Origin of the sequence: Corynebacterium sp. HMSC073B01 (assembly GCF_001838255.1) — a bacterium.
In the GTDB taxonomy this organism is placed as follows: Bacteria; Actinomycetota; Actinomycetes; order Mycobacteriales; family Mycobacteriaceae; genus Corynebacterium; species Corynebacterium jeikeium_D.
This window is the reverse complement of record NZ_KV836186.1, coordinates 115,343-226,659: the sequence shown is the minus strand read 5'-3', so window position 1 is coordinate 226,659 and position 111,317 is coordinate 115,343. Positions and strand designations below refer to the sequence as shown.

The window sequence follows — 111,317 nt, the reverse complement described above, 5'->3', positions numbered from 1 at the left end:
GAAAATCAGACACACTTTTTGTCACTTAACCCCACTTTCACGTACTTTCACGGGTATTTTGCACCAAAAATGAGCCAAAAAAGAGCCACTTATTGCACGTTGAATCCTGCGTTAACTCCTGGGTGAATCTGTTTTTGGGCATAAGAAAACCCCGCCACTACCGATTGAGCGAACGGGGCAGTGCCATGGCGGGGACTCGCACCCCGCGAATGTGGCTACTCCATGGCTTTTGAGTCCGATGATTTCAACAGGCGAGCATACGCTCTGAAAACTTCTTCATCGCCATCGGAGTACTCGGAAATCCCGCTCAACAAAGCTTGCCGCTGCTCTTCTGTGATGGAGACTCGAAACTCAGCGATGTCTTCTGCAAGATAGGTGCTGCGACTGCGTAGCGGCGCAGTGTCGCGGTTACTTCTGATTTGCCGCCGCGGTCGCCGATGCGGGCGCGGTTGATAAACGGCACGAATTGTACCGCGCCGAAGTTGTGCTGCAGACACTCGCTCAACTGCCCGGTCACGCATTAAAACTGCCGAGACGGTTTCCGCTTCACCAGCAGCCGTTCAGTGTGCAGCAAATGCATTCTGGTGAAGCGGAAGCCGTCCTTTTGCAGCAGGCATCCAACTGGACTCTGGCCAATTGGCGTCATCAATAAACGAAGCCGCTGCTACAGGTTATCCACCGCGTACTGAGCTTCCTCCGGAGTAAACTGCTCGCCGTATTCCGACGTCAGCTGCTCGTAAACCGCATCCGGGGACATTGCCATCGAATCCTGATAGATTCTCGCCTTTTCCAGTGCGTTCTTATTCCAGTCCGCTTCAAGGTTATCCATTGCATACTGGGCAGCCTCCGGTGAGAACTTCTCGCCATACTCCGAGGTCAGCTGATCATAAATACCGGCCTTCGACATGTGCATGCGATTCGCGTAAATCTCTGCCTTGCGGAGAGCATTCTTGTATTCAGTCGAGACCTTCTCATCCTGCTTTTGCTGCTCCCCCGTCTGACCTTGCTGCTCATCTGCACCTGCCTCGGGTGCCTCAGCGAAATCGGCATTCTCAACAGTCCCAGAATCAGCCGCAACGGCAGTCTCCGAGCCAAAGAGAGACGCAGCTTCAGAATCGGAACCCGCGTCAGTGTCACCGCCACCAGTCAAGCTGGCCGCCACAGCTAGAACGACGACAGCGCCCGCGGCGATACCACCCCATTTGAAGCAGCCACCCTTCTTCTTTTCTTTCGGAGCCGGAGGCACCTGCCCCGCTGCCGACGGACCCTGCGGGTAGGACTGCTGGCCGAGCGGATCCTGCGGGTTGTGCTGGTAGTACTGCTGCCCCGGCGAAGCCTGCGGATCCTGGGATACATACGGATTCTGGGAGCCATACGGGTTCTGTGGGCTCTGCGGGTTCTGGGGGAAAGTGGAATTGGACATCGTAAGAAGCCTCCTGCGTAGAAGTTGCAATAAACGAACAGCTCTCTGTCGTCAGTTGGAACTATCTCAGGAACCCCGGACTCAACTTTCCGCACTACACAAATATTTTCGATTCGCGAACCATACGGCACCACTGAAGGTAAGAAAAAACCAGGCCTCTACCCCATATAACAGGGCTTGGAACTGGTTAATCTCTTTAAAAACTAACCTTCAACCCCGGCCAGCGCTTGCTCAATATCGGCAAATAATATCGCCAACATTTTCCAAACCAATAGAAGGCCAAAAGCGGCCAAGGCGTGGAGCCCCCAACGACAGCCGCCTATATGGAACCCGACAGCACATAGACGCCCCACCGAAGGCACTTCCCAACAAAGACGCTTCCGAGCAAGCCCCGGTGCACACCTTCATCGCAAACAACACAGCAGCGTAGCTCTTGACATAGATGACGCCATGGCAGGACTCGTCGAACTCGGCAAAAGCCGGGGTTCCGGCATCACGCCCGCGGCCGCCAGCCCCACGACACTTCCCAAATCCCCGCTCCCCCCAACCGCAAAAATTTTATTTTCCACTCCCCGTCCATATAATGAGATACCAATCCCGCATAGCAAGACTGGTTTAGTTTTTACGCACACCACTACGTATCACCTGCCAAGCTTTGCTCCCGGCTTTACGCACTGCCCACCAGCAGCTCACGCCGCGGTCGAGTTTTCTCAAAGTACAAAGTACTCAGTACTCAACACGTTTTGGACTGTCATCATGCCTGCTGCGAATTCCCCCTCTAGCTCCTCCGCCCACACTGCGAACGCGAACTCCGCTAAGACGCCACTTCACGCAGTACCGGAGGACACCGCCCCCACAGATCCGTCGACCATCACCGATGCGGAAATCTTTGAGGCACACCGAGGCGGCAAGCTCCGCTCCCACTCCACCATGAAGCTCGAGACAATTCGCGACCTCTCCATCGGCTACACCCCAGGTGTCGCTCGCGTCTGTGAGGCCATCCACGAAGATCCGGCTCTGGCCCGCACCTACACCTGGACCGGCCAGAACGTCGCAGTGGTTTCCGACGGCACCGCCGTGCTTGGCCTTGGCGACATCGGGCCCAAGGCCGCGCTACCGGTGATGGAAGGAAAAGCCCAGCTCTTCGAGCAGTTCGCCGGCATCTCCGCTGTGCCAATCGTCCTGGATACCCTCAATACAGAGGAAATCATCCAGACGGTCAAGGCGCTGGCGCCGTCGTTTGGCGGAGTGAACCTCGAAGACATCTCCGCGCCTCGCTGCTTCGAGATCGAGCAGCGTCTCGACCAAGAGCTCGACATCCCCATCTTCCACGACGACCAGCACGGCACCGCCATCGTCATCGCCGCCGGCCTGATCAACGCCTGCAAGCTGACAGGTCGCAGCTTCCAGGATCTCCGCGTGGTCATCTCCGGCGCTGGTGCCGCTGGTGTCGCTGCGACGAAGATGCTGCTGTCCGCTGGCGTGTCCGACATCGTCGTCGTCGATTCGCGCGGCATCATCCACCCGGACCGCGAGCCACTGAGCGACATCAAGCAGTGGGTCGCCGGCATGACTAACCCACGCGGTATCACCGGCTCGATCAACGATGCGCTTGTCGACGCTAACGTGTTCATCGGCGTCTCTGCCGGCCGTATCGGCGAGGATGCGATTAGCCAAATGGCCGCTGACCCGATTCTGTTCTCGCTGGCCAACCCGATTCCGGAGATTCCGATGGAAGTCGCCCGCAAGTACGGAGCCGTCGTGGCCACTGGCCGCTCGGATCATCCGAACCAGATTAATAATGTGCTGGCCTTCCCGGGTCTGTTCCGTGGCGCACTGGAGGCGGGTGCCAAACGGATCACCGAGGCCATGAAGCTGGCTGCTACTCAGGCCATTGCAAATGTTGGCGTAGAAGACCTGAGTGCCGACCGCATTATCCCGTCGGCGCTGGATTCGCGCGTCATGCCGGCCGTGGCGAAGGCTGTCCGCGATGCTGCGCTGAGCGACCCGGCCTCCGGCGCGGTCGGCCCGCTCGACGTCACTGGCAATGGCTTTGCTGCAGCTGAAGCGAACTAGAAAACCGGCGCTGACTATTCCCCGGGAAGTCTGAAAAGTGTGCGGTTTTCCTGCACCAGCCTAAGACGCAGCTGAATAGGGGTACCGAATTTAAGGTATTCCTGTGCCTAGGTAACATATTCAGATATGAAAAGACCCATCGCATTGGCGGCTGCCACGCTGACTGCGACCTTGTTCTTAGGGCTTACAGGCTGCGTCACCAATGACGAAAGCGGTAACCCCGAGGGCTGGTCAGAGATCAAACCGGCAGCGGTCCCCGAACTGGCGAAACAGGTCCCAGCAGATCTTCGTAAGCGCGAAGTATTGCGCATCGGCACCAACCCAACATTCGCCCCGGCAGAGTTTAAGGATTCCGCCGGTTCCATCATCGGATTCGACATTGACCTCATGCGGGCCATGGCCAGCGTCCTGGATCTGCGGCTGGAAATCCAAGAACAGGATTTCGCACTGATTCTGCCGGCCCTGTCGGCCGGCGCAGTTGATGTTGGTGCCTCCGGCTTCACCTCAAACGAGGAGCGCCGCAAGACCTACGACTTCGTCGACTACCTGGATACCGGCCTGCAGTGGGCACGTCGCCCGGGCAGCGACGCCAGCTCCGACAACTACTGTGGCAAAACTGTCGCTGTTCAGCGCAATACCGTCGCTGACATGGAGGACCTGCCGGTAAAGAATCAGGATTGTCTGGATCGCGGTTTGCCACCAATTAACAAATTGGCCTACCAGGATGCTGGTACCGCAGCTACCACCGTGGTGCTGGGGCGTGCTGACGCGCTGGCAGCTGACTCACCAGTCAGTGCCTACGCGGTCAATCGTTCTGAGGGCAAACTCGAACTTGCCGGAGATATCTACGATGGTGCCCCGTTCGGCTTCGCTATTCCGAAGGATTCAGAACTCGGCCCAGTACTCCAGCAGGCGCTGCAGTACCTCATCGACAACGGCCAGTACAAGCAAATCCTGACCACATGGGGTTTGGAAGACGGTGCTTTGGAACGCGCCACTATTAACGGAGAGGAACTTTAAGTGAGCGACTCATCTGCGTCTGGCGCCCGCTACGAGGCCACACAGGCGGAACTCAACGAAGAAATTAAGGCCAAACCGCTGCCGCACCCGGGTCGCTGGATCACCGCAGCAGTGCTGCTTGTGCTCTTCCTGTGGTTCATCATCGGTGCCGCCCGCAACGAGGCCTACCACTGGGATGTTTACTTCCAGTACCTGTTCGACACACGAATCGCCGCTGCCGCTGGCTGGACCATTGCACTAACGGTCCTGGCCATGCTCATCGGTATCGTCGGCGGTGCCATCGTCGCCGTACTCCGAATGTCGGACAACCCCGTGCTGTCCACTGTTGCTTGGTTCTACCTGTGGGTTTTCCGAGGAACTCCGGTCTACGTGCAGCTGGTCTTTTGGGGCCTCCTCGGCACTATCTACTCGACGATTGACCTGGGCGTTGCCGAGGTTGATCTCAGCACCGTCCTGTCCAATACCTTTGTGTTAGCGTTCGTCGGTCTCGGCTTGAATGAGTCCGCATACATGGCTGAAATTGTCCGTGCCGGCATCCAGGCTGTCCCGGAGGGCCAGACCGAAGCATCGAAGGCACTGGGTATGAGCTGGTGGCAGACTGTCCGCCGCACCATCTTGCCACAGGCTATGCGCATCATCATCCCGCCGACGGGCAACGAGTTCATCTCCCTGCTGAAGACCACTTCGCTGGTCATCGCAGTGCCGTTCTCGCTGGAACTCTACGGCCGCTCCACGGACATCGCCAATGCGCTGTTCCTGCCGGTGCCGATGCTGCTTGTCGCCGCCACCTGGTACTTGGTCATCACATCAATTCTGATGGTCGGACAGTTCTACCTTGAGCGCTACTTCGCCCGCGGCGCTACCCGTCAGCTCACCGCCCGCCAGCTGGCCGCGCTTGCCGACGCCGAAGGTGTGCCGCTTGCAAATGCTCGCGTTGTCGATAAGGACGAAGAGCACTTCTACCGAGAGGATCCGCAGTAAATGACTACCAAAGATTTGATGGTTGAGGCGCAAAAGGTTCGGAAGAACTTCGGCCGTCTCGAGGTCCTCAAGGGCATCGACCTGGAAGTTCCACGCGGTACGGTTACCTGCCTCATTGGGCCTTCGGGCTCCGGTAAGTCCACACTGCTGCGCTGCATCAACCACCTGGAGAAGGTCAATGCCGGCCGTCTCTACGTCGACGGTTCCCTGATTGGCTACCGCGAAAAGAACGGCAGCCTCTACGAAATTTCCGCCGCAGAAGCTGCCCGTCAGCGTCGCGATATCGGCATGGTGTTCCAGAACTTCAACCTGTTCCCGCACCGCACGGTGCTGGGAAATATCACCGAGGCACCAGTGCTGGTAAAGGGCGTCTCTCAGGAGCAGGCTGAAAAGCGTGCCATGGAGCTGCTGGAGACTGTTGGTCTGGCTCACAAGGCCGATGCCTACCCTGTTCAGCTCTCGGGCGGTCAGCAGCAGCGTGTTGCCATTGCTCGAGCCCTGGCCATGGAGCCGAAGCTAATGCTCTTCGATGAGCCGACTTCCGCTCTTGACCCCGAGCTCGTCGGTGAGGTTCTCAACGTCATGCGTGGTCTGGCCGATAAGGGCATGACCATGGTCGTCGTGACGCACGAGATGGGCTTTGCCCGCGAAGTCGCCGACCAGGTCGTGTTTATGGCTGACGGCGTGGTCGTGGAGAAAGGCACCCCGGATGAGGTGCTGGGTAATCCGCAGCACGAGCGCACCCGCAACTTCCTGTCTTCGCTGTTGAAGTAACAGCAAGCCTAAGCGCCAAAAGTTGCGGAGATTCCGCGAAACATAGTGACTGCCGCGCCGGTAGTCGCCAGAATGACCGCGAGCTTTCGGGCTTGCACAATGGGCACTCGTCGGGAAACGCGAGTGCCCAAAAATATACCCACAATCATGGCAACCAAACACAGCGGCCAGAGGATAACCGGTGTGGTGGCGAAGACAGATACGTCACCGCTGATTTCCTTGAACAGCAAGGACAACGCGCCGGAAACAAAGAAGAGCGGTTGCAGGGTGGCTGCAAATGTCTGCGCTGGCCAACGGGAAGCCTGTGCGTAAACGGTAATGGCTGGGCCCGCAATGCCGGCCAGGGTATTCATAAAACCGCCGGCCACGCCTGAGGCAACGGCGTATTGTGGGCCGTCGACACGCATGCGCTGAGGCATAAAGGATGTCACTAGCAGCGCGAGTAGCACGAGCCCGCCGACCAGAACCTGGAGTGGCCCGCTGGGCGTGTTGTGAACCACCCAGGCGCCTGGCAGCGCACCTAAGGCCATCACCGGGCCAATCAGCCAGAACTTCTTCCAATCGACGTTTTCTCGCACCGAGATGGTCTGCATGATCGCATTGACCGATGCGAGCACGTTAATAATCAAAATTCCTGCTACGGGACCTGCAACCAGTGAGAGGACCGGACCTCCCAACAGTCCGAGTCCCATACCGGCTATTCGCTGCATCAGAGCCCCGATGAAAATCGTTGCCACGATAAAGACAAAAGCCCACACTGATAACTCCATAGGAGGGAGTTTACAGCGTGGGCTTTTTGGCTTTTCGACGGGCGGGGTCGCCGAGGATCCGTCGTAAAGCGGAAACGTTAGCAGACTAGATGACGCCCTGAGCCAGCATTGCGTTAGCGACCTTCTTGAAGCCTGCGATGTTGGCACCGAGCACGTAGTTACCCTCGTGATCGTACTCAGCGGCGGTGGTTTCGCAGTTCTTGAAGATGTTGGTCATGATGCGCTTCAGGCGCTCATCGGTGTAGGAGAAGGACCAGGAATCGCGGGTAGCGTTCTGCTGCATCTCCAGAGCGGAGGTAGCAACACCACCGGCGTTAGCGGCCTTGCCCGGCGCAAAGTGGACACCGTTGGCCTTGAAGACCTCGATAGCCTCCGGAGTGGACGGCATGTTTGCGCCCTCAGCAACGAAGCGGCAGCCGTTGTCGACCAGCAGCTTGGCGGACTCGCCATTGAGCTCATTCTGAGTTGCACACGGCAGTGCGACATCAGCCTTGAGCTCCCAGATGTTGCCACCCTCGTGGAACTCAGCGCCCTCAGCCTCAGCGACGTACTCGGAGACGCGAGCACGACGAACTTCCTTGATCTCCTTCAGCAGCTCGACGTCGACACCGTTCGGAGTGGAGACGTAACCGGAGGAGTCAGAGAAACCGACGACGGTAGCGCCGAGCTCCTGAGCCTTCCTAATGGCGTAGATGGCGACGTTACCGGAACCGGAAACGATGACCTTGGCACCGTTGATGTCGGCACCGTTGGCCTTCATCATCTCTTCAGTGAAGTAGACACAGCCGTAACCGGTGGCCTCGGTACGAACCAGGGAACCGCCCCAGGTCAGGCCCTTACCGGTGAGAACGCCGGACTCGTGCTGGTTGGCCATACGGCGGTACTGACCGAACAGGTAGCCAATCTCGCGGCCGCCGACGCCGATGTCACCGGCCGGGACGTCACGGTACTCACCGATGTGGCGGTGCAGCTCTGTCATGAACGACTGGCAGAAGCGCATGATTTCCAGCTCGGACTTGCCCTTCGGATCAAAGTCGGAGCCACCCTTGCCGCCACCGATCGGCAGGCCGGTCAGGGAGTTCTTGAAGATCTGCTCGAAGCCCAGGAACTTAATGATGCCGAGGTTCACGCTCGGGTGGAAGCGCAGACCACCCTTGTACGGGCCCAGCACAGAGTTGAATTGAACACGGAAGCCACGGTTGACCTGGACCTTCCCCTGGTCATCGACCCACGGCACGCGGAAAATGATCTGACGCTCCGGCTCACACAGACGCTGAACCAAGCCGTAGTCACCGTAGTGTGGGTCCTTTTCCAGGACGACCTTCAGCGACTCCAGAACTTCTGCCACTGCCTGGTGGAACTCCGGCTCACCGGCGTTTCGGGTGAGAATCTGGTCATAGAGTCCCGAAACCTTCTGCTCGATATTCAAAATAAACCTCTCTGCGAAACCATTATGGCGCCCACGAAGAACAAACCGTCAGCGGTTGTAAACCACTTTCCGGTTGCCGTAACTCGGTGGCACAGGTTGTGTGCACAAGGACTGGGCAACTGTAGATATTGAAGCGGACATAATTATACAACGGCATATTGCTGGGAAAACTCGTAGCGATTCGCGCTACACCCGTTGGCCAAGCCAATCACTGACTCTGTGGAGGCTTACACTTTTCACGAATTAGGTAGGATATTACCTAAATACGGCAACATTCCAGGGATACGTCGCAACAGATTCGAGCATTTCGTCGAACTCACGCAGCACTGGGTCCGGGGGCAATTCTGCACGCGGAGTCAGTAGCTCAGAGAGGTCCATAGCGAGTTCATTGAGAGAACCGCCGTGCTGATCGAAGCTCAAGAGATAACGGAATACCTTCCTATCCCCCAACGGCTCCTTCGGGTTCTCACGCTCCCACTGCTCCACCAACTGCGCGTCCGTGTCCGCCGACGCCACCGAAACATCCACGTCACTAATTCGCCCGGCGCGGTCAAACTCACTCAACTTGGTACGAAATGCCTCGGCCAGCGCCTCCGATTCGGTCGGCTTCACCAGGCAGTGAAAAACAATCTTCGACATAACTTCACAGGCTAAGCCACGCGAGACGGCCAGACAATAGCTAACCGTCGTCAAGCCCTTGTCCCCCTACGTTGGCGCGCCGACCGCCAGCAAAGACGTAGTGTTGGACTTATGCAGGCTTTCAGCAATCCCCTCATCACGCTTGCCGACGGCACGGTGAAGCAAGTTAATCCTTTTTCCGGTACCCAGGTGTGGACAGTCCCAGGTCGTGGAAATCGGCCGTTGGGAATTAAGCACACGGATCCGCAGCCATTGAGCGAGGAGGATTTTGGATCCCGCGACTCCTTTGGCTGGAACAACCTGCTGCAAACCCCGCCGGAGAAGGCCCGCGTTGTCCTCGACGAATCGGTATTCGGCGGCTACAGCACGGTGACCGGAGTACTGCCCGACCAGCTCTTCGACACCACCGCGGAGTTCCGCCGCGTGCCCAACCTGTTCGAGATCGTCTCCTATGACTATTGGTCGGAAAACTATGGCTTCGAGCCCGACCGCGAAACTCAGCAACGTATGGAGGCCTACCTCGATGACCCGAAGGGCCGCGAGCACGTGCTCAATATCATTCGCACGCGCTACCGCGCCGCTGGACGCAGTGAAGAGGAAATCAGCGCGCTTTCCGACGAGGAATTGCTGCGCCGCGCCCCAAGCTATTTCGCCGGCGGCCACGATGTGATTGTTGCCCGTCGCCACTTTGTCGACGGCGCTACCCACGATAATCAGCTGGCTTCTTCTGGCACATTGAGTGTTGCCGAGCACCGCGCACTTATTGCGTTTACCGTCGAGTCGATTGCTGACCTGTACCGACGTAACCGCTACGTGCGTTATGTGGCCGCTTTCCAAAACTGGCTAAAACCGGCAGGCGCAAGCTTCGATCACTTGCACAAGCAGCTTGTGGCCATCGATGAGCACGGTGAGCAGCTCAAGCGCGAAGTACAGGCGGTGCGCAAGAACCCGAATATCTACAACGAATACGCAGTGGACTATGCGGCCCGCCACAACCTGGTTATCGCGGAAAACGAGCACGCGGTGGCTTTCGCAGGATTCGGACACCGGTACCCGACGCTGGAGATCTTCTCGAAGTCAGATGTCTGCGAACCGTGGCTGCAAACCCGGGCTGAGATCGACGCAATGTCGGACCTGATTCACGCATGTCATGCAGCTGCCGGCCCCACTATTCCGTGTAACGAGGAATGGCACCACCGCCCTGTCGATTTGGATGCCCGCATGCCGTGGCGCGTAATGATTAAGTGGCGCACCTCGAACCTGGCCGGCTTTGAAGGTGGCACCAAGATTTATCTGAACACCATCTCCCCATGGGATCTGCGAGACCGCGTTGTCCCGGAGATGTACCGTTTACGGGAGACCGGAAAGATCTCGGACAGCATCCACATTGCGACCGAGTGCCAGTGCCAGCCAAACTCGCTGAAATACAACCCGCTCGTTGAAGACGGGTCGCGGCTGTAGTTCTCTGGCACAGAGTAGAGAGAAGTTAGGAGTCTTAAACCAGGTGAGCAACAATGAAGCACGACTGAGCCGCATTCGCGACCTCATCGCCGCCCATCGAGTGCCATTGGACCGGCAGTGGGAAATCTACCGCTACCTGCACCAGCACCCGGAGCTATCTCAGGCGGAGGAGAAAACTGCCGCGTATCTGGCCGGTGCTCTTCGCGACATGGGCACTTACACAGTGCATGAGGGAATCGGTGGTCACGGCCTCGTTGGTGTCATGGAAAATGGCCCCGGCCCTACCGTGCTGTTCCGCGCTGATATCGATGCGCTTCCGGTGTTCGAGGAAACAGGTGTGGATTTCGCTTCCTCTGCCACCGGTACCGCCCGCGATGGTTCTGCCACCGCCGTCATGCACGCCTGTGGCCATGACATGCACATGACGGCCGGTCTTGGTCTGGCTAGCCTGATGGCAGCAACTAAGTCTGAGTGGTCGGGTACTTTCATTGCCCTGTTCCAGCCCGCCGAGGAACTAGCCTGTGGTGCACAGGCTATGATTGACGACGGCCTGGCAGACCTCATCCCCACCCCAGATGTGTGCTTCGGCCAGCACATTGTTCCCGGCCCCGCAGGTCAGGTAATGACCATGCCCGGCCCGGCACTTGCTGGCTGTGACACCATTAGCATCACGCTGACAGGTCGCTCCGCACATGGATCTATGCCGCACAACGCCATTGACCCGACGTACTTGGCTGCCGCAATCGTTCTGCGCTTGCAAGGAATTGTGGGGCGCGAGATTCCTCCCCACGAGTTTGGTGTTTTGTCCGTCGGCACGCTGCAGTCCGGCAATTCGAATAACACAATCCCCGGCCAGGCCAAGATTATGCTGAATATTCGCTACTACTCCAACGATGTGCGCGCGAAGCTCGTTGCGGGCATTGAGCGCGTTGTTCGTGGCGAGTGCCTGGCTTCCGGCACTGAGGTTGAGCCTGTGATTGAGTACTCCGATCACGGCGAAGTCACTGACAATGATCCGGAGGCGTTTGCCACGATTCGCCCGGTCATGGACGCTGTGCTCGGCGACGATTCCACCGATGCTGTGCCGTGGACCGCGTCGGAGGACTTCTCAGACCTGCCGCGTGGGCTGAACTGCCCATATGTCTACTGGACTGTTGGCGCCACACCTCGGGATACGTGGGAAGCCGCCGTTGCTGCCGACCGCGTGGTCGAAGACGTACCGTCGAATCACATGCCGACATTCCTGCCGGACTTCGAGCCGACGGCTACCTCCGCGACTTCTGCCGCCGCTGCCGCCGTACTGTCCTACTTGGCACAGTAAGGGCTGCGTGCCGGCCGCTTGCCACCGCGCACAGCGCAATGATCCCTCCGAACAGCCCGACAGCCCAGGTCGAAAGGCTCCAAGCAAAAAGCCGGTAAGCCCCAAAAGGGCTTACCGGCTTTTCCTAACGCGCCAGAGAGCTAGCGAGCGTCCTCGCCAATAACGTGGACGTGAATCATGTTGGTATTGCCCTCATTTCCTGGAGGGGTACCAGCAACAACGACCAGCGTGTCGCCAGCGTTGTAGTTTTCCATGGTCAAGAGCTGCTCATCGATGACCTGCATGATCTCATCCGTGCTGTTAACCTCGCGCACCAAGAAGGTCTCCGCACCCCACGTCAGCGCAAGCTGCGAACGAACCTGCTGATTCGGAGTGAATACCAGCAGCGGCAGGCGAGAGTGCAAGCGTGCCACACGGCGAGCGGTATCACCCGAGGTGGTGAAAGCAACCATAGCGCGGGCATTCAAGCGCTCACCGATATCGCGAGCTGCGTAGGAAATCACACCACGCTTCGTGCGAGGCATGTGGGTCAGCGCAGGAACTTCCCCCTCGCGCTCAGCGGCGGTGACGATGCGAGCCATGGTCTTAACCGTGGACTGCGGGTACTTACCAACCGAGGTCTCACCCGAGAGCATCACGGCATCTGCGCCATCGAGCACAGCGTTGGCCACGTCGGAGGCCTCCGCACGAGTCGGGCGCGAGTTCGAAATCATGGAGTCGAGCATCTGGGTGGCGACGATGACCGGCTTGGCGTTCTCGCGGGCAATCTGAATAGCGCGCTTCTGAACCAGCGGAACATCTTCCAACGGCACCTCAACACCAAGGTCACCACGGGCGACCATCACGGCATCGAAAGCCAGGATGATGGCCTCGAGAGACTCGACTGCCTCTGGCTTCTCCAGCTTGGCGATAATCGGGACACGACGGCCAACCTCATCCATGACCGCATGGACCAGTTCGACGTCGGAAGGCGAACGGACGAAGGACAGCGCGATGAAGTCGACTCCCAGCTTCAGAGCGAAGCGCAGGTCGGCGATATCCTTCTCTGACAGAGCCGGCACCGAGATGTTCATCCCCGGCAGGGAAACACCCTTGTTGTTCGAGACCGGACCGCCCTCGATGACACGGCACACCACATCGTTGCCATCTACCTCGATGCACTCCAGGCCCACCTTGCCGTCGTCGACAAGCAGGCGATCGCCCGGACGGGCATCGTCAGCGAGATTCTTGTACGTGGTGGAGACGCGGTCGTGCGTGCCTTCGACATCGTCGACGGTGATGCGGACAATCTCGCCGTCAGCCCAATACGTCGAGCCTTCCTTAAAACGACCGAGGCGAATCTTTGGTCCCTGCAAGTCGGCGAGAATACCGACGGCATGTCCCGTAGCGTCGGATGCTTCACGCACCCAGTGGTAGTTCTGAGCGTGGTCCTCATGCTCACCGTGAGAGAAATTCAGGCGGGCAACATCCATGCCGGCGTTGACCAGCCCGGTAATCCCCTCCAGCGAAGCAACTGCTGGACCGAGGGTACATACAATCTTCGTTCGTCTAAGCACGGCCTCCAGCCTAGTCCCTTAACGGGCTATGCGTCAGTTGGAAGCACTGTGAGCTTCAGCAGCCTCGCGCTCTCCCCTGACTTCAGCTGCGGTTTCGCGGCTCTTGGACCGCAGAATCCACAAAGCAATGACAGCGCAGAAAAAGACCACGAGCGACGTGATGTTATTAATACGCACACCGAATATCAGCGTTGCGTCATCGACGCGCATGAGTTCAATGAAGAAACGCCCCAAAGTGTAGGCCGCGACATAGAGCGCAAAGACGCGTCCTCCGCCCATCTTGAACTTTCGGTCCGCCCACACAATGACCAGACAGGCGAGGACGTTCCACACCATCTCGTAGAGAAACGTTGGATGCACCACGGCCAGCACTTCGCCTGTCGACGTTCCGGTGACAGGGGCGACCCGGCCAAACTCATCAACTCGTTGGTAAATTTCCAGGCCCCACGGAAGTGACGTTGGGCCACCGTAGAGTTCCTGGTTGAACCAATTGCCCAGACGCCCAATGGCCTGTCCAAGGATGATCGCGGGTGCGGCCGCGTCAAGAACTGGCGCAAACGGCACCTTTCGCCACTTAGCGACCGCCCACGCAGCCAGCACTCCTAGCGCCACCGCTCCCCAGATGCCGAGGCCACCATTGGTGATTTTCAGTGCATCGGCGGGATTGGCGCCGGGGCCGAAGTACTTCTCCCAGTCGGTGGCGACGTGGTAGAGACGGCCGCCGATAATGCCCGCAGGAATAACCGCAATGGCAATGTCGAGGACTAACTCCGGGTCTCCACCCCTGGCCGCGTAGCGGCGCTGCATCCAGTAAATGCCGACGAGTACGCCAATCAAGATGGAAATCGCGTAACCACGCAGTGGTAGCGGCCCTAACTGCCACACCCCCTGCGGCGGAGAGGGAATGTTGGCCAGATACGTCGTTGCAGTTTCAGCGAGAACAAGGGTGGAACTCATAAATGCGCTAGCTCTCTCCTCGTACGCCCGCGGCGAGTTCGCGGGCGAGCGTTACCAGGTCATCGGTGCTCTTCATCGCGGCCTTGATCAGTGCTGAGCCAACGATCACGCCATCTGCAAACTCGGCAATCTCGGCGGCCTGTGCCCCATTGGAGACACCCAAACCGACGCACACCGGTGTATCGGTGACCTCGCGCGTGCGGGCAACCAACTTGCCGGCGGCCGAGTCGACGCTAGCCTGGGCACCTGTGACACCCATGTGGCTGGTGGCGTAGACGAAGCCGGTCGACGCGGTGGCAGTTAGCTGCAGACGCTCGTTGGTCGATGACGGGGCCACCAACATGATGTTGGACAGACCATTGGCCTCAGCTGCACGCTGCCATTGGCCGGCCTCCTCGGGGATAAGATCCGGGATAATGGTGCCACGACCACCAGCGGCGGCCAAGTCCTCGGCGAAACGCTCTGGACCATACTGGAGAATCGGATTCCAGTAGCTCATGACCACACAGGTACCGCCGTGCTCGGTGACTTCGCGGACCACACGCATAATCTCACGGGTGCGGAAACCCGCATCCAAAGCCACGTTGGCGGCATCCTGAATGGTTGGGCCATCCATCATCGGGTCGGAGAAAGGCAGACCAACCTCGATGATGTCGGCGCCAGCGTCGACAATCGCCTTGATGTTCTCAATCGACTTATCGGTGGTCGGGAAACCCGCTGGGTAGTAGCCGATAAATGCTGCGCGGTTTTCCTCACGGACCTTGTCAAAGACGTCACTCAGACTCATTTAGGACTCCTCCATCAGATCAAACCACTTAGCAGCGGTGTCGACATCCTTGTCACCGCGACCGGAAACATTGACGATAATCAGCGGCTTACGGCCCAGCTCTTCATTCAGATCACCGCTGATGAGTCGGGCGGCAGCCACCGCGTGTGCGGACTCGATAGCGGGCAGGATGCCCTCCATCCGAGTCAGATCCTGGAATGCCTGCATCGCCTGGGTATCGGTCACCGGCAGGTAGGAGGCGCGATCAATATCGGCCAGGTACGAGTGCTCCGGGCCCACGCCCGGGTAATCCAGACCCGCGGAAATCGAGTGCGACTCTGTAATCTGGCCGTCCTCGTTCTGCATCAGGGCGGCGAAGGAGCCCTGGAACACACCCGGATTACCGGCGGCCGAAATCGGTGCTGCATGGCGACCGGTCTCAACACCGTCACCGCCAGCTTCAGCGCCAATAAGTCGAACCGATTCATCATCGATGAAGTGGTGGAACGCGCCGATCGCATTAGAACCGCCGCCGACACAGGCCACGACAGCGTCGGGAAGCGAGCCGGTTTCCGCAAGGATCTGCTGGCGTGCCTCGGCGCTGATGATGCGCTGGAAGTCGCGCACCATTGTTGGGAACGGGTGCGGGCCGGCTGCAGTGCCGAAGCAGTAGTAGGTGTCATCGGCGTGTGAAACCCAAAAACGCATGGCCTCATTGATTGCGTCCTTGAGAGTCTTCGAGCCAATCTCGACCTCGATAACCTCGGCACCAAGCAAACGCATGCGAGCGATATTGAGACGCTGGCGGATTGCGTCGACCTTGCCCATGTAGATACGGCAGTTAAGGCCGAGCAGCGCACAGGCAGTCGCGGTTGCGACACCGTGCTGGCCGGCACCGGTCTCGGCAATGATGTTCTTCTTGCCCATGCGCTTGGCAAGCAGAACCTGGCCCAAGACGTTATTAATTTTGTGGCTACCGGTGTGATTCAAATCCTCGCGCTTTAGCCAGACATCAGCGCCGATATCAGCGGAGAACTTCTCCGCGTAGTACAGCGGCGAGGGACGTCCGACATAAGTACGCTGCAGCCGGTCGAGCTCATCGAGAAAATCCTGATCAACGCGGGCCTTCGCGTAGCCATCGGTGACCTCACCGATAACGGCCATCAGCGCCTCCGGCACAAACTGGCCGCCCCACTTACCCCAGTGCCCAATGGCATCTGATTCGTGGTTCGTTGTCTCCGCGATAACCTCACCCATCGTGGGCAGGCGGTCACCGCGGGCATCATGATTCTTGAAATCTTGGTCACTCACAGTTATCTATTGTGGACTATCCCCACCGGTTGCGGGGACATAAGGCCTAAGAAACTGTGGTGTGCCAGCACAACAGGTGTGACACGCAACCAAACTAGGCGCAGTTCGCAGCGCGGTACAGCTGCTTATCGCAACTGCGGTCTATCACTACTCGCTGCGGAGTGTCGGGTGGACACCGGCGGCAACGAGACGTCGGCAAGCCTCACCCGGCTTGCCCGCGGTAACCAGGCCCTCGCCCACCAGTACCGCGTCGGCGCCGTGGGAGGCGTAGTAGCGCAGTTCCTCCGGCCCCTTGACACCGGACTCTGCCACCTTCACAACATGATCCGGCAACATAGGCGCAAGGCGTTCGTACACGGAGAGATCCACGTCGAGGGTCTTTAGATTGCGGGCGTTGATGCCGAGGATCTTGGCACCAGCGGCCTCGGCACGCTCGACCTCTTCTTCGGTGTGCGCCTCAACCAGAGCGTTCATGCCAAGCGACTCGGTGCGATCCAGCAGGGATTCCAGCGTCGGCTGATCCAAAGCGGAGCACATCAGCAGCACCAGGTCGGCACCGTGTGCGCGGGCCTCATGGACCTGGTACGGAGTGACGATGAAATCCTTGCGCAGCACTGGAATGTTGACCGCGCGGCGCACGGCATCGAGGTCGGCGAGTGAACCGCGGAAGCGGCGCTCCTCAGTCAGACAGGAAATGACAGCCGCGCCACCCTGCTCGTACTCTGCCGCCAAAACTTCCGGCGAAGGAATGTCAGCCAGCTCTCCCTTCGACGGAGAGGCACGCTTGACCTCTGCAATCACCTGCACCCCGGGCTTAGCCAGTGCCGCCACGGCATCAATTGGCGACGGCGCCTTCAGCGAGAGCTCCTTGATTTCACCGTAGGAAATCTTGGCTTCCCGAGAAGCGAGATCTTCCCGCACGCCCTCAATAATCTTGTCCAGAACGTTAGCCACAGCCTTACTCCTTATCCAGATCCGTAGGATCTACACCGGCATCCAAAGCATCCCACAGAACTCGACCCGACTGCGGGTCTTCCTCCAGATCCTCAGCGATACGCTGACGGCGTACCTCCGGGGTCTCATACGCGCTGGACTTCTGCTTCTTCACAGTACCCGGTCGACGCACCAACAATACCGCCCCGACCAGCGCCAATGCGCAGCACAGCAAGGCCAGAGCCGGCCCCATCGCATGCACTTCAATCGCTGAGATCTGCGCCCAGTCTGCCACAGTCACCGCATCACTGGCGCGCTGTGAGGCGCTTCCCGACGTCAACAAATCCAGTGCCCGCTGGGAATCCACCCCGTCTTCTCCGCTGGCAAGCAGAGTCATCGGAGTCCACGACGCCGCAACTGCGAGCAGCGCCGCGAGGCCACCGACAATACGGCGCCCCAGTGAGCCCAAAATGGTGGTGGCAAACAGTGCAGCCACCATTGCCAGCGCAATCGACGTCAACTCTGGAGCCCAGACTGCGCCCACCAAATCTGTGGTCGCTGGACCGGACTTGTCATCAACAGTATCGACCGTCAGCCACGCACTACGGCTGCACAACCACATTCCCGCTGCGGCCACACCAATGAGGCCACCGGAGAGCATCGTTGTCGACTTCATCGAAAACCTAGCTCCTTTCCGCTGGGACTAGTGTCTCAGCTGCCGCGACAGCTCGCAGCACGGCCGCGGCCTTGTTGCGGGTCTCCTCATCCTCTGCCACCGGGTCAGAGTCACTGACAATTCCGCCGCCAGCCTGAACATAGACCGTATCGCCCTTCTTCACACCTGTGCGGATGGCAATTGCCTGATCGGTATTGCCCCGGAAGTCAAAGTATCCAACAGTGCCGCCGTAAACACCCCGACGCGTGTCTTCGAACTTGTCGATAATGCTCAGCGCGGAAGGCTTCGGCGCACCCGACAGCGTTCCCGCTGGGAAGGTGGCCGCGAACGCGTCGACGGCAGTGGCGTCGCTGGAAAGCTCGCCGGTGACCGTAGAGACCAGATGCATAACGTGACTGTAGCGCTCAATATGACGGAAGTCGTGCACAACAACACTGCCTGGGCGGCAGACACGTCCGAGGTCATTGCGGCCAAGATCAACGAGCATCAGATGCTCACTATTTTCCTTCTCGTCTGCCAGCAAATCAGCTTCCAGCGCATTGTCCTGCTCCACCGTGGCACCGCGCGGACGTGTGCCCGCGATGGGATTGGTGATGACCTCACTGCCCTGAACTGCCACGAGTGATTCCGGGGAGGAACCGACAATTTGAAAAGCGGTAGCGGAGAAGTCCTTGGTTGGAACGTTGACCAGGAACATGTAGGGCGACGGATTGGAAACCCGCAGGATGCGGTAGATATCAAATGCTGACGCCTGCGTGTCCATCTCGAACCGCTGCGAGAGCACAATCTGGAACGCATCACCAGCTCGGATGTGGTCCTTGCAACGCTCAATACGATCCATGTGGTCGTCGGCGGCGCGCTGGCGACGAATCACCGGCTCTGGGAAGCTAATTTCCGCCGGACGCAGATCAGAGGACCCCGACAGCCGCTCCACCATCGCATTGACCCGATCACAGGCGGTGTCATACGCCTGGTCAATCCGCTCATCCGAGCCGTCCCAGTTCACTGCATTAGAAATCAGCCACAGCACGCCCTCGTGGTGGTCAAAAGCAGCCAGGTCCTCCACCAGCAACTGCATGAGCTCAGGAATCTGCAAATCATTGTCAGTGGTATCCGGCAGCTGTGGCTCGATGTAGCGGACAATGTCATGCCCGAAGTAGCCAACGAGACCAGAGGTGAGCTTGGGTACCGAGGCATCGTCGGCAAGCGGAAGCTCCGTGTGCAGCAGCTCCAGCGTGCGACGCAGAGCATCCAACGGATTTCCGCCCTCTGGCGCACCCGACGGCGCATTGCCAATCCAGGTTGCCTCCCCCGCATCATCCACCGTCAGCGCAGCACGACTGCCGCAACCGATAAATGACCAGCGCGACCACGACTGCCCCACATCGGAGGACTCCAGCAAGAAAGTGCCGGGACGATCGGCCGCGAGCTTGCGGTAGGCCGACAGCGCCGTTTCGCCGTCCGCCAAAACCTTGCGAACCACGGGCACGACCCGATGGTGTGCAGCCAGTTCACGAAAGCGCTCACGCGTGGTCATGGTGATACGAGTCATAGCCGCTATTGTGCCACGCACCCGGATTGCACATCACTTAACCCCGGACTTCACCGGAGGTGGGCGCGATTGACGACGAAATCCCCACCTCGGCAGCCGGGGTTGACTGCCTAGTCCTCGAACACGGGATGCACGTCAAAGCAGCTATGCGAGCCAGTGTGGCATGCCGCGCCGTCCTGCACTACCTGCATCAGCACGGTATCGCCATCACAGTCCAACGCCAGCGATGTCACGGTCTGGAAATGGCCACTAGTAAGCCCCTTAATCCAGTACTCGGACCGGGAGCGCGACCAGTAGGTGCCGCGCTTGGTAGCGATGGTATATGCCAGTGCGTGGGAATCCATCCACGCCATCATGAGCACGCGGCCAGTGGATTCCTCCTGCACAATAGCGGGAATCAAGCCGTCAGCGTTGAACTTGGCGATGTTCGCGATATCTGCTGGGAGCGTGTACTCACGCGGATCGTCGCCGGCGCCGTGAGCTGCAGCGCCCGGGGCTAGACCAGTCACTGGCGCACCTCGATTCCCTCGCGGGCCATCTCTTCCTTAACCTCAGCAATGCTGACCTCGCCGAAGTGGAAAATGGATGCGGCCAACACCGCGTTGGCGCCGGCGCGCACTGCTGGCGGGAAGTGCTCTGCCTTGCCCGCACCGCCAGAGGCAATCACCGGGACGTCGACGGCAGCGCGGACTTTCTCCAGAAGCTCCAGGTCGAAACCGTCCTTGGTGCCGTCGCCGTCCATGGAGTTCAGCAGAATCTCGCCGACCCCGAGCTCCTCGCCGCGGCGTGCCCACTCGACGGCGTCGATCCCCGCCGAGCGTGAACCACCGTGCGTCGTCACCTCGAAGCCCGACGGCTGCGGCGTGCCTCCCTCGGGAACGCGGCGGGCATCCACCGACAGGACGACACACTGCGCACCGAAGCGGCGCGACAGCTCGCTGAGCAGTTCTGGACGTGCGATCGCAGCGGTATTGACACTGACCTTGTCAGCTCCGGCGCGGAGCAGCTGATCGACATCCTCGACGCTGCGCACGCCACCGCCGACCGTCAGCGGAATGAAGACCTCACTTGCGGTGCGACGCACCACGTCGAGCATGGTGCCACGGCCATCCTTGGAAGCCGTGACATCCAGGAAGGTCAGCTCATCAGCGCCCTCCTCGCCATAGCGGCGAGCCAGCTCCACCGGATCGCCGGCATCACGGAGATTCTCAAAGTTAACCCCCTTGACGACCCGCCCATTGTTGACATCCAGGCAAGGAATCACGCGTACTGCCAGAGACATAGTTTTTAAGTTCTCCTCGTGTTAGCTCAAAGTTGTGGATCGACGGTTTGCGCAACCACCCAGCTCGGGACGTCGCCCACGGTTTAGCTCCGGAAAGTCTCCGGACGACCCAGTTGGTCAATAATCGACCGCAGCGTGGCATGAACATCGCGAGTTCCCGCCAGCACGCCTACGGAATCATGCCGCCAAGGATTGCCCGCCAAGTCTGTGACCACGCCACCGGCTTCGGAAATCTGAAGTACACCAGCTGCGTTATCCCACACATGCGGTGAGAAAGTCACGGTGCCGCCGAATGCCCCCATCGCGGTGGAACCCAAGTCCACTCCGACAGAGCCAGTAATTCGGATCGTCGGATAGCGTTCGCCCACCTTTGACAGCAGCAGTTGACGCCACTTGCGCGGGAGTGTGCCGTCGGTACTCGCGATGACGGACCCGAAGGCAATCGAAACCGGGCGGCCGGCCTCGGCGTCGATGTTGACGCGACGGCCGTTGACGAACGTGCCGCTACCTTTAGCTGCGGTAATACGCCGGCGTAGCAGAGGCATGGAGGTAATACCAACCACCGGCTCCCCCTCATGCATGAGTGTGAGCAGCATGGCACACAGCGGAAAACCGTTGGAATAGTTCGTGGTGCCGTCAATCGGATCGATGACCCAGGCGGTATGTTCCTCGGGGACTTTGCCACCGAATTCCTCGCCGTAGACGGGCAGCCCAGAATACTGCGTGAGGAGCTTGCGCAGACGACGCTCAATTTCCAGGTCAGTCTCCGTCGCGAAATCTCCGCGCGGCTTCATGACAACCGGGTCCGCGCCCACCTGCTGCGTGAACAGGCCTTCAACCTCATCGAGCGCCGCTTCAGCAATAGCGAGCATCGCCCGCGGTTCCAGGGCATCCATACTTTTCTAAGTCCTTCATCCGCCGTCTCAGCCGGGGTGCCGTTTGCTCGTTAACGCTTTCGCTTGACGACGTCTCCCCGGTCCGGCCACGAAAGTGTTCTTTTTAGCCGCGAGCTACTGCCAGGGCCTCTTCCAGGGTGAAACGCCCTGCGTAGAGCGCCTTACCCACAATTGCGGAGTCAACGCCCTCATCGACCAGTGTGGCAATAGCTGCAATGTCGTCCAGGCTGCTGACACCGCCGGAAGCGACGATTGGAGCATCGGTAGCAGCAGCGACCTCGCGCAGCAGTTCCACATTCGGCCCCTGCAGGGTGCCGTCCTTGGAGACGTCAGTCACCACGAAACGGGATGCACCCTGAGCATCCAGGCGCTCCAGCACCTCCCAGAGGTCACCGCCGTCGGAGACCCAGCCGCGGCCGCGCAAGCGCCACTGCCCCTCTTCGTTAAGAACATCCAGACCAATGGCTACACGGTCGCCGTAGTTGGCGATAACCTCGCGGCACCACTCCGGATTCTCCAGTGCGGCGGTGCCAATATTGACACGGGCGCAGCCGGTGGCCAGCGCAGCTTCGAGCGAAGCGTTGTCACGGATACCGCCGGAGAGCTCTACCTTCACGTCGAGCTTGCCCACAACGTCGGCAAGCAGGTCGTAGTTCGAACCGCGACCAAACGCGGCGTCGAGGTCGACCAGGTGGATCCACTCAGCGCCTGCGTTCTGCCAATTCATGGCAGCTTCCAGCGGTGCACCGTAGGAAGTCTCGGTTCCAGCAGCACCCTGAACAAGGCGCACAGCCTGGCCATCGGCTACGTCTACAGCGGGCAGCAGGGTCAAACTCATGGGGGCTCTACTCTCTTCGACTTTGGGCGTTGTGGCCATAGTCACCACGACGCTTGTTGCTAGTTATCTCAGTATAGGTGGTCTAGGTGGCGAAATTCCGCCACCTACCAGGTAGTGCGGTTAGGGCAGATACTACCGATTGGGCAACTACAGCGTGTCCACCCAGTTCTGCAGCAGCTTCAACCCTGCTTCACCAGACTTCTCAGGGTGGAACTGCGTGGCCCACAGCGGACCGTTTTCCACGGCTGCGATAAACCGATCGGATTCGTGGGCAGACCACGTCACCAGCGGCGGAGCGATGCGAGAATCCGTATTAAGGTCCCACTTGCGCACACCGTAGGAGTGGACGAAGTAAAAACGCTGATCTTCCAGTCCCTTAAACATCTTTGAGCCTTCCGGTACTTCAACCGTGTTCCAGCCCATGTGCGGCAGAATCGACGCCTCGAGACGCTCGACAGTACCGGGCCATTCACCACAACCCGGGGTGCCGGTGACAGCTGCGGATGCGTCGGTCTCCGCTGCGTGGATGCCGTCGGCGTACTCGACGCCGCGGTCAAAGAGCACCTGCATACCGACGCAGATTCCCATCACTGGTCGACCACCTGCGAGTCGAGAGCCGATCAGGCGCGGCCCTTGTACTCGATGCAAACCCTCCATGCATGCGGCATAGGCGCCGACGCCGGGAACGAGCAGACCATCGGCCTCCATCACGGTCTTCGGATCGGCGGTCACAATAACCTCGGCACCCGTGGTGGCCACAGCGCGCTCAGCTGAACGCAAATTACCGGAGCCGTAATCAAGGATGGCAACGGTCGGGGTCTTCGTCGAAGGTGAGACTTGTTCCATAGTTGGACATTTTAAGGCGCTGGGAATCGATGTTTGCCACTTACCCCAAGAAAACTGCCTGGATAGGCAGAAGCACTGGTATACAACTACCGAATACTTTGGTAAACTCAAGGTTAACAACAGGTTAACTAAGTTATTGATTTATCCCTAATACCCCTGATTACTTTTTCACAGAGAGGCTCCGACGCCATGACTACCGCATCCGTTCTTAGTAAATCATTTGCCATTGTCCGCGAGGACCTTCACCGGCTCTACGGTGCAGCCTGCGATGCTGCGACCATCGATTCCATCCTCGACGATGTCATTGCAGAGCTGTCCAACTCTGCGAAGGTGACTAACTTCCTCCCCGTCCTCGCCGAACGCGAGGCCACCGAACGCATCAAGGCCGCGAGCGGATGCAAGGACTTCGCCCCGCGCCAAGAGATTCTCTTTGCCGATAGTCGCGGTTCCGGCCGTAGCCAGATTGCCACTGCCCTGGCCTACCACCTGGTTGGTGACGAAGTCTTTATCCGCACTATCGGCCTCAATCCAGAGGATGGCCTGAACCCTCGCGTCGTCGCGGCTCTTCACGACCGTGGCGTGGACACCTCACGCCTCACCCAAAAGGCGATTACTCCCCGCGTTTCCCACCGCGCCGATGTTGTCGTGCTCATGGGCATCGACGAGACACCAGCAGTCCCCGGCGACCGCTACGTGGAATGGGATGTCGCAGATCCGGACAGTCTCACAGACGATGAGCTGCAGTCGCTTATCGACGATATCGAAACCCGCCTGCGGGCTCTCTTCACCGAGATGGACGTCGCCGTCGCGTAAACAGGCACGGCTGACCCCACACCGGGGGTGCATTTATTAACCAAAAAGACTGGCTGCGCAAGAACTTGCGCAGCCAGTCTTTTTCAAACGTCTCTTTGTATGTAGTTACTTCTTCTTGCGGTCCCGAACCGTCAAACGCGTCACTGCATTCTTTGCCGGGCGGGCAACGCGCACAGCGGCCTCCGGCGTACGACGCTTGACGACATCCCCCAGACGACGCAGCGTAGCGCGGGTGTTCTGGTATTCCGCCACGCGGTGCTTTCCGATGATTCGGTCGAGCACCGCACCAATGAGGCCAACTGCCAGCAGAGCTGCCGCAAAGGCAAAGACAGCCGGGTACGGACGGAGTGCAGCCGCGGCTACGGCTCCCAGAACGAACGAGCCGATACCAGTGCCCGAGTCAAAGGACATGTTCCAGAAGGCACTGGCCTCAGCAGTACGGTCACGCGGCAGGCGGGCAAACATCAGCAGCAGAGCCTCATTTTGCACTATGCCGAAGCCCGCGCCGTAGAAAATGGCCGCAACCAGCAGCAGCCAGGCCGACAGATCAAAGAGAACCACGCCGGACATCATCAGCAGGCCAATAAAACCACTGATCAATGCCGGAATCAGCAGAATTCCAGCCTCCGACTTCCGGTCGGCGTAGATTCCTGCGAAGTAACGGAACACCATCTGCGCGCCACCGAGAACAGACAGCGACAGGCCAGCCACAACCGCACCGGAGACCAGATCAATTTCGCGAGCTGCCGGGGCAAGGAATGCGGAAATACCACCAAAGCCCATCGCAATCGTGCAAATTGCGAGCGCGGGAATGGCCACCAGCTTCCATGTGGCAACGTGCTCAACGGGGCTCGGCTGAGTTGCTGCAGATCCGGGCACAGGATCGCCGACGTCTTCCTTGCCGCCCTTGCCCTCCTTCGGCGCTGGCTTAATCTTCGGGATAAAGAGTGCCATCAACGAACCGACAAGCGAGATGACGGCGCCCAGGACATAAACAGGGGTGTAAGAACCCGTCTTGTCCGCAATGATTAGTCCTAGTGGCAAGAAAATGAGCTCAGATAAACCAACTGCCACACCGAGAACGCCAGAGGCCTTACCCAGAAATTTCATTGGCACTAGCTCGGCAATCAATGCGGACTCGGCGACAGTCAACGCACCGAAGCCCATACCGCGGAGAACCGCAATGATGAGCACCAAAGCAACATCGGTGCCAAAGATGTGCAGAATCGTCGGCAAGCCCAGAAACAGACCTGAAATCAGCATGGTCATGCCGTAGCCAAGACGGCGACACATACGTGGAGTCTGCGTCTGTGTGAGAACGGTAGCGGCCATAAAAACACCGGTGTAGGCACCGGCGAGCGAGGTTCCACCGCCATCGTCAAGAATTGCCTGCGGAATGACAGGCATGAGGAGTGACCAGCCACCGAAGGCGGCCATCACGGCGACTAGCGTAGGTACTAGTCCGGGCGCTTTCCACATGCTGTCCAGTTCGTCCAACTGCCTGCGGTCCATCACCCGGGACGCCATTTACTCCATCACTCCTATCAACCACAAAATTGCGCCGGCGAGCGCGATCACAGATAAGAGACCAAGGACAATTGTTCCGACCCTCGATCCGGATTTATAGAGTGACCATGTTCCGCCCACCAGCAGACCAGCGACAATGAACAAAAAATAAGTGCTCAGCGTCGATGCGGTAGACACCTGCGCTAAAAGCACGTCTACAGACGTTGTTACCATCGATTCCCCTAAAATGCCAGCTAAGGCGGATTTTCCGGTTTCCTACAGCGGCCGTCTACTTCAGCTGCGACCTACAGAGTGCCCTTGGTCGACGGCACACCGTGGACGCGCGGGTCGTCCTCGACGGCAGCACGCAGGGCACGGGCCACAGCCTTGTACTCAGCCTCGGTGATGTGGTGCGGATCGCGCCCGTAGAGACAGCGAACATGCAGCGCAATACGGGCATTTAGGGCGAAGGACTCAAAGAAATGCTCGTTGATAACCGTTGCGTAGTGACCACCAATGACGGCAGTCAACATCTGCTCTGGTTCGCCAGTGCCAACGAAGTACGGGCGACCAGACACATCAACCACTGCGTGTGCCAGCGTTTCATCCATCGGGATATAGCAGTCACCAAAGCGACGAATACCAGACTTGTCCCCCAACGCCTGGGCGAAGGCCTGCCCCATCACAATGCCGGTATCCTCCACCGTGTGGTGCGCATCGACCTCGGTGTCGCCGTTGGCGTGCACAGTCAGGTCGAAGCTGCCGTGGGAGCCGAAAGCGGTCAACATGTGGTCGAAGAACGGCAGACCGGTCGAAATATCGGTCTTGCCGGTGCCATCGAGATTCACCGAGCAGACGATGCTCGATTCGCGGGTGGCGCGCTCGACACGGCCAACGCGCTCAGTGCGCTCTGCCTCCAGATGGTCCTTATCACTGAAGTGCATAAGTCAGATCTCTCCTTGTAGTGGGATGTACCGGCAGCATTTCGCTTAAGCCAGCGCGGTCGCTGCCAATTTCTTGGCCGCCGCCAGCAGCGCATCATTTTCGCTGGGCAGACCAATAGTGGCACGGAGACGACCGGGCACGCCAACATCGCGGATGAGTACTCCCTCATCCAAGAAGCTCTGCCATGCCGTCGCGGCATCGGCGAAACGACCGAAGAATACGAAGTTGGAGTACGAGTCAATCACGTCGTAGCCATAGCTGTTCAGGGCGGCTACGACGCGGTCACGCTCGTCGGCAAGCTTTGCGACGGTCGACAGCGTCGCATCCGAGTGGCGGAGTGCAACCGTGGCTGCGGCCTGCGTCAACGTCGACAGGTGGTATGGCAGACGCACGAGCATCACAGCATCAATAAATGCTGGGTTAGCAACGAAGTAGCCGAGGCGGCCTCCGGCGAAGTCGAAAGCCTTGCTCATCGTGCGGGAGACAACCAGCTTCGACGGGAACTCAGCCAGCAGCGTTGTCGCCGACGGCTCCTCAGTGAACTCGGCGTAGGCCTCATCGACAATGACGATGCCCGGCGCGGCTTCAATAATGCGGCGCAGGTCAGCGAGCGCGGTCAGGTTGCCAGTCGGGTTGTTCGGAGTCGTGATGAAGATGACGTCAGGACGGTGCTCGGCAATGGCCGCGAGCGCACTATCCATGTCGATGTCGAAGGTCTCCGGGTCGCGGGCGATGCCGATGAACTCCGTCTGCGTGCCGGACGAGAGGATCGGGTGCATCGAGTAGCTGGGCACAAAGCCCATTGCGCTGCGCCCCGGCCCGCCAAATGCCTGCAGCAGCTGCTGGAGAATCTCATTGGAGCCGTTGGCGGCCCATACCTGGTCGACGGTGATGTCCACGCCGGTCTGGCGGGTGACATAATCGGCGAGTGCGCTGCGCAGTGCTACTGCGTCACGGTCCGGGTAGCGGTTGAGGTCAGAGGCGACCTTCTCCACTTGCGCCACCAGGTCGGCGATGAGGTCATCGGATGGCGGGTACGGGTTTTCGTTGGTGTTCAGGCGAACATCGACGTCGAGCTGCGGGGCACCGTAGGCTTCCTCGCCGCGCAGTTCGTCGCGCAGTGGCAAATCTGCCAGCGCCAACTTGGCTACCGACGGCTGTGGCTGATTCTCAGGCTGGTTGCTCATTAGTTGTTCCCCTTTTCTGCGCCATTGTCCTCAGAGCCGAGAAGCGTCTCAAAGCGGGCACGGATGGCCTCGCCGTGCGCTGGCAGTCGTTCTTCGTTGGCCAGGACTACTACGCTGTCGGCAACTTCCTTCAACGCGGCCTCGTTGTAGTCAATCATGTGGACCGACTTGAGGAAGGTGTGCGTTGACAGGCCCGAGGCGTGGCGGGCGGTGCCGGAGGTCGGCAACACGTGGTTAGAGCCGGCCGAGTAATCGCCCAGTGGCACCGGCGAGAAGCGACCGATGAAGATTGCGCCGGCATTGGTAATGCGTTCGGCATCGGCCTGCGCGTTTTCGGTGTGGATCTCCAGGTGCTCAGCGGCGTAGGCATCTGCAACCTGGATGCCGATATTCATGTCGTCGACAAGCACGATGCCAGACTGATCGCCGGTGAGCGCCTCGCGAACGCGGTCGGCGTTCATGGTGACCTCGTAGCGGTTTTCGACCTCGCGGTCGACGGTGGCGGCGAAATCGGCGTCGTCGGTGATAAGCACGCTGGCGGCCATGACGTCGTGCTCAGCCTGGGAAATCAGGTCGTAGGCGACGGAGACAGGATCAGCGGTGTTATCTGCGAGAATGGCAATTTCGGTCGGGCCAGCTTCGGCGTCGATACCGACGACCGAGCGGCACAGGCGTTTGGCGGCGGTAACGAAGATGTTGCCCGGACCGGTGACCATGTCGACCGGCTCGAGGCTCTCGTTTTCATCGCCGTATGCGAGCAGTGCGACGGCCTGTGCACCACCGACGGCCCACACCTCGGTCACGCCAAGCAGCTTGCAGGCAGCCAGGATGGTCGGGTGCGGCCAGCCGTCGTTGTCGGCCTGCGGCGGAGAGGCGACGACGAGGGACTCCACACCAGCTTCCTGAGCTGGGATGACGTTCATCAATACGGACGACGGGTAGACGGCGTTGCCCCCGGGGACGTAAAGACCGACGCGCGAAACCGGAATCCACTTCTCGCGGACAATGCCGCCGGGCAGAATTTCAACAGTCTTATCATTCGGCTTCTGAGCAGCGTGGAACGCGCGCACGCGCCCGATGGACTCCTGCAGAGAAGAGCGGACATCGTCTTCCAGCGCAGCTTCCGCGGCATCGATAACCTCCGCTGGAACGCGCATGGATGCCGGACGAATACGGTCAAACTTCTCGGAGTACTCCATCGCCGCTTCCACACCACGGACTGCCACGTCATCGACAACGGGCTTGACCGTGGGAATCATCGAATCAACGTCTGCCGCACCACGCGGCAACACTCGACGCAGAGTGGCGGTGGTGGGAGTCTGACCGCGAAGATCAATAGTGGACAACATAATTAATTAGTAACCGCCTATTCGCACGATGGATTCATACGTGAGCACTTCAGAGTGACAAAGAAATGACAACAAAGTATTGAAAATCTGGGTCAAAGCCAAAGACTTTATCCACGGTTTTCGCTACTATTCGCCCTTAAAGGCACCCTTGAGTATGAACTAAGCATATCTTTCTCACGTTAGGTTCATACCGATTGCCCCATTTAACCCCTCATACTGTGGCGCAAGTTAGCTCCGCCACAGTGACCCATTACAGTGTTAAGGAAAGTAGTAACCAGTCGTAGAAAGGTCAGCTGTTGAACCAGGAAGGAAACAGCCCGGATTTGCCGGAGCTCGTCGCAGCCTATGCAGACGCGACCGCAGCCGACAATTCCCTGGCCACGCGCCAACTGGAATCAGTTTTCGCGCATCATTTCTACAACCCACAGCTCTTTTCTGACCCGGAAGCCCACGGCGTTACCGAACACGTCGGCGCGTTTTACCGCATAGTCCGCGAGGTCACCGAATCGCTCGGCATGATGACGGCTGCGCACGATGCCGCCCTGAACTGGATGGTATGGGCATCCGATAACGACAACGTCCCGGAGTACTGGCGCGCCCGGGCACGGCTAGCGGCGGATGAAGCCCGCCGCTACACCACCTTTATCGCCGATGGCCCCACCTCTGCTGCCGCAGAGACCGAAATCCCACTCATCGCACGCATGAGCAGGGAGATCACCTCGTACCGGGCACTCGTGCTTGCCGACGATCTGGATGCCCCAACCAGCAGTCACAGCGCGGTGACCACGGATGCGGATGGGCTGCGGCCGCAGGAATCGTCGGCAAGCGAAGAAGCGGATGAACCGTTTAGCCCCCGCCAGTGGAAGAAGCGGGCGGCACTGACTGACGCGCTGATTCGGATTGCGAGCGCCTTGCGAAAGGTCAACCGTGAGGACTTAGCACGGGAGCTGCACGAGATGATTCGGGCACTGCCGAATGAGGATAAGTTTGAGTCGATCGCGCTGGCGAAGACTCTGACGGAGGCATCACTGCTGCACCGAGCCGGGAAGGTCGTCGACGCAGCGCGACTTTGCGCCTCACAGCTCAATGCAATCGGTAACCGCTCCGTAATCGCGGGCCTTGAGCTGAGGCAGAATTTGGCACGGTACTCGATAGAGACCGGTAATAGCGATACCGCGTTCCGAATGCTGTCGAACAACGTGGCAGTCGCGGACCAGCACAGACTGGACACTGACTATATTCTCGCGGTTCGCGAGATGGCAGACATCAACTTCGAGGTCGCACACAACAAACCCGATGCCGAGGAGATGCTGAAGCTGACTCAGCGCGCCCAGGACGTGTCAGAAGACTACCCCGACTGTGAAGTCACCATGGAAATCGCGCTGCTGAAGGCAACGGCACTGTACGAGCTCGGAGATTTCCGCCACGCCGGCCAGGAAGCGGAGTCGGTTGCAAAGTGGTCTGAGCCTACCCAGGATTCCGCGCGTACTGATTTTTCCTGTGCTATTGCGGCGGAATCGGCAGTCCAAGAGGGAAATACTGAACATGCGGCAGTGCTCTTCGACGCGCTGGCCGATATTCGTGCCGGATACTCGTCACCGATTTCACCTGCGGAAACTCTGATGAATGCCGCACTATCACTCAGTAACGTGGGCGCCACAAGTGAGTTGACCGACCACCTGATGGAACGCTCACGTGGCTACGTGGTTGGGTCCTGGGAATCGGCCAAGTGGCACGAAGCGCAGGCGCTGCTGTGCTGGTCTGTGTGGGACAACGACGGCGTGTACAAGTACTCCGACGAAGCTGCCGAGCTTTTCTTAGAAGCCCACGCCCCTGCCGACGCGGCCCGCACACTGACTATCGCGGTGCGTGCTGCTGCTAGTGATAACAATGAGGAACGCGCCCGCCGGTTCGCGATTCGCATCGGCGACCTAGTCGGCCCGGATCACCCGGTGCGCGATGAAGTTCGTGAACTAATGCGTAGCTTTTCAAACCCGGATTAACAGCGCATCCGGCTGTACAGGTCTGAAAAGCAAAGCAGTTTTGCATCTTCCCGATGCCACGGGCGAAGATAGTCCAATGGTCTGGTGGGAAGAAGAAAACTCTGAGTCTGAAATTCAAGTTGGCGATTGGGATGCCGGCATCGCTGCCGACCACGTGTCAGTGAATTCGGAAAACGCATCAGCAACGGAGAACTCGTCCGATCCCTTGGACTTTCCTCCCCTGCCCAATCCGCTAAAGGCATTGCCGGACTCCCTCCCGGAGCTGCTGGTTATTTCCCGCAAGGCCGGTGCCACGCTCGACCACGTCACCAGTTGGCGCGCTGTCACCAAGTTCGCCCACACGCACTGGTTGGCCGACGCGCCTACCAACTCCCCCGATGTCATTGGCGAATTCCACGCACTTAGGCATGCAGTTGCCGACCAACTGGAATTGGTAGAAGAAGCCGCTGCTGCACGCGCCGAGTGGCTGCGCTGGGCAACTGAGGCCAACATCCGCCCCGCGATCTTGCACGCACGCTCCTACGGAGCATTCGCCGAGGCTGAGGCCTTCATCGACGCCAACCCAGGTGATGCCATCACCGGCCGGCGCCCCGAGGACTCCGAAATCCCTGAGCTGATCAGCCTTGCTAAGGACATCGTCGCCACCACTCCACAGCCCGGCGAGGCCTATTACTACCTGGTCAGCGCGGCTGTTGCCGGCGCCGCAGCATCGCTGGCGCGCCGGGCGGAAATCGCCGGTCAGCTCTCTGAATGGTCCGCACGCTGGGCACCAAAGCGAAGCAGTTTCGACGACCGGAAGCTGTTGGAGGCGCAGCTCGCGCACAGCCGTGGTGAGCTGCGCAGGGCCGCCCGCATCGCTGCCAGCGTCGCAGCGGCTCCTCAGTCGGAACCCGTCACCACGACGATTGAAGCGCGCCAATTTCTGGCTTTTCTCTCTCTGGAAGCTGGTGAGGAAGCGGAGGCAATCCGCCAGCTACGCCCAATCGTGCAGGCTGGTCTCGATGCAGGACTCACGGTCGCGGTGCTTCGCAGCGTGCGTCTGCTCTGTGCGCTTCTCAACGCCCACGGCGATTTCGCGGAATCCGCCGAATTTGCCCGCCGCGCGCTCGCCAGCGCCGAGGGCATGCCAGTCAACCCCATCACCATGGATATCCAGCTCGTTTTGGCCCGCAGTCTCCTCGATGCCGACGAGGTTGACGAGGCACTGCGCTTTGCCGAACCAGTTGCGCACTGGTCAGCATTTACTGCCGATGAAGAACGCACCGACGCGGCGTTTTCTATTGCCTCCACAGCCGCGGGGCTCGGCAATAATCCCCGCCAGGCGGCAAAGCTGCTCATCGAACACGGCGAGCACCTTGAACGCAACGGCGATACCAAGGGCGCTGCCAAGGCCTACCGTCAGGCTGCGCGTTCCATCATTCATGTCATTGACCTGGTCATTTCCGAAGAGGGCTCCGAATTCACCGGCGAGATTGTCTCTGAGGACGCTTCCGCCGCCATTGACCACACGCTCAACGAGGCTGAGGACCTTCTGCTGCGTTCTCAGAAGCTCATCTCCGACGACTGGTCACTCGCCGACTGGCACGACGATGCCGCCTACGTCTTCTACTCCGCTGGCCGCGACACGTTGGCTATCAACCATGTGGAAGCCGCCGCGAAGGGCTACCTGCAGTCCGGCGATGGCGAGGAAGCCGCCCGCGCGCTGCTGGCGGGGGTTCGCTACCGTCTCGACGCGGGTGATTCCGACGGAGCCGCCGCCTATGCTCGGCGCGTCGAAGAGCTTCTGCCCCGCGACGTGTGGGAAGGCCATCCTGTTCTCGATGCCCTTGACGTCATCATCATTCAGTCGCTTGACGACGAATACTAGCGCCCCGCCCACTTCGGTACTGGCGGTGACACAAAGTAGAGTGTTAGGTCATGACTACTTCTGGTGATTCCGCGACTTCTAGCCCGCAGCAGCTTTTCGACGCCGCCACGGCATTGGCTGAGGAAAACAACCTCTGGGAAGCAGCCCTAACTCTGATGCAGGGGTTCGAGGAACTCGGCGACAAGGCTGATGCCCCGCAGACCGACAGTCTGGGGCGCCCCATCCGTGGCTCTGCACCAAAGCTGATGGACAAGGCCGCGGATTGGTTGGATCTGCTGGATAACCTGGAAAAAGACGGCTTCGAGCCGACCGCGGACACCCCACCGCGCCACTTGCGCTGGGCGATGTGGCACACCTTGAACGGCCAGGCAGAGATTCGTCGAGGACATCAGGGGCGCGCCATTGATCACCTGGAGTTAGCGGCGGGACTTTTCCAGTCCGACAAGCTCAATATCCAGGCCGTGCCTCTGCTTGCACAAATTGCACAGTGCCACCTGCATTTGGGCGATGTCGGTGCTGCAGAGAAGGCGCTTTACCGCGCACAGGAAACCTGTGATGAGCAATCACGGGAGCGCTGGGGGTCGGCACTAAGCGAGATTGGGGCAGAGATCGCCCGTCGCCTGTAGGCGAAGCTACGAGGCGAAACCGGGGCTGATTCAGCTACTGCTCGTCGAAGTCGAGTCCGACATCGAACACCTTGGCCGAGTGGGTCAGCGCGCCCACAGCCAGGTAATCGACACCACAGGACGCGTACTCACGAGCCACATCGATGGTCAGTCCACCAGAGGACTCCAGCTGGGTGGCCGGAGAAATCTGCGAGCGGCGCTGCACCGCGATCTGGGTCTCCCAGACCTCGAAGTTGTCCAGCATGACGATGTCCGGCTTCATCGGCAGGATTTCATCGAGCTGTGCGAGGGTATCGACTTCCACCTCGCACGGCAGCTCCGGATACTGAGCCCGCACCCTCTTCAACGCACCGGACACGGAACCGACGGCCACCACGTGGTTGTCCTTAATCAGTGCCTCATCGCCCAATGCATAGCGGTGGTTAATTCCACCACCGCAGGTCACCGCATACTTTTCCAGGTTGCGCAGACCCGGCAGTGTCTTTCGGGAATCGCGCACCCGCGCACCGGTGCCAACGATTGCGTCAGCCCACTGGCGCGTCGCAGTAGCTACACCACTGGCGTGCGTGAGGATATTCAGCATTGTCCGCTCAGCAGTCAGCAACCCCCGAGTCGGCGCAGAAATCGTTGCCAGCACTGTGCCAGGACGCACCAGGGTGCCATCTTCAACGTGCTTTTCGACGGTGAACTCACCCGAGATGACCTCCTGCAGCGTCCACTCCACCGCATCGATAGCCGCGATAACGCCCTCTTGCCGGGCCACCAGCCGGGCGCGTGCCTGCGCAGCTGCCGAGACTGTCGACAGCGAGGTCACATCCGGCCCGAAGCTCATATCTTCCTGCAGTGCCGTCCGAATGAGTCCGCGGGTGATGTTTTCGTTCAGCACCCCGCGCAGAGTGTCCTTCTCAAGAGTCATGGCTAGCTAATCCCTGTCCTTTTCAAACCAAGTGTGGCACCCCAAAGTATATGGTCGTGCCAATGCCGCTTCGACAACTTTCCTTGCGGCTACGACCTGAACCGATTGCGGGAGCCGATCGATAACCGCCAAAGCCTGCCGCAAACTCTGCTCATTGCGCGTTACACCAGCACCTTCCTGCATCGCCGTCTGCAACCGGAAAAGCTGGCGCGGTTCCAGTTCCGGCCGTGGCTGCGGCAGGCCTTCAACCGCCGCTGCGAATTCCTCGTCCCCGACCGGCACAGCGTGTGTTTCAGCGACTTTTTCGGCCACCCGCTTGCCGACGACCAGTCCTTCCAGCAACGAATTGGAAGCCAACCTGTTGGCACCGTGCAGCCCCGTCGCGGAGCATTCACCGGCTGCAAAGAGACCCGGCACGCAAGTTGCACCGAATGGGTCGACGGCAATGCCACCACAGGTGTAGTGGACCGCCGGGGCCACGGGAATGAGGTCCTTGGTCGGATCAATCTCCGCTGCGGTCAGGCCCGCTGTAATCGTCGGAAAGCGGACGGCGAAGTTGTCGATGTGACGTGCGTCGAGGAAGACATGGTCCTCGCCGAGCTGGCGCATGCGAGTCGCGATGGCGCGCGAGACGATATCGCGCGGAGCCAGGTCCCCGCGAGGGTCAACGCCGGCGGTCACACTGTTTCCCCGGGAATCGACGAGGATGGCTCCTTCACCACGGACAGCCTCGCTGATGAGATGGCGTCGGCCGGTGCCGTCTGATGCCGAGCGCTCGTCATAGAGCACTGTCGGGTGGAACTGGATAAACTCCATGTCACGAATCTCCGCGCCAGCGTCGGAGGCCATGCCGATAGCCTCACCGCGGGCGCCCGAGGGCGCCGTGGTCGCGCGATAAATATGCCCCACGCCACCGGTAGCCAGCAGAGTTGCACCTGCGCGAATAGCGCCGCCACCGCGGGGATCCGCTACCAGCGCCCCCAGCACGCGGCCGTCTTTGCCAACGATGAGCTGGCGCGCTGTAGCGTTCTGCAGTACTCGCACGCCGGTAACTGAGGCTTCTAGGGCGCGCTCAATTTCAGCACCAGTGGCGTCACCACCGGCATGAATGATGCGCCGCGCGTGGTGTCCGCCCTCTTTGGTGCGGGAATATACGGCCGGGTTATCCGGCGCCGGGTCAAATGTGCCGCCTAGCCCAATCAGCCACTCGGTCGCCGCAGCGCCGGCACGGATGATAGAAGCCACGGCCCCTTCATCGCAGTGGCCGGCACCGGCATCGAGAGTATCCGCGATGTGGGAATCAGTGGTGTCATCGAACCCATTGGCCACATGGCCGCTGGGGTCGTCGTCAAGCCCGACGACCGCGAGCCCGCCCTGTGCGAGATTCGTGGCGGCATCGGCGAAACGCAGCTGTTTGCGGGCACCGACCCGCCACTCGACGCTGTCGATAACCAGCACGTCGAGGCCGAGCTCAAGGGCCCTACGCGCAGCACTGAGCCCTGCGACTCCCCCGCCGATGACGAGGAAGTCACACGTCAGTGTCCAACTGTCGAATGATGGGCGCAGACCAAACGTGTTACTCGCCTCCGCCTGGGTTACCGATGGCGATCATGCGCTCGACAGAAGCGCGTGCCTTGTCGGCGACATCCGGCTCGACATCGACTTTATCAGTGCCCTCAACGAGGCAGCGCAGCAGAGCCGCCGGAGTGATGAGCTTCATGTACGAGCAGGAAGCGCGGTCGTTGACCGGCTCAAAGTCGACATCCGGCGCGGCCTTGCGCAGCTGGTGGAGCATGCCCACCTCAGTGGCCACGAGCACCTTGCCGTTGGGCTTGTTCTCCTTCAGCTTCTGCGCCTCGGTCAGCATCTCGCCGGTGGAGAGCATCTGCACGCGCTCGGGCTCGATGGTGCCTTCACCTGCGAGGTAAATCGCAGAGTTCGCGCAACCGCACTCCGGGTGAATGAACAGCTGCGAATCGGCGTTCTCTTCCGCGCGGTGCGCGAGTTCCTCACCGTTGATGTTGGCGTGGACGTGGCACTCACCAGCCCATACCTTGATCTTGTCGCGGCCGGTCTCACGGCGGACGTGTGCGCCGAGGAACTGATCCGGGTTGAACAGGATCTCCTGGTCTTCCGGGATGGACTTGACCACGTCGACGGCGTTGGAGGAAGTACAGCAGATGTCGGTCAGAGCCTTTACGTCTGCCGTGGTGTTGACGTAGCTGACTACCAGTGCGCCGGGATTCTCTGCCTTCCACTCGGCCAGTTCATCTGCGGTGATGGAGTCCGCCAGGGAGCAGCCGGCGCGCTCGTCCGGAATAAGGACGGTCTTCTCTGGGCTCAGAATTTTGGCGGTTTCCGCCATGAAGTGGACACCACAGAAGACGATGACGTCGGCATCGGTTTCCGCAGCGATGCGGGAAAGTCCGAGGGAGTCGCCTGTGTAATCGGCAATATCCTGAATCTCCGGCAGCTGGTAGTTGTGCGCAAGAATTACGGCATTGCGTTCGCGGGCGAGGCGCTTAATCTCCTGGGCCCAGCGCTCATCTGCAATTACGCCACCGTAGCGGCCATCTTTATCGACTACCGATTCGTACAGATCCGATTCAAGGCGCGGCAGGCTGGAAGCATTGGCCGCAAGGCTGGTATTCACGGAAAACTACGTCCTTACTTCAATGGGCTGTGGCTACGACCGGAGAAAACGCCGTCACCGTTACCGGCAACGGTCTCCGGAGGCATTCGCAGCGGACTCAAACGGGCAAGTGCAAGAGACCTAAGCTCGCCACACAATATCGAAAAAGCCCCTAATCGGGGCGAATACTGACATCGAGGACGAACCTATTTCCCAAAATTGTAAGGCTTGTATAAGCCTATTTCCCAATAACTACCCCTGTTCAGTAGGAATTAGTGCTTTACGACGGCTCCCGCGCAGAACCTCACCGTCTCACTTAGTGACCGAATCTGCGTCCGCAGCATTGTCTGCAGCGCTCTCGTTGCCTTCCGTGAAGTCCGTTTGGAACAGCACCCGGGACCACAGTGCGAGCATGGCAACCAGTGGCGCGACCAGCAGTGCTACATAGGTTTTGAAGTCTGGAATCACCGAGAACTTATCGCCCGGCTGCATTCCCGCCAGATCCGGCTGGAGCAATGCCGCAACCGACTGACCGACGAGGTACGTCACTGCTGCGCTCATCAACGCGGAGAAACCTGCCCATCCAATTGCCGTGAGCATCTGCACAGGAGTCGTGATGGCACGGTTTCGGAAGGTAGTAATTCCCAGCACCAGGCCGCTGATGGCAGTGACAGCAACAAACCAGAGCAGCCCGATAAAACCAGCGTCAACGGTTTCCTGAATAATCGCCAGTTGGTTATCTGGGAGCATTTGCACCTGCTGCTTGGGGCGCAGGAATGCCCAGGCCACTCCGGCTATCGTTCCCGTTACAACGGAGAAGAGAACAATACCCGAGGCCATTGCCACGCTCTGCTTTTCAACGTGCGGGACTCGGGTATTTTTCATGGTCATAGTTGACTAACTTACCTCACGGCGCACATCCAGTACTAGCGTGCCCGAATGGCGCACTAGCACAACCAGCGCCTTTTATCGCTGCTCCAACATAACGGAGTCCACTTCGCCGTGGCGCGAGCACTTTGCAGTCCAGCCGTCCGGACGCACCTGCACCACCATCCGGCGCCCACAGAGCTGGCAGAATCGAGGCGCCTCCAGTCCAGCTTTTGCACCATAGGAGCGTTCGCGCACTTCACCAGCTTCGAGGTCGGCGCCGGTAAAAGGATCGAACTTGGGATCGTCTCCCAGCACCATGGCCTGGAGCAGCTCCGTGGAGTCGACTTTCTTACCCCGCGTCGCACGCGGGCTAGATGTCCGAGGCTTAGACAGTTGCATTGAGGGCCTTAATTGGAAGTCGTACCTTGCCAAGCATGTCCAGATCCTGCTCCGCCGGACGGCCCAGCGTGGTCAGGTAATTACCGACAATGACAGCGTTGATACCGCCGAGCAGCCCCTTTTCTGCGCCCAGGTCGCCCAGGGTGAGCTCACGACCACCAGCAAAACGCAGGATGGTCTTCGGCAGAGCCAAGCGGAAGGCACCGATGGCACGCAGTGCGTCCTTGGCTGGCATCGGCTCGCGACCGGCGAACGGAGTGCCCGGACGCGGGTCGAGGAAGTTCATCGGCACCTCGGTCGGGTTGAGCTCCGCCAGGTCCTGAGCGAACTCGGCACGCTGCTCAAGGGTCTCTCCCATACCCAGGATGCCGCCACAGCAGACCTCCATACCGGCTTCGCCGACCATACGCAGGGTGTCATGACGTTCTTCCCAAGTGTGGGTGGTCACGACCTGCGGGAAGTAGCTCTTGGCGGTCTCGAGGTTGTGGTTGTAGCGGTGAATACCAGCCTTGGCCAGGCGATCCACCTGCTCCTGCGTCAGAATGCCCATAGAGGCGGCCACATTAATGTCCACCTCTGCCTGAATGGCGGCGACGGCCTGTTCCATCTGGCTGAGCAGTCGCTCGTCCGGCCCCTTTACTGCAGCAACGATGCAGAACTCAGTCGCACCCGACTTTGCGGTCTGCTTAGCGGCGTCCACCAGCGCCGGGATATCCAGCCATGCCGAACGCACCGGGGACTCGAACAGACCCGACTGCGAACAGAAGTGGCAGTCCTCTGGGCAGCCGCCAGTCTTCAGCGAGATAATGCCTTCAACCTCGACCTCTTCGCCGCACCACTTCAAGCGCACCTCGTGAGCCAGCGCCAGCAGATCCTCGATGCTGTCGTCATCGAGATTGAGAACTGCCAGGGTCTCCTCATAGTTCAGCCCCTCACCGCGGCCGAGCACCTTTTCTCGGGCGAGTTCCAAAATGTCCTGCTGCTGTTGAGTCATGGGGGTGACGCTCCTTGAGGCTGGGGATAAAACTTGAACACCGTTTCAGAAGTTGTTCAGTTATCAAACTTAATACCGCAGCTACAGAATGTCGAACAGGGTTCAATTCCCGTCGTGTCGCGGATTTACGCTCCGCATCTCAGCCTTAAGGCATCTTCCAGATGATTCTTCTTTCGTCTACGGTAGGCAGTGTGCAATTGACCAAGGACATCATTGTCGACGCAGCTCTTACCATTCTCAACGAGTACGGACTCGGCGATCTCACGATCCGCCGCCTGACTCGCCACTTGGGTACCGCCGCTGGCGCAATGTACTGGCACTACCCTTCCAAGCAGGCACTGCTGGGTGCCGTCGCTGACCGCATCTTGGCTCCCTGCACAGAGTTTTCCGCCACCGGCGATTGGCGTGCCGACATCGAAGCCGTCGCCGAGCTGCTCTACTCCTGCCTCACCGCTCATCGGGATGGCGCCGAGGTCGTCTCGGCCGCACTCGCTACGGGCACCGCCACGATTCGCCCCGAACAACTGCTTGCCGACGCCCTGGAGAATGCACCCGAAACCTCCATTAACACCCCCTCAGCGGCTGATACCGCGTCTGTCCTCGTGTACTTCATTCTCGGTGCGACAGTCGACCAGCAGACAGCCATCGCGCTTGACCTGAACGGCGCCAAGGGCGTTTCCAACAAGGGCGACACCAGTGGCGAGAACGCCGATGATAAGGATCTTGAGGTCGAGACTTCCTCTGAAGATACTGCTGCACAGGCAAAAGAGCTCGGCCGCCAGCGCATTGCACTGGGAACCGAGCTCTTTATCGCCGGAATTGCGGGGGTTGCGGGGACTAAGGGAATCGCAGGTCATTAAGCCCCGCTGGAGCAATCACACTCACGGTCAAGCCGCGGCGCTAGAGCACCAGAGCTGCTACCCAACCAGCTGCCAGCAGCGGCAGGTTGAAGTGCAGGAAGGTCGGAATAACCGAATCGCGAATGTGGTCGTGCTGCCCGTCGGCATTGAGACCCATCGTCGGGCCGAGCGTCGAGTCCGATGCCGGCGAACCAGCATCGCCCAGAGCACCTGCAGTACCAATGATGGCGACGGTAGCCATCGGCGAGAAGCCCAGCGATACACACAACGGCACATAGATGATGGCGATAATCGGCAGCGTCGAGAAGGACGAACCAATACCCATCGTGACCACCAGACCAACGACCAGCATGGCGAATGCAGCGGCAGGCTTGTTGCCCGCAAACAGCTCTGCAGTAGCGGTCACCAGTGGCTCGACCTGGCCGGACTCCGACATCACCGAGGCGAAGCCCTGTGCGGAAATCATGATGAAACCAATCAGGGCCATCATCTTCATACCGGCGGTGAACACGTCGTCCGCCTCACGCCAGCGCACGGCACCGGTGAGCATGAAGATTGCCAGACCAGTGAGTGCACCAATCAGCAATGGATCGGCATCGGTCTCCATAGAATTCATCACAATCTGGACGACGAAGGTCACCACAATTGCAACGAGAGCAACGATAACTCGGTACTTCGACACCGGTTCGTCAGACTGGGTTTCTGCGTGTGAGGACTGGGCAATCGGCCGATCTTCGTAATGCCGTGGCTTCCGGTAGGAGAAAAATACGGCAATGGCCAGACCGGCCAACATACCGAGAGCCGGAATGCCCATGGTCATCATGATGTTGATATTGGAAACATCAAGACCAGCGTTTTCGATGTTGCCCAGCAGAATGTCGTTCAGGAAGATAGAACCGAATCCGACCGGAACCCACATGTAGGTGGTGACCAAACCGAAGGTCATCACACTGGTAATCATTCGGCGGTCGATGTTGAGGCGGTTAAATACCGGCAACAGCGGCGGAATAATCAGCGGGATAAACGCAATGTGAACTGGGATGAGGTTCTGCGACATGATCGCCATGGCCAAAATGCCGGCGACCATACCCCACTTGGTCCATGCCTCTGCCTTAGATTTAGCGCCTTCATCCTCCGTGCCGATCTTGGCAATCAGCCAATCGGCCAGCAGTTTGGGCAGCCCGGAGGATGCCACTGCCATGGCAAAGGCACCCAGCATGGCATAGCTCAGGGCAATCTTCGCACCACCAGAGAGGCCTTCCTGGAAGGCAACCATTGTGGCATCGAGCCCCATACCGGCGGAAAGACCACCGACCAAGGCGCCAATAAACAGCGCTAGCACAACGTGTACCCGGCAGACCGCCAGGATTAGCATCACCAAAACGGCGAGAAGAACGGCATTCATAAGGAAAATATTAAGGCAACCTTAAGTATTTCCAGCAACCGGGGTTAGAAAGATTTCACCCCAAAATCTCTACACCCCGGCTAATGCGGCTAATCAATCGAGACGAGTCCCTGGCCACCCTGCACTGCGTCGCCGACTTCAACTTGAATAGAGCCGACGGTGCCTGCAGCCGGGGCCGTAATCTCGGTTTCCATCTTCATTGCCTCGAGAATGAGCAGCACCTCCCCAGCCTCAATCTTCTGGCCTTCCTCGACCAAAATCTTGCTGACCGAACCTGCCAGTGGCGCCACCACCGAATTGGCGGAGACACCCGAGACACTAGCGGTGGCCGGCTCAACGGAAGCGCTCGACGATCCACCCAACACGATGGGCGAAAGACGCTTGGGCTCCTCAACTACTTCAACGTCGACATCGTAGGCAATGCCGCCGACAGTCACTTTCAATTTCATGGCTCAACAATCCTCACGTAGCAAAAGTCAATGAGTCAGACTCAATTAAGTCGGGTATCGAAAATTTCCAACTAACGCAGGTTGCGCTGCTGCTGGATCTGGCGTCCCTGCGCAGCCCACGTCTTATGGCGGTTGTATCGAATTGCCTTCACCTTGCCGCGATTGCCCAGGTACGCAGACACTGCTGCCGAAATGGCGATGACAGTATCCTCGGGGATATCTGCGTCCACGCGTTTGCGCAGTTCAGCCAACTCGCTCTCTGCCTGATTCAGTCGTGCCGTGGCCTTCTGCAAGCTTGTCGAGGTCGCATCCAACCGGTCGGTCAGTTCAGCGACGAGCGCTCGCAGCTCCTTAATCTCACCGATGCCGTCAGACATTACTGTGGCCCCAATCCGTGCTTCTTGGCCGGGCGAACCTCCCGCTTGTTACGCAGAACCGACAGTGCGTCAGCCACACGCAGGCGGGTTTCCGCCGGGTCAATCACGTCGTCGACCAGTCCGCGCGAGGCGGCGACATACGGCGTCGAGAAGCGTGTCTTGTATTCGGCGATACGCTCGTCGCGCACGCGCGCCTGCTCTTCCTCGTCGCCCGCGGCGGCAATTTCCTTTCGGAAGACCACGTTGACCGCACCCTCTGCGCCCATCACCGCAATTTCCGCGGTCGGCCATGCGAATACGTAGTCCGCGCCGAGGTCCTTCGAGCACATCGCCAGGTACGCACCGCCGTAGGCCTTACGCATGACGACGGTCACCTTAGGCACAGACGCTGCGGAGTATGCGTAGAGCATCTTTGCGCCGTGGCGGATGATGCCGCCATGCTCCTGGGTGACGCCCGGCATGAAGCCAGGAACGTCAACCAGGGTGACCAGCGGGATGTTAAAGGCATTGCAGAAGCGGATGAACTTTGCGCCCTTGTCCGAGGAATTGATGTCCAGCACACCGGACATCACGTTCGGTTGGTTGGCGACAAAGCCCACGGTACGGCCCAAAACTCGACCAAAGCCGACAACCAGGTTGGTGGCAAAACCCGCCTGGCACTCGAGGAAATCGCCATTGTCGGCGATACGGATGATGACCTCGCGGACGTCGTAGCCCTTCTTGCCATCGACGGGGACGATGTCGCGGAGCTCTGGATCCGGCTCGGCGTCGAATACCGGATCCACGATTGGCGGCTCTTCCGTGTTGTTCTGTGGCAGGAAGCTTAAGAGCTTCTGCGCAATCAGGATGGCCTGCTCGTCATCGTCGGCAACGAAGTCAATATTGCCGGCCTTGGCCATGTGCGCATCAGCGCCACCGAGCTGCTCGGAGGTGACTTCCTCGCCGGTCACAGACTTAATAACGCCCGGGCCGGTGATGAACATCTGTGCCTTGCGAGTCTGAATGATGAAGTCGGTCAGCGCTGGCGAGTAGGCAGCGCCACCAGCACATGGGCCTGCAATGATGGAAATCTGCGGCACCAGACCGGATAGCCACACGTTGTTGTAGAAGACCTGGCCATAGCCCGACAGAGAGTCAATTCCCTCTTGAATGCGAGCGCCACCGGAGTCGTTGATGAAAACGAACGGAGTGCCGTTGTCGGCAGCAGCGCGCATGGTGGCCGCAACCTTGCGGGACTGCGTTTCACCAGCGGAGCCACCCATGACCGTGAAATCCTGGGAGGCCACATGCACTGCCCGGCCGAGAACCGCAGCAGTGCCGGTGACCACACCGTCGGCAGGCGCGTCGGCAGTATCCATGCCGAAGTCGGTGGTGCGGTGAGTCATGAACATGCCGGTTTCACGGAAAGTGCCCTCGTCGACGAAGTTGTCGATACGCTCGCGGGCAGTCATCTTCCCACGTTCGTGCTGCTTGGCCTGGCGGGCTTCACCGCCACCGGCCTCAACACGGCGACGCTGAGCATCCAAATAATCCAGGCGCTCCGCCATCGAGGCGTCGACGCCCGGCGCGACGGCATCCGCCGAATTCGGCTGGTTTGCTGAACTTTGCGACATTGCTATCTCTTCTCCCGATGTTCCTAGGCGGGTTCCACCTGGACGGTCTGCGAGCGACCGCCAACGGTGACCTTGTAGCGAATTGGCTCGCGAATGGCATTGGCAGCACCAGAGGCCTGCTCCGCCTCGCGCTTGAGCTGTTCGGCAGTCTTACCGACGTTCTTCGGCCCTTCGCCGCGCGTGGTGAAGAATCCCGGTGCGACGGATGGGAACAGTGCGTTGGTCAGGACGTCCTCGGCGGTGCCGTTGTAACCGTCGAGCTCCTTGGCCTGCTTGACCAGGTCGTCCCACTCGGGCTCGAGGAGATCAGCCGGACGAACAGTGATTTCTTCCTTCTTGGTCTGTTCCGCTGCCTGCTTAATCAGCTCTGGGTTGCGCTCACCCGGGCACTGCCCGTAGTAGCCGAGCATGAGGTCAGCGAACTCAGCCGTCATAACCTTGTAGCGTCCCATCAGCACGTTAAACACAGCTTGCGTGCCGACGATCTGCGAGCTCGGAGTCACCAGCGGCGGGTAACCGGCGTCCTTGCGGACAATCGGTACTTCACGCATGACCTCTTCGACGCGGTCGCCCGCGCCCTGGGCCTTGAGCTGGTTTTCCATGTTCGACAACATGCCGCCAGGAATCTGCGACATGAAAATATCGGTATTGACCAGGGTTTTCGACTCGAACTCTGCGTACTTCGGACGCACCTTGCGGAAGTGGTCACGAATGGTGATCAGGTTATCCATGTTCAGGTCGGTGGTGTAGTCGGTTCCCTCCAACATTTCCACCAGCGACTCGGTCGGGTTGTGCCCCGGGCCCAGCGACATCGACGAAATTGCCGTGTCCACGACATCCGCCCCAGCTTCGATGGCCTTCATCAAAGTCACCATCGTGACACCGGTGGTCGAGTGACAGTGGACGTTAATCTGGGTGTCCTCGCCGTAAGTTTCCTTGATGCCGCGGATGATGTCGTAAGCCGGCTGAGGTTTCAGCAGCGCTGCCATGTCCTTCAACGCAATGGAGTCCGCCCCCATATCCAGTAGACGACCAGCGAGCTTCACGTACCCGTCGACGTCGTGAAGCGGAGACGTCGTGTAGCAGATCGTGCCCTGCGCATGCTTGTCGACGTTCTTAACTGCGCGCATGGCGTGCTCGAGATTGCGTGGGTCGTTAAGCGCGTCGAAAACACGGAATACGTCCATACCGTTTTCAGCAGACTTTTCGACGAACTTGTCAACCACCATGTCCTCGTAGTGGCGGTAACCGAGGAGATTTTGACCGCGCAACAGCATCTGCAGGCGACTGTTCGGCATCAGCTTGCGGAATGTCCGCAGGCGCTCCCAGGGATCTTCATTAAGGAAGCGGATGCAGGCGTCAAAGGTTGCGCCGCCCCAGCACTCCACACTCCAAAAACCGGCCTTGTCCATTTCTTCACAGACATCGACCATGTCTTCCATAGCCATTCGCGTTGCCATGAGGCTCTGATGAGCGTCTCGGAACGCTACTTCCGTTACACCAATGGTTCGTGGACTCATAATTCCAAAAGTAAAGGCCTTTGGGGATCTTCGCGCGTTGGTGACCGCGAATATTGGGGATTCGGCCCCCACCAAGGTGCGTTTAGAGTGTCAAATTGCCCACTTGCAGGGTTAAATACTTATTTTCGCGCGAAGTTTATGCTCTTAACCGTTCGACTCGAATTTTTCCTTGGGGGTCGTTTTTGCGAAGTGCGCTCGACAGATGGGACGGATGGCGCGCCCACACGGGACCGAAAACGGCTCATGTTTTTTACAAAACAGTTAAGGTAGTCACATGAACCAAGCAAATACAGTCGGCGATTATCAAGTATGGCCGGGTGAGCCTTACCCGCTCGGATCTACCTACGACGGCGCTGGCACCAACTTTGCACTCTTTTCCGACGTTGCGGAAAAGGTTGAGCTTTGTCTGATTAGCGCCGAAGGCGAAGAAACACGCATTGAGTTGGAAGAAGTCGATGCGCATATCTGGCACTGCTACATCCCGTCTATCATGCCGGGCCAGCGCTACGCCTACCGCGTACACGGCCCATTCGATCCGGCCAACGGTAAGCGTTGCGACCCCAACAAGCTGCTGGTCGACCCATACGCCAAGGCTTTCGACGGCGAATTCGACGGTCACCCATCACTGTTCAACTATGACATTCATGACCACTCGAAGCGCAACACCGAGGACAGCCTGGGACACACCATGACCTCCGTGGTCATCAACCCATTCTTCGACTGGGGCGCTGACCGCGCACCTCGCACGCCGTACAACGAGACCGTGATTTACGAAGCCCACGTCAAGGGTATGACCATGACTCACCCGGATATCCCGGAGGAGCTACGTGGTACCTATGCCGGTCTCGCGCATCCGGCAATTATTGACTACCTCAAGGACCTTGGTGTCACGGCTATCGAACTGATGCCGGTCCACCAGTTCCTCCAGGACGACCACCTGCGCGAAAAGGGGCTGCGCAACTACTGGGGCTACAACACCTTCGGTTTCCTAGCACCACACCAGGACTACTCGGCTTCCCAAAAGCCAGGCGGAGCAGTCAGCGAGTTCAAGGGCATGGTGCGCGCATTTCACGATGCCGGCATTGAGGTCATCCTCGACGTGGTCTACAACCACACCGCCGAGGGCAACCACATGGGCCCAACCATCTGCTTCCGAGGCATCGACAACGAGGCCTACTACCGCCTGGTCGAAGGCGATCGCCAGCACTACATGGACTACACCGGCACCGGTAACTCCCTGAATGTGCGCCACCCACACTCGCTGCAGCTGATTATGGATTCGCTGCGCTACTGGGTCTCCGAGATGCATGTCGACGGCTTCCGCTTCGATTTGGCATCCACCCTGGCTCGAGAATTCCACGATGTGGATCGCCTCTCCGCCTTCTTTGACTTGGTGCAGCAGGATCCGATTGTCAGCCAGGTCAAGCTCATCGCAGAACCGTGGGATGTCGGCGAAGGTGGCTACCAGGTCGGTAACTTCCCACCGCAGTGGACTGAATGGAACGGTAAGTACCGCGACACCATCCGCGACTTCTGGCGCGGTGAGCCATCCACGCTCGGCGAGTTCGCTTCACGTATCACCGGCTCCTCGGACCTGTATGCAAACAATGACCGCCGCCCAACTGCGTCGATTAACTTCGTGACCGCGCATGACGGTTTCACCCTCAACGACTTGGTCAGCTACAACGAGAAGCACAATATGGCCAACGGCGAGGACAACCGCGATGGCGAGTCCCACAACCGTTCGTGGAACTGCGGTGTGGAAGGCCCGACCGACGACGAGCGCATCATTTCGCTGCGCGCCCGCCAGCGTCGTAACTTCCTGACCACTCTCCTGCTGTCCCAGGGCACTCCGATGATTAGCCACGGTGACGAAATGGGACGTGGCCAGAAGGGCAACAACAACGTCTACTGCCAGGACAACCGTTTGGCCTGGGTCGACTGGAATCAGACGCGTACCAACTCTGAACTGGTCGAATACACCCAGTTCCTGACTGAGCTGCGTGCGGAGCACCCAGTCTTCCGACGCCGCCGGTTCCTGCGCGGTGGCCCGCTCGGTGCGGAAACCGACGATCGTGACATTGCCTGGCTGACCTATGAGGGTCGTGTCATGACGACCGATGACTGGAACTTCGACTTCGGCAAGTCGTTGATGGTCTGGCTCAACGGCGATGCCATCACTGAGCCTGATCGCCGAGGTCACAGGATTGAAGATGACTCCTTCCTGCTGTGCTTCAACGCCCACCACGAGGACATCATGTTCCAAATTCCGGGCACCGAATACGCACACAGCTGGGAAGTCATCATCGACACCACAGAGATCACGGGTCGCCCGACCCGCGAGCGCATCGTTGAGCCAGAAGGCGAGCTCCGCGTGCCAGCCCGTTCTACCATCGTGCTGATCGAGCGGCACTAGCCGCATCCGCGTTGGGTGTAGGGGCCCGGGCCTGGGTTGGTTCCTACACAAAATCCCCTGTCGGCGGAAGACTTTTCTTCCACTGACAGGGGATTTTCGGCTCTGAGTTCAACTCAAAACAGGGTTTGGGTCAACACAGCACCGCGGGAGCCGAGCTGGCGTGAAGTCTTCTTACGCAGATGCGCGCATATTGAACTCCGCCTGAGAGTTCAACCAGTACTCCGGCTCGGTGTCAAAGTAGTCGGACAGTCGATTTGCGAGGTCAGTGGTGACCGCAGTGCGGCCGGTGCGAAAGCGCTCCAGAGTTGAGCTTGGCACGCCGATGGCAAGAGCCAGTCGGTAGATAGAGAGGTGTCGCGGCTCGAGGAAATTATCGTTCAAGATAGAACCAGGGTGCACAGGATGCGTGCTCAAAATGTTTACTCCTTATTTCATCGCTTCACTGGCATACGTTGTTTCCGCTTTGCCCTTCGCTTGAGCTCGAAAGCTCGAACGACCAGTTACCGCCGTTCGTCGAAAAGTATAAGGAGCGCCCGCTCAAAATGCATCCGGACATTTAACCCCCCAAAACATGTGGTTTTCAGGGGTACAGACACCCCCACTGTCCGAACGCTCCATAAATATTCCTATTTTTGTGGGCATTTCCACATTGTCGGAAGCCACGTGTACTCGGCGAGAACCGCAGGTACCACAGCCTCTATGGGGCTCAATCCGCCATCGGCGCTACCATCTAGTGCATGACTACGACCACGCCATCCTCCGAGCCCGCCGTCGTCTTCGAGCTCACCGGCGACACGGTGACTATTACCGCAGATGGGCTCCGCCTTACCCACACCATCAACACGGCCAGCACCGCCCCCGCGAAGCCCCTCCCGCTTACCGACGTTGCCGAGGTCGCATCGGCAAGTAAAAACGGTGTCTACACTCCGGCCAACCGCTTTTTCCCCGGCACGGTAGACCTCGGGGTAGCTTTACCAAAGGCCCGTGTGATGCCTCATCGTCAGGCAGCAGCGCAGTTGCTGGCAGACCTCGTGGCGGAGATAGCCAAGAATCCTGAGTTCTACAACTCAGCAGATGCTTTTACTTCCACGTTGATGCCGTGGGTGGCACAGCGCGCGGCGGTCACCGAAGGCGTGAGTGTGGTTGAGGGCGCGGGCGACGTCGTAAAGCACTCTGTGCCTTTTGCACCGCTTCCTACTGGGGATGAGGTTGCGGTGTCAGACATCGCACCGTTTGCGGCGTTCGATGTAGAGACAGCGAACGAAGACACCGGCTCGATTATTCAGCTTGGTGTTGCGGTCGTGCGTGGCGGGAAGGTGACGGATCGTTATTCCTGGATGTGCCGTCCGCCAAAGGGGCTGGAGTATTTTGATGAAGCCAATGTCGCGATTCATGGCATCACAGCGGCGGATGTGGCCGGTGAGCCGTCATTTCCGGAGCAGCTGGCGAAGTTTGTTGACGTCGTTGGGGATTTGGACGTAGTTGCTCACAATGCGCGGTTTGATTTCACAGCCCTGTCGCGGGCGTGCCGGGCGGAAGGCATTCCAGCACCGAAGTTGAATTTTGCGTGTACTTATATGTGGGCTCGGCAGATGCAGTTGGGGCTGCCCAACTTGAAGCTGCCGACATTGGCGGAGGCCGCGGGGACGTCGCTGGAGAATCATCATGATGCGACGGCCGATGCGGTCGCATGTGCTGAGGTAGCGCTGTGGTTGATGGAGCAGCAGCGCGCAACATCGGTGGCTGATTTGAGCCAGAAGGTCTCGCTGAGCTTGGGCCAGATTGGCAGTGGACGAGTGCGGATGGTGCGCTATGACCCGGCTGGTGTCGCCAGCACTGGTGCCGGGACCAACGCGGGAACTGGTGCTGGTGCTGGTGCGCAGTCCGGCAGTTCCGCGCCGTCACGACGGCCGCGTCGCAATGCGAAATGGGATGCGGCCAAGACACCGGACACCATTCCAGACCCGAATCCGGACGCGGATCCAAGCGGCCTGTTGTACCAGCAGCGGGTGACACTGACCGGTGATTTTGCACCGTATGACAAGGGCTTTCTGTGGGACAAGATTGCCTTTGCAGGTGCGAATATCAATAAGGGTGTCACGAAGAAAACGACCATTTTGGTCGCCGGTCCGTGGGATTCGGTGACGTCGAAGGAGAAGAGGGCTCGACAGCTGCAGGCCGAAGGCCAGGAAATCCAGATCTGGACTGAGAAGGAGCTCTTCACCGCACTCGGGCTGAATCCGGAAGAGGATGGCGCGTCCGAAGCGGGAGACACTGCGGAAGGAACACCTAGCGCCAGCACCGGGGACAACTCCAGTGAGTCGGTTCCAATGTTTGGTTCCACTTCCCTGCCGGGCGATGACGGAATGCCACCCTTCTAGGCCACGTTCACGAGAAAAAATTCGCATTCGGACGGCGGGTGCAGACTCTGGGGCTAGCTGCTGCCACAGCGGTCAGGCAGCAGCTTTTCCTGGTGGGCGGTATAAAGGGGAACATGAGTCGCCGACCAATTACGTCCACCTACCGTCTCCAACTCCGTGGCCCCAAGGCCGACCCAAACGGGCGCGCTTTCACGTTCGCTGACGCGGCTGAACAGGTCGGCTACTTGGCAGACCTCGGAATTTCACACCTGTATCTGTCGCCTATCCTCACCGCCGTACCGGAGTCTAACCATGGCTACGATGTCATCGATCCGACGACAGTGAACCCGGAGCTCGGCGGCATGGAAGAGCTGCAGAAGCTCGCGCAGGTGGCGCACAAGGCCGGTCTGGGCATCATTATCGACCTGGTACCGAACCACCTCGGTGTTGAGGAGCCCAAGCTCAATGCCTGGTGGTGGGACGTTCTGACCTATGGCAAGGATTCTCAGTTCGAGCCATACTTCGATATCGACTGGCACGAGGACAACGGTGCCAACGGCAAGATGGGGTTGCCGATTCTGGGATCCCCGGAGGATATCGACAAGCTGGAGCTCGACACCTCTGGCGACGAGCCACTTCTGCGTTACTACGACAACACATTCCCGGTGCGCCCCGGCACCGAGGACGGCACCCCGCAGGAAGTACATGATCGCCAGGCCTATCGCCTGATGTACTGGAAGGACGGGGTCATTGGCTACCGTCGATTCTTCAGCGTCAACGGCCTGGCCGGCATCCGCCAGGAAAACCCGGTGGTATTCGAGCACACACACCGCATCATCCGCGAGCTGCTAGCTGCGGACATCATTGACGGTGTCCGCATTGACCACCCGGATGGCCTCAGCAACCCATTCGGATACCTCAGTGAGCTGCGCCGTCTACTCGGCGATGACAAGTGGCTGGTTATCGAGAAGATTCTGGGTGCCGAAGAGCCACTGGATCCGAGGCTCCAGGTTGACGGCACCACGGGTTACGACGCCCTGCGTGAGTTCGACAATGTCTTCGTCAACCGCGACTCCCGAGACGCCATGAGTATGTTGGCTCTGCAGCAGTCCGGCTCAACCTGGGACAAAACTGCCGTGCAGGCAACTGCGCAGGCTCTCAAACACGATGTCGCAGCGCACGAGTTGGCTGCAGAAGTCCGTCGTCTAGCACGTGCCCTGCGCCGCGATAACTGGTCTATCAGCGGTACCAGCGTCAGCGATGAGGTACTTATCGACACCATCTGCAAGCTGGTCGCTGCCATGCCTGTCTACCGTTCGGACTATGTCTCCCTGTCGCGAGTGGCTTCCACGGTCATTGGTGAAATGGCAGCGCGTTTCCCCTCGCGTGTCTTTGCCCTCGACCTCATTTCGGCAGGTTTGGTAGCCGGTGGTGAGGCCGCCACGCGGTTCGCTCAGGTTTGTGGTGCGGTCATGGCAAAGGGTGTCGAAGACACCACCTTCTACCGTGCCTGCCGCCTGATCAGCCTAAACGAAGTCGGCGGTGATCTCGGTCGCTACGGCATGTCTGCGGCGGAGTTCCACCTGTTGCAGTCGGAACGTGCTCGCCTCTGGCCACGAACCATGACCACGCTGTCCACGCACGACACCAAGCGCGGCGAAGATGTCCGCGCCCGCATTCTCCAGCTCTCCGATGTCTCCGGCGACTGGGCTGAAAATGTCCGCAACTGGATGGCCATCACCCCCGCCCCGGACGATGCCACCGGCTACTTCCTGCTGCAGAACATCATCGGAGTCTGGCCGACCGACGGCGTGATTACCGATGAACTGCGCGAACGCCTCCACGACTACGCCATTAAGGCCATCCGCGAGGCAGATGTGCACACCTCCTGGACGGAGCCGGTCGAGGAGTTCGAACTCGGCATCCGCAGCTGGATTGACGCGCTTCTCGACGGCCCCCTGACCGACTCCATCACAGAGTTCGTCCGCTCCATTGCGCCAGCTGCCCTGACCACGTCACTGTCGCGCAAGCTCCTCCAGCTTGTCGGCCCCGGCATCCCCGATACCTACCAGGGGACGGAGTTCACAGAGGACTCCCTGGTTGATCCTGACAACCGCCGGTTCGTCGACTACGATGCGCGCGTCGCGGCGCTGGATAAGGTTGCTCGCGATGAGGTCACGTCGGTAACTAAGAGTCCAGAGCACCCAGCTGAGCTGCCGGAGGACTTTACGGATGCCGATGCGGACGTCGCAAAGCTGATGGTGACTCACCACGGAGTGAAGCTGCGTGCGGAACGCCCGGAGTCCTTCGTCGGCGGCGCCTACCAGCCAGTATTCGCCGTGGGTGTCGGCGAGCGTCATTTGGTCGGTGCAGCACGTGGACCGAAGGGCGAGCCGGAAGATGTTATCGCGCTGGTGACGCGCCGTCCGCTGGGGCTGCAACGCGAAGGCGGTTGGGGCGACACTACAGTGACACTTCCCAAGGGATTCTGGACCGACCGTTTCACTGGCCATACTTGGTCCGGCACCATCGCCGTGGCTTCTCTGTTCAGCTCCTTCCCAGTAGCACTGCTGGTACGCGAGGACGATGACGACTAATCGAATGAAGGATTCGCTTCCCGACGATTCCCGCGACCAGACCCGCAAGACTCAGTTGGCGGAGGATCGAGAGGTTACACGTGCACTGCAGTCGAAGTACGACTCGTGGGCAACTCGGCACCCCACCGCCGCGCAGGACTTTGTCGATGCGATTAAAGAGATTCTCTCCGATGCCGGTTTGGCCTTTGACAATGTCACGGCGCGGGTGAAGTCTTTCCGCTCATTGCGGCAGAAGGCCCTGCGTCGTGAAGCGGACGGCAACTACGTCTACCCTGACCCGTGGCACGGTATCCACGACATCATCGGTGTGCGTGTAACCACGTACCATTCGACGGAGATTCCCGCGATCATGGATGCGCTGGGAGATTCGCTGACTGTGCTGCGTAGGATTGACAAAACCGCGGAGACACGAATCAGCGGCCGGTTGGGATACGGCTCCCAGCACTTGATCTGCAAGGTGTCGACGGCGGCGCCGTCAGAGCTAGCTCCATATGCGGATATGCAGTTTGAGGTGCAACTGCGCACTGTGCTGCAGCATGCGTGGGCGGAATTTGAGCACGATATTCGCTATAAGGCCCCTGAGGGAGCGACAGACCCGCGGATTGATCGAGCTTTTGCGCTGGCCGCTGGCCTTATTGAGCTCGCGGATCAGCAGTTCGACCAAGTCGTTGCCGTGCTGGAGGAATCCACGCCGGACGATTCCGCGCAGGGAGAGGGCAAACAGCCCTCAGCTCCGGCAAAGACCACAGCCGATGACATTGTGGTGACTGAGGAAACCCTACCCGGCGTGCTGACGATGCTGCTTCCAGATGCGCCCCGATCGAAATCAGAGCATTACGGCTGGGCAGAAGAACTGCTGGAGCGCAATGGCATCCGCACTGTCGGGCAGCTGCGAGAGCTACTTAATCCGCAGCGCCTCAGCGCGGTAAGCAAGGCCATGAAGTACCGCTTTAACCCAGGTCATGTGCGTGTTATCGATGACCTATTACTAGCGGCTCGCGGTGAAAAGCACATCAAGGCCACTGCGGATCCCAGCCATAACCCGAAGCGTCGACCAGCCCGTTTGCGCGCACGGTTGCAGCAACTAGCGGAGGCCGGGATGCCTATGAGCGACGTCCCCGAAGACGATCGAGCTGACGGCGATCGCGCTTCGTAGGCCGCCCGGCACCGCGGTCGCGCGTCGGCATCGATGCGAGAATCTCCTTCGGAGGCGGTGGCGGAGAGTGGTCGATATAGCACTGCCTGGCCACCGGAGCTCCGACCCGCTTCTTCACCGTCTTGGTGACCTCAACAATGTGTTCGCGGTGGTTTGCCCACAGTCGCACTCTGTCCCCGGGGACGACCAGAACTGAGGGTTTCACGGCTTCGCCGTTGACTTTGACGTGGCCGCCACGGCACGCATCTGCGGCCAATGAGCGAGTTTTCAGCAACCTGACCGCCCAAATCCAGGCATCGATACGCACTGGTTCGGTAGACAATTGCTGCTGAGCAGGCATTTACTGCGGATCCTTGTAGTTCACAATCCGCTGAACCTTTTGCCAATTGAGAAAACCACCGACCAGGCCGACTACTGCCAGGATGAGGAATAGGGACATGCTTCCGGCTAGAAGTCCGAGCACTGCACCGCCGACGACACCGCTGCCTGCCACACAACGGCATTGCGGGAGTACTTTCGCACCGCGTTCTTACGGAGCTCAATGGGGTTCTGAGGTTGGGGCTGAAGATAGCTCATGGAGTACATATTAGAGCGTTCTGGTCGCCCTGACGCATCGCATAGGTCGATAGGGCGTACAATTCGGGAAAAATTTCTACAGCTATAGCAAACCTGCTAGATATTCCTATTTGGGTAGGTAATTAACACAATGGCGTAGGTTGATTGCTAGTGTTAGTCCTATGACAGAAACTGTCCGCCCCCGCCACCGCATGGTCGACCGCGTTGCGGCGATCCTCGAACTCGTTGCGCGCTCTAACGAAGGTCTAACCCTCACTGACATCGCCCACACGCTGAACTATCCGCTCAGTACCACGCAGGGCCTTGTCAACGGTCTGACTGTGACAGGTTACCTTGACGAGTCCAACAAGCGTTACACGCTCGGCATGGCGCCGTTTCTGCTCAATGTCATGGCCGGTCGTCGCATGGTCAACGTTCCGACGGCTGAGCTCGAGGCGATTCACAACGAAACTGGCTTGATTACCGTGCTGGCACTGCCGGTTGGTGGCAAGCTTTTCTACCTCAAAACCGTCGGTGAATCCATGCGCTACCAGTACCTGACGGAGAACTTCCTGCCGCGCTCGCTGTTGCGCACCTCTGCAGGTTGGGTTTTGATGAGTCGGTTTGAAAAGCGCGAACTGTGGTCCTACCTGAACTCCGCGCGGCCGGAAGACCAGGTCTATGTGGATGATTTCCTCCGCCAGGCCGGGGAAATCGCAGAGACCGGCGTCTGTGCTGCCCCGGGTATTGCCGAAGGCGGTGGCGTTGACGGTGTCTCTATCGCAGTGGAGGAAGACGGTGCTACTGTCGCGGCAGTCTGCGTTTTCGGTCGGCCAGAAAAGATTGCGGAAAATAAGGACGAACTGGTGGAAATTCTCAAGCGCCATCGCGGCGCACACAACGGCGAGGAATCCCCGAACCAGGGTTAGCGGCTGTTAAGCGCGCAGCTCCCACCAGATTTCGCCACCGTCCGTAGACGGCTCGCTAGCTCCCTTAGTCAGCGCCTGCATTTCGCCGTCAAGCTGGGCAATCCCATCGGCAGTCACCGCGATGGAAAACTCCACGTTCTGGCCCCACCGCGTTTCCACGATCTCATAACCACGAGCACGCAATTCCGCTTCGATGCGACCGGCATCTGCGGCGGAGACACTCACTACTCTCAAGGCTCTTTGCACGCGCCGCATGCGCGTGACTTTTTCTAGACACTCTGAGACCGAATCCGAATAGGCCCTCACAAGCCCACCCGTGCCTAATTTGATGCCGCCAAAATAGCGGATCACTACGGCGGTGACATTCGTCATTCCAGAGCCCTGGAGCACATCGAGCATTGGGCGCCCTGCCGTGCCGCCAGGTTCACCGTCATCTGAGGATCGCTCCACCCGATTCCCTCCGACGACCTCATGAATGTATGCGCTGCAGTGGTGGCGAGCATCCGGGTACTCCGCCTTGGCCAAATTGATGACCTCTCGGGCGCTGTCTTCGTCGTCAGCACGCGCGATCCACGTGATGAAGCGAGATTTCTTAATCTCGATTTCATTCGTGACGATGTCACCGCCGGCGGGGACAATCAGCTCGATGTCGCGCTGCTTCTGCGTCGCTTCGGTCGAAGTGGATGGCTCGGTGGTCATAGTGTCCATTGTTGCGTATGGGCTTCGTGCACACCCAATCACCGTCGCTCGCTACTATCTCGACTTCACCTTGGACTCACCTCAAATACGCGGTGTTCGAAAACGGTTCCCCTGTGCCAATCCGCTGACTGACCTACCATGGTGCCCATGAGCAACTACCGAGTCTGGGCCCCGTACGCTTCCGAAGTCCGTCTGCTGTTGGGCAATCCTGACGCGCCAGCGATTTTTGATATGCATCCAATCGCTGACGCCACCGATGGCTACGGCGCCAACTCTGGTTGGTTTGAAGCTGATGTGGCTCGTACACCGGGGGATCGCTACGCATTTTCGCTGCGGGCACATGCGGGATTCGGCGCGCCTGACGACGAATCGGGGGACGGCTCCTCCCCTGCTGTCGGTGACTGGACAATACCGCTGCCAGATCCGCGTTCCCAGTCGCAGCCGGATGGTCCGCATGGTTTCTCCGAGGTCGTTGACCTGGGTGCCTATAAGTGGAAGGACTCGGCCTGGTCGGGCCGGATTCTGCCAGGAGGTCTGATTTATGAGCTGCATGTGGGCACCTTCAGCGATTCTGGTGATTTCGAAGGTTTGGTGGAACATCTAGACCATCTGATTGAGCTGGAGGTAACACATATTGAGCTGATGCCAGTGCAGCCTTTCGGTGGTGACCGTAATTGGGGCTATGACGGTGTGTCCTGGCACAGCGTGCACGAGGGCTACGGTGGCCCGCGGGGTCTACAGAAGCTGATTGATACGTGTCACCGAAAGGGTTTGGCTGTCATCTTGGATGTGGTCTTTAACCACTTTGGTCCAGACGGCAACTATGTGGGATTTTTCGGCCCCTACACCGCTGGTGGTTCGACGGGTTGGGGTGAGGTTGTCAATCTCACTGGCGACAACTCTGATGAGGTGCGTGCGTATATTTTGGATGCAGTGCGCCAATGGCTGGTGGATTACCACGTCGACGGTCTTCGTCTGGACGCGGTCCATGCCCTGCATGACGAGGGGGCATTCCACATTCTGGAGCAGATGCAGGTTGTCGCAGACACTGTCGCAGCCGAGACTGGTATTCCGCGTTCTTTGATTGCAGAGTCCGACCAGAATGATCCGCGTTTGGTCCGCCCGCGCGCTGCAGGTGGCTTTGGCCTCAACGCTCAGTGGGATGATGACGTCCACCATGCACTGCACACGCTGGTCTCTGGCGAGGACCACGCCTACTACTCAGACTTTGGGTCGGTGGAAGCGCTAGCTAGTGCTTTGGAAACTGGCTTCTGGCATACGGGCACAATGTCGACGTTCCGTGGTCGCACTCATGGTCGTCTCTTCGACCTGTCTGTACAGCCCATGCATGCTTTCGTAACGTACACGACCACACATGATCAAACGGGAAACCGCGCTGTCGGTGACCGTCCGTCGATGAACCTCACTCCGGCGCAGCAGGTTTTAAAGGCAGCAGTTATCGCCTGCAGTCCTTTCACCCCGATGCTCTTCCAAGGTGAGGAATGGGGCGCCTCTACCCCGTTTGCTTTCTTCTGTTCCCATGAAGATCCGGAGCTGCAACGGCTCACGCGCGAGGGACGCCTACGTGAGTTTGCCCGTGCCGGGTGGGATCCGAAGGAGGTATCCGACCCATCGGATCCAGAGACCTTCCACCACTCGAAGCTCAATTGGCAGGAGGTCTCGGAGGGCTCGCACGCCACTATTCTGGCGGCCTACCGCGATCTCTTCGCGCTGCGGAAGTCCCACCCGTCGCTTCGCACTCCCTGGTCGGCATCTGTGGTGACTGAGTATGACGAGGACAATCGTTGCCTCGTCGTTGTGCGCAGCCAGGATGAGCGCGAAATGGGTGCCCGAAACTCGGATGCCTTTGAAACTGTCGCTTTGGTGGCGAATTTCTCCGACGCCGAAACCAGCGTCAGCCTGGATTCCGAGTTCGGTTCCGCCCACCTGCTGCACACTTTTGAAGACGCAGCAGCCAGCATCGTCAATGACGAAGCTGCCGGTCCCGAAATCTCGCTTCCAGCGTGGGGCTACGCTGTCGTCTCGCTCAGCTAGTCAGCCGGATTTTCAGCCTCGGTGTCGGACTCTTCCTCATCCGCTGCACCCGACTCGGGTGCTGGCCACGGCAACTCGGTGACATCACCGTGGAGGACGTGAGCCACCAACGCGTCTGCGATGAGAATATCGCTCATCACCAACGTCGGAACCAGGTCCGCCAGCTGAGCCCACATCGGAATCAGCTCACGGACAGCGGCGACACTGGCATCAGAGTTCTCAGCCTGAGTACGAGCCAATACGCGGGCAGCCACTGCAATAAGCAGTGACGTTCCCGGCACCAGAGTCCAGTGCAGCGAAGGATCATCCGCATCGATGCCGTCGAGCTTGTGGAAGCGCACATTGACCGCCTTGCGCAGTCGTGGAGACGCCTTCGATACCGTCTTAAACAACACCCGAGAGGCGGCGGCAAGCTGGGTCATGACACCGGATTCCACAATCTCAGCACGATTGCGTACCACTTCGTAGATTGCGGTGAAGCGAGCGTCATCGTCGGTCAGCGGACCCGGGACCATGCGGTAAGGATCAAAGACCTGCGACAGAATAGCGCTGGCCTGTGCTTCCGGCAGCGAGGTAATCTGCACCGAGCTCTGGTCGATAGTAGCGGACTCCAGGGTGGTGTCCTGGCCGCTGGCAGCAATGTCCAGCAGTCCCTGGCCACCAGTTGTGCGCAGGTAATCCAGCTGACGAGAACGGTCCACGCTCTCATCAGTGAGATCCGCCAATGCTGCCAATGCACCGAGCCACGGCACACGGCGACGCCCCGGCACTGGCTTAGTAGCGCTGAAGTCTCCCAGCACGAGTCCGGAGGCGATAAACATACCCGGCTGATCGTCGAGCGCGATGACTGAACGGTTCAACGCTGCCAGACCGGCGCGTGGTTCGGCACACAAGATCGCACCCAACCTAGGTGCGGCCAGCAGCGGATTCGCCTGCACCATGTCGGTTGCACGACCAGCCCGCAAGGTCGCCAGTAGTGTCCACAAACGTGCGAGCTGATCCTGATTTAGCTCGCCCCACAGTTCCTGCGCGCGAGCAACGGGATCGGTGTCCTCGCCATCGAGGTCGATAGCCTCTGCATCATCGACATGATTCAGAATGGTCGACCCGGCCGCCGGCCACTGCGGGTGGCGTTCCTTTTCCACACCGAGAGTCACCTGCGCGACAAATGGGCCAAGGCCGCGGAGTTCGGCGGGAAGCTCGCATTCGCCCTCTACGACTTCCAGGGCGACGGGTTCGCGCCACGGCTGACCGGCGGCCCAGAGCCACAGGGTCATCGGCAAGTGCGAAACGTCGTCAGCGACATCAACCTCGATGATGTCAGTGGCTTCATCGTTGAAGGCAATCTGGCGGATGGCATCGCGGGAGGAAGCCTCCACCAGTGGTACAGACAGGCGCTTCCGTCCCGTCACACGTGTCCAGTCCAAACTGATGCGCAGGGCCTTCAGCAGGGAGATACGGTCGGCAAACTTGCCGAACTCCGCGTAGCCAGTATCGCCGAAACGCTTGATGGGGACGCGACAGATGTCGCGCTCACCGCTGGAAACTGCAACATGCGCATGGCGCAACTCGCCCGGGGCATTGACGACAATCTTGCCGAAGGCATCGACACGCTTCGGGCGGGTGACCAATGTAGTGGTGCGGCGGGCGACGGATTCGTCGGCAAGCGAAACCTCAAACTGCAGCGTGCCTGGCGTGACCTGCAACTGCAGCCATGCGCCCTCCTCGGTGGAAAGCTCGACGGTGCCTGTGACTTCGTCCGCCCCGAGGCGCACGATAGCGGGCTCGGCGTCAAGCGGCTTGTCACCGGAAACAACGCGGATGTCGGCGGGGCTCAGCCCGTCGATGGTTGGGATGCGGAAGCCGTCTCCACCACCGCTGTAAGTAATCGTGAGGTCTGCCTGCTCCGCAATGGCGAAGTGCTTCTGGAAGCTGCGGCCACGCGGATTGACCAGACGAACCACGAACTCGCCGACCCACGGGTAATCGTCATCGGTAAGGATCTCAACCTCGCCACCCGCGGCGGGTACCTCGAGGTCATAGACCATGACGGAATCCGTGGTAAACGCACCATATCCACCAAAATCGGTGACGATCGCGCGCCAGGACTCGTCCTTACCGGACAGCGTCGGCGGGAACACAGCGACCGGACCACCGGCGTAAACCGGGGTGCCGTAGGCAGACACCGTGCCGTCGAGACGCGCGTGGGGCATGGTCATTCGCGGTTGACGCTGCGGGGATGCCGACCGAACCTCGCCGGCCGCCCCGGACCGACGAACCTGAACTGCATGAACATCGCGGAGATCGATCTCAGCGACTTGCCACAACTCCCAGTTAAATGGGCGCGGGTCCGATAGCAATGGCACCTCAGCGCCTGTGACGGGGTCAACGAGTGTGGCATCAACCGGGTAGACCACCGTAGCGGACGTCGAGTGTAGCGAGACCTTGTCTGTGACTGACTGACCGTCGGCACCGAAAATGAGAATTGGGTCCTCAGTGCTAATCGCGGGGACTCGCCAGTGCTTCTCATCGCCGATTTCCACCAGCACATCGCGCACCGGCTCATCGATGGTCACCACTGGACGCGGCAGCGAATCCTGCAGGCCCACCACCGGCGTCGTTGCTACCGTGCCGCCGAAGGTGACACGCCAGGTCCGTCCCGCCGGATCCAGCGGCGTCGGTAGCTGTACGCCAACGGTCTGCGTCAGCTCATCGAAGTACAGCTGCGGGCGGCCGGTCGTTGCCACCACGCCCACGGCTTCACGACGATTCGCAGTACCCGCCGGACGCATACGCAGCTCTTCACGCGCAGCGGTCACCAGAATAGGCGGCAGCCCCGCATCGAGCTGGCCGAGTTCTTCCCGAGCCTCCCAGTTGGCCGGATCAGCGGCAGTGGCAATGGCATAGCCGAGGGTTGCCTTAAACAACTTGTGCGCCTGACGAGGTGCCGTCCTGGCCAACTGACGCAGCGCCAGCGGGTAGACACCATCTTCCGCCTCTGCGATTTCGGTCAGCAGCTCCTCGAGCAGCGGATGAACCTTCGACAGCGCCTGTACCAGGTCATTTGATGAAGGGTCGGATAGCTCCGCTACCCCCGCGAGCTCCTCACAGCGCTCGATAATCAGTGGCATCACCGATAGCTGCACACCCGCGTGCAGCAAAAGCACCTGCGCTGCCCGCTGCAGCGGATCCGCGTCGGCTTGGTTGCTGTCGACGTCGTTAGGCAAACCAGCGTTGGCCAGCATTGTCGGCACTGCGGCGGCGAGGTGCTCGATGAGCGCGCCGGTAGTGTCAGCGTCTGGATTCAGCTGCAGAGCGGCTGGCCAGTCCAGCCACATTTCGCTTGCCGACGCAACACGCGCGGCGCGTCCTACCAGCGAGGCAAGGGTGACCAGCGGGTGATTGTCAACGACACTCTTCGCAGCTTCAATATCGGCAGCAGTACCACCCGCCAGATGATGGGCCAGGAGCGTTCCCAGGAAGCGGTCGATACGCTCAACCTCGTCCATCGCCAGCCCTGACCAGACAAACAGTGGCTCAACTTTGGCCTGTGTGGCGGATTCCAGCAGACCCGGAATCCGGGTGGCCAGGTCCTGCTCTGCGGCAGCCAGCCACATTTCGACAATCACGGTATTTTCCACTCGGACACCCTGGTCGACACTGCTTGCCCCAGTCATAGTGGGTGGACGCTCCCCTTCGCTACAAAGCTTGCTCGAAAAGATTCATTTAATTAACGGAGCTGGGAGGACTTCCTCGGAGGTTTCCCAGCTGGACCCAGCAAGTCTAGGTCAAAAAGTCATACTCTGGTGTGCCGGGTACCAGTCGGCGGCACTTCAGCGGCGAGGCATCCATGCGTGCCAGCAATTCCTCGAGGTCAGAGGCACGACGTAGCTCAATACCGACAAGAGCCGCGCCAGTTTCGCGGTTGTTGCGTTTGAGGTACTCGAACTGCGAGATGTCGTCATCCGGGCCGAGAACATCGCTGAGGAACATGCGGAGCTGGCCGGGCTTCTGCGGGAAGTTGACCAGGAAGTAGTGCTTGAGGCCGCGGTAGACCAGCGAGCGCTCCATGATCTCGGCATAGCGCAGCACGTCGTTATTACCGCCCGAGATGATGCAGACAACAACCTCGTCCGGTTCAAACTGCATCTGCTCCAGAGCTGCCACAGACAGCGCACCGGCCGGCTCAGCGATGATCCCTTCGTTCTGATAGAGATCCAGCTGCGCCTCACAGACCGCGCCCTCCGGCGCAATCATCGGATGAACGCGGTTGCGGTTGGCCTCCAGGATGTGCCATGGCAGGTCACCGAAACGGGCCACCGCGGCGCCATCGACGAACGGATCGGTGTGCCCCAGCGTAATCGGGCCATTGTTCTCCAGGGCTGCGCGCATGCAGGCCGCACCCGCAGGTTCCACACCCATGACCTGGGTGTTCGGCGACATATCCGACAGGTAAGAGGTGACACCGCTGAGCAGACCACCGCCACCGACCGGTACGCAGATGGTATCCAGAGTCAACCCCTGGCCGGAGAGCTGCGCAATAATTTCAGCTGCGACAGTGCCTTGTCCGACAATGGTGTTGAAGGAGTCGAATGGCTCCACCATGGTGGCACCAGTGCGCTGTGCGTCAGCACGCGCCGCAGCGGCGGCCTCATCGAAGGAGTCCCCGACAACGACAATCTCAACGGCATCGCGGCCGTGGTAAGCGATACGGTCGCGCTTCTGCTTCGGCGTGGCATTGGGCACATAGATGCGCCCCTTAATACCCAGCTGGCGGCAGGCATATGCCACGCCTTGAGCGTGGTTTCCTGCAGATGCCGCAACGACGCCTGCTGCTCGCTCTTCGTCGGTAACCTGAACCATGGCGTTGTAGGCACCGCGAATCTTGTACGAGCGCACGTCCTGGAGGTCTTCCCGCTTGAGGAATACCTTTGCACCGGTGATTTCGGAAAGACGTGGGCTGAACTGCAGCGGAGTGGCCGCAATAACCGAAGAAATTCGTGCCTGCGCAATCTGAATATCGGCCGCGTGAACAAGTCGGCGTTCGGTCTGGGAAGCAGGCACAGAATTCTCACTCATGAGCTATGACTCTACTCGGTCATACAACCGGTTGCGACAATCAGGGCCACGATAAGCTACCCCAAAATGCTGGCCCCAATCGTCGCCTTCAGATCACCAATCAAGCTGGCGTCCCGGTCGACCCGCAAGTGCTCGCCGAGAACCAAAGTGGTGTGGGAATCGCCGTCGACAAGCTTGAGGTAAACGTCGGAGTCGCCTGGGTTGTCCAGCAGTACGGACTTCAGCTTGGCAATCATCTCCGGAGTGCACTGATCAGTGCGCATGGTCAGACGCAGCGGCGCCGAAGTGGAGCCATTGCGACCAAGGTCCGGCAGCTTCAGGTCATCACAGACCACACTCATGCGGTCATCGCGGTACTGAACGCGGGCACGAATAAGCACGATGGCGTCTTCAGCAATGCTGGTGGCAATCATCGCGTAGGTTCTCGCAAAAGCCATAACTTCCACGCGCGCACCGTTGTGGTCCTCAATACCGATAATCGCCCAGGGCTGACCGTTCTTATTCACGCGACGGTCAACGCTAGAGACAATGCCACCAATAGTGATTTCGGTGTTGTTAGCGACTTCCCCACCGACGACCGTGGTCAAAGCGGTATCGGTCTGCGCGGCCAGCGATTCTTCGAACCCATCGAGTGGATGACCGGAGACATAGAGGCCCAGCATTTCTCGTTCCAGGGTCAGCTCGTGCTTGCGATCCCACTTTTCATCCGGCACACGGATTTCAAAGATGCTCTCCGATCCGGTGTCCTCTTCCCCACCGAAGCCCGCAAACAGGTCGAACTGTCCCTTGTCTGCAGCCTTCTTGGTCGACAGCACCGAGTCAATGGCTTCTTCATGAATGAGCGCAAGGCCCTTTCGTGGGTGCCCCAGCGAGTCGAAAGCGCCGGCCTTAATCAGCGACTCGGTGATGCGCTTGTTACACGGCAGCGTCTCAATCTTGTCCAGATAGTCCGAGAACGACGTGAACTTGCCCTTCTCCTCGCGCGTCTTCACAATCGACGCGACCACATCATGGCCGACGTTGCGGATAGCGCCGAGGCCGAAGCGAATATCCTCACCGACCGGCTCGAAGTCCATACCCGACTCATTGACATCCGGCGGCAGCACCTTAATGCCAAGGTGGCGACAGTCCGACAGATAAATAGCCAGCTTGTTCTTATCATCCGCCACCGAGGTCAACAGCGCCGCCATGTACTCAGCGGTGTAGTTGGCCTTCAGATACGCGGTCCAGTAGGACACCAGGCCGTAGCCCGCCGCGTGAGACTTGTTAAACGCGTACGAGGCGAAGGGCAGAATAATATCCCACAGCTTCTGGACAGCATCCTTGGAGAAACCATTCTCCAACATGCCGCCTTCGAAGTTCACGAACTCCTTGGCCAGCACCTCGGGCTTCTTCTTACCCATGGCCTTACGGAAACCATCTGCTTGGCCCGCGGTGTAATTCGCCAGCTTCTGCGAGATCTTCATGATCTGCTCCTGGTACACGATCAGGCCGTGTGTTTCTTCCAGGATTTCTTTCAGCTGCTCATCCAGTTCCGCGTGGATGGCGTTATAAGGCTTGCGACCATTCTTAATATCCGCGTAGTCAAAGTGCGCGTTCACACCCATCGGCCCCGGACGGTACAGCGCCAGCGATGCCACGATGTCGTCGAAGCCCGTTGGCTGCATGCGTTTGAGCAGCTCACGCATTCCGCCACCATCGAGCTGGAACACACCGAGGGTGTCACCGCGCGACAGCAGCTCATAGACCTTCGGATCATCGGTCTGAAGGTCATCGAGCAGAACTGTCTCGCCTCGGTTGGACTTGATGTGCTCAATACAGTCACCGATAACCGTCAGGTTTCGAAGACCCAGGAAGTCCATCTTCAACAGACCGATGGCCTCACACGCCGGATAGTCCCAGCCAGTGATAATCGCGCCGTCAGCCTGTCGCTTCCACATCGGGATGTGATCCAAGAGTGGCACCGACGCCATCACCACGGCACAAGCGTGCACGCCGGTCTGCCTAACGACGCCCTCGAGACCACGGGCTGTCTCGTAAATTCGAGCCACATCCGGGTCGGTTTCAATAAGCTGACGAACCTCGGCGGCCTCGCCGTAGCGTGGGTGCTCCGGGTCGACGATGCCGCTCAGCGGAATGTCCTTAGCCATAATCGCAGGTGGCAGCGCCTTAGTAATGCGGTCTGCAATCTGGTAACCCGGCTGACCGAACTGCACACGCGCCGAGTCCTTCAGAGCCTGCTTGGTCTTCACCGTACCGAAGGTGACCACCTGCGCCACCTTGTCTTCGCCCCAGCGATCTGCCGCGTAGCGAATCATTTCATCGCGGCGGCGGTCGTCGAAGTCGATATCGATATCCGGCGCGGACGGACGCTCTGGGTTCAGGAATCGCTCGAAGAGAAGACCGTGCTCAATCGGGTCGATATTGGTAATCCACGTCGCGTACGCAACCAGGGAACCGGCAGCGGAACCACGCCCCGGACCGACCTTGATGCCCACCTCACGGGCATGGCGGATCAACTCCGCAACGATAAGGAAGTACGACGGGTAGCCCTTACCGTCAATAACCTCAATTTCGTACTCCGCGCGCCGGATGTACTCCTCCGGTACCTCGCGCCCTTCAAAGCGCTTGCGCAGCCCCTCCATCACGTTGTGATGCAGCCATGTCGTCGGCGTCTCCCCTTCCGGAACGTCCGCCTTCGGCATGCGATCGTGCGGGTGCTCTTCCCACAGCTCGTCGTAGTCCTCAACGCGCTCTGCGATGAGCAGCGTGTTATCGCAGGCACCCGGGACTAGGTGATCCCAGGTCGCGCGCATTTCTTCGGCGGACTTAATAAAGTAGCCGTCACCGTCGAACTTAAAACGGTCCGGGTCATTGAGCGTCTTACCCGTCTGCACACAGAGCATGGCCTCGTGAGCCTTGGCCTGGTCACGGGTGACATAGTGACAGTCATTCGTAACCAGTGGCGGCAGGTTCAGCTTCCGGCCAATCTCCAGTAACTCACTTCGCACACGGGTCTCAATATCCAGCCCGTGATCCATCAGCTCAAGGAAGTAGTTTTCCTTGCCGTAGATGTCCTGCCACATTCCGGCGGCCTGCAGAGCCTCGTCGAACTGCCCCAGACGCAGACGCGTCTGCACATCACCCGACGGGCAACCAGTGGTCGCGATAATGCCCTCGGCGCGTTCCGCCACCAACTCGGCATCCATACGCGGGTACTTACTAATCTGCCCCTCATACGACGCCATCGACGACAGGTAGAACAGGTTCCGCAGACCCTGCGCATTCGCAGCCAACATGGTCTGGTGCAAGTAGGAACCGCGACCCGAGACGTCATCTCGACGCTGATGCGGCTCACCCCACTGAATGCGCTTTTTATTAAAACGGCTCTCCGGCGCCATATATGCCTCAATGCCGATGATTGGCTTGATGCCCTTGGACTTCATCTGCCGATAGAACGCATTCGAGCCAAACATATTGCCGTGGTCGGTGACACCGACCGCAGGCATTCCCTGTCGCGCAACCTCGTCGGCAAGCAAATCAATCTTCGCCATACCGTCGAGCATGGAGTACTCGGTGTGATTGTGGAGGTGCACGAAGGAGGAGTTAGCCATGAGTCCAGATTGTAGACAATCCCCCGGATTGAACACGATTCCATCGAACACCCAAAATGAAGCAGCCCCTTATGCCTGCACAGTTATAGCTAAAGACGTGTGCAACATCACTCTTACTTTTCCTTTACTTTTCAAAACCAGTTGACAATACTCGACATCACAGTTCGTGAGGAAGTCCTCATATTTCCTCGCGACCATAGAGAAACGCACTGCCCTCGAGCAAAGAACCAAAGGAGCAATACAGTGTTCGCACCACTTTCCGATGGCCACTTCACCTACTTCCCCAAGCCCGAGCTTGACGAGGTTCTTGCAACCATCGACCGCCGCCCAGTTGCCGCCGGCTACCTCATCGATGGCGATGTCATCACCTCCAACATGGATGCCGCCCGCTACAGCTGGCTGGTCTAAAAGGGCGCAGACCTGGAAAATTCTGACTTTCTTTTCAAAATCAAAGACAGTACAGGTTTTCAATGATTACGTTTTAGGGCATGAAACTTTCTCGAGCTTCTGCCCCGGAGTCCTCGGACACATCCCGCCCGGCTCCGACATCGATGTCTCACCTGCCTGAAGCGCTGCCGCCGCAGACGCCCCAGACAGCCCGCCCGCCACTAGCTACCGACACGCTGCTTAACTGCACTTCCCTTCCTGCAGTCGTCGTCGACCTCGCGGCGGTCGAAGCCAATGCCCGCGATATGCTCCGCCGTGCAAACGGGATGCCTATCCGCGTGGCCTCGAAATCGATTCGCATTCCACAGCTTATTTCGCACGTCCTGGCCTTCCCCGGTTTCCAGGGCGTGCTGGCATATTCACTGGCAGAGGCGCTGTACCTATTCCGAGAAGGCATTAGCGACGACATCGTCGTCGCCTACCCAACTCTTGACGCCCGCGCTATCTCAGAGCTTGCCGACGATGATGCAGCGCGTGCCGCCATCTGCGTCATGGTTGACCGTCCCGAGCATCTGGAGGCGCTGGCGTCGTCGGCAAGCGAAAATGCGCCAATCCGCGTGTGCATGGACGTCGACGCATCCTTTCGTCCCCTCCCCGGCGTGCATATCGGTACGCTGCGCTCAAGCCTGTTCTCGCCGAAGCAGGCAGCGGCGTTTGCCAAGCAGATCATTGCCCACCCGGAGCTGCAGCTGGCCGGAATCATGATGTATGAGGGACACATTGCCGGAGTGGGCGATGCCGGAAACTCCCTGCGTGCGCGCGCAATTCGAGTGATGCAGGCCGTCTCAAAGAAGGAATTGGCAAAGCGCCGCGCGAAGGTTGTCGCTGCAGTCGAGAAAGTGGCGGGGCCGCTGGAGTTTGTCAACGGTGGTGGCACGGGGTCGCTGGAGTCGACGTGCGCCGAGGCCGCAGTCACCGAGGCAGCGGCGGGGTCGGGGTTCCTGGCACCAACCCTCTTCGATAACTATCGCGCATTCAATCTGCGCCCGGCGTCCTGGTTTGTGTTGCCGGCGACGCGACGCCCTAAGAAGGGCGTGGTCACGGTGTCCGGCGGTGGTCGAATTGCCTCTGGACCGGCGGGAGCTGACCGGCTGCCAACCCCCTGGTACCCCACTGGCCTGCGCTACGCGGCAGAGGAAGGACCAGGTGAGGTGCAGACTCCGCTGCTCGGCAAGACCGCCGACGCAATTTCGCTGGGAGATCCCGTGTGGTTCCGCCACGCCAAGGCCGGCGAAATAGCCGAGCACACACAAGAAGTCATTGCAGTTCGAGATGGCGCCATCATCGCCCACTGGCCCACGTACCGAGGAAAGGGATTGATCTTCACATGAGCAATTCACGCAACAACGCCCGCTTCACAGTCTCTACAGTTGAGTCCCGCGTACCACGCGTACGTCGGCGTGCGCAGGCAAAAGCCGTCGCCAACTCTCATTGGAGCAATTGGGCGCACACGCAATCGTGCACCCCGTCCTACACTCATCAGCCGCACGATGATGAGGGCGTTATCTCGGTAATTAAAGCGGCGAAGACCGAAGGAACTACGGTGCGCCCGCTAGGGGCCGGTCATTCTTTTACTTCCGTGGCCACCACCGATGGGCACCGCATTCAACTCGACCGCTGCTCTGGTCTGGTCGAACTCGACGCCGCCAACCAGACCGCCACGCTGCGTGCCGGCACTCGCCTGCGCGACACTCCAGGTATTCTGCGCCCGCTCGGTTGGGCACTTCCCAACCAGGGCGATGTCGATCCGCAGTCGCTGGCCGGTGCTATCTCTACTGGCACACACGGCACCGGGCTTGGATTCACCGGCTTCGCAGGCACCGTGAAAGGATTCAAGATTGTCACCGCGGATGGCGTCGTCAGGCACTGCCATCCGGACGCTGAGGGAATCGACGGCGAGCTCTACCGCCTCGGACGGCTGGGACTGGGTGTCTTCGGCGTGCTTACGGAGGTCACGATGTCCGTCGTGCCAGCGTTTGATCTGCACGCCGACGAGCACCGCGAAGAGTTTGATTCCCTGCGCAAGAGTTTCGCCGAGCGCTGCAAAGAAGCTGACCACCTGGAGTTTTTCTGGTTCCCGGGACAGCGCGAGACGCTGGTCAAGCACAATACTCGCATTGAACCGCAGCGCCACCGCCGCCCGAGCCGCAATAGCCTGAAGCAGCGCCTGGGCAGCGCGCGTACGTATCTTAACGACGAAGTCGTCAACAACATGGGACTCTTGGCGTGCTGCGAGATTGCTAAGGCCATTCCCGCTACGACCGATACCATCAACCGGATTGCCACCAACACCGTGCCAGAGCGCAGCTACTCCAATGAGGCGCACAAGGTCTTTGTCTCGCCGCGCCGAGTGCGTTTTTCCGAGATGGAGTACTCCGTCCCGCTCGAGGCCGCTTCCGATGTCCTCGGGGAAATCCGCGACGCGATTGCCCGCAAGAGGATGAAAGTCTCCTTCCCCATCGAGGTGCGCTCCGCGAAAGCCGATGATGTGGCCCTATCCACTGCGTACGGTCGCGACAGTGCCTACATCGCCATCCACCGCTACTGGAAGGAAAATTATCGAGAGTACTTCAACCTCATCGAGCCGATTTTCAAGGCCCACGAAGGTCGCCCGCACTGGGGCAAATTGCACACGCTTCGCGCGGAGGATTTCGCGGAACGTTATCCGCTGTTCGGCGAGGTCCAGGCACTACGGGAAAAGGTCGACCCGCAGGGAATCTTCCTCAACGAGCACCTGCGCGAACTTTTCTGCTAATTATCTGCCGGCTTTACGACGTCCCGGGTAACCGCCCCATCCGCCTGGTCAGCGGCATCGTCGGAAACCGCGGCCGGTTCAACACCGGCCTTGCGGAGTTCCCGGCGAACCCGACGCTGCCGGAGCATCTTCAAGATGAGGTCGCAGATGAACAGCGCGACGGCACCCCAGATGATGAAGAACCCGATCCAGCGCTCCGGTTCGAGCTGCTCGCCCAGCACAGTGACTGCCAGGGTGATTTGGAGAACCGGAGTGAGGTACTGCATCAGACCCAAGGTGGCCAGCGGCAGGCGTTTGGCACCTTCGCCGAAGAGCAGCAACGGAATGGCGGTAGCAACACCGGCGCTCATCATGAGCAGCGTGTGGCCTGTTCCTTCGGAGCTAAACGTGCTCTGCCCGTTGTAGGTCAACCAGAGGATGTAGGCCAGAGCAATCGGTGTGATTACGGCGGACTCGGCCGTCAGCGAAGCTGCGGAGGAAAGCGATACCCGCTTCTTCATTAGTCCGTAAAAACCGAAACTGAACGCCAGCGCCAGCGCACCCAACGGCGGATGTCCCACACCAATTGTGAGAACAATGACCGCAATGGTTGCCAGGATGACACTGCCGAGCTGCAACCGCGAGATGCTTTCACGGAAGAAAATCATCGCCAACAAAACGCTGACCAGCGGGTTGATGAAGTAGCCGAGCGCGGCCTCCGCCACCTGCCCATTGTTGACCAGGTAGACGTACACACCCCAGTTGACGGAGATCAACAGTGCGGCAATAAAAATAGTGCCCCAGGTCTTGGCACTCGCGGCCTTCAGCTCTGGCCATGCGCGCATGAAGCTGAGGGCAATGACCATAAAGACAAGGGTCCAGACGAATCGGTGCGCCAAAATCTCTACGGCCCCTGCTGGTTCCAGCAAGGGGAAATAGAGCGGAAACAGCGCCCACAAAAGGTACGCACCGAATGCCTGAATCACTGTTGACTGACTCCTTTTCGTTCTTGTTGAAACTGACTGCGTACTGGCGGCAGAGTTCTAGCCGCTTCATCCTAGTCGTTTGGATTTAGGACACTTAGTTCTGGTTTCTATTAGTTCTGGCCGCTTAGTTCTGGCTCAGCCCTGGCGCAAAGAGCGGATCTTTATCCGTGAAGCCGGAACTCAGCACCGGGCGAATACCAAAGCGGCCACGCGCCGCATCTGATGGCAGCGCCTCGACAGCTTTCACATCGGGCATTTTTTTGACATCCATCAACGATTCAGCGTCACCATAGACCAGTAAACCGTTGAAGCCGAGCCGTTCGTCGTCAATCGCGACGTCCGCGTAAGCAGCCGCTAACTCCAGCTGATCTTGCAGCAGCTTTTCTTCGCTAGCTGTTTTACTCGGCTGCGGCAAATACCGGGTGCTCACACCGCCGATGATTGCAGTCGATACTCGCAGAGAGGGCTCTTTTTCATAGACCTGTGCCGCTTCTTGCGCATCAAGCAGCCGATCAAAAGTCACCATCGCCCAGAACTTCGGGTCCTCCACGACTGGCTGGCCTGTCTTTAGCCGGTGGTCCTCTTTCTTCATATTCTCGAGGGACTTGTCGGCACGCTCTACGTACTGCTCGGTTGCTTCCCACGGGTCCGGGCCGAGCGCATCGCCGTTGAGGTTCTGCGGCTTGCTTACCCGATCGGAGGTCGAAGCGACTGCTAACACAATCACCAATACGACAACACAGAAACCAGAGATTAGTGCCATCACTGGCGAAATACTGCCGTCACCAGTGCTTTTCGCACGAGTTTCACGGCGTGGTGGGGTCTTGGATCCCGATGGGGTCTGCGTCATGCGCTCTGCCTCAAAACTTCCAATGCGTGGTTCAAATCATCTGGGTATGGACATTCGATTTCCATCCAGCGACCATCTGCCGGATGGTGGAAACCAAGCGAGACCGCGTGAAGCCACTGGCGGTTGAGCCCCAGCCGCTTGGCCAATGCCGGATCAGAACCGTACATGGGATCGCCGCAGCATGGGTGATTCAGCGCAGAGAAGTGCACGCGAATCTGGTGCGTACGCCCAGTTTCTAGATTCACCTTCAGCAGCGTTGCTGGGGCGAAGGCCTCAAGCGTTTCGTAGTGCGTCACAGCATGCTTGCCATCCTGGCGGACGGCAAAGCGCCAACCCGCCGACGGATGACGGCCAATCGGCGCATCAATTGTCCCGGACAGCGGATCCGGATGCCCCTGAACCAGAGCGTGATAGGTCTTGGACACCTCACGGTTTTTGAACGCCCGCTTGAGCACGGAGTAGCCCCGTTCGGAGCAGGCGACAACCATCACGCCAGAGGTGCCAACATCGAGGCGATGCACGATGCCTTTTCGCTCGGGCGGACCGGAGGTAGAAATGCGGAAACCAGCAGCCGCCAGTCCGCCGATAACCGTTGGGCCTTCCCAACCGACTGACGGATGTGCGGCCACACCGACAGGCTTGTGAACAGCCACCAAATCGGAGTCGTGGTAGAGCACGTCCATGCCCTCGACGAGTTCCTCTTTGGGAACCAATGGCTTTTCCACCGGCGGCAACAACACAGAGAGGAAAGCGTTTTCTTCCAATCGGTCGGACTTGCCAACGCTCACGCCATCGACCGTGATGTCCCCAGCCGCTGCCAAATCAGCCACCGCTGTGCGCGAGAGCCCCAACAACTTAGCCACACCGGCGTCTACCCGCATACCAGCCAAGCCCGGTGGAACGGGCATCTGCCGGGTTTCTCGGTCGGGCTGGTGCGCTCCCCCGAGTGCTGCACCACCATTTACTGCATTGTCGTTCACTGCTGTCCTCCCTCCGCCGACTGCTTCTGATCCTGCTGAGCAGATTTCTTCTCCGCTGCAATCTGATCAGCGAAGAGATCCGGCTCCTTGGAAAAAACCATCCAGATAACGAGGATAATAACGCCCACAGTAATCGCGGAGTCCGCGATATTAAATACGGCAAAACCCTTAACCGACAGGAAATCGACGACGTGGCCGACGTAGAAACCGGGTTCCCGAAACAGCCTATCGATGAGGTTGCCCAGCGCACCACCAGCAATAAGCCCCGCTGCAGTCGCCGATATAGGACTGCGCAGCCAATGGGAAAAGCACATCACAGCCAGGATGTAAACCAGCTGCAACGTGGTAAAAACCCAGGTGGCGTTCGTGCCAAAGGAAAAGGCTGCACCGGGGTTAAAAACGAGCCGCAACTCGAAGAGATCGCCAATGACCTGCACCGCAGGACGGCCATCGAGAGTCTTCAAAGCGATAATCTTGGTCAGCTGATCAATGATCGCAACTGACACAATAACCGCAGCGAGAATCCCCCGCCGCGGGAAATATGTCCTCGTTTCCTTCTTAGTCACTGTCCCATAATGGCCTAACAAACCCATATTCAGCCAACTGACACCGCCCGGGTGGTTCATATCCACCACGAAACCGGTACGCTAACCGGTGTGACTCGACGTTTCCAATCTCAGTTTGTTCCGGCCTCCTCTGCTTTACGACGTGCAGGAGACACCACCTCCTCGTGGTTCCGTCGACCTAGCCGCAGCGACCAGCCTGGTCACACCAAGCATGGCCTGCTGGCGAGGGTCGGCACCGCTGTTGTTGCCGCTACCACTGTGGTGTCATTGGCCGCGTGCTCGTCGGAAAGCTCGGTGGAAACGCAACCCGTGGACGTTGCACAACCCAAGGTCGAATTGACCAGTGCTGGTAGCGGTGAGCTGGCGAGCGTGCGCTGGAAGGACGACGGTGCAGAGCAGGAGTCGACCGTGGCGGTGACGCAGGGCTTCGCGCAGCGTGGCGGAAACGCCGATAGCGACCAGACCTTCCCGGACACCCGCCTGGAAATCCCCCTGACTAGTACTGTTACCAGCGATGACGATACTCGTGTGGTGACGTCAGAGGTGGGTAAACCCCACGGCTCCAACGATGAGCTGAATGAGGATATCGCGACCGCGCAGGGCTTCATCTCTGATTGGTCAACAACGGCCACTGGTGAGGTCAAGGAACTCAAACTGGGAGCGCCGGAGAAGGCGACCGACACCGCTCGCGCTGGCGTGGAGATGGCGCTGCAGCAGCTGCATTCCGTACCTATCGTCTTCCCCTCCGAGGACATCGGAAAGGATGCGACCTGGACGGTCGAAAGCGAGGTCGAAGGCCAGACCACGATGACGCAGAAAGTGACCTATACCCTGCTCAGCCGTGCGGGCGACATTGTTAATTTGAAGGTCGATGTCAAGCAGGTTCCGACAGTCACCGAGTTGGACACTGGCGGCGAGGGTGCACTGAAGGTTGTCGAGGCCACGACTGACATGCTTGCCGACCGCGTCACCATCGACCTGACTAAGCCCCTTCCGATGAAGGGCAACATCGACTTTGTGACCTCCGTGACCTACGGCGACGGCAACTCCGATGTGCGCATCACTCAGCAGACGCATCGCGGGCTGGAGTTTAAGGACGGCGACGGCTCGAGGAAGTAGCCCAGAAGAATAGCTCGGGCCACTGCAAGGTTAGAAGACGAGAAAGTGTCTAGGTTTATGTCACTTTTCTGCCCAAAAAATGGGCGGAACTGTCATAAACCTAGACACTTTCTTTTGTGTGGCCAGTGCACCCGACCGGACTAGGCTGTGATGCCTGGCCCGACGGCACCTAAGCCGGTGGAGGCGCGTCCTCCGCCGGAGCCGGAGCTGGCGGCGGTGGCGGCGGTGGCGGAGCCTCTTCAGCCGGTGGTTCAGGTGCGGGAGGCGGCGGAGGCGGCACTTCCTCGACCGGCGCTTCGGGCTCCGGTGCTGCGGGCTCTGGAGCCGGTGCTGGGGCCTCCTCAACCGGAGCCTCTTCAACCGGGGTTTCTTCCTCTTCTGGCTCAGGTGGCGGCGGAGGAGTCTCGCCCGGCGCGAGACAGAACCCAGGCTTGTGCTCCGGATCAAGTGTCGATGCCAGGTTGCAGGCCCATTCCTTGCTCAGCATCCAACGGCCATCCCGGTGGATAAAGTCCACCTGCTCCACGAGCATCGGATCTTCCTCCGGACGGAGGATATTGACACCGGCTACGGCCTGCTTAGTAGTAAATCCAGGCGTGACCGGGTCAATGACATCAAAGCTGATTTCCTGCTCATTGGCACTGTGGGTGACAATGTCGAAGAAATCGCCGGCAGTATCGCCGTCCTCGATGGTCAGCGCCTTTTCCTCGATAGGTAGATCGGGGTTGATGAGGCGTGCGAGGACGTCGTTAAGCTCTGCGCGCGTCGGCAGCATGATGACGGGTTCCGCCGAGCTGGATGTCTTCGATTCAGTCGTCGGCGCTGCAGTATTGCCACCACCGCAGGCAGCGAGCCCAAGTGCGCTGACCGAGACCATCGCCGCTACTGTCACACCACGCGCTGTGCGCCAACGCATTCCGCTAACGCGCTGGTTGCAGGGGACTTTCATATGTGCACTACTCCAATAAAATCTGCATGAAGATTCGCTGGCTTCACGCCTTCCATAATCCTACACAAGGCCAAAACATCGCCTAGGTACGATGGTGGACATGTCGACTCAGGATCATTCCCCGGCTAGCTCGGCCTCGTCTATCCCGGCCTCCCCTCGCCGAATCGTTGTCATCACCACCGGCGGCACCATCGCCTGCACCACGGATCGCAGCGGTGCGCTAACCCCGACCATCTCGGGCGCGGAGCTCGTTGCGGCGGTCGCGCAGCGTTATCCAGAGGGCATGTTAGAGCTGGAGGTTCGTGAGCTCGGCATGCTGGACTCGTCGAATCTCGCGTTCACCGATGTTGACCGTATTCTCGCCGCTATTCACGAAGTGCTTGACGACGACTCCGTGGACGGTGTCGTCGTAACTCATGGCACGGACACGATGGAAGAAACGGCCATGGCTGCCGATATTTTCCATGCTGACTCGCGTCCGGTTGTCTTTACTGGTGCACAGCTTCCCTATGATCATCCCGAAACCGACGGACCGGGGAACCTCTTTGAGGCCGTGACCATTGCTTCCGATGCCTCTGCGCAGGGAATTGGCGTTCTTATTGTCTTTGGCCACGCAGTCTTGCCGGTGCGAGGTGCGACAAAGTGGCACACGACCGATCCTTTGGCTTTTGCCACTAACGCCCCGGAGGAGCCGGTTCGTCCAGATCCGCTGCCGCTGGCCGCCTTGGCGGGCTCGAAGGTAGAGATTATCCCCGCCTACTTAGGTGCAGATGGATCACAGCTGGATTCGGCCGTCGCCGCCGGTGCACACGGCATTGTCGTAGAAGGCCTGGGGTCAGGCAATGTCTCCGATGAGTTTGCCGCCGCCATTGACCGGGCCATTGCCGCTGATGTGACCGTCGTGATGGCAACGCGCGTCCCGCGTGGTGATGTCCACGCCGCCTACGGTGGTGCCGGTGGCGGTGCGACGCTGGCTCGGCACGGTGTGATTAGCGCTGGTTGCGTGCATGCACCGCAGGCGCGCATCATTCTCGCTGCCGCGCTGGCTGCGAATGTGCACCCGCAGACGCTGTTCTAATTCACGCCTCGATGATGCGGATGATTTTCGCCGGATTTCCAGCCACGACTACGCCCGCGGGAACGTCCTTAGTCACCACCGCACCCGCGGCGACCACGGAATCGTCGCCGACATAAACACCGCCCAGGATGATGGCTCCACCACCGATCCAAGCATTGCGCCCGATGATGATTTCATCACCGGACTCTAGATAAGCGGCGCGGGCCTCAGCTCCCAGTGGGTGTACTGGTGGAAGCAGCTGCACATTGGGCCCGAGCTGCGCGTAGTCGCAGATTGTCACCTTCACCACGTCAAGTGCGGTGAGCCCAAAGTTGATGAAAACGTTGTCGCCGATGTGGATGTTATCGCCGTAGTCCAGGTAGATCGGCGGGCGGACGGTGCTGTCCTCTCCGAAAGACCCCAGTGCCGGTGCCAGCACTTGCTGTGCTGCCTGCTGGTCTTCGCGAAATGCGACCTCAAATTCCGCGGCCACCTGGCCAATTCGCGCGTTCAGAGCCTGCGATTCCGGATGATCGGCGATATACCACTGACCGTTCAGCATGCGCTGGCGGTTATCCAGACCGTCGTCAGGAAGTGTGGTCGACGGATTCGGATCTCGATCGGTGTTGCGCAACGAGGCGCGGCGAGCTGCCTCGAGCTCTGCAATGCGGGATTCGGTAGTCATAGTGGCCCAGTTTACGGTCAGCGCATAAACAGGGAGCCGCGAACGGCACCGAGGATAACGGCCACGTCAGGCAGCCGCATCAAGCATCCGCATCGGGGCCAACCTCATCTTCACTTTCCCGCTCAGGTTGCGGCAAGTCAAGAGCTGCAGCTTCGTCGGAAGCCAGCCACTCCGGCCAGTCCAAACTGCACACCGCAGAGCACGGGCGCAGCTCCGGGTCGTCTTCCTTCAGCGTGATCATGCGCCCGGGGCCGCTGGTGCGGCTTTCAAAGCGGACAGTCACAATCCCGTGCCCCGCCCCCTGCACCCAACCATGTCCATACTCGCTGTGGTGTACGTCCGAGGTGGGTGCCCACTTGGAATCGGAAAGCCGAACGGTCGGCAACGCGCCGGTTCCAGATAGCTCGAGCAGGCCGGCGGGAGCGTCGGAAAGCGCAGGTGCTGGTACTCGATCTTCGACGGTGATAGCGCGGTCGAGCTCAGGAAACAGGACTTCTTGTATGTGCGAATCCAGCCCGGAGAAACCGACGCCCACCAGTCGCACTGGGCCGACCTCCGCGGGTGTGAACGCGATTCGGTGAGCGACAGCCATGAGGGTGTCGAAGTCCTGTGTGGCGTAGGCGAGCGTCTCAGATCGGGTATGGATGCTCAAGTCGGACAGACGCACCTTGCAAGTGATGGTGCGGGCACCACGGCCATCTTTTTTGAGCCGTCGAAAAGCGGACTCACCTGCGCGATCGATGGCGGCGTGGAGTTGGGCCTGCGACTCCAGATCCTCAGGATAGGTGTACTCCGCCGATACAGACTTGGCGACATCGCGCTCCTTAACCGGCCGATCGTCTGTCCCCTGCGCCAGCTGCCACAGCATCACACCGGTTTTGGATGTCAGCGAAACCTCGACATCGCGCTGGGACATGGCGGCAAAATCACCGATTGTCTCCACGCCCAGCGTGTGCAGTTTTGCAGCGGTGACAGGGCCAATGCCCCAGAGCTTCTCTACCGGCAATGGGTGTAGTAGCTCGTGATTGCGTGCGGGGTCCAGCACGTACACGCCATCGGGTTTCGCCAGGCCTGACGCAATTTTTGCGAACTGCTTGCCCGCGCCCGCGCCTATCGACGAGGCCAAGCCGGTCTCCCGCCGAATATCTGCCCGCAGTTGCTCCGCCCAGGCAATGACCTGCTCCTTCGAGGCTCCCTGAAGCTCTTCGGGTTCCATGAAAGCCTCGTCGACACTGAGCTGCTCGACCACGGGCACGCGCTCGCGGATTACAGAGAACACGCGGCGCGACACCGGCCCGTAAATGCCCTTGCGCGCGCTGACCGTCACTGCGTTCGGTGGCATGAGCCGACGTGCGCGGGCCATCGGCATAGCCGAGTGCGCGCCGTACGCGCGGGCCTCATAGGAGGCACCGGCGACCACACCTCGACCACCCAGTCCGCCGACGAGAACTGGCCGCCCGCGCAGAGTCGGGCGGGTGAGCTGCTCGACGGACGCGAAGAACGCGTCCATGTCGATGTGCAGGACCCACCGCCCGGAAGTCGGCATTGAGATTACTCTCCCCTACTGCTTGGCAATATCCGCCGAGCAGCCGTCCGCCACGTCGTAGCTCAGTGGCTCTCCGCCAGCGACGACTTCGAAGGCGGTTGCGAGAACCTCGCGGGCGATGAGGTCAGCGTGGCGGTTGGCCCATTCCTCACGCTCGGACGGGACCTGCAGCTTCACCGAGATACGGTCGGTGACCTCGAGGCCAGCGTTCTTGCGGGCATCCTGCAGACCACGGATACGGTCAGCGGCCCAGCCACGGGACTCCAGGTCCTCGTCGAGCTCGGTGTCGAGCACAACCAGACCATTGACACCGTCGACCTCAGCGGTGGAATCCGGCGAGATCGCGACCAGGTTGCGGGTGTACTCGCCCTCCTGCAGCGGAATGCCATCGGCGACAACCGCGCCGTCGACAACCTCGTAGTTGCCAGACTTCACAGCCTTGATGACCTTCTGGACATCCTTACCCAGGCGCGGACCGGCCACACGAGCGTTGACGGAGACCTCGAAACGTCCCACCGAGTCCACGTCGGAGGTGAATTCCACCTTGTCGACGTTGACCTCGGAGGAAACGATGTCGGTGTAATCACGCAGACGTTCGGCATCCGGGAATGCCAGGGTTAGCTTCTTCAGCGGCAGGCGGTTACGCAGCTGGTTGGCCTTGCGGATGCGCGATGTTGCCGAGCAGACATTGCGGACAATGTCCATGGACTCAACGAGTTCGTCATCGGTCGGCAGCTTGTCGACGTCCGGCCAATCCTCCAGGTGCACCGAGCGGCCGCCAGTGAGCGAGCGCCAGATGACCTCGGTGGCCATCGGCAACAGCGGAGCAGCCACGCGGGTGAGAACCTCCAGCACCGTGTACAGGGTGTTGAATGCCTCTGGGTGCTTGACATCACCGGCCCAGAAGCGGTCTCGGGAGCGGCGCACGTACCAGTTGGTCAGTGCGTCACAGAACTGACGGACCTCATCGGTGGCAGCAGCAATGTCAGTGTTGTCCAGGCACTCAGTGACAGCACGGACAGTTGCTGCAAGCTTGGCCAGGATGTACTTGTCCAGGATGTTGTCGGAGTCCACCGACCACTCGGCCGGCTTGGAGGCGTAGAGCTGCAGGAACGAGTATGCGTTCCACATTGGCAGCAGCGCCTGGCGCACGCCCTCGCGAATACCCTGCTCGGTGACAATCAGATTGCCACCGCGCAGAATCGGGCTGGACATGAGGAACCAGCGCATGGCGTCGGAGCCGTCGCGGTCGAAGACCTCGTTGACATCCGGGTAGTTGCGCTTGGACTTACTCATCTTGTTGCCGTCATCACCCAGCACGATGCCGTGGGCGACGACCTTCTTGAACGCCGGGCGGTCAAACAGTGCAACCGACAGGACGTGAAGCAGGTAGAACCAGCCGCGGGACTGGCCGATGTACTCCACAATGAAGTCGGCCGGTGCGTGGGACTCGAACCACTCCTTGTTCTCGAACGGGTAGTGGAACTGCGCAAACGGCATGGAACCGGAGTCGAACCAGACATCCAGGACGTCCGGGACGCGGCGCATCATGGACTTGCCGGTCGGGTCGTCCGGGTTCGGGCGCACCAGCTCGTCAATCTCCGGGCGGTGCAGTGTGGTCGGGCGAACGCCGAAGTCCGCCTCCAGCTCATCGAGGGAACCGTAGACGTCGACACGCGGGTACTCGTCGTTGTCGGAAACCCACACCGGAATAGGCGAACCCCAGTAGCGGGTACGGGAGATATTCCAGTCACGTGCACCCTCGAGCCACTTGCCGAACTGACCGTCGCGGACGTGCTCCGGCATCCACTCAATCTCGTTGTGGTTGAGCTCCACCATGCGCTCGCGGATCTTGGTAACGGACACGAACCAGCTTGGCAGTGCCATGTAGATCAGCGGCTCGCCCGAACGCCAGGAGTGCGGGTAGGAGTGCTCGATGGTGCGGTGCTGGACGACGCGGCCAGCGGCCTTCAGGTCACGGATGATGTCCTTGTTAGCGTCGAAGACCAACTTGCCCTGGTACTCCGGCACCTGGGAAGTGAACTTACCGTCCATGTCCACCGGAATGATGACATCGATGCCATATTCATTACAGGTGTTCATATCGTCTTCACCGAATGCCGGTGCCTGGTGGACCACACCAGTACCGTCCTCGGTGGTGACATAGTCGGCCACCATAATCTGGAAGGCGTTCGGGTGATCTGCGAAGTACTCGAAGATCGGCTGGTAGGTCAGACCTTCCAGGTCAGCACCAGCGAACGTAGCCACGACCTTGTGTTCCTCACCCAATTCCTTGGCATAGGCACCAATCAGCGCCTCTGCCAGCAGGAAGGTCTTACCTGCAAACTCCGGCACGGAGGAATCCCCTCCGACCTTAACTACGGCATAGGTGACCTTCGGGTTCACGGCCAGGCCAAGGTTGGACGGCAGCGTCCACGGCGTGGTGGTCCAAGCGATAGCTGCAGTGTCAGCGAGCACCGGATTGTCCGCCAGCGTCTTCTCCGCTGCAGAGCCAGCCTTGGCGCCGGTGAACGGGAAGGTCACGGTCAGGGTCGGGTCCTGCCGCATCTTGTAGGAGTCATCCAGGCGAGTCTCCTGGTTGGACAGCGGGGTGTGCTCTGCCCAGGAGTACGGCAGCACGCGGAACCCCTGATAAACCAGGCCCTTGTTATAGAGCTCCTTGAAGGCCCAAATCACGGACTCCATGTAACTCATGTCCATGGTCTTGTATCCGCCGTCAAAATCAACCCAACGAGCTTGACGAGTGACATATTCCTTCCACTCGCCCGCATACCGCAGCACCGACTCGGCGCAGTACTTGTTGAAGTTAGCCAGACCCATTTCCTCGATCTGACCCTTGTCCTTAATACCGAGCTGCTTCTCTGCCTCCAGCTCAGCCGGCAGACCATGGCAGTCCCAGCCAAAGACACGGCCAACCTGGTAGCCACGCATGGTCTTGTAACGCGGAACGATGTCCTTAACGTAACCGGTCAGCAGGTGACCGTAGTGCGGTAGACCGTTGGCGAACGGAGGGCCGTCATAAAAGACGTATTCGTCAGCACCATCACGCTGATCGATAGAGGCCTGGAAAGTGCTGTCCTTACCCCAGTAGTCCAGGACCTTTTCTTCCAGTTCCGGGAACTTCGGGCTCGAGGTGTACTTACCAAAGTCAGCAGTGCGCGGATATGCGCCACCTGCCGGAGTGGCCTCAGCAGAGGCATTTACATCGTTCGAATTAGACACCGTTTTTACGTCGCTTCCGTGGTCGAACATCATTAATACTCACCACGGGGACGCGTGCCTAGCCCCTTCGGCGTTGTTACTGGTGACGCTGAAAAGGAGTCTCGCGCGGTACCACCCCGCTTGGCATCACGCTTTACGACGGTTCTTGCGACCAAGAACCATGCGGTTTCACGCGATAGCCCGCTTATTTGATAAGGCTTTGTAACGGTGCCAAACCGTTCGGTTCTACTGGGCCCATTTTCTGCTGAACCGTTCTTCCGAAACGCTCCCCGGTGATGGCCGGCTCATTGCGCGTATGGGTGTCAGTATAGCAGTGTCTCAGGCAACTACTACAACCCTGACCGGAACAAAGAATGCGCTTGGTTCGCAGGGAACGATAACAGAAAACCACCGCACTCTGCCTCCCCTCCCTGGGGAGCCGAGCGTGGTGGTTTTCTACGTGCTGGCTACGTAATTAGTTGTTGTAGCCGTCGGCCGGGGCAGCCGACTCGCGAGAGTTCAGGTCGTCCAGCTGGGACTCCAGGAAGGTCTTCAGGCGGGTGCGGTACTCGCGCTCGAAGATGTGCAGCTCCTCGATGCGACCCTCCAGAGCGGTCTGCTGCTCCTTGACGGTGGTCATGATCTCGTGGTGCTTGCGCTCTGCATCGTCCTGCAGCGCGGTTGCCTTCTGCTGCGCTGCGGTGATGGTGGCGTTAGAGCGAGCGTCTGCGTCGCTGATCATCTGCTCGCTGCGCTGGCGAGCGTCAGTGAGGGTCGACTCAGACTCGTTGCGGGCATCAGCCAGCAGCTGCTCACTGCGCTCCTTGGCATCAGCCAAAGTTGCGTCTGCCTCATTGCGAGCGTTGGTGATAGTGCGCTCGGCCTCTTCATTGGCCTCTGCCACGGTGCGGTCAGCGTTCTCACGAGCCTCGGTGACAAGCTTGTTGGCCTCAGCGTAGGCGTCAGTGGTGACGCGATCAGCGGTGTCCTGAGCAGCCTGCAGGATACGAGCAGCGCGGAGGCTAACTTCCTGCGACTCGGTGCCGGTGCTTGCTGCAACTGCCTGCGGCTGCTCCGCAGATGCGGAGGAAGCCTGCTGTGCAGAAGCCTCTGCCTCAGAAGCACGCTTCTCGAGAGCATCCAGACGATCCTGGTAGTGAGCCTCAATCTCCTGCTGCTGAGCGCTCAGGCGCTCGTTGTACTCAGCGCGCAGTTCCTGCTCAATTTCCTTGCGCAGCTTGTCCTCATCGACAGCCGGTGTCGCAGCGGCAGCACCGGAAGCGGCATAGTCTGCGCCGCCACCCTGCTCTAGCTGACCTTCAAGGTCCTCAACGCGCTGGCGCAGCTCAGCGTTTTCATCCTGGAGCTCACCCAGTGCGTCCTCTACGAGGTCGAGGAACTGGTCGACCTCATCCTCGTTGTAACCACGCTTGCCAATCGGAGGCTTGCTGAAAGCCACATTATGCACATCAGCCGGAGTCAACGGCATGGTGAGTTCCCCTAACACTTTGAGCGGACAGTTCTTAAGAAATCTTAAGAGAATTATTTCCAGTAGTACTGTTTACCCGGCCAATCCTACCTGCTCTAGTCACAGTCCTCACCCCATTTATTTTGGGCAGGACTCTATCTCCCACGTTCTAACCAGTGGCAAAGTTCTAGTAAAACGTTAAACCTCGCCCTTACCCTGCACCTTTAGCCACAGAGCTTTACCCCCGACACAACAAAAACCCGTTGGGGATTACATTCCCCAACGGGTTCCTATTATTGCCCCCGATTAACACCCCCGGCAGCAATTCAATGCCCGAGAACATCACATTCGGGACAGTCAAAACAACACAGCTCCACCGAAATCCACATTGTGGACACCAAGCAAACAGTTAGCGATATTTACGCCACTGCGCCGAGAGCTACCTGCAGCACCATTCGCAGAATCATAAGGATGAAGAACAAAACAAGCACAGACATGTCCACCATCACGTTGCCCATCGGCATAGGCGGGATGAGTCGGCGCAACAGCTTCACCGGCGGGTCGGTGATGACAAAGACAATTTCGCCAATCGACGAAAACACCCTGCCTGGTCGCCAGGAGCGAGAAAATGACTGAATCATTTCAATCACAATGCGAGCCAACAGCAGATAGGTGAAAAGCTTCAGCAGGATTAGCAGAACTAGCAGTAGTGAAGACACGAATAAACAGTCTAGCTAATTGATCGAAATACGAAACACTAACAAGTCATGCGAGCCGGCTGACTAGCCGGACATCCGGTCGAACTGCCCCTCGTTGACATCGCAGCCGTGCGGGTACAGGGTAAACACGGAGCCGTCAGCCTTGATCCGGCCGCGCAGACCGAAAACCAGTCCAGCAACGAAGTCGACGTAGCGCTTAGCCTCAGATGGGTCGAGCCCACTCAGATCGAAGGTGACGATGTCACCGTCGCGGAAGTGCGAACCGATGTCCGGAGCCTTGGAGTACTTGTCCTGGAAACCACTTTCCGGCTTGATGAAGACCTGCTCCGGTTCCTTGGTCTCAGCAACGGAGTGCAGGTTGCCGTAGCGGTAGTCCTCCTCGCGGGAGTTCACACTTGCAGTCTCACGTGGAGCCTCTTCGCGCAGCTCGTAGCGGTGGCGCTCCGCACGACGCGAGTCGGCATAGGAGTCATCAAAACGCTCCTCGTCACGGCGGTCAAACTCGTCGTAGTGCTCGTCGTAAGCCGCGTCATCAGTCGGGGTAAGACCGAAGAAATTTGAAACCCCACGGAAGAAATCAGCCATCTTCTGCTACGTCCTTCTTAGTGTGCGAATTTAAGTCTGTGCTACCCACAACCTACCGGCTGGGTCAGCAATATCGCATAGACACGCGCAAATTTGGCGAGCCAAAATTACAACTTTGAAACTTAGCCCCGCTCAGGCAGGATCACGATGCCCGCCTGACGGCCAGTTTTCCCCTCCCGCCGGTAGGAAAAGTACTGCTCATTGTCAATAGTGCAGTTGGGCTCGACGTTGACATGCCGCACACCGAGGCTATAAAGCTGCCTCATCAAGCCGGCGCGCACGTCAACACCGGCAGTCCCCTGCTTCGTTCGCGTCTTCGCTCCGGGCAAGTGCTTATCGACGTCATCGGCCATCGACTCAGGCACCTCGTAATTGTGACCAGAAGCCGCTGCACCGAGAAGCGCATGGATATTCTCGGGCGTGGCACCGAGCTCAATCATCTTTTCGACAGATTTACGAACGATCCCGTTGCGGGCACCGGTCCGCCCCGCGTGTACCGCAGCGGCGACACCCGCATGATCGTCGGAAAGCAAGACCGGAACGCAATCGGCAACGAGCACTACCAGCGCGAGACCCGGCGTGGTCGTGACGATGGCGTCGGTAGCCGAGACAGGCTCAGTTTGTGGTTCGTTGACGACGGTGACCGTGTTGGTGTGAAGCTGCTCCATGTAGACGAAGCGGGCACGGTCGATTCCCAGAGAATCGGCCAAGCGCTGGCGGTTGCGTTCGACTGCGGACGGGTCATCGCCGACATGATCTCCAAGATTGAAGGAATCATATGGTGGCAGCGAAAACCCGCCGCGCCGATTCGTCAGAATTTTTCGGCTGCGGCGGGATTCAGTCATGATTTCTTAGAAGCCCCACTCCGGCAGGTCACTGGAAGCCTGGTAGCCGCCACGACGGTCGTCGCGGTCATCGCGGTGAGCACCACGGTAGTTGCGGTTTTCCTGCGTACGCGGTGTCGGGTTATCGGTGAACAGACCACCGCTGTTCGGGTTGGTGCGCGGGACAAAGCGGTCGCGATCCTCACGCTCGCGCGGCTGTGCGACCGGGCGCTCTTCCTCCACACGCGGGGCCGGAGCGCCGAGGTTGTCACCGCCCGGCAGTGCGCTGCCCTGTCGCGGTGCCTGCTCAGCGGCCGGACGCGCCTCGGCATCCTGTGTAGCCGGACGTGCAGCGGCACCTGCGGCTGGCTTGTCCAGCGGGTTTCCGTTACCCTGCTCAAAACCGGTAGCAATCACAGTGACGCGAACTTCGTCACCGAGGTTGTCGTCGATGATGGTACCGAAGATGATGTTGGCATCCGGGTCAGCCTTTTCCTCCACGATGGACGCGGCGGCATTGACCTCCATCAAGCCCAGGTCGGAGCCACCGGCGACGGAAATAAGCACACCCTGTGCACCATCCATGGTGGACTCCAGCAGCGGGGAGTTAATGGCCTGAGTAGCGGCGTTCATCACACGGTCGTCGCCGCGTGCGGAACCAACGCCCATCAGAGCCGAGCCAGCCTCAGCCATTACCGAGCGGACGTCGGCGAAGTCGACGTTAATCATGCCCGGAATGGTAATCAGGTCAGTAATACCCTGGACACCGTTGTAAAGAATCTCGTCGGCGAAGCGGAACGCGTCCATCATGGACAGATCCTGTTCACCAATCTGCAGCAGACGCTGGTTCGGAATGGTGATAAGGGTGTCACAGACCTCCTTGAGGGTTTCAATGCCCTCGGCGGCCTGGCGTGCACGGCGCTTGCCCTCGAAGTCGAACGGCTTGGTTACGACACCAACAGTCAGGGCACCGGACTTCTTGGCGATGCTCGCGACAACCGGAGCTGCACCGGTACCGGTTCCACCGCCCTCACCTGCGGTAACGAAGACCATGTCGGCGCCCTTGAGGGTCTCTTCAATCTCGTCCTTGTGGTCTTCCGCGGAAGTGCGGCCAACCTCGGGGTTAGCGCCAGCTCCCAGACCACGAGTTGCCTCACGCCCAATGTCGAGCTTGACATCAGCGTCGGAGAACATCAGGGCCTGCGAGTCGGTGTTGACTGCGATAAATTCGACACCCTTCAGCCCCTCCTCGATCATGCGGTTGACAGCATTGACGCCACCGCCGCCGACACCGACGACTTTGATAACGGCGAGGTAGTTATTCGGGGAGGTCATTGCGCGTTTCTCGCCCTTTCCTATAGGTCCTAAATAATTTCATCTAGCCACGTTGCACATGGGCCGCACGACAGCATTGGCACCGCCGGGCAGTACAGCTCTCCATGACACCGCACGGAAGAAGTGCATCATGGCCGAAAAGCTGTTGACCCCATTGTGGTCGAAAACTGCAAATAATTCAGCGACCTTTTAGCGCGTGTCGCTACCTTAAACCTGCACTTGAGGGATAGTGTTTAGCCACAGAAATCACTCCAGACACCACCATTCTCTACTCTCCCTTAGCAGCGGGTAGTCGAGGGTTGGAGACATTCCAAATCTTCTCGCCACGGTTCAGCACAATCTCCGTCGCGCGTGCCTTTTCTGCCGCATTATCCGAGGACCCGAAGTACACCTCGTATCCATCGGTCAGAAATAGCTTGATCTCTGCCTCGGAAGGAGCGCTAATCCGCTCCACACGGTGTGCAACGGGCTCTGGCAACGCCTTGACGACGTTCAAAACCGCCTTGATAACGCGCGGTTCGGGGTCAACTTTGCCGTCTGTTGGCTCATCCACACGAGGTGCATCAACAACCTCGATGACACCCGCCGGCGGGGCTGCCGTGACGAACTCCTGACCATTTGCGGAAAACAGATGCTCTCCGTCAGTGGCACGGACAAACACCACCGGGGTGAATTCCCGTACCGAAATAGTCACGCCCTGCGGCCACGAACGACTGACAGTCACGCTATCGACCCACGGCTGCCCCGCCACGGAGCGCGCTGAGGCATCCGTGTCCAAGCGAATGAGCTTTTGATTCTCGGAGATACCACTGGCCTCGACAATCGCGTCTTTATCCCCGTGGACGACGCCTTCAACATCGATGTTTTTCACAACCAGCCACGGCGAAAACCACACCACCGCTGCAACGATGGCGATAATCGCGACCAGGCCACCGCCGATGAGCCAGCCGCGTCGCGGGGCGCGCGCTGAACGCCGACGCCGCGACGCTGTTGTGCCCCGGTCTGCACCGTCGGTCTGCTGAGATTGCTTTCGGCTGGTTTTCACAGTGCTACGACTCCACCTGTTCGTCGTTGTCTCCGCTGAGCTCGCGCACGATTTCGTCGGCAAGCATCGTCACAGAGCCAGCGCCGATGGTCAGGATGACGTCGTGCGGTTCGGCGATTTCGCGAACGCGAGCCGGGACGCTGGTGAAATGCGGCTCATACGTCACAGGGATGGTCATTTTGTTGGCAATGAGCGCGCCGTCGACGCCCGGCAGTGGCTCCTCGCGGGCGCCGAAGACATCGAGCAATACGGCCTTGTCCGCCAGAGACAGGGCGGCAGCGAACTCGTCGGCAAAGTTGCGAGTACGCGAGTACAAGTGAGGCTGGAACACAGCGATGACCTTGCCACGACCGGCCTCGGTGACCAACTCCCGAGCTGCGCCGAGAACTGCGGAGACCTCGGTCGGGTGATGCGCGTAGTCGTCGTAGATACGAGCGCCAACAAATGGCCCCTCGCCGATACTGCCGTGGTAGTCAAAGCGGCGACGGACACCGGTGAATTCACCGAGACCGCGCGCCATACGCCCCAAATCTGCCCCGACGCAGTCGCCACCGACCATTGCAGCCAGCGCGTTGAGCGCCATGTGACGGCCGGGCTGATGAAGTTCAAACCTCACCGATGTCGAGCCAACAGTGGCCTCCACGCGGGCACCACCACCGACCGGAGTCCAGCCGTGCAAAACGGCACCGACCGGCAGCGTCGGGTGTTGAGCCAAGGCTTCTTCCCCACCATAAGCCAGCACGTTAATGCCGCGCTCCACCGCGCGCTCGCCCAATGCGGCCGCATGCGGATCCTCAGCACAGATGACCAGATGACCGCCATCCTTAATGCGCTCTGCAAAAGCGTCAAAGACGGCGTAGTAGGTCTCGTCGTCACCGAAAAAGTCAAGGTGATCGGGCTCGATGTTGGTAATTACGGCCACTTCCGGCTGGTAGGTCAACAACGAGGCATCCGACTCATCGGCCTCAGCAACAAAGACATCGCCACTGCCCTGGTGAGCATTGACACCGGCCTTGCTCATCAGACCGCCAACGGCAAAAGACGGATCCAAACCAGCTGCCTGCAAAGCGGCGACGGTCATCGATGTAGTCGAGGTTTTGCCGTGAGTACCGGCGATCAGGAGAGCCTTGGAGTCCTGCATCAACAGCGCTAACACATCGGAGCGTTTGAGCACCGGAATGTCCAGCTCATGTGCACCGGCCAGCTCCGGATTCGTCTTCGGGATAGCAGCGAAGGAAATGACCACTGCGTCCGGCAGCTCTCCCTCGCCAGCAAGCTCGAGATTCGCACGGTCATGCCCAATGGCGATGGTGGCTCCCATCGCACGTAGTCCCACCACCGCGCGGGACTCCTTGACATCGGAACCGGTAACACGAATGCCACGCGCCAACAGGATGCGAGCGATACCGGACATACCGGCACCGCCAATGCCAATCATGTGGACACTTGCGGGCAGCTCTCCCGTTACCGGCTGAAAGTCATCGAAATTAACGTTCATGTTTATGCTCGCTTTACTTCTTAGAGTTCACAGCCGCAGACAGCACCCGACGGGCGATGTTCTCCGCAGCGTTACCATGTCCAATGTTGGCCAGGGCGCGGCGCCCGTCGGCAAGCTTTTCTGGGGACGTGACCAGCGGAATCACGATATCCGAAACTGATGCCGCAGTCAGCGACTCGTCGGCGATGAGAATACCGCCACCAGCATCGATGACATCGGTGGCGTTGAGCGCCTGTTCCCCATTTCCGTGTGGCAGCGGAACGTACACCGCAGGCAAGCCGACAGCTGAGACTTCAGCCACCGTCATCGCACCGGAACGGCACAAAATCAGGTCGGCGGCGGAGTACGCCAGATCCATCCGGTCGATGTACGGCACAGCGACATAGGGGGCGTCCTCGCGGATAGCCTCGACCTCGACGTGATTCTTCTTGCCGTAGGCATGCAGTACAGATACACCGGCGTTGGCGAGCTCTGCGGCTGCACCGGTAACAGCTTCGTTGATGGAACGTGCCCCCTGCGAACCACCGGTGACAAAGAGCACCGGACCCTCCTGCGGTAAACCGAAGAACTCGCGGGCTTCGGCACGCTTGGCGTCGCGGTCCAACACCGCGAGACTGGCACGCACGGGATTGCCAACAACCTCGGCCTTCAGGCCAGAGCCAGTCACGGCAGCCAAACCGACGCCCCCGAGTGCGACACCGAGCTTATTGGCCAGGCCCGCACGGGCGTTGGCCTCGTGAACCAGGAACGGAATCTTCTTCCCCGCACGGCACGCCATGTAGGCCGGTGCCGATACGTAGCCACCAAAGCCGATGACCGCATCAGCGTCAATGCGCTTGAAAACCTTGCGGGTCTCACGCACCGCACGAGCGACGTTGAGAGGCAGCTTGAACAAATCCGCAGTCGGCTTGCGCGGCACCGGCACTGGCGGAATCAGCTCTAGGTCATAGCCTCGCGCCGGTACGAGGGTTGACTCCAACCCCCGATTCGTACCGAGTGCAATGACGCGGGCATCCGGCTGCAGTTTCAAAATCGCATCCGCTACTGCCAGTGCAGGTTCGATATGGCCAGCCGTACCACCGCCGGCCACCACAATGGTCGGAGCAGAGCCATCTTCCTTGAGAAACTGCTCAGACTCCGAAGCGCCTTTCGCCCCAGCGGCTGCGCCCAGATTCTTGTCTGCCATGGTGTTATCGATTCCTCCTCCGCGGTGCTGAACCGCCGTTCCTATTGTTTCGGCCCGGGCGCTGGCGCGAACGCGACTGTCCGCCACGACCTTCGCCCCGAATCCTACTGCCCCGGCCTGAGCTTGACGACGACCAGGAGCCCTGTGACCGTCCAGTCCGCGGCGACCTCGCTGTAAAACCCCGCGTCCGTCCGTCGTCACTACGAGGGGAATAATCCACTTCGCGGCCACGAACACTGCCCGAGTTTCCGGAGCTTCCGGACGCTCGGAAGCCACGCTGCGGGGTGGCACCTCGGCCACTGCGGCTGCCTCCACTACGGCCGGCCCGGTTGGGGTCGGTCAGCTCGGCCACTGTAGGTTTCCCGCACCTGCGCCCCCTCGCCACGTGGAGTACGCGCTCCACTGGTCACCACGGGCGGACCAAAGCGTTGCGGATCGCGATGGGCACGCACCTTCGGCGCGTGGCGACGCGATTCGTCATACGGGATTGGTTCCGGAATACCCAGGAACCTGTCCAGCCCCGGACGTCCCGAAGTCTGCATTGCAGAGACTGCCTCCGATTCGTGGCGGGCACATGTGGCCAGCAGACCCATCGAGAACAACGTCACCATCGCCGATGTACCACCGGCGGAAATCAGCGGCAGCTGCAGACCAGTCACTGGCAACGCACCAACGACGTAGCCGATGTTGATGAAAGCCTGCACCACGGTTGCAGCAGTAATCGTGCCCGCGAGCAGACGGAGAAACGGATCGTTCTGACGACCGGCGATACGAAGTCCCACCCAGCCGAGCGCTGCGTAGAGCAAAATAACCATCAGCGCGCCGAGGAAACCAGTCTCCTCACCGATAATGGCGAAAATGAAGTCATTCTTCGCCTCCGGTAGGTATCCCCACTTCGCGCTCGACTGACCGAGACCGACACCGGTGAGAGAGCCGTCGGCAAGCGAAAGAAAGCCTTGGTAGGACTGGTAGGCATCGCCCTGCACGTCGTTGAAGTTACCAAGCAGCGAGTCCAAGTAGACCCTGATTCGCGCCGAACGGAAACCCGCGGTGACGGTAAAAATCACCAGGGCGAAAGCCGCAGCGGCAAGCAGCCCGGTGATGAATACGCGCGGCAGGCCAGCGAACCACGCCAACGCCACCACGACGAACGCCATGGAAGCAACCATGCCGAGGTCACGCTGCAGCATCACCAGTGCCAATACCACGAAGCTGACCGCACCGAACAGCCCGAACAAATCGGTATAGGACACAGCAGTGCGGACCTTTTCAGCCAGCAGCTTCGAACCCCACAGTGCCAGCGCGATCTTCGCGATTTCTGACGGCTGCATGGTGATACCACCAATACTCAGCCACGAACGCGCACCGGTTTCCTCCAGGCCGATGCCGATACCAGGGATAATCACCAAAACCAGCAGCACAAAGGACAAAATCAGCGCTGCTGTCGATAGCGAGCGAATCAATTCCACCCGCATTCGCAGCACGATCCACATGGAGATGAGACCCGCCACCACCATGACCAGCTGACGGATGAACACCGACCACACGCTGCCCGAGTCATTACCCGCGCTGGCCATGGATGCCGACAGCACCATCACCAGTCCGATTGACGTCAGCAGCGCGACGATAATCATCAGTAGGTGGTAGTCGAACAGCGGACGCGACTTCCAGTCGTTAAAACGCTCCACCCACGCCGGCCGCTCTCGAGCACTAGAGCTAGACGACGAGGGCCGCTGTGAACTGGTAGCCTTCGTCCCCTTTTGTGCCGTCGCGGCACTAGCGCTTAAATTACGAGCCTTGCGGGAGTTATCCATCAGTTGACGTCACCTTCTGCGCCCATTGCGCGAACAAGTCGCCACGTTCAGCCATTCCGGAGTACATGTCCAAGCTGGCGGCAGCTGGTGCCAACAGCACCACATCCCCAGGGTTGGCATATTCACTAGCTGCCATACAGGCCTTTGCCATGGCATCAACCTTGTCGGTGTCATCAATGACAACGACCGGCACAGCAGGTGCGATGCGGGAGAGCGCATCGCTGACTAGTTGCCTATCGACGCCCAGAACCACGGCGGCCTGCAGGCGATGAGCATGCTTCGCCACTAGCGGAGAGATTTCCGCGCCCTTGAGCTGACCACCGACGATCCAAACGACACGCTCATGACCGGACAGTGCAGCGTCGGCAGCGTGGGGGTTGGTGGCCTTGGAGTCATCAATCCACACGACATCATTTGCCTTATGGACAATCTGACCGCGGTGTGCGCGAACTTCGAAAGTCTCCAATGCCGCTGCAATTTGCTCCGGTGAGGTACCGATACTGCGCGCCATCGCAGTGGCGGCCACCGCGTCGAGAACACCTGCCCGGCCGGGAGGAGAAATTCCCGCTACCGGTGCGATGACAATGCCCGGACCAGAGTCGTCAGCTGCGGCATCGCCGCCGCCAAAAGCGCGGTCGACAATCATGCCGTCGCGAACTCCGACCTGGTGTGCCTCCGGGGGACCATCGGTAAAGCCCACGACGGAGTTGCCGAGCTCGTCGTTTTTCAGCATCTTTTCCACGTGCTCGACGACATCTGCGTCATCCGCACCGTAGATTGCGACAGTACCGCGCAGCGCACGGGTCTTGTCCAGACCGTAGTTTTCGTAAGAACCGTGCCAGTCGATGTGGTCTTCCGCCAGGTTCAGCAGTACTCCCGCATCTGGGCGAATGTTTGGAGCCCAGTGCAGCTGGAAGCTGGACAGCTCTGCGGCCAAGACCTCGATACGAGGCTCAGCAGTCAGTGCGTCGTACAGAGCCACACCAATGTTGCCCACAGCTGCGCCCTGTTCCCCGAGCATGGCGGCCAGCATGGAGGTGGTTGTGGTCTTGCCGTTAGTGCCGGTGACTACCAGCCAGGTACGTTTCGGCCCCCACAGCTGGGCACAGTCGCCGGCGAAAGCCAGCGCCACATCGCCGAATACCGGGACACCGGCCTCAGCGGCGGCGCCGAACAGCGGACTGGTCGGACGCCACCCTGGCGAGGTCACAATCGCAACCGCGTCGGCAAGCTCGTCGCGAGCGTCTGCGGTCGTGACATGCCGAACCGAAAAGTCAGCGGCAACCAGTGCGCCGAGAGCGGAATCGTCCACGACGACAACTTCCGGACAGCCGATGTCCTTGAGCATCGCAATGGCACCGCGACCGGAAACTCCGGCTCCTGCCACCAGAACTCGACCAGAGCGCACCGTAGCGACTAAGTCGAGATTTCGGATATCGGTGAGGTTGGTCGGGTCTGGTGAGTTAATCATTGAAATACGCCTACCTGAGAGAGCCAGTCACTGTAGAAGATGGCTGCGCCAATCATGTTGAAAATGCCTGCGAGTAGCCAGAAGCGAACGACAACAGTTGTCTCCGCCCAACCTCCGTTTTCGAAGTGGTGATGGAGAGGAGCCATGCGGAATACGCGCTTGCCAGTCGTTTGGAAAACCGCAATCTGGATTGCCACGGAAGCAACTTCCATCACGAAGATGAAGCCAATGATAACCATCAGCAGCTCAGTCTTGGTGACAAATGACAGACCCGCTACCAAACCGCCAAGAGCCAGCGAACCGGTATCTCCCATGAAGATCTTTGCCGGCGCTGCATTCCACCACAGGAAGCCCAAACAGGCGCCCAGACCCGCGACGGAAATAACGGCGATATCCAGCGGATCGCGGACGTTGTAGCAACCGCTGCCCAGCGAAGCCTCGCAAGAGTTACGGAACTGCCAGAAGGAAATCAGCGTGTAGGTGGCCAGTAGCAGCGCGGTGGCGCCAGCGGCCAGGCCGTCAAGGCCATCAGTGAGGTTGACGGCATTCGTCCATGCGGCAATGACGATGAAGACAAATACCAGGAAGACAATCATGCCGAACCACACAGGCCCCGGTGCCAGATTCAGGAACGGAATATCTCGAATCAGCGACAAGCTCGTCGAACCGGGAGTCAAGCCAGATGCATCCGGGAACTGCAGCAGCAGCACGCCGAAAATCAGCGCTGCCGCCAGCTGCCCAACCAGCTTCGCTGTCTTGTTCAGCCCCAGGTTGCGTCCTTTGTAGAGTTTGATGAAGTCATCGGCAAAACCCAATGCGCCCATCGCCAGAACCAGGAACATCACCAACAGACCGGAGGCGGACGGCCCCACGCCAGTCTGGATATACGTAACGAGGTGTGAGAGGAAATAACCAGCGACGATTGCGGCGATGATGGCGATGCCGCCCATAGTCGGAGTTCCCCGCTTGCGCAGGTGGCTCTTCGGCCCTTCTTCACGGATCTCCTGGCCAAGACCTTCAGCAGAGAATTTGCGAATAAGCACTGGTGTTAAAAAGACACTCACCAGAAATGCAATCGCACCGCTGAGAATAAGTTGAATCACTTACTTTTCCTCTCCGCTTTCACCTTCGGGCGTAGTACCAACCTTGGCAGCCAGCGAGTCCGCGACCCGCCACATACCGTCCGCATAGGAGGCCTTGACTAACACCACATCGTCCGGACGCACCTCGGCCGCCACCAAATCCGCGGCAGTGGATGTATCCGGCACCCTAGAAGTATTTAACCCCAACTCTTCCGCTTTGTCGGCCAGGGCATGCACATTAGAACTCTCTCCGACTGCAATTAGTCGATCGATGCCGCGGCCCACAAGGTACTCGCCAAGCGACGAGTGCTCATCTTCAGCGGAATCGCCAAGCTCACCCATCTGTCCCAGCACGGCCCACGATGAGGCGTCCTGGTGCGTTGGGCCAGCTGCTGTACGTGCCAGAGCGTCAATCCCCGCACGCATCGAATCAGGGTTGGCATTATAGGAGTCGTTAATTACGACGATATTGCCAGTGAGCTGCTGGACATCCATGCGCCGCTCTGACGCTGCCACATGCGCAGCCATCGCCTTTGCGACCTGCTCAGCATCAATACCGGACTCCACTGCCACCGCAATCGCCGCCAGGGCATTGGCCACTTGGTGCGCACCATAGACCTGCAGTTGGATCGGGAATGTACGCCCATCCGGTACATGCAGGTCAAAAGATGCACGAGCAAAATCATCGAGCTGCACATTCGTGGCGCGGTAATCCGCGGTTGCGTGGCGTTCGGAGTTCTCATCGGCAGAGAAGAACACCACCTTCGCCTGGGTACGCGGAGCCATGCCAGTGACGTAGTCATCGTCGGCATTGAGTACGGCCACACCGCCCTGCTCCGCAGCCGGCAGCGCTTCCACGAGCTCGCCCTTAGCCTGCGCGATTGCCTCGCGCGAGCCAAACTCACCAAGGTGCGCCGTGCCAACATTGAGCACCGCACCGATCGTCGGTGGCGCGATGCGCGCCAGGTGGGCCACATGCCCAATTCCGCGTGCGCTCATCTCCGCAACCAGGTACTTCGTCTCCGGAGTGCACTGCAGCACCGTGTACGGATGCCCAATTTCGTTATTAAACGACCCCTTCGGCGCCACCGTCGGACCGTCGGTACGCAGCAGCGTCGCCATCATGTCCTTCGTCGACGTCTTTCCCGCCGAACCCGTCACACCGACGACATGCAGCTGATCCTTCTTCAGCTCGTCGACGACGTAACGCGCCAACTTACCAAGCGCTTCCAGCACCGCTGCCCCGGAACCATCCGGATCGTGTGCAAATGCGTCGGCATTGGAGTCCTGCTTACCAAGGGGCTTGACGACGACCGCAGGTTGCCCAACATCTCGTGCCGCCAGTGCCATCGGCGCTCCAGCTGCTACAGCCTGATCGATGAAGTCGTGGCCGTCGACACGCGCGCCCGGCAGGGCGAGGAAGAGCGAGCCTTCGCGAATCTTTCGGGAGTCGAATTCTGCGGGCTGAGTCACTGTGGCGTCATCATCGACGTGGGCGAGTTCACCTCCCACGATGTGAGCGATTTCCGCGGCGGTCAGGGCAATCATGATGTCTATAGTCCTTGTTGGTTAGAGTTCCAGGCGCCTAGTAAAGGATGATTTCTTGATTTTATTCGCCTACCGCGAATGGTTCGCGGTAGGCATGTCAGGTGGTGCGCTTCCTCAGCGATTTCAGCAATCTCAATCAGCGGATCCCTCCAGTCGCTGTGTGAGTGCTTCGGCCAGCTGTTCACGGTCATCGAACGGGTGAATTACGCCACCGATATCCTGGCCGGTTTCGTGTCCCTTGCCTGCCACCACGATGCTGTCGCCGCTGTGGGCGAGCTCGACGACACGGCGAATTGCCTGGCCGCGATCGCCGATTTCCTCAACAACCGTGTCAGAACTGGCCTCGCCGCTGGCAACCGCTTCCTTCGCACCGGCGACCACGGCCGCACGGATTTCAGAGGGCACCTCGGAGCGTGGATTGTCATCGGTGATGATGACGACATCGGCACCGCATGCAGCCTCAGCTCCCATAATTGGACGCTTGGCACTATCGCGGTCGCCACCGGCGCCGACGACAACCAGCACGCGACCTTCGGTCTGTGCACGCAAGGTGGCCAACACTTCAGCTACTGCGGCTGGCTTGTGGGCATAGTCCACCACAGCCAGGAAGTCCTGTCCGCGATCGATGCGCTCCATGCGGCCTGGCACACGCACCTGTGCCAGACCGCTCTTGGCCGCGTCATTGGCATGCCCAATCGCATCGAGCACAGCCCATGCGACTGCGGCATTGGCAACGTTGAAAGCACCCGGCAGAGGAACTTCCACCTCAACTGTGTCAGTGTTGTTTCGCGTTAGCTCCACATGCTGGACACCGTTAGTGGCGACAGTGGCTGCAGCGGCGTGCCATTCTGCAAAGACCTCGGCAGCTGGCGTCTTGTCGGTTACGCGATGCTGAGTATGGACAGTGGTGACTTGGACATCCGGGTCGCCGGCAGCGATATCTGCCATGCGGACACCCCAGTCGTCGTCGATGCACACGACAGCCTTCGGTGCATGTGTCGGACCTTCAGGATCAAAGAGCTTGGCCTTGGCTTGGAAATACTCTTCCAAGGTCTTGTGGAAGTCCAGGTGATCCTGCGAGAGGTTGAGGAAACAGCCGACGTCGAAACTGACTCCGTCTACACGTCCCAACGACAGTGCGTGGGAAGAAACCTCCATGACAACGTGCGTCACACCCTCGGAGAGCATCTGGTGGAACAGGCGCTGGAGGGCTGGAGCCTCTGGGGTAGTCAGGCTCGACGGAACGGCACGGCCATTGATGCGCGTGCCGGTAGTACCAATGATGCCTGTCGAGCATCCAGCTGCCAGCAGCGCGCCCTCCAGCATGTAGGTCGTGGTGGTCTTGCCAGAGGTGCCGGTAACCCCAATGATGGTCAGTGAATCCGAGGGATGATCGTAGATTTCTGCAGCAACGTGCCCCATGACGGCCCGGACATCGTCGACAACCAGGACTGGGCGAGTCTCCCCTGCTTCCCGCAGGATTTTCAGACCTTCCTCATCAGTCAGGATCGCTGTAGCAGCCGACTGCTGCGCGTAGCGCGCACCATGCGTGCGAGTACCTGGGACGGCAGCAAACATTCCGCCTTCAGGCACTTCGGCAGCGTTGAGTTCGATCGCGGCGATATCCGCTCCTGCCGCCGCGGATTCGGTAATGCCGTCAAGTCGGCCATGCGCGAGGTTACACAATTTCGCAAGGGTGGCGGTCATTGGCTGTTCCCTCTTTCAAGTCAGTCGTTGGTGTACAACAAATTGGAAAAATTCAAGAGATTCACTTTGCAGAAACCAAAGTAATAAAAGTCTGTGTATTAGTGCTGTCGCGGTAACTTCATTGTGGTGGTGACCTCGTTACGGCTGCAGCAACAACTTGCCTTCGCGGGGTGGCGACGGCGGTACGTTGTAGCGGTTAAGCGCCCAAGCGGCGATGTCCTTAAACAGTGGGGCTGCTGACTGACCGCCGTCACCATGAACACCACGCTGGGGTTCGTCAAGCATGATGCCAATGACAAAACGGGGATCGTCGGCAGGCGCGATGCCTGCAAACGTGATGTAGTACTTGGAATTCGAGTACGCGCCGGTGTCGGGGTCAACCTTCTGCGCCGTACCTGTCTTGCCTGTGAGCGAATACCCCTCAATACTATTTCCGGCAGCGGTACCCGACTGCTGCCCCGTGGGATCAGACTGCATAACGCCTTCAAACATGGCGCGCACAGTTTGGGCGGTCTCCGGGCTAACCACACGCACTGTTTCCGGGCGCTCTGTTGCCGTCTTCGTGCCGTCCGGGGAAATTGTCGAACGAATCATACGCGGCGGGATGCGCTCGCCATCGTTGGCGATTGCCTGGAAAACTCCTGTCATCTGCAGCAGTGTCATGGCCATACCCTGACCAATGGGCAGGTTCGCAAATGTACCGCCGGACCACTGCGGACGCTGCGGCACCAAGCCGGACGATTCACTGGGCAACTCGATACCCGTGGACTGCCCCAGCCCGAAGAGATGCAGCATCTCAGCGAAGCGGTCCTGACCCAAACGCTCTGCCAGCATTAGGGTGCCGACATTGGAGGACTTGCCGAATACACCGGTCGTCGTGAAAGCTTCCGTGCCGTGCTCCCATGCATCGCGCACGGTGACACCCGCCATATCAATCGTGCCCGGAACCTGCAGAACCTCATCCGGTGTGGTCTTGCCGTCTTCGATAGCGGCCGCTGCGGTAATAATCTTTGCTACAGAGCCCGGCTCAAATGGGTTCGATACAGCGGAGTTTCCGATAGTGCGCCCCTCTTCGAGCTCGGCCCCCATATCCTTATTCGGGTTAGCCGTGTCCGCCTGCGCCATTGCAAGCACTTCGCCGGTCTTCGCGTCGAGCACGACTGCCGACGCATCCTTCGCTCCCGAGTTGGCCTTCGCCTGGTTGACCTGCTGCTGGACAAAGTACTGCATGTCGAGGTCCAGGGTCAGCTCGTAAGTCGTACCGTCCACAGCTGCGTGGACATCGCGCGTGGATCCCGGGATTGCCACACCGTTAGAGGCGATATCAATGGTCTTGCCACCGTTAATACCCTGCAAAGTGGCATCACGAGAGGCTTCAAAGCCGAACTGGCCGACGCCATCCATGCCAATCTTGCCGATGACGTTAGCCGCCGTCGCCCCATTCGGGTACTGGCGAATATCCTGACGCTCCGCCACCAGTTCCGGATACTTTTCCACGATGGCAGCGGCCTTGTCCGGGTCGACATTACGCACGAGCACCTCATAGGTGCTGTCCTCATTGCGCAGCTTCTCCAGAATGTCCTTCGAGCTCACCCGGGACGGCGCGCTCATCACCGAGTTCTCCTCGGTTTCGGGTTCCGCTTGACGACGGCGACTGCTTCCCGACTTCTCCGCGTCGATGTCGGCCACGTCGAGTAGCTTCGGCAAATCCTTGGCGATCTGCTCGAGGCGTTCATCGTAGGTAGCGACATCATCCGGGCGCTGCTTATGGGCGTCCCCAATCCACTTGCGCAAAGTGTTCGGGTGAACGGTAATACTGCGTGCCTCCATAGTGAAGGCAAGCTGAGCTCCGTTACGATCGAGAATCGCACCGCGCCGAGCTGCATCAACAACTTCCACCGTGCGCTGATTCTGCGCCGCCGCCGACAGGTCAGGACCTGCGACGAGCTGCACCCAAGCCAAACGGGAGACCAGCACTACAACTGCGATAGCGCCTATAAACTGCAGCCAGTTGCGACGTCGGATGAAGTCCTTATTACTAATGCGCATTTTTTCGCGCGGGGGCACGCTTCGGTTGGTTTTAGCATCGAGCCCCCGGCTGCGCTGACCATCCCGAACGCGACTTTGGCCTCTGCGCTCACGGGATGTAATTCGGTAAGCACGTTCGCCGAAGTCATACCCCCCTCCACGGTTGGGGTAGTCGTCTTCAGATCGAATCATGCGCTAGTGCTTTCTACTAAGTCGATTCTCCCGCGCGCGATAACGTTAGGCGGTATTCCCTGCCATCGCGAGTACTGAATTAATTAGTCTACAGTCGACTGACCAGAAACAGTGGAACCGCCAGAATATCGGACAGTTGGCCAGTTTGGCCCAGTTTGTTTTCTAAGTTCCTACGGTGCTGGAGCTGGCTCGGGTGCCGGAGCTTCCGGTGCTTCCGGCGCCGCGACTGGCGCTTCTGGGGCTGGCGCTGGCGCTTCAGCCTCAGGCGCGGGTGCCGGAGCCGGCGCAGGTGCTGGTGCGGGCTCATGGTTCTGCGGCGCATACGGAGCGGTTGCCGGCAACCCGTTCGGACGTGGGTGCGCTTCCTCAATGGCCGGTGCCTGCATCCCCGGAACATTCTCGGTGTCCTTCGGGTTCGACGACGGCGCATGCGGAACATTCGGCGACTCACTGTTGAGGTCGATAATCTTCTGCTGCTTCTCATCGCCCGGTCGCACTTCCACGACCTTGCCTTCCGGATCAGTCGTCAAAACGGCAGGCTGCTCCGGATTGACCATGCCCTCTTCCACAGCACGCTGCGCGATAGCACCGGTTGACTTCATGTAAGCAACATCCCGCTCGAGCACCTCCAGCTGGTTACGCAGCTCCTTTTCCTTGGTCTGCGCAGCATCCAGCTGCAAGGATGTCGAGGTCGAAATACCCGACAGCCACATCGCCGCCACGATTCCGGCAACGACGAGAATAATCATCACGGCCGCACCGGCAAACTTGTGGTTATCCCTCGAGGACGTCGTAACGCGACGCCCACGCACCGAGATGACCTGCTGAGAACCTGTGCGCCCAAACCGCCGGCGCTGATAAAGATCCTGTTTCGTGCGGGCGCTGCGACCGCGCTGACGAGTCTTCGTCTTGGCACCGGCGACGGTTGCAGATGCGCCGCGGGAGGTGCGCCGGGTGGGGGCGTGCTCCGTGATTGTCGTTGCCATGCTCGAAAGTTCTCCCAGTACTTAGATCGTTAAGGGTGCGTTTGGTGCGGTTGAAAGGTTTGGGTCAATCGGCTCGAATCCGCTCGATACAGCGAACTCTCACCGGTGCGGCTCGGGGGTTGTCTTCGATCTCGCTTGCCGACGCCTTCTCCGCACCTCTCGTGATGAGAGCAAAGTGCGGTTCATGCCCCGGAAGCTCCATCGGGAGCCCCGGTGGGGTTGTCGACTTCACGCGCTCCGCAAAGTCCTTCTTGACGATGCGGTCTTCCAGACTCTGGTAGCTCATGAACACTGCACGCCCATCGACTGCGAGTGCATTGCAGACCTGTGGCAGTACATTTTCCAGAGCTTCAAGCTCACGATTTACCTCGATACGAAGAGCCTGAAACGTACGCTTGGCCGGGTGTCCGCCCTTGCGGCGAGATGCCGCCGGAATGGTTTCGTAGAGCAGCTCGACCAGACGACCGGAGGTCGTAAACGGTTCCTTCTCCCGCTCACGCAGGACTACCGAGGCGATCTTGCCGGCGAAGCGCTCGTCGCCGTAAGTCGATAGGATGCGCGCGATATCACCGTGCGAATAGGTATTGAGCACATCCGCTGCGGTAATCCCCTGGCTTGCATCCATGCGCATGTCCAGCGGGGCGTCGACTCGGTAGGCGAATCCACGATTGACTTGGTCAAGCTGCATCGAGGAAACACCGAGATCGAAAAGCGCACCTGCAATGCCCTTCTCAGCGGCGCGGGCGAGAATGTCCTCCGCGCCACTTCCACCAGCGGCTGCAGGAATCTCACCACTGAGCACCTCGGCGAGCGAATCGAAACGCACACGGAAGGCTACAAAGCGATCACCGAAGCGCGCGAGACGTTGTTCTGCCCCTCGCAATGCATTGTCATCGCGATCGAGTCCAACAACGCAGAGCTTCGGGAACTGCTCCAACAGGTATTCCGTGTGTCCACCGGCACCAAGAGTGCCGTCGACAACTACTGCGTCGTCACCCAGTGCCTCGATGCCCGGGCGCAACAAATCAGTTACTCGATGAAGCAAAACGGGGACATGACCAAACTCGCCGGACTTGCGATCATCCGCAGGCGCCGATCCGTTCATTTCCCCTCCTCACCGGGTATGTTTGCACTGGTCAGAGAATCTATCGAGTGTATTCCCGGTTTGCTTGACGACGAGTGCCGCGCCAGCAACCAGACCGCACCTCATGTGCACTACTGGGAATGCTGCTATCGGTGCTTAAACAAAAAGCGGGGATGTTCACAGGGCCCCGCCTGACAGAACCTGGTATCGGGGAAGTACACCAGGGGCTATCAGGCAGAGTCCATGCGGACATTCCCTCTTTTCGGTTATTCCAAGCGGTTTATAAAACGCCGAACAGCGAGTCATCCTCACCTTCGGAGAAATCAGCTTCATGCTCCGCTTGGTAGGCCTCCCAGGACTCTTTGTCCCAGATCTCCAGAAAGTCAATAGAACCGATAACCACACACTCTTTGGAGAGATTCGCGTACCGACGGTGATCCATCGATAACGTGATTCGCCCGGAACCATCGGGGCGCTGCTCATCGGTGCTCGCCGCAAGATTTCGAATGAAAGCTCGCGCCTTGGCATTCGTACGAGAGGCCTTAGTGGCCCGCTGAGCTAGTTTGACGAACTCCTCTTTCGGATACACCGCCAGAGAATGATCCTGCCCTTTAGTGACCATCAGGCCACCTGCGAGATCCTCGCGGAACTTCGCCGGCAACGTCAGGCGCCCTTTGTCATCAAGTTTCGGAGTATAGGTGCCCAGAAACATGCGTCACTGGCCTCCTATCCCCGTGTCAACCTCAATGTCAACGCACAAACGCTTACCGAATCCGGGGATTTAGGCATTGCCTTCAAGCAGAGCCGGAGGGCCGTGCTTTTCCCGCCGTGCCAAAATCTCGCCAAACTTTAAGCGCAAATCGGATATTCACTTCTGCAATGTTGACCAACCTCAATCAACATCACGCCCCACTTTACCCCACTATCTGCCACTATCAACATAAGAAGGAGAAAAATAGCCACAATATCAGCGCAACCCCACCGCTGCGACATCTGATTTAACCCAGTTGACATGGGCTTTTAAAGAAAATCGTCGACAATTAAAGTGTGAACAAAAAGTGGGGCACCCACCCGCAACCCCACAGATAACGACGCCACACCAACCACATAGTTAACAACAGGCGGCCTGCACCCCAATACACACCACTTACCTACTAAAAACTATCCAGATTCAACCTGGTCGCCGGACTTAGCCCGCTGAACTGCAACTTTGTTTCGCCGGAGCCAAACTTTCAGGAATGCCGGCAACGACTGCAGATAAGAATTCCTCCATCCCAATGGCTAAGTGGGGGAAAGTGGGGACTCGTGGTGGGGCAAAGTGGGTGAGATCTTGTGGAGACGATTCGCGTCTAGAAAAACAAAAAAGTGAGGGCAAGCCACCGCTGGCTTGCCCTCACTTTTTATCTTTAAGGCCTGTCCCCTAACGCCCCTCGAAGCGGCCACGGAAACGCGATTCCAACGTGGAGTCACCAGAGGAACCACGACCACCCGAGGCTCCTCGACGACTCTTTGCCGCCCCGGACTTAGACTTTCCAAAGTTCAGCCCCGAAGCAGAACTAGACTTCTCCTGCCTACCGGCGCCAGTCAGAGCCCAAACGCCGGAACCGAACATAAGACCAAAGCCGGCTACCGACAACACAATGAACCAATTGCTCACAGAGAAAAGAGCGACGCCGCCAATCAGCATCAGCAGACCAAGGAGCATGAGCGCAAAAACCTGGATCGAAAACCCACGGGGGGCGCTGTTTTTCTCCGGAAAGCTGAACGCATTTCCGGCCATCGTCGAACTAAATTTAGGATCCTCAGCGTAGAGTGCAGACTCGATTTCGTCGAGCATCCGCTGTTCGTGCTCAGATAGTCCCACAATTCCTCCATCGCCTACTTGAGCATTGCCCACCGCGATACTGGCGAGCCTCGACCCTTCAACTAACAGTGCCGGTACAGCAAAGTTAATCACAGGCCACCTGCTGCTAACGCGGCGTCCGTTAGCTTCATTCTTACCCCTTCAACGGGTGACTCACCCCTATTGTTCCATGAATCCCAACAATCCCCCATTTATTTAGGAAAGCAACGCTCTAACATGCTCCCACCGGCTTACGCAGCCGCGGGCAGAACACCCAGCTCGGCCCGGACAGCCCCCAAGAATGCACAACTTAAATCCCACAACTCCTGTGCCCGCCGCGAGTCAATGCGACGCGAAATACCTAACCGGACTTCCTCACGCAGCGCGGTGAACTGCTCGAATTTGGTGACCCAGCTATCAAATTCGGGCTGCTCTTTCCTTAAACGCAACCAGGCACTCTGTGTTGCCGAACGACGACGCCTAACTGCTGAGCCCGAACGAGAGCCCGAGCCAGAACCCCCAGCCACCGATGCATCGTCGCGATTCAACAGCGCGCCTGCGCAGCGCAGTGCCGCACAGTAGGAAAGCTCCAGCATCTCATCAGAGCCAGCATTCCGAGCATTCACTAGCAGAGCCTCTGCCCGCCCCAGCAGCTCCAGCGATTGCTTTGAGACACCGACCGGGGCGACCGAACCCGACTGCGAAATCGCCCTAAACTCCACCACGTTCGACCTTGCCACCGCCCTGCTTCTCCTTTCACACAGCATTCACATGAGCACAGATTTTCCGCTTCTCCTTAGCGGGATTGACTGCAATTTATCCCCAACCCCGGACTGCGCCAGACACAGTTTCGAACACCTGTTCGACCCGATGTTATTGCAGTAATCTCACAACTAAGTTCGTCTAAGTCGCTAATCTGGTCACTGTGAAATACAGCGTGGTTCCGATGACAGCAGGAGACTTCAATCTCCGCCTGCAAGAAGCAGTGGCTCTCTACATCACCGCGATGCAGTACAACCCCGCAATCTTGCCCGGTCGTCTCCATGAATGGCAGAAGCAAACCACTCAACCCGGCTTCATGGCTGCTGCAGCCATAGCTCACCCCGAAGAGCTCTCCCCTGCCCAGGCTCTCCGCGACCCGCGCTGCAGGTTGGTTGGCATCGGCTACTGCCGCACAGGATTGGACACGCACTGGTGGTATCGCCAGGTAAGAGATGGACTGCTCATGGACGGGCGCTCGCTACCGGACGTCGTCAAGCTCTTGGGAAACTACGCCGAACTGTCTGAGATTCACATACATCCCAGCTTTCAGGGACGGGGACTCGGTAAACGGCTGCTCCGCGAGTTGGTCGATTCCCGCCCAGAGACGCGAGTTCTGTTGTCAACGCCGGAATACCCGAATGAGGCCAATAGGGCATGGCAGCTCTACCGCCAATTTGGTTTCAAGGATGTTTTAAGGAACTTTTATTTCACAGGGGACTCCCGTCCCTTTGCAGTTCTAGGAGTAGATCTTCCCCGTGACATCATCACCGAGTGAACCTTCCACACCACGTCGACGGCTTTCGCCTCTGCGCATTGCCACAGCAATGGCAGGGATTGCCGCCGTCCTGCCGCTCAGCGGCTGCTTTGACGCGCAGGCTGGCATTACCATTTCCGGCGATGACAGGGTCTCGGGCACAATTCACGTAACGCCCACGGAGGAAGTCCGTTCCCAATTTGAGCAGTGGCAAGTGCCGGAAGATCTCTCCGACCGCGTCTCACAGGGAGAAATCGACTCCTCCACGGGAAAGATGGAAGTCTCATTCAACGAGCTGCACTTCATTGAACTCACCGATACGCTCCGACAGCTTTCCGACGATCGCATAGACATCGACCTAGACCGTACCGGTGGCGGCAAGATTTCGATGAACGGTCACATGGATTTGACTCACCTGCCCGGCGCGAAGGTTGATTTCGTCGTCGCGTTCCCGGAGCAGGTTACTGACTCCAATGGCCGCCAGACCGAACCGAACAAGGTGGAGTGGCAGCTCGCCAGTGGCGAGAACCATAATGTATGGGCTTCGTCGCCGGCTGGATCCACCAAGCGGAATCAATTCCTCTTGTTTGCCGGTGTGACCACAGCCGCCGGTGTCCTGGCTTCAGTACTAGGCGTCCTGTGGGCGCGAAGAATCCGCGACATGCAGGACTTTTAGCAATTAAAAACCGCCGCGCAGCATATCCTGGCCGGTGCCCCATGCGGGTGCCATGCCGAGGTTGTGCAAAACCTCCTGGGAGGCGCGGGCGAAGTTCATAGTCATAAAGTGCAGCCCCGGCACGCCTTCGGCGATGAGACGCTCTGCCATGTTGGTCGAAAACTCGATACCAATCTTGCGAATCTCATCCTTATTGGCCTGCTCGTCACCATCTGCTGCCTTAATCAGGCGTTCCTCCAAATCGGATGGCAACTGAGCCCCTGAGAGCTCAACCTGCCTGCGCACTGAGCGCAGCGACGTAATCGGCATCAGCCCCGGAATGATGGGCTTGGCACCGTGCACTGGGTCGGCTTCCACCAGGCGGTCTCGAAGGCGCAAGTAGTGCTCAATATCGAAGAACATCTGAGTAATCGAGTATTCGGCTCCCGCGCGCAGCTTGGCCAGCGTGTACTGCGTGTCATGGTCCAAATCTGGCGAGCGGTAGTGTCCTTCCGGGAACGACGCAATGCCGATTTCAAATTTTTCGAACTCCGGCTCGGCCTTAATCAGCTCAATCAGCTCGCTGGCGTAGTGCAGACCACCCTCGGTCTCCATCCAAGGACCGAGGGGGTCTCCCGGCGGATCGCCACGCAGAACGAGCAGATTCGTCAGCCCCGCGCTGAGGTAAGAACGCAGGATTTCTCGCAGCTCGTCGACGGTGTGCTCTACCAATGTCAGGTGCACAAGCGTTGTAAGCGGCTGCTTCGAAACGCGCTGGGCGATTCGCAGGGTGCGGTCGCGGCTAGAACCACCGGCGCCGTATGTCACCGATGCAAAGGAGGCGCCAAGATCATGGAAAGCCTCAGCTGCTCGGAGAAGACGTTCCTCGGCCGCGTCGTCACGCGGAGGCATGAACTCGACCGAGAAGGGAATACTGCCCGCGCTCGGCATTGAAAGAGCCTGGCGGATCGTCACTTGGCGGCCTGGCGACAGTGGCATTGTTGAGGACATAGTCACTCATACTAAGCGGTGTCCTATTCTTGAGTCAGCATTACCCGTCATCGACGAGAGGCTCACATGAGCGAAGAACTGGATTTGGCCGCGCTGCAGCCCCGCGAAGTACCAGCTGCTGTTACCAAAACGCTGGAGAATTACCTCAAAAGCCGTGGCGACGATGTCGCGTCGGTCGATGCGGTGTACACCGAGGCCATAGATTCGCTCCACTCCTTCGTCCTCAATGGGGGCAAGCGCGTGCGTCCAGCCTTCGCCTGGCAGGGGTGGTTGGGAGCAGGCGGACTCGAAGGCCGTTTCTCCCCAGCAGAGGATTCCCAGGCTGTGATGAACGCGGTGAGTGCCCTGGAGCTCATTCAAGCCTGCGCACTCATTCATGACGACATCATCGATGACGCTGATACGCGCCGTGGCGCACCGACTATCCACAAGGTATTCGAGGCCAAGCACGAGGCCAATAGCTGGAATGGAGCCGCCGACCGCTTCGGTATTTCGGCCGCAATTCTCATTGGCGATGTCGCTTTGACCTGGGCTGATGACATGATGCACTCTTCAGGTCTCAGCTCGGAGGCACTAACCCGCGCACTTGTCCCCTGGCGGGCTATGCGCACTGAAGTACTTGGCGGCCAACTGCTCGATATCACGGCCGAAGCCAGCCGGGACAGTCGCGTCGAGACCGCTGAGAAAATCAATCTGTTCAAGACCGCCGCCTACACCATCGAGCGGCCTCTCCACATTGGTGCCGCGATTGCCGGCGCGCCAGCGGAATTGGTTGAGGCCTACCGCAGCTTCGGCCGCGATATCGGCGTGGCATTCCAGCTCCGCGACGATCAGCTTGGCGTTTTCGGTGATCCCGAAGTCACGGGCAAGCCCGCCGGCGATGACCTCCGCGAGGGCAAGCGAACCGTCCTGGTCGGCCAGGCTTTGAGCCTCTACCGCGATTCCGCACCTGAAAAGGCCCGCTTTATCGATGAACGCCTGGGAACAGTCTCGTCTGCTGCAGAAATCGATGAGCTACGCAATCTTATCGCTGAATCCGGAGCTGCCGATGCTGTCGAACGTGAAATTGACCGCCTGACCAGCCGCGCTTTCTCCACTATCGAGAATGCAGACCTGCCTGCAACCTCGCGCGAGAACCTCATTGCTATGGGCGTTCGCGCCACCGCTCGTCAGCATTAGACCAGGTGTTGCGTAGTCATGCCCGCTGCTTCCCCCACTCGTGCCCTCAGTAATTCCCCGCGTCTGCGACGTGCGATCACTCGTCCTCATAAGGGCGCCAAACCACGACTGACCATCATCGGCGCAGGCCTGTCCGGACTTACCGCCGCGCTCTACGCCATCGCCGATGGCTACGATGTCACCGTTGTCGAGCGGGAAAGTTTCGTCGGCGGACGCTGCGCCAGTGAACCCGTCACCGTCGACGTCGACGAGCAATCGCTCATCGCAGTCTTCGACACTGGCGCAACTGTATGGACCATGCCCTCGCTTGTCGACGATGCCCTCGCCGCCGTCGGCCTCTACGCGCGCGATATCGACCCGGGTTTTTCGGCCTCCCCAATCACGCCCACCTACCGTGCGGAATTTGCCACCCGCGGCGGGCTCGACGTGTTTTCCAACGAAGACATGATGGCCGATGAGCTCGCCCGCTTCGGCGCCTCTGACTCCACCGTCACCGGCTACCGCAAACTCCGCACGTGGCTGCAAACTCTCTTCAATGCCTGCTTCGACAACTTCATGTCCCGCAGCTTTGACCGCGTTACGGACCTATTCACCGGGCCCGGCGCGCTTCGCGACCTCACTACGCTCCTCCGACTCGGTGCCTTCGGGGCCCTCGAACCTAAGATTCGTGCCTTCCTCGGAGATAATGATCTCGCTCGCGTTTTCAGCTTCCAGGCGCTTTACGCAGGTGTACCTCCTGCTAAGGCCCGTGCGGTCTACGGCTGTATTTCCCACATGGATACCTCGATGGGGGTTTACTATCCGCACTCCCCCGCATTCGGGTCGGGTATAGGCGCCGTCAGCGAGTTGCTCGCCGAGGCCGTCCGTCGAGCTGGCGGCACCATCGACTTCGGCGTTGATGTCACTGGGCTGAAGCTCGACGAGGCAGGCTTTGTCTCCGCCGTCACCACGGCAACTGGCGAGCGTCCCGCCGATGCCGTCATCGCTACTACCGATTTACCTGTGGTGCAGAGCTGGCTTCACGACGCGACTACCTCTGCCGCCAGTAGCTCATCGAAGTGGCGAGGCCTTCGGAGCGTCGTAAAGCGGACAGGAGCGCGGCGGCTGTTCCCGGTTCGATTTTCCCCATCGGCGGTGGTGGCGCACGGACTGATTCCGGTTTCGGAGACGACGACGTGGCCGAAACGGCATCACCTGATTTCGTTTGGCGAAAAGTGGAACGAGACCTTTGAAGAAATCTCGTCACCGCGTCATGGAAAGCTAATGTCGGACCCGTCATTGCTGGTCACCCGGCCTGCGGTGAGCGCGCCGGAGCGTATCGTCACAGATGCGAACGGCGTGCAGTGGGAGCCTGTCAGCGTGCTCGCGCCGTGCCCCAACTTGCAGTCGGCCAATCTGATTTGGTCGCGAATCGGTGGGGACTACGTCGCGAAAATAACCGCTGAGCTGGAGCGGCGCGGACTGATCGGGATCTCTACGAAGTGGCGAGTCGGTCGGATCGATACCCCTCAACAGTGGCAAGAACGTGACATGGGCGTTGGCTCGCCGTTTGGGCTGGCGCATCTGTTCCGACAGACGGGGCCATTCCGTCCCCGCAACTTCTCTCCGAAGATGCCAAAGAATCTGACGCTGGCGGGATCGACGACGGTGCCGGGAGTTGGCGTGCCGACGGTCATGATTTCTGGACGACTTGCGGCACAGCGGTTTGAAACGCCTTAGCTCCTGAATGTCTCCCGGATGTCTGCCGGTGGTCACTGACCAACTAGGATTAATGCATCAGCAATGTATCGATTGTTTAGGTTGACATGAATTTATCGCGGAGTGCTCAGCTGGGTGTCTACGGTGGCATCCTCATTGCTCTGGGCTCCTACGGTTCCGGTGCGAACCGCTACCGTGGCGGCCTTGTCCACGCTCTGGGACTTGACTGGATCACCTATGGTCACGGTCAGATTTTCTGTGAGATTGTGATTTGGGTAGGTATCGCCCTGCTGCTTATCTCGTGGCTGCGCATCGGGCGGGAACTGCTGTTCTCGAAGGGGACTATCCGGGACATTGTGGCCGGTTCTGCCCATTCTGGCGACGCAGCAGACGCTATGGCGTCA

Annotated in this window: 93 protein-coding genes and 1 pseudogene (1 of these 94 cut by a window edge); 27 read left to right on the top strand and 67 right to left on the bottom strand. The window is 59.4% G+C overall.

The genetic code is table 11. The annotated features are described in order from the left end of the window. Positions 1–307: 307 nt before the first annotated feature. Together HMPREF2849_RS10190 and HMPREF2849_RS10185 are read right to left on the bottom strand one after the other, a co-directional pair. Complete coding sequence (locus HMPREF2849_RS10190) at positions 308–517, bottom strand: hypothetical protein (protein WP_049190013.1); 210 nt, start codon at positions 515–517, stop codon at positions 308–310. A gap of 147 nt (positions 518–664) precedes the next feature. Beyond that, positions 665–1,423, bottom strand: coding sequence for an Ltp family lipoprotein (locus tag HMPREF2849_RS10185; RefSeq protein ID WP_083317208.1), 759 nt, complete (start codon positions 1,421–1,423; stop codon positions 665–667). Positions 1,424–2,179: 756 nt separating this feature from the next. Here HMPREF2849_RS10185 and HMPREF2849_RS10180 point away from each other — a divergent pair. The 4 genes from HMPREF2849_RS10180 to ehuA all read left to right on the top strand — a co-directional run bounded on the left by HMPREF2849_RS10180 (position 2,180) and on the right by ehuA (position 6,274). Then, a complete protein-coding gene (locus HMPREF2849_RS10180; RefSeq protein ID WP_016422929.1) occupies positions 2,180–3,499 on the top strand; it encodes an NAD(P)-dependent malic enzyme in 1,320 nt (439 codons plus the stop codon). 126 nt (positions 3,500–3,625) lie between these two features. Next, the gene (locus tag HMPREF2849_RS10175; RefSeq protein ID WP_016422930.1) at positions 3,626–4,519 is read left to right on the top strand and encodes an ABC transporter substrate-binding protein; all 894 of its coding nucleotides are present in this window, start codon (positions 3,626–3,628) and stop codon (positions 4,517–4,519) included. A 63-nt stretch (positions 4,520–4,582) separates the two neighbouring features. Next, positions 4,583–5,500, top strand: a complete 918-nt coding sequence (locus tag HMPREF2849_RS10170; protein ID WP_369707174.1) for an amino acid ABC transporter permease — start codon at positions 4,583–4,585, stop codon at positions 5,498–5,500. Then, positions 5,501–6,274, top strand: coding sequence for an ectoine/hydroxyectoine ABC transporter ATP-binding protein EhuA (ehuA, locus tag HMPREF2849_RS10165; protein WP_016422932.1), 774 nt, complete (start codon positions 5,501–5,503; stop codon positions 6,272–6,274). Between the two features lie 8 nt (positions 6,275–6,282). Here ehuA and HMPREF2849_RS10160 read toward each other — a convergent pair whose 3' ends face one another. The 3 genes from HMPREF2849_RS10160 to HMPREF2849_RS10150 all read right to left on the bottom strand — a co-directional run bounded on the left by HMPREF2849_RS10160 (position 6,283) and on the right by HMPREF2849_RS10150 (position 9,112). Next, the gene (locus HMPREF2849_RS10160; RefSeq protein ID WP_042388756.1) at positions 6,283–7,044 is read right to left on the bottom strand and encodes a sulfite exporter TauE/SafE family protein; all 762 of its coding nucleotides are present in this window, start codon (positions 7,042–7,044) and stop codon (positions 6,283–6,285) included. Positions 7,045–7,129: 85 nt separating this feature from the next. Further along, positions 7,130–8,473, bottom strand: a complete 1,344-nt coding sequence (gene gdhA, locus HMPREF2849_RS10155; RefSeq protein ID WP_070605600.1) for an NADP-specific glutamate dehydrogenase — start codon at positions 8,471–8,473, stop codon at positions 7,130–7,132. A 255-nt stretch (positions 8,474–8,728) separates the two neighbouring features. After that, on the bottom strand, positions 8,729–9,112 hold the full coding sequence (locus HMPREF2849_RS10150; protein ID WP_042388759.1) for a hypothetical protein: 384 nt from the start codon (positions 9,110–9,112) through the stop codon (positions 8,729–8,731). A gap of 111 nt (positions 9,113–9,223) precedes the next feature. Between HMPREF2849_RS10150 and HMPREF2849_RS10145 the strand changes: the two genes are divergently transcribed. Next, complete coding sequence (locus HMPREF2849_RS10145) at positions 9,224–10,573, top strand: DUF4921 family protein (RefSeq protein WP_016422936.1); 1,350 nt, start codon at positions 9,224–9,226, stop codon at positions 10,571–10,573. Positions 10,574–10,616: 43 nt separating this feature from the next. Next, positions 10,617–11,894: an amidohydrolase gene (locus tag HMPREF2849_RS10140; protein ID WP_070862947.1), complete on the top strand. Its 1,278-nt coding sequence runs from the start codon at positions 10,617–10,619 to the stop codon at positions 11,892–11,894. A 140-nt stretch (positions 11,895–12,034) separates the two neighbouring features. Here HMPREF2849_RS10140 and pyk read toward each other — a convergent pair whose 3' ends face one another. From pyk to hisH, 12 genes are all read right to left on the bottom strand, one after another. Further along, entirely contained in the window at positions 12,035–13,450 is a 1,416-nt protein-coding gene (pyk, locus tag HMPREF2849_RS10135) for a pyruvate kinase (RefSeq protein WP_016422938.1), read from the bottom strand. Positions 13,451–13,483: 33 nt separating this feature from the next. Continuing rightward, complete coding sequence (gene lgt, locus HMPREF2849_RS10130) at positions 13,484–14,407, bottom strand: prolipoprotein diacylglyceryl transferase (protein WP_048734621.1); 924 nt, start codon at positions 14,405–14,407, stop codon at positions 13,484–13,486. Positions 14,408–14,414: 7 nt separating this feature from the next. Then, entirely contained in the window at positions 14,415–15,194 is a 780-nt protein-coding gene (trpA, locus tag HMPREF2849_RS10125; RefSeq protein ID WP_016422940.1) for a tryptophan synthase subunit alpha, read from the bottom strand. Then, entirely contained in the window at positions 15,195–16,484 is a 1,290-nt protein-coding gene (trpB, locus tag HMPREF2849_RS10120) for a tryptophan synthase subunit beta (protein WP_005510336.1), read from the bottom strand. Between the two features lie 147 nt (positions 16,485–16,631). Beyond that, on the bottom strand, positions 16,632–17,438 hold the full coding sequence (gene trpC / locus HMPREF2849_RS10115; protein ID WP_069359162.1) for an indole-3-glycerol phosphate synthase TrpC: 807 nt from the start codon (positions 17,436–17,438) through the stop codon (positions 16,632–16,634). 4 nt (positions 17,439–17,442) lie between these two features. Continuing rightward, on the bottom strand, positions 17,443–18,093 hold the full coding sequence (locus HMPREF2849_RS10110; protein ID WP_069359163.1) for a TIGR02234 family membrane protein: 651 nt from the start codon (positions 18,091–18,093) through the stop codon (positions 17,443–17,445). Positions 18,094–18,100: 7 nt separating this feature from the next. Next, the gene (locus tag HMPREF2849_RS10105) at positions 18,101–19,645 is read right to left on the bottom strand and encodes an anthranilate synthase component I (RefSeq protein WP_070566043.1); all 1,545 of its coding nucleotides are present in this window, start codon (positions 19,643–19,645) and stop codon (positions 18,101–18,103) included. A 110-nt stretch (positions 19,646–19,755) separates the two neighbouring features. After that, positions 19,756–20,154, bottom strand: a complete 399-nt coding sequence (hisI, locus tag HMPREF2849_RS10100; protein WP_005510296.1) for a phosphoribosyl-AMP cyclohydrolase — start codon at positions 20,152–20,154, stop codon at positions 19,756–19,758. Beyond that, on the bottom strand, positions 20,151–20,927 hold the full coding sequence (gene hisF, locus HMPREF2849_RS10095) for an imidazole glycerol phosphate synthase subunit HisF (RefSeq protein WP_005510401.1): 777 nt from the start codon (positions 20,925–20,927) through the stop codon (positions 20,151–20,153). The genes hisI and hisF overlap by 4 nt, the downstream gene beginning before the upstream one ends. 83 nt (positions 20,928–21,010) lie before the next feature. Then, a complete protein-coding gene (locus tag HMPREF2849_RS10090) occupies positions 21,011–21,823 on the bottom strand; it encodes an inositol monophosphatase family protein (RefSeq protein ID WP_049170313.1) in 813 nt (270 codons plus the stop codon). A 103-nt stretch (positions 21,824–21,926) separates the two neighbouring features. Beyond that, positions 21,927–22,661 (bottom strand): bifunctional 1-(5-phosphoribosyl)-5-((5-phosphoribosylamino)methylideneamino)imidazole-4-carboxamide isomerase/phosphoribosylanthranilate isomerase PriA, encoded by a 735-nt coding sequence (priA, locus tag HMPREF2849_RS10085; RefSeq protein WP_016422946.1) that lies wholly within the window; start codon positions 22,659–22,661, stop codon positions 21,927–21,929. Between the two features lie 147 nt (positions 22,662–22,808). Next, a complete protein-coding gene (gene hisH / locus HMPREF2849_RS10080; RefSeq protein ID WP_016422947.1) occupies positions 22,809–23,507 on the bottom strand; it encodes an imidazole glycerol phosphate synthase subunit HisH in 699 nt (232 codons plus the stop codon). A 189-nt stretch (positions 23,508–23,696) separates the two neighbouring features. On the opposite strand from hisH, the gene HMPREF2849_RS10075 reads away from it, so the two are divergent. Next, positions 23,697–24,320: an arsenate-mycothiol transferase ArsC gene (locus HMPREF2849_RS10075; protein WP_016422948.1), complete on the top strand. Its 624-nt coding sequence runs from the start codon at positions 23,697–23,699 to the stop codon at positions 24,318–24,320. Between the two features lie 105 nt (positions 24,321–24,425). Here HMPREF2849_RS10075 and HMPREF2849_RS10070 read toward each other — a convergent pair whose 3' ends face one another. The 4 genes from HMPREF2849_RS10070 to hisD all read right to left on the bottom strand — a co-directional run bounded on the left by HMPREF2849_RS10070 (position 24,426) and on the right by hisD (position 29,307). Continuing rightward, on the bottom strand, positions 24,426–25,847 hold the full coding sequence (locus tag HMPREF2849_RS10070) for an MFS transporter (RefSeq protein ID WP_070862946.1): 1,422 nt from the start codon (positions 25,845–25,847) through the stop codon (positions 24,426–24,428). 284 nt (positions 25,848–26,131) lie between these two features. Further along, positions 26,132–26,770 (bottom strand): imidazoleglycerol-phosphate dehydratase HisB, encoded by a 639-nt coding sequence (hisB, locus tag HMPREF2849_RS10060; protein ID WP_005510321.1) that lies wholly within the window; start codon positions 26,768–26,770, stop codon positions 26,132–26,134. A gap of 45 nt (positions 26,771–26,815) precedes the next feature. Then, complete coding sequence (locus tag HMPREF2849_RS10055; RefSeq protein WP_070862945.1) at positions 26,816–27,958, bottom strand: histidinol-phosphate transaminase; 1,143 nt, start codon at positions 27,956–27,958, stop codon at positions 26,816–26,818. After that, the gene (hisD, locus tag HMPREF2849_RS10050) at positions 27,958–29,307 is read right to left on the bottom strand and encodes a histidinol dehydrogenase (protein WP_070862944.1); all 1,350 of its coding nucleotides are present in this window, start codon (positions 29,305–29,307) and stop codon (positions 27,958–27,960) included. The genes HMPREF2849_RS10055 and hisD overlap by 1 nt, the downstream gene beginning before the upstream one ends. Positions 29,308–29,603: 296 nt before the next feature. On the opposite strand from hisD, the gene HMPREF2849_RS10045 reads away from it, so the two are divergent. From HMPREF2849_RS10045 to HMPREF2849_RS10035, 3 genes are all read left to right on the top strand, one after another. Beyond that, positions 29,604–31,310, top strand: a complete 1,707-nt coding sequence (locus HMPREF2849_RS10045; RefSeq protein ID WP_070862943.1) for a hypothetical protein — start codon at positions 29,604–29,606, stop codon at positions 31,308–31,310. Positions 31,311–31,386: 76 nt separating this feature from the next. Further along, a complete protein-coding gene (locus HMPREF2849_RS10040) occupies positions 31,387–33,177 on the top strand; it encodes a hypothetical protein (RefSeq protein WP_070862942.1) in 1,791 nt (596 codons plus the stop codon). A 50-nt stretch (positions 33,178–33,227) separates the two neighbouring features. Continuing rightward, positions 33,228–33,803: a hypothetical protein gene (locus tag HMPREF2849_RS10035; protein WP_048734664.1), complete on the top strand. Its 576-nt coding sequence runs from the start codon at positions 33,228–33,230 to the stop codon at positions 33,801–33,803. Positions 33,804–33,837: 34 nt separating this feature from the next. Here the strand turns inward: HMPREF2849_RS10035 and nadC are convergent, their stop codons facing one another. From nadC to bioB, 6 genes are all read right to left on the bottom strand, one after another. After that, positions 33,838–34,719, bottom strand: a complete 882-nt coding sequence (gene nadC / locus HMPREF2849_RS10030) for a carboxylating nicotinate-nucleotide diphosphorylase (protein WP_048734667.1) — start codon at positions 34,717–34,719, stop codon at positions 33,838–33,840. Positions 34,720–34,725: 6 nt separating this feature from the next. Beyond that, complete coding sequence (locus HMPREF2849_RS10025) at positions 34,726–36,237, bottom strand: L-aspartate oxidase (RefSeq protein ID WP_242451346.1); 1,512 nt, start codon at positions 36,235–36,237, stop codon at positions 34,726–34,728. Between the two features lie 58 nt (positions 36,238–36,295). Beyond that, a complete protein-coding gene (nadA, locus tag HMPREF2849_RS10020; protein WP_070862940.1) occupies positions 36,296–37,372 on the bottom strand; it encodes a quinolinate synthase NadA in 1,077 nt (358 codons plus the stop codon). 291 nt (positions 37,373–37,663) lie between these two features. After that, positions 37,664–38,242, bottom strand: a complete 579-nt coding sequence (locus HMPREF2849_RS10015; protein WP_048734676.1) for a hypothetical protein — start codon at positions 38,240–38,242, stop codon at positions 37,664–37,666. A 75-nt stretch (positions 38,243–38,317) separates the two neighbouring features. Then, entirely contained in the window at positions 38,318–38,620 is a 303-nt protein-coding gene (locus tag HMPREF2849_RS10010; protein ID WP_048734678.1) for a biotin synthase auxiliary protein BsaP, read from the bottom strand. Then, positions 38,607–39,614 (bottom strand): biotin synthase BioB, encoded by a 1,008-nt coding sequence (gene bioB, locus HMPREF2849_RS10005; protein ID WP_016422961.1) that lies wholly within the window; start codon positions 39,612–39,614, stop codon positions 38,607–38,609. The genes HMPREF2849_RS10010 and bioB overlap by 14 nt, the downstream gene beginning before the upstream one ends. A gap of 161 nt (positions 39,615–39,775) precedes the next feature. Here bioB and HMPREF2849_RS10000 point away from each other — a divergent pair, with 161 nt between their 5' ends. After that, a complete protein-coding gene (locus HMPREF2849_RS10000) occupies positions 39,776–40,474 on the top strand; it encodes a TetR family transcriptional regulator (RefSeq protein ID WP_239271831.1) in 699 nt (232 codons plus the stop codon). Positions 40,475–40,514: 40 nt separating this feature from the next. On the opposite strand, the gene HMPREF2849_RS09995 is transcribed toward HMPREF2849_RS10000, so the two are convergent. The 5 genes from HMPREF2849_RS09995 to HMPREF2849_RS09975 form a co-directional block, all read right to left on the bottom strand. Next, positions 40,515–41,879, bottom strand: coding sequence for a Na+/H+ antiporter family protein (locus HMPREF2849_RS09995; protein WP_070862939.1), 1,365 nt, complete (start codon positions 41,877–41,879; stop codon positions 40,515–40,517). 89 nt (positions 41,880–41,968) lie between these two features. Further along, positions 41,969–42,328 carry a biotin/lipoyl-containing protein gene (locus tag HMPREF2849_RS09990; RefSeq protein ID WP_070862938.1) on the bottom strand — a complete coding sequence of 120 codons (360 nt, stop codon included), beginning with the start codon at positions 42,326–42,328 and terminating at the stop codon, positions 41,969–41,971. A gap of 71 nt (positions 42,329–42,399) precedes the next feature. After that, positions 42,400–42,705 (bottom strand): hypothetical protein, encoded by a 306-nt coding sequence (locus tag HMPREF2849_RS09985; RefSeq protein WP_016422965.1) that lies wholly within the window; start codon positions 42,703–42,705, stop codon positions 42,400–42,402. Beyond that, entirely contained in the window at positions 42,705–44,318 is a 1,614-nt protein-coding gene (locus tag HMPREF2849_RS09980; protein ID WP_049193986.1) for an acyl-CoA carboxylase subunit beta, read from the bottom strand. The genes HMPREF2849_RS09985 and HMPREF2849_RS09980 overlap by 1 nt, the downstream gene beginning before the upstream one ends. Positions 44,319–44,341: 23 nt before the next feature. After that, entirely contained in the window at positions 44,342–45,838 is a 1,497-nt protein-coding gene (locus HMPREF2849_RS09975) for a methylmalonyl-CoA carboxytransferase subunit 5S (RefSeq protein WP_049170291.1), read from the bottom strand. 274 nt (positions 45,839–46,112) lie between these two features. Here HMPREF2849_RS09975 and glgX point away from each other — a divergent pair, with 274 nt between their 5' ends. Continuing rightward, complete coding sequence (gene glgX, locus HMPREF2849_RS09970) at positions 46,113–48,254, top strand: glycogen debranching protein GlgX (protein ID WP_049193987.1); 2,142 nt, start codon at positions 46,113–46,115, stop codon at positions 48,252–48,254. A gap of 171 nt (positions 48,255–48,425) precedes the next feature. Here glgX and HMPREF2849_RS09965 read toward each other — a convergent pair whose 3' ends face one another. Next, positions 48,426–48,668, bottom strand: coding sequence for a HigA family addiction module antitoxin (locus HMPREF2849_RS09965; protein ID WP_005510305.1), 243 nt, complete (start codon positions 48,666–48,668; stop codon positions 48,426–48,428). A 323-nt stretch (positions 48,669–48,991) separates the two neighbouring features. On the opposite strand from HMPREF2849_RS09965, the gene HMPREF2849_RS09960 reads away from it, so the two are divergent. The 3 genes from HMPREF2849_RS09960 to HMPREF2849_RS09950 all read left to right on the top strand — a co-directional run bounded on the left by HMPREF2849_RS09960 (position 48,992) and on the right by HMPREF2849_RS09950 (position 54,367). Continuing rightward, the gene (locus tag HMPREF2849_RS09960) at positions 48,992–50,635 is read left to right on the top strand and encodes an exonuclease domain-containing protein (protein WP_070595599.1); all 1,644 of its coding nucleotides are present in this window, start codon (positions 48,992–48,994) and stop codon (positions 50,633–50,635) included. Between the two features lie 113 nt (positions 50,636–50,748). Beyond that, entirely contained in the window at positions 50,749–53,211 is a 2,463-nt protein-coding gene (gene treY / locus HMPREF2849_RS09955; protein ID WP_016422970.1) for a malto-oligosyltrehalose synthase, read from the top strand. Next, positions 53,201–54,367 (top strand): GTP pyrophosphokinase, encoded by a 1,167-nt coding sequence (locus HMPREF2849_RS09950; RefSeq protein WP_070862937.1) that lies wholly within the window; start codon positions 53,201–53,203, stop codon positions 54,365–54,367. The genes treY and HMPREF2849_RS09950 overlap by 11 nt, the downstream gene beginning before the upstream one ends. Here HMPREF2849_RS09950 and HMPREF2849_RS11045 read toward each other — a convergent pair. Next, positions 54,315–54,707: an RNA-binding S4 domain-containing protein gene (locus tag HMPREF2849_RS11045; RefSeq protein WP_083304802.1), complete on the bottom strand. Its 393-nt coding sequence runs from the start codon at positions 54,705–54,707 to the stop codon at positions 54,315–54,317. The two genes, HMPREF2849_RS09950 and HMPREF2849_RS11045, sit on opposite strands and share 53 nt — an antisense overlap. Beyond that, positions 54,708–54,952 (bottom strand): annotated as a pseudogene (locus HMPREF2849_RS09945) (hypothetical protein). It lies immediately after the preceding gene. A gap of 152 nt (positions 54,953–55,104) precedes the next feature. Between HMPREF2849_RS09945 and HMPREF2849_RS09940 the strand changes: the two are divergent. Then, positions 55,105–55,851, top strand: a complete 747-nt coding sequence (locus tag HMPREF2849_RS09940; protein WP_016422973.1) for a helix-turn-helix domain-containing protein — start codon at positions 55,105–55,107, stop codon at positions 55,849–55,851. 6 nt (positions 55,852–55,857) lie between these two features. On the opposite strand, the gene HMPREF2849_RS09935 is transcribed toward HMPREF2849_RS09940, so the two are convergent. Then, positions 55,858–56,559, bottom strand: a complete 702-nt coding sequence (locus tag HMPREF2849_RS09935) for a YigZ family protein (RefSeq protein WP_370449640.1) — start codon at positions 56,557–56,559, stop codon at positions 55,858–55,860. A 129-nt stretch (positions 56,560–56,688) separates the two neighbouring features. On the opposite strand from HMPREF2849_RS09935, the gene treZ reads away from it, so the two are divergent. Next, complete coding sequence (treZ, locus tag HMPREF2849_RS09930; RefSeq protein ID WP_070862936.1) at positions 56,689–58,605, top strand: malto-oligosyltrehalose trehalohydrolase; 1,917 nt, start codon at positions 56,689–56,691, stop codon at positions 58,603–58,605. On the opposite strand, the gene HMPREF2849_RS09925 is transcribed toward treZ, so the two are convergent. The 3 genes from HMPREF2849_RS09925 to dnaE all read right to left on the bottom strand — a co-directional run bounded on the left by HMPREF2849_RS09925 (position 58,602) and on the right by dnaE (position 67,298). After that, positions 58,602–62,282 carry a hypothetical protein gene (locus HMPREF2849_RS09925; protein ID WP_070862935.1) on the bottom strand — a complete coding sequence of 1,227 codons (3,681 nt, stop codon included), beginning with the start codon at positions 62,280–62,282 and terminating at the stop codon, positions 58,602–58,604. The genes treZ and HMPREF2849_RS09925 overlap by 4 nt on opposite strands. A 106-nt stretch (positions 62,283–62,388) precedes the next feature. Further along, positions 62,389–63,684, bottom strand: a complete 1,296-nt coding sequence (gene ilvA, locus HMPREF2849_RS09920; RefSeq protein ID WP_049190440.1) for a threonine ammonia-lyase IlvA — start codon at positions 63,682–63,684, stop codon at positions 62,389–62,391. A 56-nt stretch (positions 63,685–63,740) separates the two neighbouring features. Continuing rightward, the gene (gene dnaE / locus HMPREF2849_RS09915; protein WP_016422978.1) at positions 63,741–67,298 is read right to left on the bottom strand and encodes a DNA polymerase III subunit alpha; all 3,558 of its coding nucleotides are present in this window, start codon (positions 67,296–67,298) and stop codon (positions 63,741–63,743) included. 243 nt (positions 67,299–67,541) lie between these two features. On the opposite strand from dnaE, the gene HMPREF2849_RS11230 reads away from it, so the two are divergent. The 3 genes from HMPREF2849_RS11230 (at position 67,542) to HMPREF2849_RS09905 (ending at position 70,500) form a co-directional block, all read left to right on the top strand. Then, positions 67,542–67,706: a hypothetical protein gene (locus HMPREF2849_RS11230; RefSeq protein WP_016422979.1), complete on the top strand. Its 165-nt coding sequence runs from the start codon at positions 67,542–67,544 to the stop codon at positions 67,704–67,706. Between the two features lie 80 nt (positions 67,707–67,786). Further along, positions 67,787–69,076 carry an alanine racemase gene (locus tag HMPREF2849_RS09910; protein WP_049190443.1) on the top strand — a complete coding sequence of 430 codons (1,290 nt, stop codon included), beginning with the start codon at positions 67,787–67,789 and terminating at the stop codon, positions 69,074–69,076. Next, on the top strand, positions 69,073–70,500 hold the full coding sequence (locus tag HMPREF2849_RS09905; protein ID WP_048734784.1) for a D-arabinono-1,4-lactone oxidase: 1,428 nt from the start codon (positions 69,073–69,075) through the stop codon (positions 70,498–70,500). The genes HMPREF2849_RS09910 and HMPREF2849_RS09905 overlap by 4 nt, the downstream gene beginning before the upstream one ends. On the opposite strand, the gene rarD is transcribed toward HMPREF2849_RS09905, so the two are convergent. From rarD to lspA, 4 genes are all read right to left on the bottom strand, one after another. After that, positions 70,497–71,465 (bottom strand): EamA family transporter RarD, encoded by a 969-nt coding sequence (gene rarD / locus HMPREF2849_RS09900; RefSeq protein ID WP_049193996.1) that lies wholly within the window; start codon positions 71,463–71,465, stop codon positions 70,497–70,499. The two genes, HMPREF2849_RS09905 and rarD, sit on opposite strands and share 4 nt — an antisense overlap. Positions 71,466–71,589: 124 nt before the next feature. Further along, on the bottom strand, positions 71,590–72,315 hold the full coding sequence (locus tag HMPREF2849_RS09895; RefSeq protein WP_049193997.1) for a hypothetical protein: 726 nt from the start codon (positions 72,313–72,315) through the stop codon (positions 71,590–71,592). Further along, a complete protein-coding gene (locus HMPREF2849_RS09890; RefSeq protein ID WP_042389388.1) occupies positions 72,312–73,223 on the bottom strand; it encodes an RluA family pseudouridine synthase in 912 nt (303 codons plus the stop codon). The genes HMPREF2849_RS09895 and HMPREF2849_RS09890 overlap by 4 nt, the downstream gene beginning before the upstream one ends. A 68-nt stretch (positions 73,224–73,291) precedes the next feature. Further along, positions 73,292–73,861, bottom strand: coding sequence for a signal peptidase II (gene lspA, locus HMPREF2849_RS09885; protein ID WP_049193998.1), 570 nt, complete (start codon positions 73,859–73,861; stop codon positions 73,292–73,294). Positions 73,862–73,951: 90 nt separating this feature from the next. Between lspA and HMPREF2849_RS09880 the strand changes: the two genes are divergently transcribed. Further along, positions 73,952–74,980, top strand: coding sequence for a hypothetical protein (locus HMPREF2849_RS09880; protein WP_246822153.1), 1,029 nt, complete (start codon positions 73,952–73,954; stop codon positions 74,978–74,980). Positions 74,981–75,149: 169 nt separating this feature from the next. Here the strand turns inward: HMPREF2849_RS09880 and HMPREF2849_RS09875 are convergent, their stop codons facing one another. Next, positions 75,150–75,929 carry a WKL family lipoprotein gene (locus HMPREF2849_RS09875; protein ID WP_070607012.1) on the bottom strand — a complete coding sequence of 260 codons (780 nt, stop codon included), beginning with the start codon at positions 75,927–75,929 and terminating at the stop codon, positions 75,150–75,152. Between the two features lie 91 nt (positions 75,930–76,020). On the opposite strand from HMPREF2849_RS09875, the gene HMPREF2849_RS09870 reads away from it, so the two are divergent. Next, a complete protein-coding gene (locus tag HMPREF2849_RS09870) occupies positions 76,021–77,007 on the top strand; it encodes an asparaginase (protein WP_049192956.1) in 987 nt (328 codons plus the stop codon). A gap of 1 nt (position 77,008) precedes the next feature. Here the strand turns inward: HMPREF2849_RS09870 and HMPREF2849_RS09865 are convergent, their stop codons facing one another. The 22 genes from HMPREF2849_RS09865 to HMPREF2849_RS09760 form a co-directional block, all read right to left on the bottom strand. Then, positions 77,009–77,671, bottom strand: coding sequence for a DapH/DapD/GlmU-related protein (locus tag HMPREF2849_RS09865; protein WP_080985586.1), 663 nt, complete (start codon positions 77,669–77,671; stop codon positions 77,009–77,011). A 79-nt stretch (positions 77,672–77,750) separates the two neighbouring features. Then, positions 77,751–79,217: a DNA polymerase IV gene (locus HMPREF2849_RS09860; RefSeq protein WP_049192955.1), complete on the bottom strand. Its 1,467-nt coding sequence runs from the start codon at positions 79,215–79,217 to the stop codon at positions 77,751–77,753. A 15-nt stretch (positions 79,218–79,232) separates the two neighbouring features. Beyond that, on the bottom strand, positions 79,233–82,493 hold the full coding sequence (gene ileS / locus HMPREF2849_RS09855; protein ID WP_080985585.1) for an isoleucine--tRNA ligase: 3,261 nt from the start codon (positions 82,491–82,493) through the stop codon (positions 79,233–79,235). Positions 82,494–82,914: 421 nt separating this feature from the next. Beyond that, on the bottom strand, positions 82,915–83,928 hold the full coding sequence (locus HMPREF2849_RS09850; RefSeq protein WP_049192954.1) for a DivIVA domain-containing protein: 1,014 nt from the start codon (positions 83,926–83,928) through the stop codon (positions 82,915–82,917). Between the two features lie 398 nt (positions 83,929–84,326). Then, on the bottom strand, positions 84,327–84,626 hold the full coding sequence (locus tag HMPREF2849_RS09845) for a YggT family protein (RefSeq protein ID WP_038625790.1): 300 nt from the start codon (positions 84,624–84,626) through the stop codon (positions 84,327–84,329). A gap of 63 nt (positions 84,627–84,689) precedes the next feature. After that, complete coding sequence (sepF, locus tag HMPREF2849_RS09840; protein WP_049192953.1) at positions 84,690–85,211, bottom strand: cell division protein SepF; 522 nt, start codon at positions 85,209–85,211, stop codon at positions 84,690–84,692. Between the two features lie 122 nt (positions 85,212–85,333). Continuing rightward, entirely contained in the window at positions 85,334–86,056 is a 723-nt protein-coding gene (gene pgeF / locus HMPREF2849_RS09835) for a peptidoglycan editing factor PgeF (protein ID WP_049192952.1), read from the bottom strand. A 6-nt stretch (positions 86,057–86,062) separates the two neighbouring features. Beyond that, positions 86,063–87,370, bottom strand: coding sequence for a cell division protein FtsZ (gene ftsZ, locus HMPREF2849_RS09830; RefSeq protein WP_049192951.1), 1,308 nt, complete (start codon positions 87,368–87,370; stop codon positions 86,063–86,065). A gap of 268 nt (positions 87,371–87,638) precedes the next feature. Continuing rightward, on the bottom strand, positions 87,639–88,415 hold the full coding sequence (locus HMPREF2849_RS09825; protein ID WP_049192950.1) for a cell division protein FtsQ/DivIB: 777 nt from the start codon (positions 88,413–88,415) through the stop codon (positions 87,639–87,641). 4 nt (positions 88,416–88,419) lie between these two features. Then, positions 88,420–89,913, bottom strand: coding sequence for a UDP-N-acetylmuramate--L-alanine ligase (gene murC / locus HMPREF2849_RS09820; RefSeq protein ID WP_016422998.1), 1,494 nt, complete (start codon positions 89,911–89,913; stop codon positions 88,420–88,422). Positions 89,914–89,926: 13 nt separating this feature from the next. Continuing rightward, entirely contained in the window at positions 89,927–91,099 is a 1,173-nt protein-coding gene (gene murG, locus HMPREF2849_RS09815; RefSeq protein WP_070862933.1) for an undecaprenyldiphospho-muramoylpentapeptide beta-N-acetylglucosaminyltransferase, read from the bottom strand. 314 nt (positions 91,100–91,413) lie between these two features. After that, positions 91,414–92,913 carry a putative lipid II flippase FtsW gene (ftsW, locus tag HMPREF2849_RS09810; protein WP_246822151.1) on the bottom strand — a complete coding sequence of 500 codons (1,500 nt, stop codon included), beginning with the start codon at positions 92,911–92,913 and terminating at the stop codon, positions 91,414–91,416. Beyond that, positions 92,906–94,384: a UDP-N-acetylmuramoyl-L-alanine--D-glutamate ligase gene (gene murD / locus HMPREF2849_RS09805; RefSeq protein ID WP_049190466.1), complete on the bottom strand. Its 1,479-nt coding sequence runs from the start codon at positions 94,382–94,384 to the stop codon at positions 92,906–92,908. The genes ftsW and murD overlap by 8 nt, the downstream gene beginning before the upstream one ends. After that, positions 94,381–95,487, bottom strand: a complete 1,107-nt coding sequence (mraY, locus tag HMPREF2849_RS09800; protein ID WP_016423002.1) for a phospho-N-acetylmuramoyl-pentapeptide-transferase — start codon at positions 95,485–95,487, stop codon at positions 94,381–94,383. The genes murD and mraY overlap by 4 nt, the downstream gene beginning before the upstream one ends. Further along, a complete protein-coding gene (murF, locus tag HMPREF2849_RS09795) occupies positions 95,488–97,014 on the bottom strand; it encodes a UDP-N-acetylmuramoyl-tripeptide--D-alanyl-D-alanine ligase (RefSeq protein WP_070862932.1) in 1,527 nt (508 codons plus the stop codon). Between the two features lie 132 nt (positions 97,015–97,146). Further along, a complete protein-coding gene (locus HMPREF2849_RS09790; protein ID WP_070862931.1) occupies positions 97,147–98,721 on the bottom strand; it encodes a UDP-N-acetylmuramoyl-L-alanyl-D-glutamate--2,6-diaminopimelate ligase in 1,575 nt (524 codons plus the stop codon). A 138-nt stretch (positions 98,722–98,859) separates the two neighbouring features. After that, positions 98,860–100,770, bottom strand: coding sequence for a peptidoglycan D,D-transpeptidase FtsI family protein (locus tag HMPREF2849_RS09785; protein ID WP_049190475.1), 1,911 nt, complete (start codon positions 100,768–100,770; stop codon positions 98,860–98,862). Positions 100,771–101,111: 341 nt separating this feature from the next. Next, on the bottom strand, positions 101,112–101,927 hold the full coding sequence (locus HMPREF2849_RS09780) for a cell division protein FtsL (RefSeq protein WP_049190478.1): 816 nt from the start codon (positions 101,925–101,927) through the stop codon (positions 101,112–101,114). 64 nt (positions 101,928–101,991) lie between these two features. Further along, a complete protein-coding gene (gene rsmH, locus HMPREF2849_RS09775) occupies positions 101,992–103,032 on the bottom strand; it encodes a 16S rRNA (cytosine(1402)-N(4))-methyltransferase RsmH (protein WP_070862930.1) in 1,041 nt (346 codons plus the stop codon). A gap of 259 nt (positions 103,033–103,291) precedes the next feature. Beyond that, the gene (mraZ, locus tag HMPREF2849_RS09770; RefSeq protein ID WP_005510286.1) at positions 103,292–103,723 is read right to left on the bottom strand and encodes a division/cell wall cluster transcriptional repressor MraZ; all 432 of its coding nucleotides are present in this window, start codon (positions 103,721–103,723) and stop codon (positions 103,292–103,294) included. A 708-nt stretch (positions 103,724–104,431) separates the two neighbouring features. Continuing rightward, positions 104,432–104,875: a DUF3040 domain-containing protein gene (locus HMPREF2849_RS09765; protein ID WP_049192945.1), complete on the bottom strand. Its 444-nt coding sequence runs from the start codon at positions 104,873–104,875 to the stop codon at positions 104,432–104,434. 230 nt (positions 104,876–105,105) lie between these two features. Next, positions 105,106–105,594, bottom strand: a complete 489-nt coding sequence (locus HMPREF2849_RS09760; RefSeq protein ID WP_049192944.1) for an SAV_6107 family HEPN domain-containing protein — start codon at positions 105,592–105,594, stop codon at positions 105,106–105,108. Between the two features lie 206 nt (positions 105,595–105,800). Here HMPREF2849_RS09760 and HMPREF2849_RS09755 point away from each other — a divergent pair, with 206 nt between their 5' ends. Further along, a complete protein-coding gene (locus HMPREF2849_RS09755; RefSeq protein WP_049182147.1) occupies positions 105,801–106,391 on the top strand; it encodes a GNAT family N-acetyltransferase in 591 nt (196 codons plus the stop codon). Continuing rightward, the gene (locus HMPREF2849_RS09750) at positions 106,372–107,046 is read left to right on the top strand and encodes an LppM family (lipo)protein (RefSeq protein WP_049192943.1); all 675 of its coding nucleotides are present in this window, start codon (positions 106,372–106,374) and stop codon (positions 107,044–107,046) included. The genes HMPREF2849_RS09755 and HMPREF2849_RS09750 overlap by 20 nt, the downstream gene beginning before the upstream one ends. A 3-nt stretch (positions 107,047–107,049) precedes the next feature. On the opposite strand, the gene metF is transcribed toward HMPREF2849_RS09750, so the two are convergent. Beyond that, on the bottom strand, positions 107,050–108,036 hold the full coding sequence (gene metF, locus HMPREF2849_RS09745) for a methylenetetrahydrofolate reductase [NAD(P)H] (RefSeq protein WP_049192942.1): 987 nt from the start codon (positions 108,034–108,036) through the stop codon (positions 107,050–107,052). Between the two features lie 66 nt (positions 108,037–108,102). Here metF and HMPREF2849_RS09740 point away from each other — a divergent pair, with 66 nt between their 5' ends. From HMPREF2849_RS09740 to HMPREF2849_RS09730, 3 genes are all read left to right on the top strand, one after another. Continuing rightward, positions 108,103–109,215 (top strand): polyprenyl synthetase family protein, encoded by a 1,113-nt coding sequence (locus HMPREF2849_RS09740; RefSeq protein ID WP_049182151.1) that lies wholly within the window; start codon positions 108,103–108,105, stop codon positions 109,213–109,215. A gap of 18 nt (positions 109,216–109,233) precedes the next feature. Beyond that, complete coding sequence (gene crtI, locus HMPREF2849_RS09735; RefSeq protein ID WP_070600867.1) at positions 109,234–110,934, top strand: phytoene desaturase family protein; 1,701 nt, start codon at positions 109,234–109,236, stop codon at positions 110,932–110,934. Positions 110,935–111,020: 86 nt separating this feature from the next. Continuing rightward, positions 111,021–111,317, top strand: partial view of an alpha-(1->6)-mannopyranosyltransferase A gene (locus tag HMPREF2849_RS09730; RefSeq protein ID WP_070600868.1) — the start only. Its footprint extends 1,320 nt past the window's final position; 297 of the gene's 1,617 nt are visible here — the first part of the coding sequence; its start codon is at positions 111,021–111,023; its stop codon lies off the right edge, out of view.

Coding starts and splice junctions, on each gene's coding strand:
- HMPREF2849_RS10185 (WP_083317208.1), bottom strand. CDS start 1,423: ATGTCCAATTCCACTTTCCCCCAGAACCCGCAGAGCCCACAGAACCCG.
- HMPREF2849_RS10180 (WP_016422929.1), top strand. CDS start 2,180: ATGCCTGCTGCGAATTCCCCCTCTAGCTCCTCCGCCCACACTGCGAAC.
- HMPREF2849_RS10175 (WP_016422930.1), top strand. CDS start 3,626: ATGAAAAGACCCATCGCATTGGCGGCTGCCACGCTGACTGCGACCTTG.
- ehuA (WP_016422932.1), top strand. CDS start 5,501: ATGACTACCAAAGATTTGATGGTTGAGGCGCAAAAGGTTCGGAAGAAC.
- HMPREF2849_RS10160 (WP_042388756.1), bottom strand. CDS start 7,044: ATGGAGTTATCAGTGTGGGCTTTTGTCTTTATCGTGGCAACGATTTTC.
- HMPREF2849_RS10150 (WP_042388759.1), bottom strand. CDS start 9,112: ATGTCGAAGATTGTTTTTCACTGCCTGGTGAAGCCGACCGAATCGGAG.
- HMPREF2849_RS10145 (WP_016422936.1), top strand. CDS start 9,224: ATGCAGGCTTTCAGCAATCCCCTCATCACGCTTGCCGACGGCACGGTG.
- lgt (WP_048734621.1), bottom strand. CDS start 14,407: ATGAGTTCCACCCTTGTTCTCGCTGAAACTGCAACGACGTATCTGGCC.
- trpA (WP_016422940.1), bottom strand. CDS start 15,194: ATGAGTCTGAGTGACGTCTTTGACAAGGTCCGTGAGGAAAACCGCGCA.
- HMPREF2849_RS10110 (WP_069359163.1), bottom strand. CDS start 18,093: ATGAAGTCGACAACGATGCTCTCCGGTGGCCTCATTGGTGTGGCCGCA.
- HMPREF2849_RS10105 (WP_070566043.1), bottom strand. CDS start 19,645: ATGACTCGTATCACCATGACCACGCGTGAGCGCTTTCGTGAACTGGCT.
- hisF (WP_005510401.1), bottom strand. CDS start 20,927: ATGTCTCTGGCAGTACGCGTGATTCCTTGCCTGGATGTCAACAATGGG.
- HMPREF2849_RS10090 (WP_049170313.1), bottom strand. CDS start 21,823: ATGGATGCCCTGGAACCGCGGGCGATGCTCGCTATTGCTGAAGCGGCG.
- priA (WP_016422946.1), bottom strand. CDS start 22,661: ATGAGTTTGACCCTGCTGCCCGCTGTAGACGTAGCCGATGGCCAGGCT.
- hisH (WP_016422947.1), bottom strand. CDS start 23,507: ATGGAACAAGTCTCACCTTCGACGAAGACCCCGACCGTTGCCATCCTT.
- HMPREF2849_RS10075 (WP_016422948.1), top strand. CDS start 23,697: ATGACTACCGCATCCGTTCTTAGTAAATCATTTGCCATTGTCCGCGAG.
- HMPREF2849_RS10070 (WP_070862946.1), bottom strand. CDS start 25,847: ATGGCGTCCCGGGTGATGGACCGCAGGCAGTTGGACGAACTGGACAGC.
- hisB (WP_005510321.1), bottom strand. CDS start 26,770: ATGCACTTCAGTGATAAGGACCATCTGGAGGCAGAGCGCACTGAGCGC.
- HMPREF2849_RS10055 (WP_070862945.1), bottom strand. CDS start 27,958: ATGAGCAACCAGCCTGAGAATCAGCCACAGCCGTCGGTAGCCAAGTTG.
- hisD (WP_070862944.1), bottom strand. CDS start 29,307: ATGTTGTCCACTATTGATCTTCGCGGTCAGACTCCCACCACCGCCACT.
- HMPREF2849_RS10040 (WP_070862942.1), top strand. CDS start 31,387: ATGGTCTGGTGGGAAGAAGAAAACTCTGAGTCTGAAATTCAAGTTGGC.
- HMPREF2849_RS10035 (WP_048734664.1), top strand. CDS start 33,228: ATGACTACTTCTGGTGATTCCGCGACTTCTAGCCCGCAGCAGCTTTTC.
- nadC (WP_048734667.1), bottom strand. CDS start 34,719: ATGACTCTTGAGAAGGACACTCTGCGCGGGGTGCTGAACGAAAACATC.
- HMPREF2849_RS10015 (WP_048734676.1), bottom strand. CDS start 38,242: ATGACCATGAAAAATACCCGAGTCCCGCACGTTGAAAAGCAGAGCGTG.
- HMPREF2849_RS10010 (WP_048734678.1), bottom strand. CDS start 38,620: ATGCAACTGTCTAAGCCTCGGACATCTAGCCCGCGTGCGACGCGGGGT.
- bioB (WP_016422961.1), bottom strand. CDS start 39,614: ATGACTCAACAGCAGCAGGACATTTTGGAACTCGCCCGAGAAAAGGTG.
- HMPREF2849_RS10000 (WP_239271831.1), top strand. CDS start 39,776: ATGATTCTTCTTTCGTCTACGGTAGGCAGTGTGCAATTGACCAAGGAC.
- HMPREF2849_RS09995 (WP_070862939.1), bottom strand. CDS start 41,879: ATGAATGCCGTTCTTCTCGCCGTTTTGGTGATGCTAATCCTGGCGGTC.
- HMPREF2849_RS09990 (WP_070862938.1), bottom strand. CDS start 42,328: ATGAAATTGAAAGTGACTGTCGGCGGCATTGCCTACGATGTCGACGTT.
- HMPREF2849_RS09985 (WP_016422965.1), bottom strand. CDS start 42,705: ATGTCTGACGGCATCGGTGAGATTAAGGAGCTGCGAGCGCTCGTCGCT.
- HMPREF2849_RS09980 (WP_049193986.1), bottom strand. CDS start 44,318: ATGTCGCAAAGTTCAGCAAACCAGCCGAATTCGGCGGATGCCGTCGCG.
- HMPREF2849_RS09975 (WP_049170291.1), bottom strand. CDS start 45,838: ATGAGTCCACGAACCATTGGTGTAACGGAAGTAGCGTTCCGAGACGCT.
- glgX (WP_049193987.1), top strand. CDS start 46,113: ATGAACCAAGCAAATACAGTCGGCGATTATCAAGTATGGCCGGGTGAG.
- HMPREF2849_RS09960 (WP_070595599.1), top strand. CDS start 48,992: ATGACTACGACCACGCCATCCTCCGAGCCCGCCGTCGTCTTCGAGCTC.
- treY (WP_016422970.1), top strand. CDS start 50,749: ATGAGTCGCCGACCAATTACGTCCACCTACCGTCTCCAACTCCGTGGC.
- HMPREF2849_RS09950 (WP_070862937.1), top strand. CDS start 53,201: ATGACGACTAATCGAATGAAGGATTCGCTTCCCGACGATTCCCGCGAC.
- HMPREF2849_RS11045 (WP_083304802.1), bottom strand. CDS start 54,707: ATGCCTGCTCAGCAGCAATTGTCTACCGAACCAGTGCGTATCGATGCC.
- HMPREF2849_RS09940 (WP_016422973.1), top strand. CDS start 55,105: ATGACAGAAACTGTCCGCCCCCGCCACCGCATGGTCGACCGCGTTGCG.
- HMPREF2849_RS09935 (WP_370449640.1), bottom strand. CDS start 56,559: ATGGACACTATGACCACCGAGCCATCCACTTCGACCGAAGCGACGCAG.
- treZ (WP_070862936.1), top strand. CDS start 56,689: ATGGTGCCCATGAGCAACTACCGAGTCTGGGCCCCGTACGCTTCCGAA.
- HMPREF2849_RS09925 (WP_070862935.1), bottom strand. CDS start 62,282: ATGACTGGGGCAAGCAGTGTCGACCAGGGTGTCCGAGTGGAAAATACC.
- ilvA (WP_049190440.1), bottom strand. CDS start 63,684: ATGAGTGAGAATTCTGTGCCTGCTTCCCAGACCGAACGCCGACTTGTT.
- dnaE (WP_016422978.1), bottom strand. CDS start 67,298: ATGGCTAACTCCTCCTTCGTGCACCTCCACAATCACACCGAGTACTCC.
- HMPREF2849_RS09910 (WP_049190443.1), top strand. CDS start 67,787: ATGAAACTTTCTCGAGCTTCTGCCCCGGAGTCCTCGGACACATCCCGC.
- HMPREF2849_RS09905 (WP_048734784.1), top strand. CDS start 69,073: ATGAGCAATTCACGCAACAACGCCCGCTTCACAGTCTCTACAGTTGAG.
- HMPREF2849_RS09895 (WP_049193997.1), bottom strand. CDS start 72,315: ATGACGCAGACCCCATCGGGATCCAAGACCCCACCACGCCGTGAAACT.
- HMPREF2849_RS09890 (WP_042389388.1), bottom strand. CDS start 73,223: ATGCCCGTTCCACCGGGCTTGGCTGGTATGCGGGTAGACGCCGGTGTG.
- HMPREF2849_RS09875 (WP_070607012.1), bottom strand. CDS start 75,929: ATGAAAGTCCCCTGCAACCAGCGCGTTAGCGGAATGCGTTGGCGCACA.
- HMPREF2849_RS09870 (WP_049192956.1), top strand. CDS start 76,021: ATGGTGGACATGTCGACTCAGGATCATTCCCCGGCTAGCTCGGCCTCG.
- HMPREF2849_RS09865 (WP_080985586.1), bottom strand. CDS start 77,671: ATGACTACCGAATCCCGCATTGCAGAGCTCGAGGCAGCTCGCCGCGCC.
- HMPREF2849_RS09860 (WP_049192955.1), bottom strand. CDS start 79,217: ATGCCGACTTCCGGGCGGTGGGTCCTGCACATCGACATGGACGCGTTC.
- ileS (WP_080985585.1), bottom strand. CDS start 82,493: ATGATGTTCGACCACGGAAGCGACGTAAAAACGGTGTCTAATTCGAAC.
- HMPREF2849_RS09850 (WP_049192954.1), bottom strand. CDS start 83,928: ATGCCGTTGACTCCGGCTGATGTGCATAATGTGGCTTTCAGCAAGCCT.
- sepF (WP_049192953.1), bottom strand. CDS start 85,211: ATGGCTGATTTCTTCCGTGGGGTTTCAAATTTCTTCGGTCTTACCCCG.
- pgeF (WP_049192952.1), bottom strand. CDS start 86,056: ATGACTGAATCCCGCCGCAGCCGAAAAATTCTGACGAATCGGCGCGGC.
- ftsZ (WP_049192951.1), bottom strand. CDS start 87,370: ATGACCTCCCCGAATAACTACCTCGCCGTTATCAAAGTCGTCGGTGTC.
- murC (WP_016422998.1), bottom strand. CDS start 89,913: ATGAACGTTAATTTCGATGACTTTCAGCCGGTAACGGGAGAGCTGCCC.
- murG (WP_070862933.1), bottom strand. CDS start 91,099: ATGGCAGACAAGAATCTGGGCGCAGCCGCTGGGGCGAAAGGCGCTTCG.
- ftsW (WP_246822151.1), bottom strand. CDS start 92,913: ATGGATAACTCCCGCAAGGCTCGTAATTTAAGCGCTAGTGCCGCGACG.
- murD (WP_049190466.1), bottom strand. CDS start 94,384: ATGATTAACTCACCAGACCCGACCAACCTCACCGATATCCGAAATCTC.
- murF (WP_070862932.1), bottom strand. CDS start 97,014: ATGATTGCCCTGACCGCCGCGGAAATCGCTCACATCGTGGGAGGTGAA.
- HMPREF2849_RS09790 (WP_070862931.1), bottom strand. CDS start 98,721: ATGACCGCCACCCTTGCGAAATTGTGTAACCTCGCGCATGGCCGACTT.
- HMPREF2849_RS09785 (WP_049190475.1), bottom strand. CDS start 100,770: ATGCGCATTAGTAATAAGGACTTCATCCGACGTCGCAACTGGCTGCAG.
- HMPREF2849_RS09780 (WP_049190478.1), bottom strand. CDS start 101,927: ATGGCAACGACAATCACGGAGCACGCCCCCACCCGGCGCACCTCCCGC.
- rsmH (WP_070862930.1), bottom strand. CDS start 103,032: ATGAACGGATCGGCGCCTGCGGATGATCGCAAGTCCGGCGAGTTTGGT.
- mraZ (WP_005510286.1), bottom strand. CDS start 103,723: ATGTTTCTGGGCACCTATACTCCGAAACTTGATGACAAAGGGCGCCTG.
- HMPREF2849_RS09755 (WP_049182147.1), top strand. CDS start 105,801: ATGACAGCAGGAGACTTCAATCTCCGCCTGCAAGAAGCAGTGGCTCTC.
- metF (WP_049192942.1), bottom strand. CDS start 108,036: ATGTCCTCAACAATGCCACTGTCGCCAGGCCGCCAAGTGACGATCCGC.
- HMPREF2849_RS09740 (WP_049182151.1), top strand. CDS start 108,103: ATGAGCGAAGAACTGGATTTGGCCGCGCTGCAGCCCCGCGAAGTACCA.
- crtI (WP_070600867.1), top strand. CDS start 109,234: ATGCCCGCTGCTTCCCCCACTCGTGCCCTCAGTAATTCCCCGCGTCTG.